The sequence below is a fragment of the Pseudoalteromonas atlantica genome (genome assembly GCF_043641955.1).
GTDB classification, from domain to species: Bacteria; Pseudomonadota; Gammaproteobacteria; order Enterobacterales; family Alteromonadaceae; genus Pseudoalteromonas; species Pseudoalteromonas atlantica_A.
In genome coordinates this window covers 288,358-403,700 of record NZ_JBHZRV010000001.1, presented here as the reverse complement: position 1 = coordinate 403,700, position 115,343 = coordinate 288,358, and the positions used below count along the sequence as shown (strand labels likewise).

Annotated in this window: 85 protein-coding genes (2 of these 85 only partly in view); 43 read left to right on the top strand and 42 right to left on the bottom strand. The window is 39.7% G+C overall.

Going from position 1 to position 115,343, the window contains the following annotated elements; translation table 11 throughout:
- A protein-coding gene (locus tag ACHUE3_RS01670) for a tyrosine-type recombinase/integrase (RefSeq protein ID WP_394189538.1) crosses the window boundary here: on the top strand, nucleotides 1–506 show its 3' end. The gene continues 706 nt to the left of window position 1, outside the view; only the last 506 of its 1,212 coding nucleotides appear in the window; its start codon lies beyond the left edge, outside the window; it ends in the stop codon at nucleotides 504–506.
- Nucleotides 506–1,708 carry a cation:proton antiporter gene (locus ACHUE3_RS01665; RefSeq protein ID WP_394189536.1) on the top strand — a complete coding sequence of 401 codons (1,203 nt, stop codon included), beginning with the start codon at nucleotides 506–508 and terminating at the stop codon, nucleotides 1,706–1,708. Before ACHUE3_RS01670 ends, ACHUE3_RS01665 begins: the two co-directional genes overlap by 1 nt.
- Nucleotides 1,709–1,757: 49 nt before the next feature.
- Here the strand turns inward: ACHUE3_RS01665 and ydiJ are convergent, their stop codons facing one another.
- Nucleotides 1,758–4,802 (bottom strand): D-2-hydroxyglutarate dehydrogenase YdiJ, encoded by a 3,045-nt coding sequence (ydiJ, locus tag ACHUE3_RS01660; RefSeq protein WP_394189534.1) that lies wholly within the window; start codon nucleotides 4,800–4,802, stop codon nucleotides 1,758–1,760.
- 144 nt (nucleotides 4,803–4,946) lie between these two features.
- On the opposite strand from ydiJ, the gene ACHUE3_RS01655 reads away from it, so the two are divergent.
- On the top strand, nucleotides 4,947–5,156 hold the full coding sequence (locus ACHUE3_RS01655) for a PGPGW domain-containing protein (RefSeq protein ID WP_394189532.1): 210 nt from the start codon (nucleotides 4,947–4,949) through the stop codon (nucleotides 5,154–5,156).
- 58 nt (nucleotides 5,157–5,214) lie between these two features.
- Here ACHUE3_RS01655 and ppsA read toward each other — a convergent pair whose 3' ends face one another.
- Nucleotides 5,215–7,593, bottom strand: a complete 2,379-nt coding sequence (gene ppsA, locus ACHUE3_RS01650; protein ID WP_394189530.1) for a phosphoenolpyruvate synthase — start codon at nucleotides 7,591–7,593, stop codon at nucleotides 5,215–5,217.
- A gap of 154 nt (nucleotides 7,594–7,747) precedes the next feature.
- Here ppsA and ppsR point away from each other — a divergent pair, with 154 nt between their 5' ends.
- Complete coding sequence (gene ppsR, locus ACHUE3_RS01645; protein ID WP_394189528.1) at nucleotides 7,748–8,557, top strand: posphoenolpyruvate synthetase regulatory kinase/phosphorylase PpsR; 810 nt, start codon at nucleotides 7,748–7,750, stop codon at nucleotides 8,555–8,557.
- 64 nt (nucleotides 8,558–8,621) lie between these two features.
- Here ppsR and ACHUE3_RS01640 read toward each other — a convergent pair whose 3' ends face one another.
- Nucleotides 8,622–9,971: a class II 3-deoxy-7-phosphoheptulonate synthase gene (locus ACHUE3_RS01640; RefSeq protein WP_394189526.1), complete on the bottom strand. Its 1,350-nt coding sequence runs from the start codon at nucleotides 9,969–9,971 to the stop codon at nucleotides 8,622–8,624.
- A gap of 1,310 nt (nucleotides 9,972–11,281) precedes the next feature.
- Between ACHUE3_RS01640 and ACHUE3_RS01635 the strand changes: the two genes are divergently transcribed.
- Entirely contained in the window at nucleotides 11,282–12,157 is an 876-nt protein-coding gene (locus ACHUE3_RS01635; RefSeq protein WP_394189524.1) for a DNA replication terminus site-binding protein, read from the top strand.
- A gap of 137 nt (nucleotides 12,158–12,294) precedes the next feature.
- Here ACHUE3_RS01635 and ACHUE3_RS01630 read toward each other — a convergent pair whose 3' ends face one another.
- The gene (locus ACHUE3_RS01630; protein ID WP_394189522.1) at nucleotides 12,295–13,512 is read right to left on the bottom strand and encodes a replication protein A; all 1,218 of its coding nucleotides are present in this window, start codon (nucleotides 13,510–13,512) and stop codon (nucleotides 12,295–12,297) included.
- Between the two features lie 772 nt (nucleotides 13,513–14,284).
- Here ACHUE3_RS01630 and ACHUE3_RS01625 point away from each other — a divergent pair.
- The 6 genes from ACHUE3_RS01625 (at nucleotide 14,285) to ACHUE3_RS01600 (ending at nucleotide 26,411) form a co-directional block, all read left to right on the top strand.
- Nucleotides 14,285–15,523 (top strand): AAA family ATPase, encoded by a 1,239-nt coding sequence (locus ACHUE3_RS01625; protein WP_058559432.1) that lies wholly within the window; start codon nucleotides 14,285–14,287, stop codon nucleotides 15,521–15,523.
- A 14-nt stretch (nucleotides 15,524–15,537) separates the two neighbouring features.
- Complete coding sequence (locus ACHUE3_RS01620) at nucleotides 15,538–16,500, top strand: transcriptional regulator (RefSeq protein ID WP_394189520.1); 963 nt, start codon at nucleotides 15,538–15,540, stop codon at nucleotides 16,498–16,500.
- 405 nt (nucleotides 16,501–16,905) lie between these two features.
- Complete coding sequence (locus ACHUE3_RS01615; protein ID WP_394189518.1) at nucleotides 16,906–20,052, top strand: SNF2-related protein; 3,147 nt, start codon at nucleotides 16,906–16,908, stop codon at nucleotides 20,050–20,052.
- 1,104 nt (nucleotides 20,053–21,156) lie between these two features.
- On the top strand, nucleotides 21,157–22,623 hold the full coding sequence (locus ACHUE3_RS01610) for a DNA recombination protein RmuC (RefSeq protein ID WP_394189516.1): 1,467 nt from the start codon (nucleotides 21,157–21,159) through the stop codon (nucleotides 22,621–22,623).
- Between the two features lie 7 nt (nucleotides 22,624–22,630).
- Complete coding sequence (locus ACHUE3_RS01605; RefSeq protein WP_394189514.1) at nucleotides 22,631–23,542, top strand: hypothetical protein; 912 nt, start codon at nucleotides 22,631–22,633, stop codon at nucleotides 23,540–23,542.
- 526 nt (nucleotides 23,543–24,068) lie between these two features.
- A complete protein-coding gene (locus tag ACHUE3_RS01600; RefSeq protein WP_394189512.1) occupies nucleotides 24,069–26,411 on the top strand; it encodes a S9 family peptidase in 2,343 nt (780 codons plus the stop codon).
- A gap of 108 nt (nucleotides 26,412–26,519) precedes the next feature.
- Here ACHUE3_RS01600 and ACHUE3_RS01595 read toward each other — a convergent pair whose 3' ends face one another.
- The 3 genes from ACHUE3_RS01595 to ACHUE3_RS01585 form a co-directional block, all read right to left on the bottom strand.
- On the bottom strand, nucleotides 26,520–29,372 hold the full coding sequence (locus tag ACHUE3_RS01595) for a TonB-dependent receptor (RefSeq protein WP_394189510.1): 2,853 nt from the start codon (nucleotides 29,370–29,372) through the stop codon (nucleotides 26,520–26,522).
- Between the two features lie 100 nt (nucleotides 29,373–29,472).
- Complete coding sequence (locus ACHUE3_RS01590) at nucleotides 29,473–30,348, bottom strand: FecR family protein (RefSeq protein ID WP_394189508.1); 876 nt, start codon at nucleotides 30,346–30,348, stop codon at nucleotides 29,473–29,475.
- A gap of 60 nt (nucleotides 30,349–30,408) precedes the next feature.
- Complete coding sequence (locus ACHUE3_RS01585) at nucleotides 30,409–30,993, bottom strand: RNA polymerase sigma factor (RefSeq protein ID WP_394189506.1); 585 nt, start codon at nucleotides 30,991–30,993, stop codon at nucleotides 30,409–30,411.
- Nucleotides 30,994–31,165: 172 nt separating this feature from the next.
- Between ACHUE3_RS01585 and ACHUE3_RS01580 the strand changes: the two genes are divergently transcribed.
- Both ACHUE3_RS01580 and ACHUE3_RS01575 read left to right on the top strand, forming a co-directional pair.
- The gene (locus ACHUE3_RS01580; protein ID WP_394189504.1) at nucleotides 31,166–33,934 is read left to right on the top strand and encodes a TonB-dependent receptor; all 2,769 of its coding nucleotides are present in this window, start codon (nucleotides 31,166–31,168) and stop codon (nucleotides 33,932–33,934) included.
- A gap of 73 nt (nucleotides 33,935–34,007) precedes the next feature.
- Nucleotides 34,008–35,837 (top strand): metallophosphoesterase, encoded by a 1,830-nt coding sequence (locus ACHUE3_RS01575; RefSeq protein ID WP_394189502.1) that lies wholly within the window; start codon nucleotides 34,008–34,010, stop codon nucleotides 35,835–35,837.
- 121 nt (nucleotides 35,838–35,958) lie between these two features.
- Here the strand turns inward: ACHUE3_RS01575 and katG are convergent, their stop codons facing one another.
- The 10 genes from katG to ACHUE3_RS01525 all read right to left on the bottom strand — a co-directional run bounded on the left by katG (nucleotide 35,959) and on the right by ACHUE3_RS01525 (nucleotide 49,265).
- Entirely contained in the window at nucleotides 35,959–38,136 is a 2,178-nt protein-coding gene (katG, locus tag ACHUE3_RS01570; RefSeq protein ID WP_394189500.1) for a catalase/peroxidase HPI, read from the bottom strand.
- A gap of 509 nt (nucleotides 38,137–38,645) precedes the next feature.
- Entirely contained in the window at nucleotides 38,646–39,341 is a 696-nt protein-coding gene (locus tag ACHUE3_RS01565) for a hypothetical protein (RefSeq protein WP_394189498.1), read from the bottom strand.
- Nucleotides 39,342–39,446: 105 nt separating this feature from the next.
- On the bottom strand, nucleotides 39,447–39,785 hold the full coding sequence (locus tag ACHUE3_RS01560) for a hypothetical protein (RefSeq protein WP_394189496.1): 339 nt from the start codon (nucleotides 39,783–39,785) through the stop codon (nucleotides 39,447–39,449).
- A 470-nt stretch (nucleotides 39,786–40,255) separates the two neighbouring features.
- Complete coding sequence (locus ACHUE3_RS01555; protein ID WP_394189494.1) at nucleotides 40,256–41,461, bottom strand: beta-propeller fold lactonase family protein; 1,206 nt, start codon at nucleotides 41,459–41,461, stop codon at nucleotides 40,256–40,258.
- 280 nt (nucleotides 41,462–41,741) lie between these two features.
- Nucleotides 41,742–42,815 (bottom strand): SEL1-like repeat protein, encoded by a 1,074-nt coding sequence (locus ACHUE3_RS01550; RefSeq protein ID WP_394189492.1) that lies wholly within the window; start codon nucleotides 42,813–42,815, stop codon nucleotides 41,742–41,744.
- A 189-nt stretch (nucleotides 42,816–43,004) separates the two neighbouring features.
- Nucleotides 43,005–43,670, bottom strand: a complete 666-nt coding sequence (locus ACHUE3_RS01545) for a class I SAM-dependent methyltransferase (protein ID WP_394189490.1) — start codon at nucleotides 43,668–43,670, stop codon at nucleotides 43,005–43,007.
- Nucleotides 43,671–43,682: 12 nt separating this feature from the next.
- A complete protein-coding gene (locus tag ACHUE3_RS01540; RefSeq protein WP_394189488.1) occupies nucleotides 43,683–47,333 on the bottom strand; it encodes an AAA family ATPase in 3,651 nt (1,216 codons plus the stop codon).
- Nucleotides 47,330–48,577 carry an exonuclease SbcCD subunit D C-terminal domain-containing protein gene (locus ACHUE3_RS01535; protein WP_394189486.1) on the bottom strand — a complete coding sequence of 416 codons (1,248 nt, stop codon included), beginning with the start codon at nucleotides 48,575–48,577 and terminating at the stop codon, nucleotides 47,330–47,332. The genes ACHUE3_RS01540 and ACHUE3_RS01535 overlap by 4 nt, the downstream gene beginning before the upstream one ends.
- 76 nt (nucleotides 48,578–48,653) lie before the next feature.
- Nucleotides 48,654–48,893: a hypothetical protein gene (locus tag ACHUE3_RS01530; RefSeq protein WP_394189484.1), complete on the bottom strand. Its 240-nt coding sequence runs from the start codon at nucleotides 48,891–48,893 to the stop codon at nucleotides 48,654–48,656.
- 129 nt (nucleotides 48,894–49,022) lie between these two features.
- Nucleotides 49,023–49,265: a hypothetical protein gene (locus tag ACHUE3_RS01525; protein ID WP_394189482.1), complete on the bottom strand. Its 243-nt coding sequence runs from the start codon at nucleotides 49,263–49,265 to the stop codon at nucleotides 49,023–49,025.
- Between the two features lie 238 nt (nucleotides 49,266–49,503).
- Between ACHUE3_RS01525 and ACHUE3_RS01520 the strand changes: the two genes are divergently transcribed.
- From ACHUE3_RS01520 to ACHUE3_RS01505, 4 genes are all read left to right on the top strand, one after another.
- Nucleotides 49,504–51,945 carry a M1 family metallopeptidase gene (locus tag ACHUE3_RS01520; protein ID WP_394189480.1) on the top strand — a complete coding sequence of 814 codons (2,442 nt, stop codon included), beginning with the start codon at nucleotides 49,504–49,506 and terminating at the stop codon, nucleotides 51,943–51,945.
- On the top strand, nucleotides 51,945–52,460 hold the full coding sequence (locus tag ACHUE3_RS01515; RefSeq protein WP_394189478.1) for a DUF6702 family protein: 516 nt from the start codon (nucleotides 51,945–51,947) through the stop codon (nucleotides 52,458–52,460). The genes ACHUE3_RS01520 and ACHUE3_RS01515 overlap by 1 nt, the downstream gene beginning before the upstream one ends.
- Before the next feature lie 171 nt (nucleotides 52,461–52,631).
- Nucleotides 52,632–53,255, top strand: coding sequence for an HAD family hydrolase (locus ACHUE3_RS01510; RefSeq protein ID WP_394189476.1), 624 nt, complete (start codon nucleotides 52,632–52,634; stop codon nucleotides 53,253–53,255).
- Between the two features lie 311 nt (nucleotides 53,256–53,566).
- Nucleotides 53,567–54,298, top strand: coding sequence for a YebC/PmpR family DNA-binding transcriptional regulator (locus tag ACHUE3_RS01505; protein WP_394189474.1), 732 nt, complete (start codon nucleotides 53,567–53,569; stop codon nucleotides 54,296–54,298).
- A 341-nt stretch (nucleotides 54,299–54,639) separates the two neighbouring features.
- Here ACHUE3_RS01505 and ACHUE3_RS01500 read toward each other — a convergent pair whose 3' ends face one another.
- Entirely contained in the window at nucleotides 54,640–56,823 is a 2,184-nt protein-coding gene (locus ACHUE3_RS01500; RefSeq protein WP_394189472.1) for a malate synthase G, read from the bottom strand.
- Between the two features lie 239 nt (nucleotides 56,824–57,062).
- On the opposite strand from ACHUE3_RS01500, the gene ACHUE3_RS01495 reads away from it, so the two are divergent.
- Entirely contained in the window at nucleotides 57,063–58,664 is a 1,602-nt protein-coding gene (locus ACHUE3_RS01495) for an isocitrate lyase (RefSeq protein WP_394189470.1), read from the top strand.
- 616 nt (nucleotides 58,665–59,280) lie between these two features.
- Here ACHUE3_RS01495 and ACHUE3_RS01490 read toward each other — a convergent pair.
- On the bottom strand, nucleotides 59,281–61,305 hold the full coding sequence (locus ACHUE3_RS01490; protein WP_394189468.1) for a S9 family peptidase: 2,025 nt from the start codon (nucleotides 61,303–61,305) through the stop codon (nucleotides 59,281–59,283).
- A 139-nt stretch (nucleotides 61,306–61,444) separates the two neighbouring features.
- Here ACHUE3_RS01490 and ACHUE3_RS01485 point away from each other — a divergent pair, with 139 nt between their 5' ends.
- The 5 genes from ACHUE3_RS01485 to ACHUE3_RS01465 all read left to right on the top strand — a co-directional run bounded on the left by ACHUE3_RS01485 (nucleotide 61,445) and on the right by ACHUE3_RS01465 (nucleotide 64,628).
- Complete coding sequence (locus ACHUE3_RS01485; RefSeq protein ID WP_394189466.1) at nucleotides 61,445–61,825, top strand: VOC family protein; 381 nt, start codon at nucleotides 61,445–61,447, stop codon at nucleotides 61,823–61,825.
- 13 nt (nucleotides 61,826–61,838) lie between these two features.
- Entirely contained in the window at nucleotides 61,839–62,597 is a 759-nt protein-coding gene (locus ACHUE3_RS01480) for a polysaccharide deacetylase family protein (RefSeq protein ID WP_394189464.1), read from the top strand.
- A gap of 2 nt (nucleotides 62,598–62,599) precedes the next feature.
- Complete coding sequence (locus ACHUE3_RS01475) at nucleotides 62,600–62,959, top strand: MerR family transcriptional regulator (RefSeq protein ID WP_394189462.1); 360 nt, start codon at nucleotides 62,600–62,602, stop codon at nucleotides 62,957–62,959.
- A gap of 62 nt (nucleotides 62,960–63,021) precedes the next feature.
- The gene (locus ACHUE3_RS01470) at nucleotides 63,022–63,594 is read left to right on the top strand and encodes an NAD(P)H-dependent oxidoreductase (protein ID WP_394189460.1); all 573 of its coding nucleotides are present in this window, start codon (nucleotides 63,022–63,024) and stop codon (nucleotides 63,592–63,594) included.
- A gap of 47 nt (nucleotides 63,595–63,641) precedes the next feature.
- Nucleotides 63,642–64,628, top strand: a complete 987-nt coding sequence (locus ACHUE3_RS01465; protein WP_394189458.1) for a WD40 repeat domain-containing protein — start codon at nucleotides 63,642–63,644, stop codon at nucleotides 64,626–64,628.
- Nucleotides 64,629–65,029: 401 nt separating this feature from the next.
- On the opposite strand, the gene ACHUE3_RS01460 is transcribed toward ACHUE3_RS01465, so the two are convergent.
- From ACHUE3_RS01460 to ACHUE3_RS01450, 3 genes are all read right to left on the bottom strand, one after another.
- Entirely contained in the window at nucleotides 65,030–65,767 is a 738-nt protein-coding gene (locus ACHUE3_RS01460) for a 5-oxoprolinase subunit PxpA (protein ID WP_394189456.1), read from the bottom strand.
- 79 nt (nucleotides 65,768–65,846) lie between these two features.
- Nucleotides 65,847–66,644 (bottom strand): putative hydro-lyase, encoded by a 798-nt coding sequence (locus ACHUE3_RS01455; RefSeq protein ID WP_394189454.1) that lies wholly within the window; start codon nucleotides 66,642–66,644, stop codon nucleotides 65,847–65,849.
- An 8-nt stretch (nucleotides 66,645–66,652) separates the two neighbouring features.
- Nucleotides 66,653–68,458 carry a glycoside hydrolase family 3 protein gene (locus tag ACHUE3_RS01450; protein WP_394190256.1) on the bottom strand — a complete coding sequence of 602 codons (1,806 nt, stop codon included), beginning with the start codon at nucleotides 68,456–68,458 and terminating at the stop codon, nucleotides 66,653–66,655.
- A 528-nt stretch (nucleotides 68,459–68,986) separates the two neighbouring features.
- On the opposite strand from ACHUE3_RS01450, the gene ACHUE3_RS01445 reads away from it, so the two are divergent.
- Nucleotides 68,987–70,474 (top strand): sensor domain-containing diguanylate cyclase, encoded by a 1,488-nt coding sequence (locus ACHUE3_RS01445; protein ID WP_394189452.1) that lies wholly within the window; start codon nucleotides 68,987–68,989, stop codon nucleotides 70,472–70,474.
- Between the two features lie 51 nt (nucleotides 70,475–70,525).
- Here ACHUE3_RS01445 and ACHUE3_RS01440 read toward each other — a convergent pair whose 3' ends face one another.
- The 3 genes from ACHUE3_RS01440 to ACHUE3_RS01430 are packed head-to-tail and all read right to left on the bottom strand — an operon-like array spanning nucleotide 70,526 to nucleotide 73,303.
- The gene (locus ACHUE3_RS01440; RefSeq protein ID WP_394189450.1) at nucleotides 70,526–71,320 is read right to left on the bottom strand and encodes a heme ABC transporter ATP-binding protein; all 795 of its coding nucleotides are present in this window, start codon (nucleotides 71,318–71,320) and stop codon (nucleotides 70,526–70,528) included.
- Nucleotide 71,321: 1 nt separating this feature from the next.
- Nucleotides 71,322–72,374 (bottom strand): FecCD family ABC transporter permease, encoded by a 1,053-nt coding sequence (locus ACHUE3_RS01435; RefSeq protein ID WP_394189448.1) that lies wholly within the window; start codon nucleotides 72,372–72,374, stop codon nucleotides 71,322–71,324.
- A 2-nt stretch (nucleotides 72,375–72,376) separates the two neighbouring features.
- Complete coding sequence (locus tag ACHUE3_RS01430; RefSeq protein WP_394189446.1) at nucleotides 72,377–73,303, bottom strand: heme/hemin ABC transporter substrate-binding protein; 927 nt, start codon at nucleotides 73,301–73,303, stop codon at nucleotides 72,377–72,379.
- Nucleotides 73,304–73,367: 64 nt separating this feature from the next.
- Between ACHUE3_RS01430 and ACHUE3_RS01425 the strand changes: the two genes are divergently transcribed.
- The 7 genes from ACHUE3_RS01425 (at nucleotide 73,368) to ACHUE3_RS01395 (ending at nucleotide 79,870) form a co-directional block, all read left to right on the top strand.
- Entirely contained in the window at nucleotides 73,368–74,099 is a 732-nt protein-coding gene (locus ACHUE3_RS01425; RefSeq protein ID WP_394189444.1) for an energy transducer TonB, read from the top strand.
- 24 nt (nucleotides 74,100–74,123) lie between these two features.
- Entirely contained in the window at nucleotides 74,124–74,669 is a 546-nt protein-coding gene (locus ACHUE3_RS01420; RefSeq protein WP_394189442.1) for a MotA/TolQ/ExbB proton channel family protein, read from the top strand.
- On the top strand, nucleotides 74,662–75,072 hold the full coding sequence (locus ACHUE3_RS01415; protein WP_394189440.1) for a biopolymer transporter ExbD: 411 nt from the start codon (nucleotides 74,662–74,664) through the stop codon (nucleotides 75,070–75,072). The genes ACHUE3_RS01420 and ACHUE3_RS01415 overlap by 8 nt, the downstream gene beginning before the upstream one ends.
- Nucleotides 75,073–75,196: 124 nt before the next feature.
- Entirely contained in the window at nucleotides 75,197–77,296 is a 2,100-nt protein-coding gene (locus ACHUE3_RS01410; RefSeq protein ID WP_394189438.1) for a TonB-dependent receptor domain-containing protein, read from the top strand.
- A 101-nt stretch (nucleotides 77,297–77,397) separates the two neighbouring features.
- Nucleotides 77,398–78,453, top strand: a complete 1,056-nt coding sequence (locus tag ACHUE3_RS01405) for a hemin-degrading factor (RefSeq protein ID WP_394189436.1) — start codon at nucleotides 77,398–77,400, stop codon at nucleotides 78,451–78,453.
- A 334-nt stretch (nucleotides 78,454–78,787) separates the two neighbouring features.
- Nucleotides 78,788–78,997: a cold-shock protein gene (locus tag ACHUE3_RS01400; protein ID WP_058559473.1), complete on the top strand. Its 210-nt coding sequence runs from the start codon at nucleotides 78,788–78,790 to the stop codon at nucleotides 78,995–78,997.
- A 78-nt stretch (nucleotides 78,998–79,075) separates the two neighbouring features.
- The gene (locus ACHUE3_RS01395; protein ID WP_394189433.1) at nucleotides 79,076–79,870 is read left to right on the top strand and encodes a substrate-binding periplasmic protein; all 795 of its coding nucleotides are present in this window, start codon (nucleotides 79,076–79,078) and stop codon (nucleotides 79,868–79,870) included.
- Nucleotides 79,871–79,876: 6 nt separating this feature from the next.
- Here the strand turns inward: ACHUE3_RS01395 and ACHUE3_RS01390 are convergent, their stop codons facing one another.
- The 3 genes from ACHUE3_RS01390 to udk all read right to left on the bottom strand — a co-directional run bounded on the left by ACHUE3_RS01390 (nucleotide 79,877) and on the right by udk (nucleotide 82,653).
- Nucleotides 79,877–80,596, bottom strand: coding sequence for a substrate-binding periplasmic protein (locus ACHUE3_RS01390; protein ID WP_394189431.1), 720 nt, complete (start codon nucleotides 80,594–80,596; stop codon nucleotides 79,877–79,879).
- Nucleotides 80,597–80,780: 184 nt separating this feature from the next.
- Nucleotides 80,781–82,004: a NupC/NupG family nucleoside CNT transporter gene (locus ACHUE3_RS01385; RefSeq protein WP_058559477.1), complete on the bottom strand. Its 1,224-nt coding sequence runs from the start codon at nucleotides 82,002–82,004 to the stop codon at nucleotides 80,781–80,783.
- 19 nt (nucleotides 82,005–82,023) lie between these two features.
- The gene (udk, locus tag ACHUE3_RS01380; RefSeq protein WP_394189429.1) at nucleotides 82,024–82,653 is read right to left on the bottom strand and encodes a uridine kinase; all 630 of its coding nucleotides are present in this window, start codon (nucleotides 82,651–82,653) and stop codon (nucleotides 82,024–82,026) included.
- Nucleotides 82,654–82,844: 191 nt separating this feature from the next.
- On the opposite strand from udk, the gene ACHUE3_RS01375 reads away from it, so the two are divergent.
- Nucleotides 82,845–84,077, top strand: coding sequence for a phosphopentomutase (locus ACHUE3_RS01375; RefSeq protein WP_394189427.1), 1,233 nt, complete (start codon nucleotides 82,845–82,847; stop codon nucleotides 84,075–84,077).
- Nucleotides 84,077–84,784, top strand: a complete 708-nt coding sequence (deoD, locus tag ACHUE3_RS01370; RefSeq protein ID WP_394189425.1) for a purine-nucleoside phosphorylase — start codon at nucleotides 84,077–84,079, stop codon at nucleotides 84,782–84,784. The genes ACHUE3_RS01375 and deoD overlap by 1 nt, the downstream gene beginning before the upstream one ends.
- Nucleotides 84,785–85,079: 295 nt before the next feature.
- Here the strand turns inward: deoD and ACHUE3_RS01365 are convergent, their stop codons facing one another.
- Both ACHUE3_RS01365 and dgt read right to left on the bottom strand, forming a co-directional pair.
- Nucleotides 85,080–86,651, bottom strand: coding sequence for a hypothetical protein (locus ACHUE3_RS01365; protein WP_394189423.1), 1,572 nt, complete (start codon nucleotides 86,649–86,651; stop codon nucleotides 85,080–85,082).
- Between the two features lie 169 nt (nucleotides 86,652–86,820).
- Nucleotides 86,821–88,287 carry a dGTPase gene (gene dgt, locus ACHUE3_RS01360; RefSeq protein ID WP_394190254.1) on the bottom strand — a complete coding sequence of 489 codons (1,467 nt, stop codon included), beginning with the start codon at nucleotides 88,285–88,287 and terminating at the stop codon, nucleotides 86,821–86,823.
- Nucleotides 88,288–88,406: 119 nt separating this feature from the next.
- Between dgt and ACHUE3_RS01355 the strand changes: the two genes are divergently transcribed.
- Both ACHUE3_RS01355 and ACHUE3_RS01350 read left to right on the top strand, forming a co-directional pair.
- Complete coding sequence (locus ACHUE3_RS01355; RefSeq protein WP_394189421.1) at nucleotides 88,407–89,612, top strand: alkaline phosphatase family protein; 1,206 nt, start codon at nucleotides 88,407–88,409, stop codon at nucleotides 89,610–89,612.
- A gap of 244 nt (nucleotides 89,613–89,856) precedes the next feature.
- Entirely contained in the window at nucleotides 89,857–91,014 is a 1,158-nt protein-coding gene (locus ACHUE3_RS01350) for a benzoate/H(+) symporter BenE family transporter (protein WP_394189419.1), read from the top strand.
- Nucleotides 91,015–91,073: 59 nt separating this feature from the next.
- Here the strand turns inward: ACHUE3_RS01350 and ACHUE3_RS01345 are convergent, their stop codons facing one another.
- From ACHUE3_RS01345 to ACHUE3_RS01310, 8 genes are all read right to left on the bottom strand, one after another.
- Nucleotides 91,074–92,435, bottom strand: a complete 1,362-nt coding sequence (locus ACHUE3_RS01345) for a DUF3526 domain-containing protein (RefSeq protein ID WP_394189417.1) — start codon at nucleotides 92,433–92,435, stop codon at nucleotides 91,074–91,076.
- On the bottom strand, nucleotides 92,428–93,870 hold the full coding sequence (locus tag ACHUE3_RS01340) for an ABC transporter permease (RefSeq protein ID WP_394189415.1): 1,443 nt from the start codon (nucleotides 93,868–93,870) through the stop codon (nucleotides 92,428–92,430). Before ACHUE3_RS01340 ends, ACHUE3_RS01345 begins: the two co-directional genes overlap by 8 nt.
- 12 nt (nucleotides 93,871–93,882) lie before the next feature.
- Entirely contained in the window at nucleotides 93,883–95,883 is a 2,001-nt protein-coding gene (locus ACHUE3_RS01335; RefSeq protein ID WP_394189413.1) for a TonB-dependent receptor, read from the bottom strand.
- Nucleotides 95,884–95,900: 17 nt separating this feature from the next.
- A complete protein-coding gene (locus ACHUE3_RS01330) occupies nucleotides 95,901–96,662 on the bottom strand; it encodes an ABC transporter ATP-binding protein (protein WP_394189411.1) in 762 nt (253 codons plus the stop codon).
- Nucleotides 96,663–96,876: 214 nt separating this feature from the next.
- Entirely contained in the window at nucleotides 96,877–98,397 is a 1,521-nt protein-coding gene (locus ACHUE3_RS01325; protein ID WP_394189409.1) for a hypothetical protein, read from the bottom strand.
- Complete coding sequence (locus ACHUE3_RS01320; RefSeq protein WP_394189407.1) at nucleotides 98,397–99,299, bottom strand: ABC transporter ATP-binding protein; 903 nt, start codon at nucleotides 99,297–99,299, stop codon at nucleotides 98,397–98,399. The genes ACHUE3_RS01325 and ACHUE3_RS01320 overlap by 1 nt, the downstream gene beginning before the upstream one ends.
- Nucleotides 99,300–99,514: 215 nt before the next feature.
- A complete protein-coding gene (locus tag ACHUE3_RS01315; RefSeq protein ID WP_394189405.1) occupies nucleotides 99,515–100,408 on the bottom strand; it encodes a spermidine synthase in 894 nt (297 codons plus the stop codon).
- Nucleotides 100,401–101,021: a fused MFS/spermidine synthase gene (locus ACHUE3_RS01310; RefSeq protein WP_394189403.1), complete on the bottom strand. Its 621-nt coding sequence runs from the start codon at nucleotides 101,019–101,021 to the stop codon at nucleotides 100,401–100,403. The genes ACHUE3_RS01315 and ACHUE3_RS01310 overlap by 8 nt, the downstream gene beginning before the upstream one ends.
- A gap of 232 nt (nucleotides 101,022–101,253) precedes the next feature.
- Here ACHUE3_RS01310 and ACHUE3_RS01305 point away from each other — a divergent pair, with 232 nt between their 5' ends.
- From ACHUE3_RS01305 to ACHUE3_RS01295, 3 genes are all read left to right on the top strand, one after another.
- Nucleotides 101,254–101,616 (top strand): VOC family protein, encoded by a 363-nt coding sequence (locus ACHUE3_RS01305; RefSeq protein WP_394189401.1) that lies wholly within the window; start codon nucleotides 101,254–101,256, stop codon nucleotides 101,614–101,616.
- A gap of 212 nt (nucleotides 101,617–101,828) precedes the next feature.
- Nucleotides 101,829–102,383 (top strand): uracil-DNA glycosylase family protein, encoded by a 555-nt coding sequence (locus ACHUE3_RS01300; RefSeq protein ID WP_394190252.1) that lies wholly within the window; start codon nucleotides 101,829–101,831, stop codon nucleotides 102,381–102,383.
- Nucleotides 102,380–103,132 (top strand): phytanoyl-CoA dioxygenase family protein, encoded by a 753-nt coding sequence (locus ACHUE3_RS01295; RefSeq protein ID WP_394189399.1) that lies wholly within the window; start codon nucleotides 102,380–102,382, stop codon nucleotides 103,130–103,132. Before ACHUE3_RS01300 ends, ACHUE3_RS01295 begins: the two co-directional genes overlap by 4 nt.
- A gap of 3 nt (nucleotides 103,133–103,135) precedes the next feature.
- Here the strand turns inward: ACHUE3_RS01295 and ACHUE3_RS01290 are convergent, their stop codons facing one another.
- Entirely contained in the window at nucleotides 103,136–107,179 is a 4,044-nt protein-coding gene (locus tag ACHUE3_RS01290; protein WP_394189397.1) for a DEAD/DEAH box helicase, read from the bottom strand.
- A gap of 103 nt (nucleotides 107,180–107,282) precedes the next feature.
- Entirely contained in the window at nucleotides 107,283–107,843 is a 561-nt protein-coding gene (locus tag ACHUE3_RS01285) for a short-chain dehydrogenase (protein WP_394189395.1), read from the bottom strand.
- A gap of 119 nt (nucleotides 107,844–107,962) precedes the next feature.
- Between ACHUE3_RS01285 and arfB the strand changes: the two genes are divergently transcribed.
- Nucleotides 107,963–108,376, top strand: coding sequence for an alternative ribosome rescue aminoacyl-tRNA hydrolase ArfB (gene arfB, locus ACHUE3_RS01280; RefSeq protein WP_394189393.1), 414 nt, complete (start codon nucleotides 107,963–107,965; stop codon nucleotides 108,374–108,376).
- Between the two features lie 91 nt (nucleotides 108,377–108,467).
- Here the strand turns inward: arfB and hemH are convergent, their stop codons facing one another.
- The gene (gene hemH / locus ACHUE3_RS01275; protein WP_394189391.1) at nucleotides 108,468–109,487 is read right to left on the bottom strand and encodes a ferrochelatase; all 1,020 of its coding nucleotides are present in this window, start codon (nucleotides 109,485–109,487) and stop codon (nucleotides 108,468–108,470) included.
- 163 nt (nucleotides 109,488–109,650) lie between these two features.
- Entirely contained in the window at nucleotides 109,651–110,928 is a 1,278-nt protein-coding gene (gene nosR, locus ACHUE3_RS01270; RefSeq protein ID WP_394190250.1) for a response regulator c-di-GMP phosphodiesterase, NosR family, read from the bottom strand.
- A 295-nt stretch (nucleotides 110,929–111,223) separates the two neighbouring features.
- On the opposite strand from nosR, the gene ACHUE3_RS01265 reads away from it, so the two are divergent.
- The 4 genes from ACHUE3_RS01265 to ACHUE3_RS01250 form a co-directional block, all read left to right on the top strand.
- A complete protein-coding gene (locus ACHUE3_RS01265) occupies nucleotides 111,224–111,781 on the top strand; it encodes a heme NO-binding domain-containing protein (protein ID WP_394189389.1) in 558 nt (185 codons plus the stop codon).
- Entirely contained in the window at nucleotides 111,771–112,724 is a 954-nt protein-coding gene (locus tag ACHUE3_RS01260) for a sensor histidine kinase (RefSeq protein ID WP_394189387.1), read from the top strand. Before ACHUE3_RS01265 ends, ACHUE3_RS01260 begins: the two co-directional genes overlap by 11 nt.
- Before the next feature lie 427 nt (nucleotides 112,725–113,151).
- The gene (locus ACHUE3_RS01255; RefSeq protein WP_394189385.1) at nucleotides 113,152–113,802 is read left to right on the top strand and encodes a UPF0149 family protein; all 651 of its coding nucleotides are present in this window, start codon (nucleotides 113,152–113,154) and stop codon (nucleotides 113,800–113,802) included.
- 294 nt (nucleotides 113,803–114,096) lie between these two features.
- On the top strand, nucleotides 114,097–115,343 hold the start of the coding sequence (locus ACHUE3_RS01250; RefSeq protein ID WP_394189383.1) for a TonB-dependent receptor plug domain-containing protein. The gene runs 1,291 nt beyond the window's last position; 1,247 of the gene's 2,538 nt are visible here — the first part of the coding sequence; its start codon is at nucleotides 114,097–114,099; its stop codon lies off the right edge, out of view.

Here is a 115,343-nt window from a genome sequence, read left to right as displayed (position 1 = left end):
AATTATCAGAGCGCCCACAGTGGTCACCGGTAATGTCACACTTTTGGCAAGACAACGACGGCTTTTGGTTTTTGCGAATAATGGGCAAAGGTAATAAATTGAGAGACGTTACTTTAAGTGAAGATTTTATAGAATACTTAAAACGATATAGGTTATACAGAGGGTTAACTGCCCTGCCCCGTGTTGATGAATCAGATCCACTTGTTCATAAAATTCGCGGTCAAGGTGGCATGACTGTTCGCCAAATTAGAAGACTCGTTCAACAAAGTTTTGATCTTGCAAAGCAATCGTTATTAGATGATGGTTTTACGGATGATGCAGAACAATTAGAATCGGCAACTGCACATTGGTTACGTCATACTGGCGCTACCCATGATGCACAAACGAGACCGTTAAAACATTTATCTGAAGATTTGGGTCATGCGAAAATAGCGACGACAGATCAAATATATATTCAAACGAATATAAAAGAGCGCGCAAAATCTGGAATTAAAAGGAAAATTTGATGGAATACTTTGTATTAGCAAGTGTTGGCTTAGCTTTTTTGGTCTATTCAATTTCTATCAGACAGCTGGAAGTAGTTGAAGTAACCGGCCCGATGTTTTTTGTTTTAATAGGGATGCTGATTGCTTTTTTTATCCCTGACACTTCTGGAGATGCAAAATACTTTAGTGCTGATCTGAATAAGCTATTACCCTTAATAGAATTAACCTTGAGCATATTTTTATTTACTGACGCTGCAAAAACCAAGCTTTCAGTTTTAAAGCATAGTTTTCAATACCCTAGCCTATTATTATTTTTAGCATTGCCACTCACATTGTTTTCAGGAATTGCGGTTGCGAGCTTTATGTTTACAGAGCTAACATTAGTGCAAGCTGCGTTGATTGCAATTATTTTAACCCCCACAGATGCGGCATTAAGCAAAGGTATTCTAAATAGTAAGCATGTACCAGAAAAAATACGTGAAGGGATAAATACTGAAAGTGGATTAAATGATGGTTTATGTGTTCCAGTTTTTTTACTTTTAATGTTGCTGGCACAAGAGCCTACAACATCGATTTCAATTTCATCGGTAGCGGAAGTTTTTGCGCGTGAACTTGGTTTAGCAATAGTTATTGCTATAACTGCCATGGGCGTTTTTATACCTATGATAAAGTTTGCGATGCAACGTCATTATTTTTCAAATAATACCAGTCCATTTTTAGTTATAGGTATGGTAATAACAATTTTCTCAATTGCGCAAAGTGTTCACAGTAGCGGGTTTATTGCTGTATTTGTGGCGGGTTTAATTTTTGATAGATTTACAGAGCAAGGCTTAAGAGAAAAGCTTGTTGAAGACAGCGAACATATTGCGGACTTCATCGGTTTGTTAATTTGGTGCTTATTTGGTTTTGTGTGTAGTTATATAGTTCTTCCAAATTTAAATTGGCAAGTTGCCCTTTTTGCAATGTTGAGTGTAACCATTTTACGAATTATACCGGTGATGTTAAGTTTACAATTTACCAAGTTAAAAATAAAAGAGCGGTTTACTTTTGCTTGGTTTGGCCCGCGAGGTTTAGCGTCGATCGTTTTTACAATGATGGTGATTGATACACAAATTGAAAATAAGTTTCAGGTTGCTACTATTGCGATGACAACTATTTTATTGAGTGTGTTTATTCATGGTATGAGTACTAAACCAATTGCTGACAGCTATTCTAATAAATGAAATTAAAAGGCGCTAAGTAAACCTTATCGCCTTTTAAAATTAAAAATATTTAAAGTATTTTGGCAAGTAACTCAATGGGGTGCTTGGGTTTAAATTTTTCGTAGCGCTTTACCTGACTACGACATGAAAAACCAGTTGCGAGTAATTGCTCTGGCTTATGTTTACTTACAACACCCTGCCAACTCATATTATATAGAGCACGTGAGTTTTCTTGATTTTGTACTTCGTGACCATACGTGCCGGCCATTCCGCAACAACCCGTTGCCGTTGTATTTAATTGTAAACCTAGATCAGAAAAAATGGTTTGCCATACAGTTGCTGCACTTGGCATTGCCGTTGTTTCAGTACAATGACTTAACAGTGTAAAGTTAGTTTCATTTTTTATTTGATCAGCAAATGGTTTGAATGATTCTTTAGCCAGCCATTCATGAGCAAGTGCTACCTCAAAGTCACCTCTATCATCACCCAAAATAGAGTTATACTCATCTCGGTAACACATTACTAATGATGCATCTAAACCGACAAGAGGCGCATTTATTTCTGAAAGTGAATTTAAAAATTGTGCTGCATTTTTTGCAGTTGTTTTAAACTCATTTAAAAAACCTTTAACGTGTTGTGGTTTTCCATTTGGTTTAAACGGTAATAAAATAGGTTTTTTACCAAGCGCAGTAATCACTTTTATAAAGCTTTCGACTAGCTCAGCTTCGTAAAAACTCGTGAATGGATCTTGTACAATTAATACATACTCATTTTGTTGTTCTGCACTAAGCGTTGATAATTTATCAAAATTAAATCTATGTTCTTTGTTAATGCGTTTGTCTAAACGAGGTGAGCTTAAAGTGGGTGTATCAACATACCCGACAGTTTTTTCAATTAACTTTGATACAATTTTAGTATTCACAATCGGATTTATTACACTTGAAAACTTAGCCATAACAGGTGCGCTATTTTCAATATTTCCAACTAAATAATCTTTTAATGGACGGGCGTAATAACTATGATAATAATTTAAAAAACGCGATCTAAAAGTGGGCACATCTACTTTTATCGGGCAAGCTGTTGTACATGCTTTACAGGCTAGGCATTCATCCATTGACTCTTTTACTTCATGAGAAAAGTCATACACACCTTTGGTTTTATCTCGGCTGTGTTGATAGCGTTCCCACCAAGTAATAACTTCTCCTTGGTTAAGCTGCTTTTCGACTTCAAGTAAATCAATATTTTTAGATTCTTGCAAACGTAACCATTCACGCATTAAACCCGCACGGCCTTTTGGTGAGTAACGGCGATCACCCGTTACTTTATATGAAGGACACATTGGTGAGTTTTGATCATAATTAAAGCAAATACCGTTACCGTTACAGGTCATTGCATTGTTAAAACTGGTTTTAACGTCAATAGATATTTGCTTATCAAACCAAGATCTTTTTTGACCATCAACACTTACAAGTGAGTCTTCACTTTCTATAGGAGTGCATATTTTACCGGGGTTTATTCTGTTTCGTGGGTCAAAAGCAGATTTTATAATACGCAATTGATTAAATAAGTGTTCGCCAAAAAACTCAGGGCCGTATTCACTTCGATAGCCTTTACCATGCTCTCCCCACATTAGGCCACCGTATTTAGCTGTAAGCTTTACAACCTCATCGGAGACCACACGTAAAAGTTTTTCTTGCTGTGGATCACACATATCAAGTGCGGGCCTAACGTGTAGAACCCCCGCATCAACGTGACCAAACATACCATATTGTAAATTATGGCTATCAAGCAAAGCCCTAAACTCAACTATAAAATCAGCTAAGTTCTCTGGTGGTACCGCTGTATCTTCAGCAAAGGCTAATGGTTTTTGCGAACCTTTAACATTACCAAGCAAACCAACTGATTTTTTACGCATGCCGTAAATTTTTAAAATATCGGACTTATCACTGGTAAGTTGATATCCAATAACACCATTTTTTTGATGTAGAACACATTCATCCAGTAAACGACACAAGGTGTCTACTTTATCTTTGATATCTTCAGGTGAGACGGCATTAAACTCAACCATATTGAGCCCTTGCATATCTTTATTTTCAACATCGGTTATTAAGTCCGATACTGAATGCCATACTATATCTTGACGGGCTAAGTTAAGTACTTTGCTATCTACAGTTTCAACTGATGTAGCGCGCGCATCAACTAAAAAAGGTGAATGGCGAAGTGCTGAATCAAAACTATCGTATTTTATATTGATTAGCGTTTTATATTCAGCAATAGGTGTAATGTTTAATTTAGCTTCAGTAACTATGCCAAGAGAGCCTTCTGAACCTGTTATTAAACGGCTCATGTCAAATGTAAGTAAGTCATCACTTAGGACATGTTCTAGGTCATAGCCAGTTAAAAATCGATTAAGGCGAGGAAACTTATCTAATATTGCGTCGCGATTATTTAAAGCTACATCAATTACCGTTGAGTATAAATTACCAATAACAGTGTCTTGCTCAGCAATCAGTTGAGCTTTATCAATATCAATTGGCGTGGTCGACATTTTAGTACCATCAACTAAATACGTTGTTAACCCTAAAACATGATCGCTGGTTTTACCGTATACAAGTGAACCTTGGCCTGAAGCATCTGTATTAACCATGCCGCCAATTGTTGCTCGATTACTTGTTGATAAGTCTGGTGCAAAAAAGAAACCATAAGGCCGTAAAAAATCATTTAATTGATCTTTTATAACACCGGTTTGCACGCGTACCCAACCTTCTTCAGCATTTATTTCTAATATCTCACGCATATAACGTGATAAATCGATAACAATTCCAGGCGTTAATGACTGCCCGTTTGTGCCTGTACCACCACCGCGGGGACCAAAAGTTAACGATAAATAGGGATCATGTGATGCTGTTTGCAGCGCTATTTGAATATCTTTTTCAGTTTTAGGAAAAATAATACCTTGCGGTATTTGTTGGTAGATACTGTTATCTGTAGCAGCAGTTAAACGTGAAGCATAACTGGCATCAGTATCACCAGTAAAACCTTGTTTAGTTATTGTTTTTAGGTAAGTTGCGACTAAATCAGTCGCGGCATCTTGTTGACTTATAGTTGCTATCATGACGGTGATAAATTAAGACATTTGTTTAATTATATCACGCTAACATTCAAAATAAGTTGAAGATTTTACAGTTTGTAACACTCTTTTTATCGTATTTAGACGGTGGTTTATTATACTGGTTATAATGCAAATTTGGAGGTTACGATGAAAAAGTGTTTGTTAATAATTGTTGGTAGTCTCTTTATGATTTTGGGACTAATTTTTGCGGTTGTGCCAGGCCCTTCTTTGATATTTTTTATTGCTGGGTTATTTTGTTTTTCGTTTTACTACCCTAAAGCCCGTCATTACTTGAGCCTATGTCAAAAGGCGTTATCTAAGTCTTGCGCTTTTTTAGACAAAAAATTTGCTAGATAATGTACATACCAAGAATAAAAATGCCAGCGTAAACGCTGGCATTTTCAATAGTAAGTAATTATTTACTTTCTAATTTTTTAGCAAGGTATAACCAAGTTTCAAGTACTGTATCCGGGTTAAGTGAAACAGAGTCTATGCCCTGTTCAACTAACCAAGCTGCAAAGTCTTCATGATCTGAAGGACCTTGACCACAAATACCTACATACTTGCCTTTTGCTTTTGCTGTTTGAATAGCCATTGATAATAGCTTTTTAATAGCTGGGTTGCGTTCATCAAATAAATGAGCAATTAATCCAGAGTCACGGTCAAGACCTAATGTTAGCTGTGTTAAGTCATTCGACCCGATTGAAAAGCCATCAAAGTATTCTAAAAACTCTTCAGCTAATAAAGCATTTGAAGGAAGCTCACACATCATGATTACTTTTAAGCCATTTTCGCCACGTTTAAGGCCATGCTCTTCAAGTAGTTCAATTACACGTTTACCCTCTTCAAGTGTACGTACAAATGGGATCATGATCTCAATGTTGGTCATATCCATCTGATTACGAACACGTTTAATAGCTTCACATTCTAGAGCAAAACAGTCACGGAAATCTTCCGAAATGTAGCGAGCAGCTCCACGGAATCCGATCATCGGGTTTTCTTCTTCCGGTTCGTATTGCTGACCACCTACTAAGTTTGCATATTCGTTTGATTTAAAATCAGACATACGAACGATTACGCGCTCTGGTGCAAATGCACAACCTAGTGTTGAAATACCTTCAACTAACTTCGAAATATAAAACTCTACCGGCGAATCATAGCCAGCAATCATATCAGTGATTTCGTCTTTTAATGCATCAGTTTGAGCATCAAAGTTTAATAGTGCTTTAGGATGAACCCCAATCATGCGATTAATAATAAACTCAACACGGGCCAAACCAACACCTGCGTGTGGTAGACGTGCAAAATCAAATGCACGATCAGGATTACCTACATTCATCATGATTTTCATTGGTAATTCTGGCATTTTATCAACACGAGAGGTGAGGATTTCGAAATCTAAAATACCTTCGTAGATAAAACCAGTATCGCCTTCAGCACAAGAAACAGTGACTTCTTGACCCGCTGTGATTAAGTCGGTTGCATTACCACAACCGACAACAGCTGGAATACCCAGTTCACGCGCAATAATCGCAGCATGGCATGTACGACCACCACGATTAGTAACAATCGCTGCAGCACGTTTCATGATAGGTTCCCAATCAGGGTCTGTCATATCAGTAACTAAGATATCGCCAACCTGTACTTGGTCCATTTCAGCAATTGAATTGAGTACGCGAACAGTACCAGAACCAATTTTGTGACCAATAGCGCGACCTTCAACGACAACGTTGCTCGAGCCGTTTAATTGAAAGCGCTCCATAACGTTTGTATCTTCATTAGAACGAACTGTTTCTGGGCGTGCTTGTACAATATAAAGTTTGCCGTCGTTACCGTCTTTAGCCCACTCGATGTCCATCGCGCGGCCATAGTGTTTTTCAATGATCACTGCTTGCTTAGCAAGTTCTTCTACTTCAGCGTCTGTTATTGAGAATTTGTTTGAAAGCGCGTTATCAACATCTACAATTTCAACTTGTTTGCCATGGGCTTCGTCAGCTGAATAGATCATTTGAATTGCTTTAGAGCCGATATTACGGCGAACAACTGAAGGCTTACCTTTTGCAAGAGTTGGTTTATGTACATAGAATTCGTCTGGATTAACAGCGCCCTGTACAACCATTTCACCTAAGCCGTAGCTTGATGTTACAAATACTACATCTTCAAAACCAGACTCAGTATCAATACTAAACATTACGCCTGACGATGATTTATCAGAACGAACCATACGTTGAATACCAGCAGATAACGCAACGCCTCGGTGATCATAGCCCTGGTGAACTCGGTATGAAATTGCGCGGTCATTAAATAATGAGGCAAAAACATGCTTAATGGCGACCATTACCGAGTCAATACCACGAACATTAAGGAAAGTTTCTTGCTGGCCTGCAAAAGAAGCGTCTGGCATATCTTCGGCAGTTGCAGATGAACGAACTGCAAATGAAACGTCGGCTGCGGCATCACCATGTAATTGGCTGTATGCTTCGCGGATTGCTTGGTCTAAATTAGGCTGGAATGGTGTGTCGATTATCCATTGACGGATATCAGCACCAACTTTGGCGAGTGTATTTACATCATCTACATCGAGTGTGTCTAGGATGTCATGAATTTTTGCATTGAGTCCTGATTGCTCTAAAAACTCATTAAATGCATCAGCTGTTGTTGCGAAGCCACCTGGGACTTGAACACCAGCGTTTGCTAGGTTTGAAATCATTTCACCGAGTGAGGCATTTTTACCACCAACACGTGGAACATCTTGCATACCAAGCTCTTGATACCAGAGAACGTATTCTTGCACGGGATCTTTCTCCAAAAAACAAATTGTAGTATTAACTGTGAGAGTTAAGAAAGAAAACCTTCTAAAAAGGTCACCTTCATTCTACACTGGCAACAGTCCATACGTAAACCGTATGAAGCCCCAATTTACGTGAATAGGTAATAAAAAGGTTAATATGAGAACTGCATTTTATATTTCTGATGGCACAGCCATTACTTCTGAGGTTTTTGGTCATGCAACATTGTCGCTTTTCCCTGTTGAATTTAATCATAAAACAATTCCCTTTGTTGAAACTGAAACTAAGGCACAAGAAGTAAAGGAGCTAATTAATAGAACAGCGCAACGAGATGGTGAGCAGCCCTTTGTATTTTATACATTCGTTAATCATGAGCTAAGTGAAATTATTAATTCATCTTGTGCCGTTAGCTACGATTTTTTATCAACCTATAGTGACAAAATTGAACAAGAGCTTGCAGTAGCGCCTGTTCCTAAAGTACATCGCACTCATTCAATACATGAAAAAAACTATGACTTTAGAATTGACGCTGTTAATTACTCTTTAACAAATGATGATGGCGCGAATATTAAGAATTATGCAGAGGCAGACATCATTTTAGTTGGGGTTAGCCGAAGTGGTAAAACCCCAACTAGTTTATATCTTGCTTTGCAATACGGTATCAAAGCCGCAAATTACCCATTAACTGAAGATGATTTAGAAACGGGTAAACTTCCAGAATGTTTAATGCCTTATAAGCATAAACTTTTTGGCCTAACTATTGATCCTGTCAGGCTTGCTGATATCAGGCAACGAAGAATGGCAAACTCAAAATACGCATCACTTAAACAGTGTCGTATTGAGGTTCGTGAAGTTGAGATGCTCTATAAAAAATACAAGTTACCATACTTAAACTCAACAAATCACTCAGTAGAAGAAATATCTGCAAAAATTATATCTGATACTAACCTTGAGCGACGTAAGTACTAACTTAATTAATTTTAAATATAAAAAAAGCCACTAGATAGTGGCTTTATACTTAAAATTAAATTTCTTATTTTCGTGCGTCTTTTAGTAAGTCAGCAACTAAGAAGCCGAGCTCTAATACTTGGTCAGCATTTAAACGCGGGTCACATTGTGTGCGGTAACGTTGTGCTAAGTCGTCATCAGACAAACCATAAGCACCACCAGTACACTCAGTGACGTGTTGGCCTGTCATTTCAAGATGTACACCGCCGGCATAAGAACCTTCTGATTTATGAACAGCAAAAAACTGGCTGATTTCACGTAAAATATTATCGAAACTTCTAGTCTTATACCCTGAAGTTGCCTTCTCGGTATTACCGTGCATTGGGTCTGAACTCCAAATTACCTTACGGCCTTCTTGTTGAACTCTACGAACAAGTGCAGGCAGTTTTTCTGGTAGTACATCAGCACCCATACGCGTGATTAAGGTTAGACGGCCTGGTATGTTATCTGGGTTAACAGCATCAATTAAACGAATAAGTTCATCTGGCTCCATACCAGGACCCACTTTTACACCTATTGGGTTTTTAATGCCTTTGAAGAATTCAATATGAGCATGATCTAATTGACGTGTGCGCTCACCAATCCAGACAAAGTGAGCAGAGCAGTCATACCAGTCACCAGATAAATGGTCGCGACGTGTTAATGCTTCCTCATATCCAAGCAGTAATGCTTCATGTGAAGTATATAAAGATGTTTCTTTTAAACTAGGTGCTATTGAAGAGTTAATGCCACAGACTTCCATAAACTCAAGAGCATCTTGAATTCTATCTGCTAATTGTTGGTATTTTTCTCTTAGCGGATTGGCAGCGACAAACCCCATGTTCCAGCGGTTGACCTGATGTAAATCTGCTAAACCACCTTGTGCAAATGCTCTTAGTAAATTTAAAGTAGCGGCACTGTGGTGATATGCAGTCATCAAACGTTGCGGATCGGGTATACGTGCTTCTTCGGTAAATTCGAAGTTATTAATTATATCGCCGCGATACGAAGGAAGTGATACGCCGTCAATTGTTTCTAAATCTGCAGAGCGAGGCTTTGCGTATTGGCCAGCCATTCTAGCGATTTTTACAACTGGGCATTTTCCGCCATAAGTAAGTACAACGGCCATTTGAAGAAGTGTTTTAAATGTATCGCGAATATTTGCTGCATTAAAATCACTAAATGATTCTGCACAATCTCCGCCTTGAAGTAAAAAAGCCTTTCCTTCACACACATCTTCAAGTTGTTTAAATAGACTACGTGTTTCTTCAGCAAATACCAGTGGTGGTGCACTGTTTAACTGACTCTCTACGGCTTTAAGCGCATCTTGATCTGGATACTGTGGTTGCTGGACTATTGGGTGTTCCCTCCAGCTATTTGGATTCCACGACTGCATAATATTTCCTCATTCCTACTATTACCTGATACAAAGAAATTAACGTATGCAGCCCCCCTGTTCAAGGACTATATTCGCGTATTATCAATTATTTAGTTATGACATAAATTAAAAGTCTGTTTTGCACATCAATTTAAATGTGTATTGCGATTTTAAAGCAAAAATAAAACTATTAAGTTATTGATATAAATATATTAAGGAATAAATATAGGCCATTTACAACTCTCGTTAGAGAGATAACTGTATAGATTAAAAATAAAGAACACATCATACACCACAATGTAGTAAATGTACTCTCAGCTTTACATCATTAATTAACCAAATTAAGTAAAAAATGGAAAAGTGTTAATTATTGTGCTAGTGGAGCAGGTTTGGGTTATACAATGAAAAAGGTAATTAACTATTGAACCAATAGTGTGATGAGTAAAACATCCTAGGGTTACATCAATTAAAATACTATGCATTCCTGCACTATTTACCATGAATAACTAATGTTCAGTCATTAAACTTATGAATGCACAAAAGCAATGTTTTAAAGTTTCGTTAAGACTCTCTTTTAAACCTGTTTTCAAATTACATCATTAATATTAGTCACCCTCAGATTAAGCATATTATTCTGAGATAGCAGGCGAAGAATCGCCTAAGTGCAATTGGGATTTTTAGATTGTGAATATTCCTATAAAATTGAATATCTCAGAGTTAGCTTGTCGATTATATTTTACACTTAATCATTCACATTTTAATTGTTATTAATGTGCTTCAAGAACGGCTCATCGTAGGTAAAGATTATATTCTTTACCTAAGTACAAACTATATAGCCCTACCGCCTTGGACAATTGTATTACCTCAGCCTTCGGAAGATATTGAAATACAGGCATCAAAAGTACGTTTTTAGAATATATCCTTAGCTGTTGCCACATATATTAACCTTAGCAACAAGATCTACGAAAGTTTTTTGTGCATTCAAGGCTTAGTATATGCATGCACTCCTCCTGGTTAGAAAATGACTTTAATGACTTCTGATGAAGGTTCTACAAGCATACATCATTGCTAAGCTTAGAATGAACTTCTTACTGGAAGTAATAAAATCACCTTTCAAACTTCATATAGTAACTGAGTTTTACAGCTAAAGATTTAATATTAAAAACATCTAGTAAATAATGTTAATGCTATAAAAGAACACATCATACATAAATACCATTTATATAATCTCAGCATCACAGCAGATTAAATAACGGGTTAACAAAAAAGATAGAAAAATTTCTGCAAAGTGATATGCTACAGGTAACGATTTAGTATGATGTGTTCTCATGGCCTCTAAAATACAAATACGCAGTCAATTTGATTTGCTAAATGATCTAACTAATTTATTTATAGAAGATTTGAAAGAATGTGAATATTCAAAAGCTGAATTTTATCAGCTGCCCGAAACGGAAAGTAATGATGAAAAGATAGTTCCACACACTATTGAAGTGACCAAACAAACAGGTGAAATTGCGCACAGGTCAATTTTAAATTCTTTTACTGATATATATAAAAAGTCAGGGTTTAGTTCCCGCGTTCTTAAACGACATCCTGGATTGTTAGTATTAAAGAATACGAATAAAGAAAACCTTATTGCACGTATTCAGCAGCTAAATAAAGCAAAAGCGGCTTTTAAAGAGTGTATATTGTCGATTGATAATAATGATGCTCGTTTTGAAGCAGTTCATAATGCTGTTCCAAACTTAATTACACTTGCGGCATACAGAAAGGTTCATTTTGAACATGAGTCCCCTTTCTCAGTTCGCTTTACTTGGATGCACAAGCATGCAACTAAAACATTAACAAAGAAAATGGCATTAGCAATGCTTGAAAAATCCGCTGGCTATTCTAACCCAAGGATGATCGATCAACATAGTTGGCAAGCGCTTGTTGCCCAAGAGCAAGTTCGCGTTGCAAGTTTGGGGGATAAAGAAAAACTGAGAATTCGCAGGCCAACTAGAGTAAGTCCGCAGGTAAATGTAAGATACACTGCGCAAAATAGATATCATGTTAGTGCAGCGTTGCCTTTTATTCTGATAAACCCAGAACCAGATGTTAAACTCGGCACTTTGCCAAATTATATAAAACCTCAAAGTCACCCAAGAAAAAAAGAGTATGATTTTTTAGTGGATAGGCTGTATTTAGAGCAAGTAACGGATTGATCAATAGCTATTTCACATTTTGCATTATGTTAAATAGCGCTTTATTTTAATTTTATATAACTAGTAGTGTTTACTGAAAAAAATGATTCCCTTTGCTAATACAAAAAAGCCTTTAGTATAACTAAAGGCTTTAATAATTAATTATCTTCGACTATTTCTTCTATTTTATCTTCATCTATCAACACTGCATTTTCAACAATTCGCTTACCGCCTTGTATCTCAATACGTTTATTTTGTTTATTAAGCGTAAGAATTTCATCGCAGAATTGATCAGAAGGATGCATCTCATAGGTGTAATCAATAATATTACCAGTTTTATCATCTTTAACATTAGTAATACTGTATTCTGAAATAGCGCCTTTTTCGATTAAATCTTTCATGGTGGTCGTCATATCACGACGTAATGCTTTGAGTTTATTTTCAGTGATATCATCAGTTGAATAAATCGAACCATATTTTTCCATAATCGATAACAATCTAAAATGGTAGGTTTTTCCTGGAGCAGCATATCGCCAAAGGTGATATAAACGTAACATCATCCAACGCGACAAACCGCGCTTTAATTCTTGGGCACTATTAAAGTAATAACCTTTGTACTCTAAATTATCAATCATGTTATGAACAAATGCGTTAAGACATGCAACACATTTAACATTACCGCCCTGCCCTTTTTTACCACTGAAATGTAATGATGATAAAAAGTTCATATTAGATTCGTAAAATGAATCATCGATATCTGTATTTTTTGTATCCGTCGCAGAATATTTAAATGATAGTTTAGAACCTTGTAATGCTTCTAATGCTTCTTTGATTTGTGGATATGGCATTGACTGGCCAACAGCTTTAAGTTCTTGCGCCAATTCATTCATTGAAAAAACAACAGCGTATTGAATACCGGACTTAAAATTGATTTTTACAATCTTACCTTTAGAGGCTAAACGAATAAGTGCACGTTCAACTTTTTCTTCACGATCAGATGGCCAAACTAAATACTCAACATCTTCACCATCTTTTCGAGAACTTACCACTGCCGGAGTTATTTTAATCTCACCGTCATACAAAATGCCATCTACTTTTTCAGATATCTTACGAGTAATAATGGTTTTTTTCGGTGCTTCTTCTAATGGCAATTTTTTATGGCCAGAACGAACAAATCGTCCCCATAAATCATAATGATTAAAAGTATTAGAATAAGCACGTAATCCGTGGGCCGCATTTTCAATTGAAATACGAACATCTTTATTATCTGTAAATAAAGCTAAACTTTCATTATCGATTGCACTTTCCACCCCGTGGATTTGTCCCCGTAATGTATCGGGTAAGTTATCTACCGAGATGTTGACCTTTCGGCTCATTGTTCTTATTTCCAAATTTTATTGCGACAGCTAATAACAACACATATAAAGCTAAAAGTTAAATGTTTAAGTTAGTATAAACTTGATCTGAGTTTAAAATAAATTTTCAGATCACTATTTTACTAAGCTAGTTTTATTTTACTGGTTTGAGATCATATTTTTACTAAGCGACCACTTATAAACCGAATTTTTACTAACTCCAAGTGTATGTATGTCACTTAAAAACTTTATTTCAGTTAAAATTACACGACAAAATAGAGATAATTTAAATAGCCCTGTGTATAAACATGTTCTGAGTTAGCATAGATCTGATCTGTACTTACTACAGATCAGATCTATACTAATTTACTCACTACATTTACATAGCTATAAGTGTATAACTTTCTATTTTACTTAGTAAAAATCGGATCTTAGGCATTAAAAATGTGCATAATATTGTGTTTAATATGTGCATAACTTCAAAGTTAAAAAGTAGCTTAGTATTATCATGATCTGGCAGTTATAAGAGATCTGATCTTAACGTAGTATAAACATGATCCAATTTTTTACCTTTTATTGATTAATATCATATATTTATACCACCTTTTATAACTCTTAGCCTTTATTACCTTATACTCTAACCATATTTAAACTTCTTTATTTATACTAAGCAACTTTATATCTATAAATTAATTTTTTATGTCTACTTATTAAAAGTGATGTCGTCATAAATAGTTGTTTACAGTCAATTGAATGGACATTATACTTATAGCATAACTTTGAGGAATAAAGCATGTCAATTCATAATAATGCATTAGCCACTTACCGGCTTTTAAAAGCAACCGCAGAAGTTGCTGAAAAATCTTTAGAAGGACGTATCCAGCATTATCGTGCCCACTTGAAATCTGAAGAGAAAGAGTTAAGAACCTACACTCAAAAAGCAGCAGCTGATCTTTTAGGTTGTAATAATCGCACTTTAAAACGCCGTCATGATAACGGTGATTTTGATGAACTTAATATTAAACGGGGTGCGAACGGTCATTATGCTTACACGTTAGTTAATATTTTTGCTATGGCTGATATCATGGATATTAAGCCTGATCATCGCTCTGAGTCAGATAAACTACAAGTTATTGTTATCAACTCTTTAAAAGGTGGCTGTGGTAAAACTACAAGTATGGTTAATATAGCTGCAGCACTAGCTACAACAAATATTAAACGTTATAGAATCGGTATAATCGATCTAGACCCTCAAGGTTCTTCTTCAAGCTTTTTTCCACCCAGCGAGCCAGATCCAATTACTGTGGGTGATTTAATGCGTGATTGCATTGAGCTTGATAAAGGCGAGACATGGGAAGATTTAGTATCAAACTCTTTTTTACCAACTCACATTCCTAATATTAGAATGTTGCCATCAGGTATGGATGATTTTTACTTTGAGCATGAAACGGCAACCTTGCTTAAAGATAGTTCGAGTTATGATAAAACACGCCATTACCATAAGTTATTAGAAAAGGTTATTGACCCAGTAAAAGACCAATTTGATATCATTCTAATTGATACAGCACCATCTCTTAACTTTATGTTTTATAATGCATTAATGTCATCTACAGCCATGTTAATTCCGGTTCACCCAGAAGCCGTTGATTTTGATGCAAATAATAAATACCTCAAACGTTTAGGTGAGATTTATCATACTGTTGCATCCTTAGGCCATGAAGGCTGGGATTTTATGCAGTTCTTAGTGACCAATTATGTAAAAGGTAATCACTCTCAGCGTGATATTGTAAAAGATGTTCGCAGTGCGTTTGGTCGACAAGTCATGAGCTACCCTATTAATCACAGTTCAGCTATAACTGCGAGTTCATCCTCATTTAATACTATTTTCGATCAAAAAACGTCTGATAGTTTAGCAAGTCGAGAATCATTGATTCGCGCACAAGAAAACATTAAAGATGTTGTTGATGAACTTGAGATGTTAATTCGCTCGAATTGGCAGTCTACCCAATCTCAACTTAAAAACCCTAAGTAAGGTAGTTAATAAAAATGGCAAAAAAACGCAAAAACGACACCCGCTTAGACCCATTTGCAACAACAATTGGTAACAGTAATTTGGATGAGCTGTTAGAACAGGCTTCTGCTGGCGATGTAATAAAAATGCCTGCGCCAAGCGATCCTTCTCGTTCAATCACATTAACTTGTAAAGTTATCCCTCACTCGCAGATTGAACCCGATACTAAAGTGTATGGTAAAAACCGTCGAGTGCAGGCGCTACTTAATGAAAAGTCAGTCGCTGACATATTACCTGCAATTGCACATGACGGCCGTAATCAGCATCCTGCACTGTGTTGGGATAAAGGCGATGAAATGCTTGTACTGGCGGGCTCTCGACGTAGAATGGCATGTATTTTAAGTAATGCAGATTATCTTGTCCTTAGCTCTGCTGATTTTACTGATTCAGATGCAAAAATACTGGCTGTTTCGTCTGATCAATATATTGCACCTAGTCTATGGGAGTTAGGCCAAGCCTATCAACAAACCAGAGATGAGTTGATCAGCCAGGGGAAAAAGGGTTCTTACAGGGAAATATCTGCAATCGAAGGGGTTTCACATACTGCAGTTGCTGATGCAATCAAAGCCTATGAGAACCTGCCTGCAGCGGTGTTAGCACTTTATCCTACAGCTAATCATGTAGGTCGTGAAGTTGCTAAAAAGCTTATTGCAGCCAAAGAAAGAGATTCAGAAACGTTTGATGCACTTGTTCAAGAAGTAGCTAACGATCCTCAATTATTACTAATTGAAGGAGACGACAAACGTGCGATGGCTATTACCAAGGCATTAACAGCCCAAGAACAAACTGTTGGTCGTAAAGAAGCTGTTTTAGAAAACGATTTTGTAAGTGTTCAGCGAAATTTTAAAAGCGGCGATTTATCTATAAAAATTGATAATAAAGTGATGACTGACAAACGTTTAGAACAGCTCACCAAACTGCTAAAAGCGTTCAATTAGTTAGTATAATATTGATCTGAGGTCTGTCTTAAGTTAGTAAAAGTATGATCTCAGAGCTTTCAATGTTAGTAAAAATTTGATCTAAAAACCCTCTTTTCCTCCAATTCACCTTGTTTGGATCAGATTTTTACCCACATATACGTGTTTAAATTCGATTTGATCTTAAAACTCTATCCCCTTAGTAAAAAACTGATCTGTAAGCCCCCCTACTTGTTATTAAGTTGTATATATCTTGTGGCTTAGTTGTGTGTGTTTTGTTTTGTCTGCCCAATTTTTGTTGATAAACCGATTTTTTACCAACTAAGCTACTCCAACCAGTGTGTTTTATTCGATTAAGCCTTTAGCTGGAAGACGATAAATCATATACTGGTAAAATTACTTTTTATTCATACTGCTTTGGGCGTTATGTCTGCTAACTTATCAAAGTCTGATCTTCTTGCTATTTTTGAAGAGATAAAACAAGAACAAGAAACCTTATTTCCACTTTCTGAAAGGTTTATTAAACAGCTCTTCAAGCCTCATGTTCTTAATCAAGCTAAGGAGTACTTAGCCAACGGACAGATCAATTTTTTAGAACACAATAAAGATTTTTCAATCATTGATGCGTCTATGTTTGGTAATGAAGGTAGCACTTTCACTCAACATATTGAGATAAAAAAATTAAATGGCGGTTTTTCTGTTGAAAGGCATTGCTCATGCAAAGCCAAAACAAGTTGTCGTCATTTAGCAGCCGTATTACTTAAACTGAAAATTGATCATTCAGGTGAATACGGACAAGACTATATTATTAATGATTGGTTTGATGAACTTAGCACCATTAAGCAAACAGATGACCGAAGTGCTAAAAATGTATTATTGTTTGTGCTTGAGGTTGAAGCGAATAAATTAATAGTAACGCCAAAAATAGCGTCTTTTTCAAATAATGAGCAGTACACTTTAGGGCGAAGTCTTACTGATCAACAACTAAATAGTTTTGTTACTCCAGCTGATTTGCTTGAAACTGATTTTAGGCTGTTCAGCTGGATTCGTTCACAAAATGCATTAGGTAATCTTGAATTAAAAGGGCAATGGGGTTTTGCAGCATTACAACAATTAATTGCTACAGGGCGTTTGTTTTTTGGTCGTTCTCGTAAAGCCATTTGCCCAGACAGCGCTGTTGATCTTAATTTTAGTTGGACCCAATCAAACGATTTAATTCAACTCAACACTACTATTAATGATAAGCCTTCTTGGTTATTAATAAAAACAACGCCGCCAACATATTTAGATACCGATACGCTTAAGGTTGGTCGTATTCGCACACCTTTAAGCGGCGAAGAGGTTGCTCATATTAAAGCGATGCCTGGTGTACATACAGCAAATTTTGAACGTGTGTTTAAACAAATTAGCGCAAACTTTGGCGATGGTGTTATTCCTCATTACCAACAAAAGGAAGGTAAAAAGGTTAAGCGTCATGCTGATACTTTTGCAGAAATAGAAGTTAATAATGATAATAAGGAACTCACTTTAACACTTGGTTTTAATTATCAAGGTGCTACTTTTGCGCCTAATGCCGCTCCCAAAGAGTTACTCAACTTAGCCCTTGAAAATACGGTTTTAACCGAGTTAACCAACCTTGGCTTTAACGTGTGTAAAGGGGCTTTACAGAATAAGTTTATATATAATAAACAAATAGATGCATTTCAACATTGGTTTAAATTTGAAGTGCTACCTAATTTACGTAAACGTGGATGGCAGGTTTGTGACAAAAACTTACGTATAAAAAAATCACTTGTTCCCGTCAATCTAGAGATCACACGTGGCAAAGGACATCAAATTGTTAGTAAAATAATGATCTCAAAATATAAAGCTGCTAGTTTACTAATTAATGATAACCCCGATTACCAATCATTAAATCGTCAAAGTGACTTGTTTTATTATTTTAAACAAGGAAAAGCTTTTGCTGTAATAGAGAAGCAAGTTTTTAAACTTCTTTGTGAGTTTATCAAGCGCTTTGAGTTTATAAAAACGCGAGATGAACTACTTATCCCGCTTTCTTACTTGCCGGAACTCGTCGAGCTAAATTGTATCAATGTGACTATTAATGATAGTAATTTAGACAATTATCTTAACGACTTAAAAGCAGAAGATTCAACTTATATGCTCGTGCAGCCAGACTTAAATGAGGGAGTGAAACTGCGTGAATATCAGCAGCAAGGAGTTAACTGGCTACACTTTTTAAAGCGTCATCAGCTAGGCGGCATATTAGCGGATGACATGGGATTAGGCAAAACTCTTCAAGTCATTGCGTTTTTAGCCAGTACTAAACAAACCCTTCAATCAGGTCCTACTCTAATTGTATGCCCAACCAGTCTTGTTAGTAATTGGCAAAATGAAATGAGCAAATTTGCTAGCAATATAAAAGTAACCACAATCTTTGGTTCAGCGCGTGTTGAACAATTGCAGCACTTGGGTCAGGCTGATTGTATTCTTACAACCTATCCTTTATTAAAAAGGGATATTGCCTATTACACGCCCCTTCACTTTGAAAATATTGTTCTTGATGAAGCCCAATATATCAAAAATGACAGCGCGCAGATATCTCGATTAGTAAAGCGTTTAAACGCCTCATTCAAATTGTGCTTAAGTGGTACACCGATTGAAAATAACTTATTTGAACTTAAATCATTACTTGATTTTGCAATGAGCTCGTTACTTGGTTCGCAAGCACATTTTAAGAGTCATTTTCAGCTTCCCATAGAACGTGATTCAGATACCCAAAGAGCAAATGAGTTAAAAGCATTGATAATGCCATTTATTCTACGTCGTACTAAGGCAGAGGTTGCCCAAGAGCTGCCGCCGAAAACCGAACTCATAAAAGAGTTTGAATTTGAAGAACAGCAAAAAGCACTGTACCAATCAATTACAGATACGCTCGAAGAAAAAATGGTTAACCTATTTGCTGCTCAAGGTGTACAAAAAAGTAAACTCGCATTTCTAGACGCATTATTAAAATTGCGGCAGATATGTTGTCATCCTAAGTTAATTGACAATAATACTTTAGCTAAGAGCGCTAAGCTAAATTGGTTAAGCCAGCATATTCCTACAATGCTAGAACAAGGTAGAAAAATCATTATATTCAGCCAATTCACTTCTGTGCTGGATATTATTGCCGAGCAACTGCAAAGCCAGGCTATTCCTTTTAGCTTGTTAACTGGGCAAACGCGACATCGTGATAAAGTCATAGGGCAGTTTACCGAAGGCGTAACATCGGTTTTTTTAATTAGTTTGAAAGCTGGCGGTACCGGCCTTAACTTAACACAAGCAGATACCGTAATTCACTTTGATCCTTGGTGGAACCCAGCCGTTGAAAAGCAAGCTACTGATCGTGCTTATCGTATTGGTCAAATTAATCCGGTATTTGTTTATAAACTTATTATGGCTAATTCGATAGAACAAAAAGTATATAAAATGCAGCAAGAAAAACAAGCGCTCGTTGATGCTCTTTTTACTGATAAATCAATGAGTTTCACCCTATTTGATGAGCAACAAATGTTGAGTTTAATAAAATAGTGCAATTTTATTGAACTGATCAAAATAACCGCGGTCTATTAATATGTATGTAGTTAAATTGCAGTTTATACATACATCATGTTGATTTCCCATATTTGTTACTTATTTTAGTAATTTCGACCAGCTCAAATTGAGCTGGTTTTTTTATGCCTAAAAAGATCAAATAAATTTGAACTAACTTTCATCGGTAATGTCTATTATTAGGCATGTAGTTAAATTGCAGTTAGTACATGCATCATGTTGATTTCCCTATTTAGTTACTTATTTATAGTAATTTTGACCAGCTCAAATTGAGCTGGTTTTTTTATGTCTAAAAAGATCAAATCAATTTGAACTAACTTTCATCGGTAATGTCTATCATTAGGCGTGTAGTTAAATTGCAGTTTGCACATGCATCATGTTGATTTCCCTATTTAGTTACTTATTTATAGTAATTTCGACCAGCTCAAATTGAGCTGGTTTTTTTATGCCTAAAAAAGATCACATTTATTTGAACTAACTTTTATTGGCAATGTCTATTATTAGGCATGTAGTTAAATTGCAGTTTGCACATGCATCATGTTGATTTCCCTATTTAGTTACTTATTTATAGTAATTTTGACCAGCTCAAATTGAGCTGGTTTTTTTATGCCTAAAAAGATCACATTTATTTGAACTAACTTTCATCGGTAATGTCTATTATTAGGCATGTAGTTAAATTGCAGTTTGCACATGCATCATGTTGATTTCCCTATTTAGTTACTTATTTATAGTAATTTTGACCAGCTCAAATTGAGCTGGTTTTTTTATGCCCAATAAGATCAAATTAGTTAAAAGTTTTTGGAACTAATCTCTTTTGTTAACGTCTATTATTAGGCATGCAGTTGAATTGCAGTTCGTGTATGCATCATGTTGATTTCCCAAATTTGTTACTAAATTTAGTAATAATCAGCCAGCCCATTAATTAGGCTGGCTTTTTTATGCCTCGAAAAAACAATTACGTCAGTTTTACAGGCTTAATAGGTATTTATTTTTTTGTATTGTTATGTCCAAGCTGTTTAACAACTATCTTGCTCGCGGGTAATTCGCTATGATAAATGGTCTTATGGTTAATTAAGTTTATTTATGTATATACAGTTACTTACAAATATTGATTGGTTGAGTGTTGGGGTTGGCTTTGCTGCGAGCGCTGTGCTTTTTGGTGTTATAAGCGCTGTGCGTCGTAAGTCTTATCGACAACAACTAGGCACGCAACAGCAAGAACTGGCGTTATTGCAAACGCAGCTTAATGACAAGCAATCCCATTATACCACTTTACTTGATCAGCATACGTCGCTAGAGCAAGACTACCTAGGTCAGCGCGATGAAGCTCAATACTTTAAAACTCGCCTTACTGAGCAAGAAAAACAGAGTCAACAATATAACCATTATTGGCAAAAAGCAGAGGCTGACTTAACATCATTGCGCTTTGAATATAATGCCCGTGATGTTGAGCTTAATTCACTTCGTACTGAGCTTGAGCAAAAACAAATGCATTTTGAGCAGCAACTGCAACACATTAATGACAGTAAAGAGCAGCTTAAAAAAGAATTCGAAAATCTAGCAAATCAAATTTTAGAAAATAAATCAAAACAGTTTAAGACCCTTAATCAAGAAAGCATTGAGCAATTGCTTAAACCTGTACAAGGTGAGCTTAAAGGCTTTAGGGATAAACTAGAATCTATCCACGTCGAAGACTCAAAACAACGTGAAGCGCTTAAAATTGAGTTACTACACTTACAAGCTAAGAGCCAAGCTATTACTGAGCAAGCAGATAAGCTCAGTAATGCGCTACAAGGACAAAAGAAAACTCAAGGCAATTGGGGTGAACTTATGCTTGAAAACGTGCTAGATAGCGCGGGTTTGCGTGTAGGCACGGATTACGAGCGTGAAGTGTCATTTAATACTGAAGACGGCCGCCTGCGCCCTGATGTTGTAGTTTACTTACCACAAGGTCGTCACTTGGTTATTGATGCCAAAACATCGTTGAATGCCTACACACGCTTTGTAAATGCCGATGACGACCTGCAAGCACAACAAGCTATTAAAGAGCATGTTGAAGCCGTTAAAGCACGAATTAACGAACTTGCCAGTAAGTCATACGACCGCTTACCTGGGCTTAACTCACCTGAAGTGGTGATTATGTTTGTGCCTATTGAATCTGCATTTGTTGAAGCACTCAAATACCAAAGTGATATTTACCAACAAGCGATAGAGCAAAATATACTGGTTGCAACCCCCACTACCCTGCTAACCAGTTTAAATATTGTAAAACAGTTATGGCGTTTTGAAGAGCAAACTAAATACTCAAAAGAGCTGGCAAATCGAGCTGAGCGTTTTTACAACAAGCTCAATGGGTTTTTAACCAGTATGGAAGGCGTAGGTAAACAGTTAGATAAAGCCAAAGAAAGCTACGATAAAGCGTTTTCACAGTTATACCGAGGTAAGGGTAACTTAATTAAAAAAGCGGCAGAATTTAAAGAGCTTGGTGTTTCAGTACAAAAAGAATTACCAAAAGAAAGCCTCGAGCGGGCGCAATTAGAGCTGGATTAACACTCATATGAAAAACCTGATAAACAAAGGAATTGCTGCGTTAAAGTCGACGTCGGGTCAGTTTATGGATGAGCTCAACAAAGGGGTGGTTTTAGTCACTGAAAAGCTCAACGGGCTGCCTATTTTTATGTCTTTGGAGCATTTTGGTAAGCAAACCCCCACTTCATATGATGAGAAACACTACTTTGTTATTCCTTTTGAATTATCTGAGTATAAATTTGCACTGCATACCATGCGATGCTTACCTAAAGGCGTACCTGAAGTAAATAATCTACCAAAACGGCGCGTTTTTCACTTTGCTCATGAGCATGCTGAAGTGGGTCTTCGTGAGTATATGTTGCATAGCACCGATGAAATTATGCGTGAACAAGCTGTTGGACAAACAAATACATTGCAGGAGTTGGCAAATAGTATTGATGAATTAGACCGAAAGCTCACTTATGGCATGCTGTTGGTGGGTGGCCTAGCCGCTATTGCTAACCCATTGTTAGGAGCCGGTATCGCGGCTAAAGCAGTGCTTCCTAGCATAACAGGCCTACTCAATAAGTATGGCTTACGTGCTTCTGCAGATAAGCTGTCTCGGTATCAGCTCGAAAAAGAAATCAACGCAGCGCAAAGCTCGATTATTGATGAATTTGAAGCGGCCAACACGGTGCAGGTCATCAACCCAATTCTACAAGAACTTGACCTTACTCTAAGAACAACAGAGGCTGAACACGATCCGCTCTCCAGTTTTAATTTAGCGGATGGGCACTTACCCGAGTTTCAAGATGAAAACTGGCGTGAGCTAACTGAAGTGGCTATTTGCCACGTTTATAAAGAGGTTTTCAATGATCCCTCACTCCATAAGCAAGCAAATTTAGAAGCAAAAGATTTAAGGTGGCTAAAATTAATGTTTGCTGCAAATAAAGTGAACTAACAACAGAATCACGTAATGATTTTGGTCTTTATGTAGTTGATAAAATTGAAGAGCAAGCGACGCCAATAATTACCCGTGTAAACCCCCATTACAGTTATGTTGATCATCCAGGTACTTATTTATTCGATGGCTTAATAGTGGCTACATGTGGGAGAAACAGCCAGTTTAGCTGAAATGTCTCCCTCATTGTATGTCGCACATATAAGCGCAGAGCACATATTTGACGGTTAAAAAAGTGAAATGTCAATTGCGCAAGTGGCCAGTATTTCTCAACACGCCGACCTTTATAGAGATCATTATTTTACTAACAATGCCTTGTACAGCGTTCTGCCCGTATAAAGGAACCAAGGTAACAGTATGACTAATAAAATGATGCTTTATTGTATATTGCATGCAATACTTGAGGCGGATGGGTAGATCTCTGCGATAAGCTATAAACTATTAACTGAGAAAGTTTGCTAAAGTAAGCTTATCGCAAGACATTATTTAACAATAACAAAAGCATTACCTTACTTTAGGACCTCACATGAAACTATTCAAATCCTCAGTGTTAGTACTCTCAGTACTGGCTGGGCTTTCGTTATCAGGCTGTTCAATGACACAAAATACCACAGGAAACACTGCGGTGAGCCAAGTTAGTAACCCACTCACCCTTGAGCAAATCTATAAAGATAAATACTTTAAAGCACAACGTAGCACTTACTTTAAATGGCTTGATGATGGCACTGGCTATACAGTGCTTGAAGAACGTGAAAGCGAAAAAGATAAAAAAGAAAACACTGAGAATGCCAAAGCTGATGATGAAAAAGAACACGGCGTAAAAGGCAACGATATCGTATTTTACAATGCCGATGGCACGGGCCGTAAGGTATTAGTTGAGTTTGAAAAACTACACCCAGAAGGCGCTGAAGAGCCGTTGGCAATAGAAAGCTACCAGTGGTCAAAAGATGGTAAGTGGCTGATGGTATTTACCAATAGCGAGCAAGTTTGGCGCTCACGCAGCCGCGGGGACTTTTGGTTACTCAACCTAGAGACTAACCAATTACAACAATTAGGTGGCGCAGACGTTGAACCAACTAAGCTCATGTTCGCTAAATTCTCGCCTGATAGCTCAAAAGTGGCGTATGTGCGCGACAACAATATTTATATGCAAGCGGTTGGCAGCAATGACGTAACAGCACTCACAACCGATGGCAGCGCCACAATCGTGAACGGTAATTTTGATTGGGTGTACGAAGAAGAGTTCACTATTGCGGATGGCTTTCGTTGGAGCCCCGATAACAAATCAATCGCATATTGGCAGCTTGATACCAGTGATGTGAAGTTTTTCACTATGATCAACAACACCGATGAGCTCTACCCTACTCTTAAAGAATTCCCTTACCCTAAAGCGGGTGAAACTAACTCTGCTGTTCGTGTTGGCGTGGTAAGCCTTGCCGATAAACAAACCCGTTGGGCAAAACTTGAAGGCGACAACCGCGATCGCTACATTCCGCGCATCAGCTGGGCAGGTACTGGGGATGAGTTAATGATTCAAGACTTAAACCGCCCGCAAAGTCACAACAAGGTATGGTTGTTTGACTGGCAAAAGCAGCAACTGACTAAAATTTTAGAAGACAAAGACGATGCGTTTATCGAATGGTTTTATAAAGCCAATTGGTCAAAAGACGGCAAGTTCTTTATTTGGCATAGCGAGCGTGACGGCTGGCGTCATCTTTACCGTGTATCGCGCGATGGCAAAACCATTATTGACCTAACGCCTGGTGATTACGATATTGTTGATATGCTCACTATCAATGAAGACGAAAATGTTATGTATTTTATTGCCTCACCAAACGATCCTGGTCAGCGTTATTTGTACAGCACGCCACTGGATGGTAGCAGCAAACCTGTGCGTGTAACCCCTGAAGAATTTGAAGGCTCAAACAGCTATTACATGTCAAAAGATGCCTCATGGGCAATGCACAGCTATTCTAAATTTGGTACGCCGCCTACAAAGCAAATCATTAACGTGAACGATCACAGTAATGTTAAAACCTTAGTTGAAAATAATGAACTGAAAGAAAAACTGGCTGAGCTAAGCTTACCAAACCATGAGTTTTTTAAAGTGAATGCGCAGGATGGCACCGAGCTTGACGGTTACATTATGTTCCCAGAGAACATGGATAAAAGTAAAAAATACCCGATTGTTTTTTACGTATACGGCGAACCGTGGGGCTCAACAGTACAAGACCGCTATGAAGGCAATAGCTACTTGTATAAATCATTATTAACGCAAAAAGGGTTTATTGTCGCATCGGTTGATAACCGTGGTACACGCGCACCCAAAGGCCGCGATTGGCGCAAATCGATTTATAAAAAAATTGGCTCTGTCACCGTGCAAGACCAAGTTGATGCGCTAGATGCCATGGCCAAACGTTGGGATGTAATAGACACCGACCGCGTTGGCGTGTGGGGCCACTCTGGGGGCGGTAGCTCAACCCTTAACTTATTGTTCCGCCATGGTGATAAATTTAAAGTGGGTATAGCCTCAGCACCCGTGCCTGATATTCGTTTATACGACACTATTTACCAAGAACGTTATGCGGGTAACCCAAATACAGACCCTGAGAGCTACGATAACACCTCGCCAATTACCTTTGCTAAAAACCTAACCGGTAAGCTACTGCTTATTCACGGCACTGGCGATGACAACGTGCATTACCAAGGCTCAGAGCGTTTAATTGATGAACTTGTTAAGTACAACAAACAGTTTGAGTTTTTCTCATACCCTAACCGCTCACACAGCCTACGTGAAGGCAAAGGCACCACCTTGCATTACCATACTATGATGGCTGAGTTTTTTGAAAAGCACTTATTAAACAAGTAATCGCTTTAAAAAAATAAAATACTAAAGCCGCACACTAATTATTAGTGTGCGGCTTTTTTAATCAAAGTGTAACGGGGGTTTACAAAAGCGAGCTTACTTGTGGCAAATTTATATTTTTAATGACAGGCTTACTACAAAACGGCGGCCAAATTCTTCGATTTTCATTAAGGAGCTGGCGTTGTCCGTTTTGGCGCTGCGAGTAAGCGTTTCATTGGTGGCATTAAATACATCTAAGCGAAGACTTGCACTGGCTGAGTAAAACCAGCTGAAACTTAAGTCGGTGCTGGTGTAATCTTCAACATAGGTATCAGCGTTATTACTGATATCACGCTGCTCTAAAAAGTCACTACGATAGTTTATATTAATTGCTGCTTGCCATTTATCATCACTGACCAAAAAGCGCAGGTTACCAGTCCAATCCGAGATCCCTTCAACATCAAAGTTATTTGCATCTGCAGTTATAACGTCAGCATTTGTTATATGAGTTAGGTTTGCTGATAATTGGCTTTGTAAAAACCATGGGCTGTATAGGGGGAGTTGCCATTGCGAACTAGCCTGTAAACCATTTATAGTCGCTTTGCCGTCGTTAGTTTGTTGTAGCGAAATATAATCTAGCCCTTTATAGTTAATCGTTTTAGTTTGTTCAACAATAAAGTTATCCATATGATGATTAAAGGCTAGTAGTTGTAAGCTTAAATCTTCTTGCAACCGATTAACTGAGAGCGTGCTGGTATTAGCAATAACAGGCTCTAAATTTGGGTTACCCAGCTCGGCATAAGGTAAACCACCTGAGTTCACATGTAGCTTAGGATTAAGATCCGAGTAGTTCGGCCGGTTAATCGAACGACTATAACTCGTTCGCCATTGCCAATTTGCTGATGGTTGCCACTTAATATTAATTGAAGGTAGCCAAAAATTATGATGATGATTGTTATTTAAAAGTGCTAATTCACCATCAGTTGTAAGCTGGGCACCTTGCGTCTCATTTAATGTATCACTGTAACGCAGCCCTACGTTTAAAGTAACGTTTGCTAATTGCCACTTCGAAGATAAATATCCCTCCTTTGATTCAAAACTGACTTGATAGCTATTAAGGTAGTCGTTATCAGTAATATTATTAAACGGTAAATTAATATCATAGAGTTGAAATAAATCGCTTTTTGGGATCAGCCACGACTGTACTTCAGAATTTATAAAACTAGTACTAAAGCTGTGCTGAATTGGTTCAAGCCAGCGGCCATCTAATTTAGGTAGATCGTTTAAAGATTGAGGATCTAAACTAATATCTCTGCGAGTATAACTATACTGTTGTTTTGAACTTAAAAAGCCAAATTGCAAATGCTGAAAACCAAAATCAGTTGAGCTATGCCAGCTGCCATCAACTCCCCATTCATTCACTTCATTTAGTACATTGATAGTACGTTTACTCATTTGATTGATATGCGAATAGCTATTAACAAGGCCTAAATTACGGCTAAAGCGGTAATCATTTAAAGAGTCAGTTTGTAAATCAACATAGGCATCCATAGTGGAAAGTGCTGCATGTACTCTCGTGATAGGCTCTTTCGTATCGCTTTTTGCTTCACTGTGGCTATAAAAAGGAGAGAGTGATAATGGTATATACTCATTTGGTTGCCAGCGTGCGTCAATTTGCACCGTTTGATTAGCATAATATAAGTTGGACTCTTCACGACTAGTTTTAGCATTTACATTATTAAAGAAGAACTTATCTATACTATTTTGTGGTGTTGAAACCTGTGCTATTGCAGTTTGGCTCTGAGGACTGAGCCCAAGTCTATGTTCATCAAACGAAAAGTCAGTATCGGACCTAAACCAAAGTGTATTGAGTGTTAAATGATCTGAAGCTTGCCATGCTAAAGCGCTGTAATAAGTTGCGCGAGTGCGATCTTCGTTTTCGATGGTAATAGCTAAACCATCTGTAGGGACTAAAGTTTTATCGTCTAATCCAGGCCATTGATACTCACTCGGGGCACCACCGTTGTCACCCCAGTGCCAGCTTTCAAATTGATATTGGCGTTGTAAGCGGTTTTCATAGTTCACTTTGAAAATAACACCTATGTTGTCGCTTTTGCCATTTGCGGTTAAGCCGAAGCTCGGTTGAAAATTACGGTCACCTTCTAAAGTTGCTGCAGTTAACATGATTTGTAGGTTATTTTCTTCATATGCCAGCGGATCATCGCTCAATAAGTTTACTGTCGCCCCTATAGCACCACTTGGTAAGCTTGGATCTGTGGTTTTAAATACCGTGATATTTGAGAATAATCCAGCGCTGAAAATATCAAACCTATGTTGCTGTCCATACTGATTTGAGTTGCGCACGTTTTCTGTATTAGCTAGACGGCGACCATTAAAAAGCGTTAATTGGTACTCAGCGCCTAGCCCCATGGCATTGATGTTAAGTGCTTCACCCCGATCACGAGTAATACTTAAGCCCGGTACGGCTTGTAATGCTTCGGCTAGGTTTTCAGCGGGTAATTGTGTCAGCATAGCGCCAATTGCAACTTCACTTTCCCCTGCATAATCACTTTTTACTTGTTGCGCATAACTCACTGCCTGCTGGTAATTAGTATTGTAGGCTTGTGCAGAGGAAGCTTTGGGTAATTGCTCGGTCACTGTAACTTCTTCTAGATACCTAGTTTTTTTTGTTGACGAAGGTGCCTTATTTGCTACTGGTGTTTTGAAAATAACGATACCAGCGGGTGTTTTTTTCCAGCTTAATTGGTGAGGTTTCAGTAGTTGATTTAGTGTACTTTCGAGAGTTGAATTTTGGGCTGGTTCTTGCGTTAACCCTCTGAGTAATTGGGTGTCGTAAATTAATGCCGTATTATATTGCTCAGAAAAATGGGTAAGCTGCTCTATTAAACTTGAGCCCGTTGTTGCCTTCACTGTAAAACTAAGGCCCACAAGTGCTACACATAATAAACAGCTTATACGTAACATCTTTGAACGGCCTTTCAATCTCATTAAACTCTAAGTGTGAAGAACTTAGATGAACAATTTATGACAGCGCCCATAATTTCAAGGTAAATAAACTCGCTCATTACTCTATCGGGCTTAATACAACACTGTCGTCAAAACTATTGATTTCAAGTTGATTTAATTGCGCTATTAGTGTCGCTGCGCCTACAACATCTGTGGTTTTAAAGCGGCCGCTAACACGCAGTTGGGTATCAACGTTATTTAACACTAACGGTTTATCGGTATAACGATTAAGCTGAAAAATTGCATTGTTAATTGTTACATTCTCTAAATCTAGCCAGCCGAGTTGCCAGTCTGGTTGTGTTGCTTTGAATGAAGTAACAACAATATCATTATCAATGACACGTGCACGCTGGCCTTTAACTATTTCTACTTGTTTTGAATTATTTGCAGTATTAACTGCAACTTTGCCGTGAAATACATCAATCGTCGTTTCTCGTAAGGTTTTATCAACATTAAAAGCAGTACCCAGTACACTAATTGTGGCGTTGCCTGTATTAATCGTGAATGGACGCTGCTCATCTCGTTTTACTGAGAAGTATGCTTCACCTTTACTCAAAGTGGCTTGTCTGGTTTTATCGTTCTCATTAAATTGTAAGTTAGTTTGCGTATTTAATGCGACCTCTGTGCCGTCCGATAAAGTAATATCAGATGCTTTTTTTGCAAAAAACTGCTGCGCCGCGACTAGTGTTGATGCTTGAGGTGTAGTTGAATTGCTTAAGTGAGTTAAGCCAATAAATGCCATAATGAAAGATGCTGCGACCGCACTGCCCCACATTAATAAGGGATTCTTTCTGCGAGGCGTTATTGCACTGGGCTCATCCAACTTTTGCTGTGAATCTGCTTTTTGTAATGCTTCAATGAGTGCCGCGTCTTGCCAAATTGCTTTTTCAAGCTGCTTATTACTTTCATCATCAGGTTTGAATGGGGTATGCATTAAATTTCTCTATCTATCTCTATTACTAATATAACGACTTAACGTTCACTAAGGGGACATTTAGTCACTAATAAATTCGCTTATGGCGTCTTTGAGCATATCCATTGCACGGGAGATATGTTTTTTGACCGCTTCTTCAGACAAGCCTAAGTTTTGCGCTATGTGTTGGCGGCTTTCACCATGCAAACGCCGACGAATAAATACATCACGGCGCAGTGCTGACATTTGCGTAAGTACTTGCTGATACAAGCGTAGCCGCTGCTCATGTTCAAGCAAACTATCTAAAGAAAGATCTTCGCTTTGTGGTTCATGCTCTAAGCTCTCTGGCGATTTGTTTTGCTCTCTGTGGTGATCAACCACTAAATGATGTGCCATCCGATAACCATAAGCTAATGGGTTATCTATATGGGCCGTAGATTCAATTTTTAATGCTTTAATTAGCAGCTTTTGGAATAAGTCATCGGCATCGGCTTGCTCGCCAACAGCCCGACGGAAGAAGCTTTTTAATGCATCTTGATTCGCAATAAAGCATTTAACCAATGGTCTATTTGATTGCTTTTGTTTGCTTAAAATTGATTGCGGCGTTTGAGTTTGGGGCATCATTGAATCGTTATTTACAGCATTTGTTATTTTATAGACGCTCATACTAGAGCAAAGGAGACACTCTTTTTATGATGATTTGATGACATTTTTATGAGCGTAGTGTCGCAAAACCGACATAAAAACTTCATCGAATAAATACGTCCCCTATTAATTTTTTGCCGCGTCATTAGAAGCGAAATCAATTTAAAGTCGTAATACATACAACAGGACCAACATGATGACTAAGCGAATCTTTACCCTATCACCGTTAGCATTGGCACTTAGCTCTTTACTTGTCGCACCAAGCTACGCACAAGAAGCTGAGACTGAAGATCACGCGATGGAGCAGATCGTCGTTACAGGCAGCTATATAAAAAGTTTAGAACAAGCGATTGACCTAAAGCGGACAAATATTGGTTTTTCAGATTCAATCGTCGCTTCTGATATTGCTGATTTCCCGGAGCAAAATCTAGCTGAAGCATTACAGCGTATGCCAGGTGTAACCATTGAGCGAAATAAAGGGTTAGGGCAAAAAGTGAACGTACGTAGTTTGCCGAGCGAGTTTACCTTTGTGTCTATTAATAATCTTGCAACGGCATCGGGCAGTGGTGGTCGTGACGTAGAGTTTGATATGTTCGCGTCTGAAATTATTCAAAGTGTTACGGTAAAAAAATCGCCAACGGCTGCTGATGAAGAAGGTGGTATTGCAGGCTCTGTTGCTATTACAACAGCACGTCCATTTGACTACGAAGGGCGTAAACTGGTGGCATCGGTTGAAGGTGCATACAACGAAATCTCTGAACAAACAGACCCTAAGTTTGCTTTTTTAGCTAGCGACACGTTTGGCGACTGGGGCGCACTTGCGTCGGTTGCTTACTCCGAGCGAACTAACCGTACTGATAGTAACTCAGGTATCGATTTTCGCCCGCTTTCACGCTGGCTAGAAAAATCAGGCTCATCACAGTGGCAGTCAGATCAAGCGGCTGATGTGTTAGAGCGTGATACGGGTATTACTATTAACGACCGTTTTGACAGTGACGAAACGAGTCGAGTGGTGTTTTTAAATAAAGTAGGCGATCGTTCATATCTTACAGAGCAAGAAAAATGGGGTGCAACGCTTTCATTACAATATAAACCGAGCAGTGAATTTAGTTTAACTTTTGATGGGCTATTGGGGAATTTTGATGATCATGAAGACGAGTATGATGCTGCTGCCTATGCAGCATCGAGTGTTAGTTCGTTAGAGCGTGTTAATCAATACGACAGTTCAACACTAAATGACTACGGTATTACCGTTTTAACTGATGTTGACTACGCCGCGACCCAGCACGAGTTTTTAAGTAAAGAGCACAGCAGTGAAACTGACTACCAACAATTTAGCCTGGCAATGGATTGGTTAGTGGGTGAGTGGGATATCAATGGTTTAATTGGCTACAGTGGCGCAGATAAATCAATAGAATCTACCAATTTAAAGCACACCGCTTATCGCGCAACGCGGTCACGTTATACCAGCACTGGCGCAGAGACAATACCAAGTGATAATGCCGATACATTCGACATGTATAACTCTCCAGAGTCATACTTGTTTGATTATAATGAAGTTAATCTTGAAGATATCTCTGATGATAAATATGCTGCGCAATTGGATTTTTCGCGTCATTTAAATTTAGAATTCTTCCCTGCATTAACTAAAGTGCAATTTGGCGCGCGTTATACCGATAAATCAAAACAGCGTAACTATGGCTCTAACCGTGTAACGGGTCCATCTGCTGGGGACTCATCGTGGGTTGGCACGCGTACTTTAGCTGACAGTGAGCTGACAAACATTTCTGATTTGGTCAATGGCGGCGAGTATTTATCTGAGGTGCCATCAAAGCAAGGTTGGAGCCAAATCTCAAACAGCTATGCTCGTAATCAACTTAGATACGATGGCTTTGGGGTTGAGTTTGAACCTGACCAATATTACCAGGTAGAAGAAAAAACCACGGCTATTTATGCAATGGCTGATTTTACCTTTGATATCGGTGATATGCCTGCAACGCTTAATACTGGTGTGCGTTATATTGATACTGATGTAAATTCATCAGGTTATCACCAAGTACAAAACGATGATGGTTCAACAAATTATACATCTGCACCGATATCAAAAAGCGGTAATTACACTGACTTACTGCCAAGCGTAAACTTTACCCTTGAACTTAATGATGACTTAGTACTGCGAGCTGCGGCTTCAGAAACACTCATGCGACCTGCACTTACGGATATTGCGTACAAACGAACAGTGAGCTTAAGTGAGTTTAAGTACCGCGACGGCAACCCAGACTTAAAACCAACTTACGCGGACCAATGGGAAGTGGGCCTAGAATGGTATTTAGAGGAAGGTGGCTTATTAGCGGTTTCTTACTTTGAAAAAGAAATTGAAGGCGTAGTACGTGAGTCGCTTACAGGTGTGGTTAATGGCGTTACTAAATATAATGATAACGGCACCGTTGATGGCGTGTATGACTTTGATGTTTATCAAAAAGTGAATGCCGAGGGTTCGTATGATGTGAGCGGTGTTGAATTTATTGCGCAAATTCCGCTGGTTCGTTTTCATAATATGCTAGATGGCTTTGGTATTAATGCTAACTACACGACATTAGACAACTCATTAACGGGCGCTTCTGATTTAGGTATCCCAACACCACCAGAAGGACTGGCAGATGAAACTTATAACCTGACCTTTTACTATGAGAATGAAAGCTTTGATGCGCGAATTTCTTATAACTACAAAGATAAATACGTAGAGTACATTGAGCGCGATATGTATCCCGTTTATCGTGACGCGTATGGTCAAACAGATGTTTCATTAGGTTACAACATTAATGACGCTATGAAAGTAACGCTCGAAGGTATTAATATCACTGACGAAGAAACTACAGGTTACACCCTTGATCCTGCTTTCCCAACGATGTACGAGTTCTCTGGTCGACGTGTTGCACTAGGCTTTAGAGCGATTTTTTAAAGCTGGGTAACAATAACAGCCGGAAGCATTGTGCTTCCGGTTTTTTGCTTTATTCAGCCTCAGGATATTTTATATGAAGTTATTACTGCCACTGCTCATTTTTTTAAGCTGCACATTGTTACATGCTGCACCTGCCACTAATACGCAAATCGCCTTTGTACCCGACATACACTTTCACGATATATATGGAGATTACTCTGCTGATGGGTTTAATGGTATTACCCAAAGTAAAGGCACTGCACCTGTAAGTATTCGTAGCATGCAGGCGCAAATTCACTCGACTCGATTATTTAATGAAAACTACTTTGCCTTAATTGCCACCCTAGATGATATTGCCGCTAGAGGAGTAAAGCTGGTCGCTCTTCCAGGAGATTTTACTGATGATGGACAGCCTGTTCATTTAAATGGTTTAAAAGTTATTTTAGCGGATTATGCTAAGCAACATGATATGCGCTTTTTCGCAATTCCTGGTAATCATGACCCTGTTAAACCATTCAAAAGCGCCGGTGGCAAAGCTGATTTTTTGGGGCCGCTAGGGCAACAAGTGGGTATTTATTCAACCGATCACCCAGGATGTAAAAACGACGCTAAAGATAATAATGCGTTAGTATGCAGCGATAAAATAGCTCATGCAGGTTATCAAGAGATTGTAGATATAATGGCACCATTTGGTTTGCAACCAGATACCCGCGATTTGCTATGGGAAACGCCGTTTGGAAAACAGCCGTCGCTGACTGAGCGCAGTTATACTCAATGCGCGCATAATGATAAAACCAGTTGCAAGCAAGTACCCGATACCAGCTATTTAGTGGAGCCAGTTGCAGGGCTGTGGTTGTTAGCCATTGATGCCAATGTGTATATTCCAGAGCTTAAAAATGGCTCTATGGTTTTTCAAGGTTCAGGTAATGCCGGCTATAACAAAGTACTCACTGAGAAACCCTTTTTATTAGAGTGGATCACCAAAGTGGTCGAGCGTGCTAAAAAGCAAAATAAAACATTGATAGCGTTTAGCCACTTTCCAATGGGAGAGTTTTACGATGGCCAAACGCAGTCGATTAAATCACTGTTTGGTGATTCGGCTTTTCAGTTAGTTCGAGAGCCTACGAGAGATACTCGTAAGCTACTCGCTGAAACCGGTTTGAAGCTGCATATTGGTGGCCATATGCATATGAATGATACTTCTGTCATCGAAACACAGCAGAACACTCTATTTAATATTCAGGCCCCTTCTATCGCGGCTTATAGACCAGCTTATAAACTCGTTACTTTGAATAAGCCGTGGGCCAAAGTAGACACTGTGACTATCGATGATGTGGCTCAGTTTGATTCGTTATTTAGTGCCTACCAAAAAGAGCATGATTATTTACTGAAACATCACCCTGAGCAAGTGTGGGATAAGCGTATTTTAGCGGCGAGTAACTATCAAAGTTATAGTAAAATGCACTTACAAGCTTTAGCACAATGGCGGTTTATTCCTCGTGAGTGGCCACAGGATTTTCGCGAGCAAGTATTGGCTATGTCGTTATTAGAGGTCATGGTTTTGTTTAACGATGAGAGCTTGTTATCTAAAGCACAGCGACAAAGTTTACAGGCTAAAACTGTGCTCGATTTTATCGCTGACTTTTACTTAGTGCGTAACGCTGGAACGCTTGCGTTTGCTGATATTAGCCAAGCAACTCAGCAAACATATCAAAGCATGGCAAACTTATTAAATAACAATACAAGGTGCGCCGTTAGCGCTAATCATAAAGGTGAAAACATTTGTCAGCTAAAATCAGCCCTAACTCAAGCATTTAGTATTTACGATAACCTTAATCATGCGCTACCTGATAAATGCTTGATTATTGATATGTCAGAAAATAAGTCGTTGCAAAACTGTGCCGCGGGTACGGTATCGCCATAACTTAGGCATTAATAATTTGTATTATGTAATGGGGGTTTACAGCTGCTAAACAGCTCTGCAGTTGGATTAGCTAGATAAAAACGCGAGCATAAAACATGCTCGCGTTTTCTAGGGTTTTTATTTAAATATCAAAACGGTCGGCGTTCATTACTTTTACCCATGCTTTAACAAAGTCTTTTACAAAGCGCTCTTTGTTGTCGTCTTGGGCGTAAAACTCCGCAAGCGCTCGTAGAATCGAGTTTGAACCAAACACTAAATCAATGCGCGTTGCTGTCCACTTTATGTTACCAGAGCTGCGATCGACAATGTTAAAAGTTGTTTTGCTTGCAGGCTCCCAGCGGTTACTCATGTCCGTAATATTGACAAAAAAGTCGTTTGTTAATGTGCCCACATTATCAGTAAACACTCCGTGCTGAGTGCCGCTATGGTTAGTACCAAGCATACGCATGCCACCAAATAGTACAGTAACCTCTGGTGCGGTTAAGCCCATTAGTTGGCTGCGCTCTAACAGTAGCTCTTCTGGTGATACAACATAATCTTGTTTTAACCAGTTTCTAAAACCATCATGAATTGGCTCAAGTACATCGAACGACTCAGCATCGGTCATGTCGTCAGTGGCATCACCACGGCCAGGCGTAAATGGCACGGTAATATCAACCCCTGTTGCTTTTGCAGCTTGCTCAACCGCGGCAGTACCAGCAAGAACAATTAAATCCGCTAAACTAACAGGTTTGCTTAAGCCAGCTTGAACTTGTTCAAGCGCAGCTAATACTTTTGCCAAGCGCTCTGGCTCGTTACCTTGCCAATCTTTTTGTGGAGCTAAACGAATACGTGCGCCGTTTGCACCGCCACGGTGATCTGAGCTGCGGTAAGTTCGCGCGCTATCCCATGCTGTACTTATTAAGTCACTGGCACTGACATCACAATTTAATAGCTTAGCTTTTAGCTCACTAATTTCAGCATCCGAAAAGGTGTAATCGACGCTTGGGATCGGATCTTGCCAGATCAGATCTTCACTTGGTACATCTGCACCTAAATAACGTGCTTTAGGGCCTAAGTCACGGTGAGTGAGTTTAAACCAAGCGCGAGCGAATACGTCGCTAAAGTATTCAAAATCATTATAAAAACGCTCAATGATTTTACGGTATTCAGGGTCCATTTTCATTGCCATATCGGCATCGGTCATAATCGGGTTTAAACGAATTGATGGGTCCTCTACATCAACGGGTTTATCTTCTTCTTTAATATTTACAGGCTCCCACTGGTGCGCACCTGCTGGGCTTTTAGTGAGCTGCCATTCGTGGTTTAAAAGTAAATCACAGTAGCCATTATCCCACTTTGTTGGATGTGTGGTCCACGCGCCTTCGATGCCTGATGTCATGGTGTCACGGCCGATACCGCGTGATTTATGGTTGTTCCAGCCAAGGCCTTGCTCAAATACATCAGCGGCTTCAGGCTCTGGGCCTACGTTCTCTTCACTGCCATTACCATGAGTTTTACCCACAGTATGACCGCCTACTGTTAGCGCTGCGGTTTCTTCGTCGTCCATCGCCATACGGGCAAAGGTTTCGCGAACTTGCGCTGCGGTTTTTAATGGATTAGGCTCTCCATTGACCCCTTCCGGGTTAACGTAAATTAAGCCCATTTGTACGGCGGCTAATGGGTTTTCCATGGTGTCAGGTTTTGCGACATTATCGTAACGCTCATCACTTGGCGCTAGCCATTCTTTTTCAGCGCCCCAATACACGTCTTTTTCAGGGTGCCAGATATCTTCGCGGCCGCCGGCAAAACCAAAGGTTTTTAAGCCCATTGACTCATAGGCCATATTACCGGCTAAAATAATTAAGTCTGCCCATGATAATTTATTGCCGTATTTTTTCTTAATAGGCCAAAGTAAACGACGGGCTTTATCAAGATTGGCATTATCGGGCCATGAGTTTAAAGGCGCAAAGCGTTGGTTCGCGGTGCCACCGCCGCCACGTCCATCCGCTAAACGGTAAGACCCTGCTGAGTGCCACGCCATGCGGATCATCAAGCCACCATAATGACCCCAGTCAGCAGGCCACCAATCTTGACTCGACGTCATGAGGTTTTTTAAATCGGTTTTTACCGCTTCAAGGTCTAGTTTTTTAAATTCTTCAGCGTAGTTAAAATCGTCGCCGTACGGGTTAGTTTTTGTATCGTGTTGGTGAAGAATGTCGAAGTTTAATGCGTTTGGCCACCAATCGGTGTTGGATTTAGACGTTTGTGTGTTGCTGCCATGCATTATTGGGCATTTACCTGCATTAGAATTGCTCATTTTGGTCCCTATCTAAGAAAATACAATTTGATTGGAAACTGTAACTGACGGTTACTTAATATATTCAATATAGCTGATTTGCGTTGGAAAACTAGGTTATAAGCAATGCTTTAAAGCGATTGTAGCCATCTATTAATTAGATGTAGAGGTTGAAAAAACACCCTCATATAAATGAAACCACAAACCAATATGCATTTTATACATTATAATTACAGGCTGTTAATTCCTAAATGTTGAGCTTCTTAAAAGAGTTACGTAAAAACTGCTTTCAAGTGTGGTTTTTTAAGCAAGTTATATTGGGGTTACAAAAAGTAAGTCGGGTACAGTGAAACTAAATTAGACAGCAATTAATTAGGCGGTTTAATAGTGTCTATAGGTTAAAATATACCATGTGAAGCGATTCAAAAAGCAGCAGTAAATGCAGGACGCGTCCCACTTTCTCTAATTTCCATAGAAAAACGCAAAAAACAAGACGTGATCTAAGTTTCCTCTGCTTAGCTTTAAATGCCTTATAGCTTTAAGCTTGTATCAAGCTTGATTATCTCACCGGATAAGACATCAAAAGTGTAATAAAACGTTTCACTTTTCGTATTGGTATAAATCAAAAGCATTTCATTTTTGATTACTTGATAGCCTTCAATATTATTCATAACAGACTTTAAGTTTGAGCCATCGTATTCTGAAACCAACAACTCTTTCATATCATTTTGGTTTAAAAAACCATCTTTGTTCGTATCTTTTCGTGCAACAGAATAAATATTCTTACTTAAAATATGACGATAGTCAGTTTCTTTTGATTGAATTGGTGAAAAGTCTACAATTAGCGCATTATTTTCAAATAATAAGTGATTCTTTTCACCAGGTTTAGTAAACATCAAATTGACTGCATTACTACTTAAATTCAGTGAGGATGAAACAATCATCATTTCTGCATTTGAATTATAAGATTGCTCTTCTATTATTTTATCCGAGGTTACTTCTAAGATATGCACATCTTTAATTTGACCAACGTAGTTTTTTTCTAGCTTAGGCTTTTCTTTATGAGCACCTCTATGATCAATGACTTGAACTTTTGGTTCAGAGTAATCTTTTCTAAAAAAGCCACTGATCAAATCTTTACCAATAGCAATAATTACAATTATTGCTGCGATAAATAGCAATATCTTATTAGATTTTTCAATAAAATTCATGATGCGAATACTCAACTATAACTCCTTGAAGCGCTCGTTTAGTCGGCGCTAAATAGCAGGCTAAAATTAGTAACTAAGGAGCGCAAGCTTGTTGTTTTGGTTCCTTTGGTTATGCTGTTGTTATTTAGTTTCACACAACACCTTACCAAAAACACTTGCTTTGGTAAGTTCACATTGTTGAGTGCCATTTTTAATTTTTATTGCATCACTACAACTTGTATCGCGAACAATAGGTTGACCATTATTTGGCTCAATGGTTACTTTTCTAGCACCACATAGCTCGTAAGCTTTTTTTAACCAACTAGCAAGTAACTCATTGCCTATATCGGTCTGACCTGTTGCTGAGACAATAAATGAATTAGCACTATCATTCGCATATATTGTGAATTTAACGTCTTCTTTTGAAAAGCAATCGAAACTAAATAAACACAAGACTAAGAGCATAAAGTTTGATTTCATATTGATACTTACGAGCTTGCAGATTAACTCGTTTTAAATTTATTTACTTATAGGAACAACCTTATCTGAGTTCCTAATTTGGTTCAATTGCTTACTTTAATCTCACATAAAAGAAAATTTGCTAATTTGGATGATTTTTAGAAGGGCTAGCGGGTATTTGAGTGATTTATTTTAGAGGATATCGACGATCTCTTTTTAATATAGCCTGTTTGCAGTTTTTCACTTTATGGAATGTAAGCTCTATAAAACTACGCCGTTTGAAACTGTTTAATAAAAAGCTTGCCGTCGACCTAATGTGCTCGCTATTTTTATTCTTTTGATACAAATGACTCTTTTCGCAATTCATTATTTTAAACTGAATATGTCGCACAGTTTAAATTAGCGGGTTTACTGTTTTCCTTTGCTCATAGAGCACCTTTTATTAGAAGTTAAAATTTAACTTGCTTGGTATCTAGTAATCGATGGCTGGTTTACAATTGCCGCTTAAAAACAATGAGCGAGTTGCCCTTCCCTGTTGCGACTAATAAATGTTGGTTATCAGGAGTGAGTGTCAGTGCTGATATCCCCTTTAACTTTTGCTCACCAATATTATACAGAGACTCTTTCAAAGCTAGCGTTGCGTCTTCTTGTACATTAAACACATGCAAGCCAGTACCTAATTCACCTGCGGCATAAAGTGTGTCACCCTTATTTGATATGGCTAAACTGCTAGCCCCTTTTAAGCTATCAGTTCCAATTTCAGCGTTAGTGATAGCCTTTATAAAACGATATTTTCCATTCGGTGCTTTTTGTAATACACCAATTGAATGACTGCCTGAGCATGCGACATATAAAAATTGCCCATTTGGGGAAGTCACTATTTTTTGCGGGTTGAGGCAATGAGTTACGCCATCCTCACTGTGTTTAATGACTTGTTTAACAGCTAAGGTTCCATCAGTGTGCCTATCAAAAATAGTTAATTGATGGTTTTCATAACCAAGTACGAACAACGCATCATTTGATGGTGATAACGCAAGGCTTACAGGTTTACCCAAACTATCTGCATAGGGTTTTGCGTATGTTATTTTTTGCTTAAATATGACTGTATGATCTGCTTTTACATCAAAAATTGATATGGCATTGCTCATATAGCTTGCAGCTAAAAGCTGCTTTTCATTTGCTGAGTGAATTACATCCCATGCGCCAAGTAAGCCTAGTGTGTCTGGTGATTTTAAAACAGCGTTATCTGCAAATACGTTTTTATAACTTAGGTCATCACTTAAGGTATAACTATAGGTAATGGTTTTATCTGTTTCATTAAATAGCGTTAATGCGCCGTCATAAAACCCTGTCACAGTAACTTGGCGGTGCTTTGGTAAGTAAGTTAATCCTGATGCGCCTTCTAAGCCTTTCAAAGTAGGTGGGGTGTTTTTAAATAGTTGACTAAAAGCAAGGTTAAAATGCTTGTCAGCGTTGAAAACAGCTAGTGCATTATCGTCGCCGCTGGAAATAAAGACCCTGCTGTTATCTGCTTTAATTTTGATATCTCTGGGGTTAGCTAGTCCATCAACCCCGTTTATATTGTCGTTCAGTACTTGAATAAGGGTGAGGTTTTCAGCTGCTTCTAAGGTTGTATTTTCGAACAAGCTGATAATGAGCAACAGGTATAATAAAATGATGCGTTTGCTTTTAAACATTACTTATACATCCTTAAAAATTTACTTTTCTTAGTAGCTGGTGATACATAATACGCTCACTATCATAAGACATTATAAATATTATTCACTTTAATCATTCACCTAGCCACATATCGTTTGTGCCAATTAGGGCATTTTATGCAAATGTAAGATAACTATTTAACTACGTCATTAAAACTGTAATGGGGGTTTACAGTGTGAATAACCGACTAGGTTAGAATGGGCTTATGAATAAATTTATCAGGCTACCTTTGTTTCAGTAGCCTGAATTTATACAATGTCACTGTGAAACTAAATCATGTAAACGGGTAACCGTTGCTTGGTACATGGCACAGTGCTCTGGATCAAGGTTTGAGATATAGCTGTGAATTACATCTAGCTCTGACTTGTTGCCTTTATTTTTAAGAGCAAACTCTTCAATTGCTGAGCAGCGCCGTGCATCGTCGTACATTAAGTCCAAGGTTGGTATGAGTACGTTTAGGCTTTGTGCTTTGGCAAAATCAGCTATCCAGCTAGCCCTGCCACTGCGCGTTATATTGTCTTCATTAATATTTATCGATGCTAGCTTATCAAGCCATTTGTTATCAAAACCATTCATTGTATAGTGTGCAATGTACTCCATATCAGGGTTACATACATCGGCATTGCCTTTTTCCTCTATTCGCTGCTCACGGAGCAAAGTAACCTGCTCTAACCAGTGTTCAGTTGGCTTATGGGTTTCTGCGCCACTGCTACTTAAAATAGCCAGTCGTAGCGATGAGTAAACTCCTGCACAATTCCAACGAGTGCCTGTGCCCACTACGCGTTTATGCCATGTTACTGCTTTGTCTAAATCTTTTTCTACGACAAATTCACCTGATTCATAGCTAGTTGCCAGTATGTTCATGCATCCTGCATGGCCATTTATTCCACATTCAGACCAGTAGCGATGTGCTAACCCTTTGTTTTGCAGTTGGTGAGCAGCGATATGGCCAGCGTTAAATTGAAGGTTATTTAACTTGATGTCTGACAGTTCACTTAGCGTATCTAAATCATCTAAAAAGTCTTGCACTTGCGATACATCAATAGGTTCGTCGTTAAAATGATGCTTTTTATTAATGAGTTCAGCCGCACTCAGTTGGGCATTTAAAATAATAGCGAAATTAGCTGCGTCAAACTCCATTTCACGTGTTGCTGTCTCTAAGGTATTTATGTGTAGTTGTAACTCACTTATGTCTAATTTGTTGAGAGGATCTACACTGTAAAGTTGCGTTTGAATTGCTTTGTGAGCGTGATTTACATCTTCAAGTGTTACTGCAAAGCTAGGTAAGCTAAATGCCAATAAGCTTAAAGCAATACGTTTGAGCTTTCTCATCGTCGATCCCTCTTGTAATTATTTTTATTTCTTCAATAAGCTTTATTTACAATACATTAAAGCGGCGCTATTTACACCTGATATAGGTAACGCAAAACACATGGCAGAGTTAGAATAATAATTGGAGGGGTAGAAAATAAAAAGCATTTACTTAGGCTCAGCAAATGCTTAGGTATATATGCTAGATAGTTAGCGCTTTTGTGTAACGTAACCGCTAAAGCCTAAAGCTTTAAAATACAGTTTACCTATACTAAAGCGAGTTTCGTCGAGCAGATCGGCTAAGCGGATACGATCTAACGGGTAAAACTCATGCTCAAAATTATGTTTCATGCGTTCTACTCCAACATCGGTTAAACCTAACTGTTGGCAAAGCGTAAACTGAGCATCGCGCTCAAAGGTGGTTTCAGGGCGCATTAAATCGGCTATGTATAAATTAGCTTGTGGCTTTAGCTGTTTAGCGATGGCCTTGAACATGTCTTTCTTGTCGCCGTTATCAGCTAAAAAATGCATAACGAGTAAGCAAACGGCAGCATCAGCTGGGTCGTTTAACTCATCTATACTGCCTACATGCACTTTGACTCGCTCGCTAATTCCTAAATCTGAAAAGCGCTGTTGTCCTATATTTAACATATCAACAGACACATCTTGTGCTGTAAAGCGCCATGTTGGGTTTATTGCAGCTAGTTGAGCAATGTCTTTACCGGTACCTGAGCCAACAACTAAAATATGTGCATTATCGCCAAGTGTGGCGCTCAATTGTGCTGCAGTGCAGATATGTAGCAGGTCATAACCTGGTACTAGGCGAGTGATTCGTGAATCATACTCAGTTGCTTCGTCTTGTGTAAATGATGGCACAGTTTCAATCCTTTAAATGATAGAAATGGTAGAAAAACCACCTGGTTTCTTCGCTACGTGAACCACAGTGGAAACGCGTTCGGTTAGCTGTGATACATGAGATATCACCCCTACTTTTCGCCCTTGCGCTTGCAATGAGTCAAGTGCATCCATTGCAATACTGAGGGTTTCGCTGTCTAACGTACCAAACCCTTCGTCAATAAACAAAGAGTTAATACTTACTTTGTTTGATGAAAGTGAGGCAAGCCCTAATGCAAGTGCCAACGACACTAAAAATGATTCACCACCGGAGAGGGTATTAACAGAGCGTTGTTCGTCGGCCATATCACGGTCGATAATAGCAATGTCTAGAGTTTGTGCGATGGCTGTTAGCTCATAGCGTTTGTTGAGTGTTTTTAAGTGGCTATTAGCATAATGCAGGAGAATTTTTAGCGTTTGCGTTTGTGCTAAGTTACGCATGGTTTTACCTGTCGCATCGCCAAGGACTTTATTTAATAAATGCCACTGTTCAACTTGTTGTTGTAAAGTGCACAACTCGCTCTGTTTGGTGTGCAGAGCTTTAGCATTTTGATGGTGTTGCTCAAGCACGGTATTTGTTTCTAACTGCGTTTTATGCAGTGCTGTTTGCGCTTGTGTGAGGTCAGTTAATTGCGTTAATAGTGCCTGCTCTGTTTGTGCTGGTTTATCGCTAGTTTGATGTTGCTTGTCGGCGTTTTGGTACTGTTTAAGCACAGCATTTGCATCCACTAAAGCTTGGGTTAATTGTTCATATTGTTTTAACTGGGCTTTGATTTCATCATTACTAAGAGTTAGTAAAAATGTGATCTTCTCTTCAGTCGCATCACTATATTGGCGCTTAAAATCAGCAAACCAATGGTTATAACGCTCATCTAGACTCGCGTGTTCTTGATCATTCTCAAGTAGGCGTTGCTGGTAGTTTTTAACTATTATTGCTTGCTCATCACGTTGCTTAACAGCGTTATCATAAGCTTGCTGGCCTTGAGTAAGCTGCGCTTGGCATTGTTCGAGTTGCGTGGTCAGGTTTGCTTGGTATTGATCTGCGCTTATTTGTTGATTATTAAATAGCGCAAGGCGCTCTGATTGCACGCTATTGTGTTGTTGTTCTAGCTTAGTTAACTCATCATTCAAGGCAGCTAACGTGGTTTGGGCATGACTAATAAGCGGAGTAAGATGCTGTATTTTTTGTTCTGCACTCTCAAGGTGCTTTTGATTTTGTTCAAGCTGCTGCTGGGTTTGCTGGTAAAGCTCAACCTGTTTGTTTAAATCAGCTAAGTCAAGAGACTGGTTTTGTAGTTGCTGCCAAAACTCAGTGTCAGCAAATTGCGTGTTTAAGCTTGCTGTCAGCATAGCTAATTGCTCACTTAGCTCACTGTGTTTGTGATTAAGTTGCCCATGTTGATATGTTAAATCAGCATGTTTGCTGCGTATTTGTAGTTCGGTTTGTTGCTCTGTTTGAAGCGTATTTTGCAACTGCTTTAGCTTTTCTTGCATATTGCGCTGCTGTTTTTGCAGTTCAAAACTTTGGGTTTTTTGCTCACTTAATTGTTGGTAACGTGCGCCTAATTGCTCACTCGTTAAGTCATTAAGCTCACTACGTGTTCCTTGCATAGTGTGTTTTATTTCTTGCTGTTTAGCTTTGGCACTCTTTATAACTTGCCCCAGCTGAGCATGCTCAGAGACTAAAACGGCATGCTGAGTTTGCTGTTCATGAAGTTGTGTTTGTGCTAATTCATAATGCTTTTTTGCGTTTGTATAATCGCTTTCAAAGTCGGCTATTAAGTTATTAAACTGAGGGTTTTGATCAGCAACATAAGGGTGCTCGGTGGCACCACAAACAAGACAAGGCTCGTTGGGGGCAAGTTGGCTACGTAAGTGCTCTACACTTTCACTTGCGCGAAGTCGTGCTTTATTAAGGGTATCTTCAGTGTGTTTTAATGTTTGCTGTGAATTGAGTAATTGCTGCTTTAGAGCCGCTTCGCTCTGTTCGCTTTCTTTGAGCTTTAAAGCTATGTGAGTTTGTTGCTGAGCACTGTGTTTGATTTCAATGTTAAATTGTTTGTAGTGCTCACGTTGTTCTTTTAAATAATCAATATTTTTAATTTGAGCGTCACAATCTGCCATATTAAATTGGTCTTGCTGTGCATTGAGCTGAGTCAATGCTGTATGCTCATTTTGCAGCAGCTTCTGGCTCTGTGCCACTTTAGCTGTTTGTACTTCGAGTTGCTCAGTATAATTTGCCAGTTCAGCGGCTATTTTTTTCTGTTGCGCTGTGCTTGTATGCATTTGCTGGGTAATGCTTATATACTGCTTAAAATTGTGTTGGTGGTAAGCCCAATCACTGGCTAGAGGCTGTAGCTGGTTGTGCTGTGTTAACCAGCTCTGCAGTTCTTTTTTAAGCTTCTCAGCGTCGTTATAACTGGTTTGACTTTGTTTTAGCTGCTGCTGTGTATCGGTTAATTGACTTTGCTCTTTAGCAATTTGTTGGCTGATACTCGTTTTACTTTGGCTAAACATAGCTAATTGATTATCGAGCTCGCGGGCTTTAGCAATAATCGGTTCAGCTTCTTGCTTGTTTTGCTTAGCGCTTTGTAAAGCATCGCTATGCTTTTGTAGTGCCTGACTTAGGTCAGTTATAATCGCTGTGTGATCTGTATTGTTCAAATCACGGATTTTATTTGCTAAGTCATCATTTTGGCTATTGATGCTTGCAACCCGGTTGCGGTTGTCTTTGATCTCTAACGTGCTTTGCGCTTGTTTTGCTTGTTCGCTCTGCTGAGCAATTGCGTTAACAGCCTCACTGGCCTGCTGTTGCTGTTGCACTCCTTGCTGAACGTTTTGCGCTAAAGTATTAGCCTGTTTAAACCAGTTAACGCCTTGCTCTGTTAAAGTAAGGTCTTTTTTGTTTTGCTTTATTTGCTGATCTAACTCTGCCAATTGCGTAGTTTGTGCCGCTAGTTCTTCGTCACTGAGCAAGGTATAACTAGCAAGACTGGCTTTTAATAACTCAAGCTTATCTTTTTGTTCTTTATGACGCTCAAAAATACGCTTACCAATTAAGCTAAACTTATCGGTGCCTGTTAAGCACTCTAACAATTGGGCTCGCTCATCACCGGTGGCTTTTAAAAAAGCGGCAAACTCATGTTGCGCTAATAGCACGGCACGTGAGAACTGCTCAAAGCTTAGCCCTATTTTGTGTTCTACTTCTTTTATTGTTGTGCTTTTGTCTGCAATCAGTGTTTCGTCAGGTAAGGTGTATAGGGTATGTTCTGCTGTTTTTAGTTTACCGCTTACCTTCTTATGTGTTCTCTGAATTGAATAGCGCGCACGGTAAAGCTGTTTATCTTGGCCAACAAATTCAACCTCAGCATAGCCTTGCCATTTTCCTTTACGTAATAAATTACGTGGATCATTGAGTTTTATACTGTCGCCATTAAAGTCAATAAGGTTGCCTTTATCGCCTTTTAAGCGTGCAGTTTTAGTATACAACGCTAGGCAAATAGCATCTAAAAATGTGCTCTTTCCTGCACCTGTATCTCCGGTTATAGCAAACAGACCTGCTTCTTTTAATGGTGTCTTGGTGAAGTCAATTTCGGCGTCAACAATCGAGGCTAAGTTGTGGATCCGTACAGCGGTTATTTTCATAATTGTTCTTGCTCCGCCAGTTCATTTATTACCGTATTTAATAACGTTTTTATTTCCTCTGGCACATCTTGCCCTGCCATGTCTTTATCGTTAGCAAAAGCTTGCTCAAGTAAATTAATAGGATTAAGCATTTCAACCTGGTTTAAGTCTTCAAATACAGTGTTATCTGATTGAGTTTGATTGTTTTCACGTACACGTTCGATACCACAAAAACGAATGTTCTTACCATCTAACGCTTGCTCAATTTGTTCCCTGAACGTTGTATCTGTATCACTGGATTTTAATTTAACTCTTAAATATGGTGCGACGGCATTTTCATCTGTTTTCAACGCATTAATTTGCTCGCATAATGCGGCTAATGGTACACACTCCCCTTCGGGTAATATCAATACATCAGCAGAGCGAGGAATGTAAAGGGGGTTTACAGTGGTCACTATTTGCTGTTTGTCATCGTTATTAAATTCTACAAGGTTCACTTGATGGGTATAGTTTCGTTCAGAAAATGACATCGGCATAGGTGTGCCGCAATAACGAATGGTGCTTGATTTAGCGACCTTTTGTGCTTTGTGTAAATGACCAAGTGCCACGTAATCAGCCTGCTCGCTAAATACCTTTGCTGTTATCGCTTCTTCACCACCTATCACTAAGTTGCGTTCAGAGTCACTTGAGATATCACCGCCTTTGGCATGCAAGTGGCCCATTACAATAAGAGGTGTGGTATCTGGTTTATCAATCAATGCAAGCTCAGCGCTAAGCTTATAAGCCTGTGCAACGCCTTGAACGTAACTATTACCATCATTTGTGCCACTTAGCGTGCTAACATCACTAGCGCGCAAAAAGGGCATTGCTACAATATGTGCAGCTATAGTGGGTGTGTTTATTTTTATTACAACATCAGCTGGGTTTTGTATATCAAACCGCCCTACTACGTGTGTATCAAATTGGGCGAGCAACGGCTGTGCTGCTAAAATGCGATTTGCAGAATCATGATTTCCTGCAATTAAAACAATGTGTAATGCAGGGCATCGTTGTTTGGCATCTTTTACAAATTGGTAAAGCTGATTTTCAGCGCTCGCAGCAGGGGTTGCTGTGTGATAAATATCACCCGCTACAAGTAGTAAATCAATGTGTTCATTGGCGAGCGTGTCAATTAGCCAAGTAAAAAACTGCTGATGTTCATTGAATCTTGAGTGTTCATAGAATTGTTGGCCAAGGTGCCAATCAGAGGTATGTAAGACTTTCATGTCACGCTCTTAATAGTAGGTTAAGAGCGCCAATATACCCAAGCTAAATGAAGATGCAAGAGGCGAGTTTAAATCTTTAAGTGCTTAAACTGTACCATGCAAAAATAATCATAGGCAGTGCTAATAAAGCCATTGCTAAAGGGATTTTAATCGCTTTAGTTTGCTTTGCTTGGAGTGCCTTAATGGCATTGGTTTCATTACAAGCAGCTACTTTATCAATATAAAAATAACCAGAATCAAGGTATTGCTTACAACTTTGTTCGTCTGCAGGGATTGCAATAAGTTCTTGTTGTTTTTTTAGGATATAAAAATCCATATGGCCACCGTGTTTGCTGCTTTGTTTCTGAATGCATTTGAGTAAACTAAAGCGTTTTATAGTTCACTCAAATCAAAAAAGTGGGCGATTTTAAATACAAAAGAGGGTAAAGATCAACTAAAAATTTAACTATTTACCGATAAAAGTGTAAATACTCAAAATTATCATGAAAAGCAGTGAAACTGTGCATAAAACACGCCACTTTTTATAGTTTTTTGCACTTTTTGGATGACGATTTAATGCGTCATTTTCATCCCTTGCGGCAATAATTTCAACAAATTTGAAACCTTTCTTTTTGTACTCATTTAATAAAGATTCTTGAGCGGGAATGGCAGCAACACATTGTTCTTTTTTAATGATATAAAATTTCATGCTTTACTCCTACCTCATTCACTTAGTTATAGCTTAGAGTAATCATCTGAATTAAAGCTGAACTACACTCAGAATAGAGCCTAGCGTTGACCTGACTATAAATGTAAACCCCCTTTACATTTCATTATTGGCAATAATAAATTGTTTACCCTATTAATGTGGTGTTTGGTCGCGATTAAATTGAATCTTTTTGACTAATTTGACACAGTACGCTTACGAATATTTAACAGGATTAATTATGAAAAAGGCGGTTGTTACTTTAGGTTTACTGCTTGCGCCTCTTGCGTTCTCAAGTACAGTGTCTGCGTCATCTGTAGAGCAAACAAAAGGGTCGTTTGTTGATAAGTTTCGTCAATTAGATGAAGCGTTGCCTACCCCAAATGTATATAGAAGTGCTGCGGGTGAGCCAGGCGAAAAATATTGGCAACAAGAAGTTAACTACGAGATTGACGCTAAGTTAGATGAAAAACAACGCCGTCTTAGTGCGAGTCAAACAATAGAATATAAAAATAACTCGCCGCATACATTAAAATATCTCTGGTTACAGTTAGATCAAAACATATTCAAAAGCGATTCAATTGCAGAACGAACAGCGACATTTAAAGGAGCTGCGTTACAAGGCCGCCCTGATGCGAAACCTGCAAAATTAAGCTTAGGTCAATTACGCCGTCAGCAATTTATGAATGACAATGAACTTGGCTTCACAATTGCTAATGTTAAAGATGATAGCGGTGATGAGCTTAAGGTTACGGTTGTAGATACCTTAATGCGCATTGATTTAAATGAACCATTAAAGCCTGGTAAAGACGTTGAGTTTAGCATGGACTTTGCGTTCAACATTGTCGAAGAAGATGCAGTAGGTGCACGCTCTGGTTATGAGCATTTTGAGGAAGATGGCAATGATATCTTCTTGCTTGCGCAGTGGTTCCCTCGCCTAGCTGCTTATACTGATTACGAAGCGTGGACGAACAAAGCTTTTTTAGGCAGCGGTGAATTTACCCTAGAGTTTGGTGATTATGACGTTGAGTTAACTGTCCCAGCTGACCACATTGTATCAGCTACAGGTAAGCTTGATAACGCAAGCTCAGTACTTACACGTACTCAGCGTAACCGTTTAAAAGACGCTGAAAATGCTAAGCGCCCTGTTTTTATCGTGACAGAAGAAGAAGCCTTAGAAAATGAAAAACAAGGCACCGATAAAACCAAAACATGGCACTTCAAAGCCGAAAAAGTGCGTGATTTTGCATGGGCGTCATCGCGTAAGTTTATGTGGGATGCTAAAGGCTACCAACAAGGTGGTGATGAGCAGCCATTGGTTATGGCTATGTCGTTCTTCCCTAAAGAAGGGGGCGACTTGTGGAAAAAGTACTCTACAGAGTCTGTGGTTCATACCATGGAAGTGTATTCACGCTTTTCATTTGACTACCCTTACCCTGTCGCACAATCAGTAAATGGCCCTGTGGGCGGCATGGAATACCCTATGATTACCTTCAATGGTCCTCGTACGGAATTGCAAGATGACGGTACTCGTACTTACTCACAAGCTGAGAAACGCTTTTTAATCGGCGTTGTAATTCATGAAGTGGGCCACATCTACTTCCCTATGATTGTAAACTCAGACGAGCGCCAATGGACATGGATGGATGAAGGTTTAAATAGCTTCTTAGATGGCGTGGCAGGTCGTGAGTGGGATCACACTATTCCGTGGGGTGTTGAGCCGCGTGATATTGTTGCCTACATGAAATCAGAAAACCAAGTGCCTGTAATGACACAGTCTGACAGCGTATTGCGTTTAGGACCTAATGCTTACACTAAACCGGCAGCTGCACTTAATATTTTACGCGAAGTAGTGCTGGGCCGTGAGTTGTTTGATTTTGCATTTAAAGAGTACGCGCAGCGCTGGAAATACAAGCGCCCTACTCCAGCTGATTTTTTCCGCACTATGGAAGAAGCCTCTGGTGTTGATTTAGATTGGTTCTGGCGTGGTTGGTTTTATACCACTGACCATGTCGATATCTCTTTAGATAAAGTTTATAAACTACAGCTTGATACTAAAAATCCTGATATAGACTTTAGCCGTTTACGTGATATTGAAGCAGACAAGCCTATGCCGCTTTTTGTTGAACGCAATAAAGCCCAAGGTAAAAAGCTATGGGTTGATGAAAATCCAGATGTGACCGATTTCTACGATGCCAATGATCGTTTCACTGTGACCAACAAAGAGCGTAACGCGTATAACAAGTTTTTGAAGGGCCTGAAGCCTTGGGAACGTAAAGTGTTTGATCGCGCCATAGAAGAAGATAAAAACTATTATGTTCTTGAGTTTTCAAATGTAGGTGGTTTAGTTATGCCTATTTTGCTTGAACTAACCTATGAAGATGGCAGCAAAGAGATGCAACATATTCCTGCTGAAATCTGGCGCCGTAACCATAAACATGTGCAAAAGCTAATTATCACCGATAAAGACAAGAACCTTGTCTCTGTGTCGGTTGACCCTCGCTGGGAAACGGCTGATGTTGATGTTGAAAATAATCATTACCCACGTCAAATTATTCCTTCGCGTATCGAAGTGTATAAGCGTAAAAAGAGCACTGCTAAAGTACGTCGCGATATCATGCAAGATATCAAAACAGAGCTTAAAAAAGACGAAGATAACGATGATACCAAGGAGCAAAATTAATGCGCTTTGTGCTCATTTTTTTAGCTTTGCTTGTTGCTGCGCCTACCATGGCGCATCAACTTAAAGCATCAGTGACTACTGTGTTATTTAATAAACGAACTAGCAATATTGAGCTTATGCATCGGTTTTATTTGCATGATACAGAGCATGCTGTGGAGCATTTGTTTCCAGGTGGCGCTGATATCATTAGTAATAAAGCCGATCAACAACGCTTTGTTGACTACATTGAATCGCACGTTGCTCTACAAACCCTCAGTGGTGAGCCTCTAACGTTAAGCGAAGTTGGGGCGCAAGTGGATGGCAAGTTCTTCTGGGTGTATCAAGAGGCGCCAATTCCGAAAGACATTAAAGGAATAAGAATGAGTCATGGAGCACTAAGAGAGCTTTGGCCTGCACAAGTTAATATGGTTAATGTTGAAGGGCGAGGCAAAGTGAAAACATTACACTTTACGCAAAATGATACCTGGCTTGAAGCTCGTTTTGAACCTAAAGAGGGGCTGCCCTTAAAACCATAGCTAAAGAGCTATATATGCTTGAGTGAATCCCAACTTTCGCGCGCAGTAGTTTTGCGCGCGTTTTTAAATCTCTAAAAAAATATGCATGATCGTTTGCATATTTAAGAGCGTAAACTATCTTAAAGTAACGTGAGAGATACCATGAAAAAAAAACCATATACAAGGATTAGTATGGATATTGATAACCACTGTATTGAAGGTGTAATTTTTGATCTCGATGGTACTCTAGTATCTTCCGAGTTGGACTTTACGCTAATTAAGGCACAGCTTAATTGTCCTGCAGATCACGACCTTCTGAGTTTTATTGCGGCACTCCCCTCTCCTTACATGCGTGAAGAAGCGATGAATATTGTGCATCAGCATGAGCTCATTGATGCACAACATGCGACCTTACTGCCTGGTGTAGCTCAAACTGTGGATTACCTGAACAAAATTGGCATTCCAATGGCTATTGTGACACGAAACTATGATCGCGCCGCAGCGCTTAAGCTTAAAAACAATCCATTACCCATCAAAACAGTACTAACACGCAGTGATGCGCCCCCTAAGCCAGATCCAAGTGCATTAAATGCAATTGCTACCCTATGGGAGTTAGAGCAACACAAGTTAATTTACGTTGGGGATTATTTGTATGACATACAAGCTGCTAAAAATGCAAAAATGCGTTCTTGCCTTTATGCACCCGAGGAAATTCCTCACTATGCTCACCAAGCTGACTATATCTTGCATCACTTTAGTGAGCTTGCTGAATTAGTTGATGATTTGTCAACGACATCAGCTTTAAGCCATAATTGAACAGAACTTGAGGTAATAAACTTTTCTCCAGCCGTAATTTATAAAGCTACCTGCGTTGAAGTACTCCCCGATATCGACGCGTAAACACCTCTTTTTATCGCTATAAGTCTCCAGCAGGAGACTTATAAAAACTACTTTATTGTAGGGTTATTTAATATTTACACATTATGTTAAATTGCTTTGTTTTTTTGTTTGGTCAGCCAACACACCTATTTGAGAGGAATTTTGATAATAGTGATTTTAGCTACTAGCTCAACCCTACCTGAGTTGTTAAAATATAACTAATAACGATATAAAATCAGAGGCACAAGATGGGCAGAGCATTTGAAGTCCGCAAAAGTTCAATGGCTAAAACAGCCAATGCAAAGACAAAAGTTAATTCTAAATACGGTAAAGAAATTTACGTTGTCGCTAAAAACGGTGAGCCTGACCCTGAGGTTAATCAAGCGCTAAAACGCATCATTGACCGTGCTAAACGAGATCAAGTTCCAGCCCACGTTATTGACAATGCAATAAAAAAAGCAGCCGGTGGTGCAGGGGAAGACTATTCTACAGCTCGTTATGAGGGATATGGTCCTGGTAACTGCATGGTTATTGTTGACTGTTTGACCGACAACCCAAATCGTACCATCAAAGATGTGCGTTTACCTTTCACAAAAACGGACTCTAAAATTGGTACGCCAGGTTGTGTTGCGCATATGTTTGATCATTTAGCCGTACTAGGGTTTAGTGGGGATGATGATGAAGTCGTACTTGAAGCGCTAATGATGGCTGATGTTGATGTCACTGATGTTGAAGTTGAAAACGGAAAGGTTTCTGTATTTGCTCCTCATACTGAATACTACAAAGCAAAAACAGCATTAGAAGAAGCGTTTGAAGGCATTAATTTTGAAGTAGACGAAATTACCTTTGTGCCGCAAGTGCACGTAGATATCACTGATGAAGATGATATTGCTAACTTTGATAAGTTTATTAACATGCTTGAAGATTGTGACGATGTACAAAACGTTTATCACAATGCAACGGTTGTGAGTGAAGGGTAGCAGCGAGTTTACCTCGAGAAAATGAGGACGTTTGCGCTTGTAAACCACTCGCCTACAAGTAATGCCGTCGCGCAGCTGTAGGTCCTCATTTATCGCAAACGCCTGCCTCACAAAACGTTTATCACAATGCAACGGTTGTGAGTGAAGGGTAGCAGCGAGTTTACCTCGCGAAAATGAGCTGTGCGAACTCTGCATTCTCAGTAGTTAATATCAAGGCGCATTATTTTTAATGCGCTTTTTTGTTGGTTGCTGAATGTTAGCCATTCATTGTAGTTATGGATGAGCAAAAAAAAGCCAACCTAGAGGCTGGCTATATGACACAAATAAACTCGAAGGGGGAGTTATCTCTGCATTTCTTTATATTTAATACGAAAAGAATGCAGTAAAGGTTCAGTATATCCACTAGGCTGTTTAGTACCTTCAATAACAAGGGCTAAAGCAGCTTGATAGGCAATGCTATTGCTTAGGCTTTGAGGTGAATCAGCCATATTATTATATGCCGAGTCATGCGCATTTTGGCCATCAACCACTTTTGCCATTTTTGCCATTGTGCTTTCAACTTGGGCTTGAGTACAAACGCCATGAGCTAACCAGTTAGCCATATGTTGGCTTGAAATTCTCAGTGTAGCGCGGTCTTCCATTAATCCAATATGGTTAATGTCAGGCACTTTTGAACAGCCTATGCCTTGGTCAATCCAGCGCACAACATATCCTAAAATCCCTTGTGCATTGTTATCAAGCTCTGCTTGGATGTCTTCTTTACTTAGTGAACTTGGGTCGTCCATCAAAGGCGGAGTAAGTAAATCACTCAAGCTTGCTTCCTTACGCTGCGCAATGCGCTTCTGACAGGCAAACACATCGATATCATGATAATGCATTGCATGAAGTGTAGCAGCCGTGGGGGAGGGCACCCAGGCGGTATTTGCACCAGATTGTGGGTGGCCCACTTTTTGTTCCATCATTAATGCCATTTTATCAGGCATTGGCCACATCCCTTTACCTATTTGAGCTCGGCCACTTAACCCTGTTTGTAAACCAATATCAACATTTCTATCTTCATACGCACTGATCCAAGGTTGTTGTTTGATGGCCGCTTTTGGTAGGACTACACCCGCTAGCATTGAGGTATGTATTTCATCACCAGTGCGGTCTAAAAATCCGGTATTAATGAAGACAACACGCTTCTTCGCTGCTTCAATACACGCTTTTAAGTTTACTGAGGTACGGCGCTCTTCATCCATAATACCCATTTTAATGGTGTTTTGGGGAAGGTTTAATACTTCTTCAACGCGTGAAAATAAAGTATTAGTAAATGCGACTTCTTCAGGGCCATGCATTTTAGGTTTTACAATATTTATGCTCGCTGCAGATGAGTTTTTAACTGCACTTTTACCATTTAAGTCGTGCAGTGCTGCGGTTACGGTGATCATCGCATCCATGATGCCTTCAAATACATCGTCTCCTTTACCATCTTTGATTGCAGGGTTCGTCATAAGGTGGCCAACATTACGTACAAACATCATACTACGACCTTTTAGCGTCAACTGCTCACCATTAAGCCCGGTGAAGTGTCGATCGCTAGATAATGAACGTTCTACCGTTTGCCCGCCTTTTGTAAACGATTCAACTAAACTGCCATTCATTAAGCCAAGCCAATTCTGGTAAACCTGTACTTTATCTTCTGCATCAACGGCTGCGACAGAGTCTTCACAATCCATGATTGTTGTTAATGCAGCTTCTAAGACAACATCTTTTAAACCCGCTTTATCTGCTTTGCCTATTGGGTGCTGATGGTCAATTTTCAGTTCAATATGGAGTCCGTTATTTTTAAGCAAAATGGCACTCGGATTTTGCGCTTCACCGGTAAAGCCAACTAGCTGTTCTGGCTGCTTTAAACATGTTTGTGAACTGTCACGTAATGTAATGATTAGCTGACCATTGACGATAGAGTAATTGGTGCTTTCAATATGCGAGCCACACTCTAAAGGCAGAGACTTATCTAAAAATTGTCTTGCATAGGCCATGACTTTAAAGCCACGTACAGGGTTATAGGTAGACCCTTTTTCTGCGCCGTCATCCTCTGTAAGTACATCCGTGCCGTAAAGTGCATCGTAAAGAGAACCCCAGCGAGCGTTTGCCGCATTTAGTGCAAAACGTGCATTACTTACAGGCACAACAAGTTGTGGGCCTGCGCATTGTGCTATTTCAGGCTCTACATTTTGGGTTTCGATTTTAAAATCTTCTGGCTGAGGGACTAAATAGCCAATTTCACTCAAAAATGTATGGTATTGCTGTGCGTTCCATTGCGGGTTGCGTTGATGATAATCATCAATTTTTGCTTGTAAAGTATCGCGCTTAGCAAGCAATGCACGGTTAGTTGGGGTTAATTCGTCAATTATATTTGCAAAGCCTTGCCAAAACTGTTGCTCGCTGACGTCAGTACCAGGTAACAGTTGATTATTAATAAAGTCGGCTAATTGAGTATTTACAGTTAAGCCAAATTGACTGTGAGAGTGGGTTGTCATAGTTGCTATCCTTTAAACGGTCGAACTGCATAAATTTCTTATGTGCTAACCATAACGTAAAAATAGCGATATAGGTGCCCTTAAGCCATTCACAAAAAATATACTCAGCATAACAACTATAAATTTACTAAATCATAAAAATCCGCCTAATGTTTAGTTAACCGCTAAGGAGCAAACCACTCCTAGCCACTCTCACAACAAAATAAATATTAGCTTAACCCGTTCAAAGGATTTTTATTATGAGTACATATCAACAGCACACAGACACCCTAGCAACACTTTGCGAAACACAGGGCAAAACATGGCAGGCTATTAACCCTGAGTATGCAAGTCGCATGCGCTTACAAAATCGTTTTCGTACCGGGCTTGATATTGCACAATTCACTGCTGACATCATGCGTGAAGACATGGCTGCTTATGATGCAGACACAAGCCAATACACTCAATCACTTGGTTGTTGGCATGGTTTTACTGCACAACAAATGATGATGGCTATTAAACGTCACCAAAAAACGACTAAGCGTAGCTACGTATACTTAAGTGGTTGGATGGTTGCAGCTCTTCGTTCTGAGTTTGGCCCGTTACCAGACCAAAGTATGCACGAAAAAACGTCAGTTCCTGCGTTGATTGAAGAGATCTATACCTTCTTAAAACAAGCCGATGCCCGTGAACTTGACCATTTATTTAAAGACCTTGATGCTGCAAAAGCAAATGGTGGTGATGTTCAGGCTGTACTTGATAAAATTAATAACTTTGAAAGCCATGTAGTACCAATCATTGCAGACATTGATGCAGGCTTTGGTAATGAAGAAGCAACATATTTACTGGCTAAAAAGATGATTGAGGCGGGTGCATGTGCCATTCAAATCGAAAACCAAGTATCTGATGCAAAGCAATGCGGTCACCAAGCGGGTAAAGTAACAGTGCCACATGAAGACTTTTTAGCAAAAATTAACGCTGTTCGTTATGCCTTTTTAGAATTGGGTATTGATAACGGTGTTATTGTTGCTCGTACCGATTCACTTGGTGCAAGTTTGACTCAAAAAGTGCCAGTATCACAAACACCGGGTGATTTAGCGAGCCAGTACAATGCATTTTTAGAAACTACGCCAATTAACACAGTTGAAGACTTAAATGAAGGCGATACTGCGATGAAGCTAAACGGTCAGCTTTGTAAACCAACACGACTTGAAAATGGATTATACCAATTCCGTGAAGGCACAGAAAAAGACCGCGTAGTATTAGACTGTGTAACAAGCTTACAATCAGGTGCGGACCTATTGTGGATTGAAACTGAAAAACCACATGTTAAACAGATTGCGGAGCTGGTAAATCGAGTTAAAGAGCAAGTGCCTGATGCAAAACTCGTTTATAACAATTCTCCTTCGTTCAACTGGACACTAAAATTCCGTGAGCAAGTGTATCAAGAATGGCAAGAAGCGGGTCGCGACTTATCTGCTTACCCAAGTATTGACGACAATAAAGCGCTTATGGCTCCAGAAATGGATGGCACAGAGCTTGCTCAAGCAGCAGACGAGCTAGTACAAAACTTCCAGCGTGATGGCGCAAGAGAAGCGGGGATTTTCCATCACCTAATTACATTACCTACGTACCATACTGCGGCGCTAAGCACGGATATTCTGTCTGAAGGTTACTTTGGTGACCTAGGTATGTTGGCTTATGTACGTGATGTTCAACGTCAAGAAATTCGTCGTGAGCAAGCGTCTGTTAAGCACCAAGATTTAGCTGGCTCAAATATGGGTGATACGCACAAAGAGTATTTCTCAGGTGACAATGCACTTAAAGCCGGTGGTGAAGCAAACACCATGAACCAGTTCTAAAAGTCTTTATTTCCTAGTCAACAATGTTACAAGGGCCGTAAGGCCCTTTTTTAGTGTATGAAAAAAGTTATATTCAGTCCTGCCGTTGAACAAAACCTCGCTAACTCAGATCACTATTTAACTAGGTGATAATATCCAAATCCCGATTTGGATCAGATTTTAACTAGCTGCTAAATTTTACCTAAAAGTTTGGATCAGTATTTAATTAGCCTAGCTTTTACGCGCTATTATTTAATAAAAAGTACGGTTAAACGTATTTTTTGGCTGTTAGTAAGGGCAATTTAAAGTCAAAATACCTAGAATTAGTCTTTAAACTAAAAATATAAACCGATTTTTTACCAACTCATATCTAGTACAAATCATTTTTTTACTAACTGTAACGCCATAAACAGTGACTCAAACCGATTTTTTACTAACTCCAGAGAGTGAAATTGATATAAACCGAAATTTTACTAACTCGATTTTTTACAAAGTCCGATATTTAGCTTAAGTATGTAAGGAGTTACTCACATTATCGGTGTAAAGGGGGTTTACAAAAAGTAAGCCGCGCCTGTTATTAAAAGGGCAAGCTTCTTTGTTGGAGCTAGGTTTACCTAAAACCTAGCTCCAAGCTTTTTTATTTACTGTGCTTATCAAACCACCATTGAATGTAAGCCACTTTAGTCATTAAATTTGAAGGGCGTTTGGTTATACCATGCGATGCCCCTGGAATACGCACCATCGCCGTGTCCACACCTTGTAGTTTCAAAGCTTGGTAGTATTGCTCAGTTTCAGAAATCGGTGTGCGGTAATCGGCTTCACCTGTTAATAGCATAGTCGGGGTTTTAACATTACCCACATAGCTTATCGGAGAACGTTTCATATAATGCTCAATGTGATCCCATGGTTTGCCAGGGAACCAGTAATCAGCAAAAAATGGGTAGTAATCAGCAGTTAGTACAAAGCTGATCCAATTGATAACCGGTTTTGCCACAACAGCTGCCGCAAAGCGGTCAGTATGACCTACAACCCATGCTGTTAATGTACCACCGCCAGAGCCTCCAGTAACAAATAATTTAGACTCATCAATAAAGCCTTTTGCAATTAATGCATCTACGCCTGTCATTAAGTCATCAAAGTCATTGCTTGGGTAATTGTGATGAATTGTTTGTGCAAACACCTTCCCATATGAGTCACTACCACGAGGGTTCATATAAAGCACCACATTGCCTTTGGCGGCAAACAATTGTACTTCTGGACTAAAGTGAGGGCCGTAATTAGCCACCGGTCCACCATGGATCTCAAGCACTAATGGGTATTTTTTGGATTTATCAAAACCTGGAGGGTATGCAACCCAACCCTGAACAGATAAACCATCATGATTTGATTTAACCCAAATTTCTTCAACCTTGGCTAGGTTTTTGTTCGCTAGCGCATCCTCGTTTAGCTTAGTTAAATGCTGTGTTTTTCCTCGTTTTAATAAGGCAACATCAGCAGGGCGCTGAGTATTTGCAAGCGTAAATGCCACTTCACCACCTTCACTTACGTCAAAATCACCACCGGAGTAGGGACGGCCAAAAGCGACGCTTCCTACATCTTTAGTTAAAACTTTACGTTTACCGCTGCGAGGTTGATAAGCAAGGGTAGTTTGCCCTTCGCTGTCATAAGCAAAATAAACACCTTTTGAATCATCAGCCCATTTTATCTTTTCTACACTGCGGTCTAAATCAGTTGTTAAGTTGCGTGTTTTTCCTGTTTTTAGATCGCGAATATACAAACGCGTATTTTCATAATTGGTCTTTTTATCATCATACCCGGTATACGCTAAATAACGACCGTTGGGTGACACCTTAGGTTGGCCATCTGGGCCTAGTCTATCGGTTATTTGAATGATCTCAGAAGATTGTAAATCCAACTTGTAGATCTCAGAGTTAGTCGGCATAAATAAGTAATCAGTATGGCGATTGGCTGAAAAATATAAGCTGTCACCGTCGTTGCTAAAACTTACAGGGCCGCCATGATCAAAGTTCCCAGTAGTTAACTGATTGGCATTCCCGCCAGTAGCGCTAATTTCAAACAGATGACGAAAGCCTTTTTGAGTGTAACCCCCACCATCAGCTCGGTAATATACGTCATCAATATATTTTGCCGGCTCGGCCCAATTAGCCCCCTTTGGTTTTCCTGGTAAAGACACGGGGCTAGCACTAGCTGCAGGTACAAACTGACTAAACACTAGCTTTTGACCATTCGCAGACCACGTTAGATTACCGGGGCTCTGGGTTAAATTGCTTATTTTTGCAACTGCTCCTGTCTTCAACCATTTTACATAGATTTGGCTACTGCCATCACGTGTTGAAATAAATGCTAAGCGGGTTTCATCGGGTGATAATACCGGTGAATAGTCCATATGCACGCCAGAGGTAAGCGGTTGGAGTTGTTTAGAACTGCTATTAACCGACCAAATGTTACTTACTTTACGGTCACTTTTAATATCCATGCGGTTACGAACAAAATAAACCATATCGCCATCACCAGTCATTTCAATTTGGTTGGCATATTCAAGGTCAAATACGTTTTCTAATTTTAAAGTATTGTCAGCTTGAGCCGCGACACCACAAAAGCTCACCGTAGCCAGCAGCGCAAGAGGGGAGAGTAATTTCATTTTTATTCCTTGTTATTAAACAGTGTTATTGAAGTTATAAAGTAACAATAGTGAAAAATACACCTTAATGCGATAAGAAGTGGACAAAGTCCTGTAGAACGCATAATTTAATGATTCATATTTAAAAAGGAATAATCATATGATTGGCTATACGATGTTAGGAACAAATAATATAGAAAAAGCAGTGGCTTTTTATGATCAGCTTTTAGCTCAGTTAGGTGCGCAACGTTTTTTAGAAAATGACCGCTTTGTGGCATGGAGTACTGGGGCTGATCAGCCAGGTTTTTCAGTAACCTTACCGCATAATGGTGAAGCTGCAACGGTAGGCAATGGCACTATGATTGCGATTGCGGCCCAGACTCCTGCTCAAGTAGATGCCTTTTATACTAAAGCTATAGAGCTTGGCGCTACAGATGAAGGCGCGCCGGGACCACGTGAGATGCCAGGCTTTTATGCGGGCTATTTTCGTGATCTTGATGGCAATAAACTCAATGTTTTTTGTTTCATACAGACAACTTAAAGCATAAAGTCGCATGATAAAAATCAGTGCAATATTAATATTACTCGCCGCAGGTGTTATTGCGCCTGAAAGTAATGCACAGTTTAAATTTCTAGGTGATAAAACAGCAGTCAGCTTGTCCTATGACGATGCATTAATAAGCCAGCTTGAAAATGCTGTCCCGGCATTGAATTCGCACGGATTTAAAGCGTCGTTTTATATTGTTCCTACTTCAGCGTCGATGAAAGCTCAGCTTGATGATTACAAAGCATTGGCTGAGCAAGGACATGAACTGGGGAATCATAGCTTATTTCACCCATGTAGCGCATCTAAAGCAAACCGTGAATGGGTGAACGAAGAGCAAAACCTTGATAATTACACTGCTGCACGCGCGATACGTGAAGTACTCACTGCGAATGTGTTTTTACAAGCAATTGATGGCAAAACGCAGCGTACTTTCACGCCGCCTTGTTTTGATACTCAAGCTGCTGGTAACGAGTTTTTAGAGCCGCTTAGAGATCATTTTGTAGCAATAAAAGGGGTCGGTAATGATAATGGACACTCTGTATTATGGGCCCCTGTAGGAGCGAGTGGACAGCAACTTATTGATTATGTAAAAAGAGTACCGCCAAAGGTTAAGTTAATCAATCTTCTTTTTCACGGCGTAGGTGGTGATCATTTAAGTATTTCAGTCACGGCTCACGCGCAGTTATTAGCTTTCTTAGCTGCAAATAAAGAAAAGTATTATGTTGATTCTTATATCAATATTATGGAAAAAAAGACAAAGGAGTGAACGTGTATATTGGCGAGATTGCAAGGCGTTGTGGTGTATCCGTAAAAACCATTCGCCATTATGAAGAAATTGGTTTGCTAAGTGGCATTAAGCGTCAAGGAAGTTACCGTATTTATGAAAACGCTGATGTAGAATTTGTCACGCTAATAAAACGGGCGCAGTCACTAGGGCTAAGCTTAGCTCAACTTAAGCAGCTTAAAGTTGCTCGCCATGATTTGAATTGGCCTGCGGTTATGGCTTTAGTCGAGGACAAGAAGCGGCAAATATTGATAGATATTACTGCACTTAAACAACAAAAAGAGCTGCTAGATTTTTATCACCGCGATATAAAAGTGTGTTTGGATAACCAAGTATTAAGCTAACGATGCTTGACTCTGCCCTATAGGGTAGGGTGTATGCTACTTCTTTTAAAGGAGTAGTTAGTATGAAGAAACGTATTTTAGTGATTGATGCAAACCCAAAACAAGCCAGCTTTTGCGACGCATTAGCAAAGAGCCATAGTCAAAGCTGCAATAGTGGAAGTGAAGTACACACGCTCTCTCTTAGTGCGATGAGGTTTGACCCCGATTTAACTAATGGCTATGAAATTGAGCAACCGCTAGAAGCTGATTTAATTGACTTTCAAGCGCAGTTGCAATGGGCTGAACATATTGTGTTGTTTATTCCCGTTTGGTGGGGCGGTTTGCCAGCAAAATTCAAAGGCTTGATTGATCGTACGTTTTTACCTGGATTTGCCTTTGAGTATCAACCAAATAAAACTATTCCCGACAAACTACTGAAAGGGCGTACAGCAGAGATCATTTTAACGCTTGATACGCCAGCTTGGTATTATCGCTTTATCCAAGGAAACCCGGTTCAAAAGCAGCTCAAACACACTATTTTAGAATTCTGTGGCATTAAAGTTATCTCAACCACATATCTTGGGCCGATTATAAAGTCATCCCCTGAGCGACGTAAAAAGTGGCTAAAGCAGATAGCAAAAAAGGCAATGAAATGAGAATATTGCTTTAAATAAATGAATAACAATAATAAAAGAGGATCAGCGTGCTGTTACGTATTGCAAAACTAATTTTCGCAGGCAGCTTACTAACACTTACGGCCTGCTCAGGCGAGACTGTTTTTGAATCTCCACCGATATCACATTTTCAATATACAGACAAAATCGTAGAATCCGCAGCAGTATCGAGTGATGGGAAGCTAAGCGTTGTATCAGAACACGGTAAAGTGTGCGTTTGGGACAATACCAACAATACGCTTATATCTGAATGTATTACTGGTGATGACGCTAATTATGTTGAGTTAGTCGGGTTGAGTGAAGACAAAACAACGTTTTATATCTCAAACAGAATGGCAATACATGTCTTTTCAGTGCAAACAGGGCAATTAATTGGCAGTTGGTCTACAGGGCAAAATATAGCGCGCGATATTGCTATATCTGCTGATGGGCATTTATTACTCGTTGGCTATCGCACCGGCGAAGCGGATGTGATCAACACACAAACTAAACACAATACGTTATTTAAAATCCATCGCCTTGATATTAATTCGGTGGCATTATCGGCAGATGGCCGCACAGCGTTAAGTGGTTCAAGTGATAAATATGCTTATGTGTGGTCAACTGCAAGCGGCGAAATTCTACAGAAGTTTAAACTAGCGACACGGGTTAATCATGTAAGTATGAATGAACAAGGCAGCTTAGGCTTTGCAATTGATTCTGTGGATGATCGTATTTTTCTTGATTTGAAGTCAGGTGAAGAACTATCAGAACTAAATATTTTTGCTAACTTCATTGAATTTAATGACTCGCAATTTATTAATAATGACAAATGGTTTTTAACAGGCTCCCCTAAAAGCAAAATTTATTTATGGCAGGTTGCCAGTGGTAATTTACTGGCTGAATACGGTGCGGCAGAGAAAGGCCAGCGTAGCTCCATTTTAGCCGTCGGATTTGATGAAGGCAGTCAGCGCATCATCACACATAACAGCAGTGGTATGCTTGAAACATGGCCTTATCAAAGTAAGAAAAACTAATAACCTATTGTTAAAATAAATATAAGTTGTGGCGCTTATTATCTTTTTAGTGCCATAACTTTGCTTTTAGCTTGTTATTATACCCAAGCCACCTCAAGATGCAGAATTCAGCGTTTCACAGGGGCTTAATATCAAGGCGTTACTTTGCAAGAATGGCCATCCCTTTTAAGAAGTAACAACGCTGAGAGTAAGTTCCTGTGAAACGCCCAACGGGTTGGTTTAAAAGCGATTTATACTGCGTTATTAATTTTAACAATAGAACCACTATTATTTGCAATCAATGCCTTGCCTAAATCGCTTTTAATTCCAACTGAAACTCGCATCTTGAGGTGGTTTGGGTATATAAACTGTAAAGGGGGTTTCCAAAGGCTAAACAGACTGTATCAAAAACCGTTAACTGATTAAGCTTTCGCGTTTATGCAAAGCGTTTTAATTTCATGTATTAAAGCAATGCCGTCAGCATTATCGCCATGAACACATAAACTATCTGCGTTTAAAGCTACTTTATTACCGCTATTTGTTGTAACAGTTCCCTCACTGAGTAACTGGTTTACTTGAGCCAGCATGGCTGCTTTATTATGTACGCTACCCGCTATTTTGCGCGATACTAGGCGGCCTTCATCTGTGTATTGCCTATCTGCAAAGGCTTCTAAAATAACTGTGATGCCATATTGTTTTGCTAGCTGTTTATGATGTTTAGCTTCGTTGGTTGCTAAAATCATTAACTTTAGAGAAGGCGAGTAGCGAGCTATTGCCCCCATAACTGTGTTCAAAATAGCGTCATCAATCATCATATCATTATAAAGTGCGCCATGAGGCTTAACATAATCCAATGTAAGGCCGTGTACTTTTGCCATGCCTTCTAAGGCTGCGATTTGATAGTGAAGGCAGTTGGATAACTCATCTTTTGAAAGTACCATTGAGCGCCTACCAAACCCTTGTTTATCTGGGTAGCTTGGGTGTGCACCAATCTCTACAGCGTTCTGTTTTGCAAGTATTAATGTTTTTGCAATCACGTCACTATCACCTGCATGAAAGCCACAGGCTATATTTGCCATATCAATGTGTGGCATAACTTGATCATCAAGCCCCATTTGCCATGCACCAAAACTTTCACCTAAATCACAATTGAGCTTCATAATTTTCGCTTAACTCTATCAATTTATAAAACATAGCTAATGCTCACATAGAGCAGTGTGGCACTTCATTTGTGTATCACTAAAAGGATGCTATATGTGCATTTTGAATATCGGTAATTAACATGTGTCCTGGGCTATGTGTAATGCAGAAATCGGGTGCTGCCTGTGCAATAGCTACTTGTGCAGTCACACCACATGCCCAAAAAACAGGTACTTCACCCTCTTTAATGCTAACAGACTCACCATAGTTCGGCCGATTTATATTTTTAATACCAATAGCCGCAGGGTCGCCAAAATGAATGGGGGCGCCATGAACATCACTAAACCGGCTGCAAATTTGAATTGCACGAATAGCATCGGCAGGTTTCATTGGTCGCATACTAACCACCATATTACCATGAAAAATACCGGCACTTTCGTTCGGAATATTGGTGATATACATAGGCACGCTTTTATGTTCAGTAACATTACGTATTTCAATGCCAGCATCTTTTAAAGAGTCTTCAAATGAAAATGAGCTGCCTATTAAAAAGCTGACTAAGTCATCTTGCCAGTACTCTTTGATATTTGTCACCTCATCAACAAGCTGACCTTTTTTATAAATTCGGTAGCGAGGAAGATCAGTTCTGATATCTAAATCATGTGCAACATTAGAGATACTAACGGCGCCAGGTTGCTGGCTACTCGCGATGATAGGGCACGACTTTTTATTGGCTTGGCAGAACTGTAGAAAATCAAATGCATAACGCTTAGGTAAAATCACTAAATTTGCTTGCACAAAGCCGGGAACGAAGCCTGATGTGCTGCCTGTATAATCTTCATTACGGATCATGTTGCGGATAGCGTAAGGGGTGGTTAGTGAAGCGTTATGTTGCATAGAGTCCTCTAATTACGATTAAAGCCATTTACCGTGACAGGTAATATACCTGTTGCAATGTGTTTACCAACTAATACTTTAGCAAGAGCCGTAAAAGCAGGGCCTGCTACTTTAACATTATTATCTACATCTATGTTATACGCATAAGTTGCTAGAATTGCATCAGCATATTGGCTGAATTTTGCAATATCGTAAGGCGCTCTTAGACTGACAAACACCGTTTTTTTATTCGCCAGTTGTGATTGGTGTAACAGCTTTTCGAGCACAGCGCTTTGCTCTGACTTAGCAACCATAAACTCAGGGTCGTCAGCTAAGTCATCCATACCGCCAATTTCAACAGCACTTTGCGCAGGCGATGCATTTGCAGCTATGATGACATCTGCTTGATTGATTGCTTTAAGAGTGGATTTAGGATCGAAGCCCTGTAAGCTTGTGCAAGAGAATTGATAACTGTAATCGGCATGCTCTTTTATAGCCTGTTCAAGGGCCATACACTTTCGCGTGTCAGGCATAATAAGGTGTATTTTGAGGTTGTTAGCTAGTTTTAAAGGTAGTGTTTGGTTATCATTTTTAACCTCAGTGATAGCAGCTAAGGCCAGTTGAGCCTCAACATCACGATGCGTTGGTTTACCTAAAGTATGTTGCGCTGCTTTAATGGCGGCGGGCTCATCTAGCACTGTGGTTAGTTTAAATTTTTCTTTTAGACGTAAAATTCTCTGGGCTGATAGCGCGACTTCCTGCGCATTTAAGTTTCCTTGCTCTACCTCTTTAACAAGGCGTTCTATTAGTTCTTTCAGCTCGATTAAGTCATCAGGTTGGCGAATTTCGATTGGCATTAAAGCGATATCAACACCTGCCGAAAATGTATTCACGACGGCTTCAACGGGTTCAAAAAAGTGGCTGATCCCTGCCATATCAAGCGCATCAGTTATAACGACTCCTTGATAGTTTAATTCCCCCCGTAAAAGGTCAGTTATGATTTTACGCGACATTGTGGCCGGCTTTATCATGGTTTTACCGTCTTTACTTACAAAAGTGCTGTCATCAAGCGCAGGATATTGAATATGTGCTGTCATGATCATGCCAGGATTCTGGCTTTTAATAATATCCTTGAACGGTGGCAGATCTTGCTGCCAAATTGTGTTTTTGTCGTGCTCGACTCTAGGCAGACCTGTATGACTGTCTACATTTGTATCACCATGACCTGGGAAATGTTTTAGCGACGTGATCACTGTGTTATCTTCAAAAGCAGCCACTTGTGCGCCGCCAAGTATGCCAACTAAAGTTGGATTTTCGCTGTATGAACGCACATTGATAACAGGGTTATCAGGATTAATATTTACATCGATTGTAGGCGCGTAATTAACGTTGACACCAATTGCCTTTAGCTCATCAGCAATTACATGTGCTGATTGTGTCGCAAACTTTGTACCGTGCGTAGGGTAAGTGGCGCCGATAGACATGTTACCGGTAAATGAAGTGCCTATATGGCGTGGTATCCTTGCAACACGTCCACCTTCTTGATCTATTGATATAAATAATGGGGCACCTAAAGTTGATTTGGCCGCGGCTTGCTGCATTTGATTGTTGAGCTTTACAATCTGCGCAACATTATCAATATTTTCAGCAAAGAGAATAACGCCACCTATATTATGTTGGGCGATCGCTTGCGCTAAATCTTTAGGAAGTTCAGTCATTGGTTTGCGACATTTCTTTTTGCTACTTTTTTCACAGTAATAACGAAAATCAAGCATCAGCTTTTGACCAATTTGTTGTTCAAGCGTTAAGTTTGTTGCTGCGATGGTTGATTTCATTGAAATAATGCACCCTAATCCAAAGGTAATTGATGTAATGGCAAGCTTAGTTAACACTGTTAGCTCCAAAGCTATCTAGTTTAAAGTTGCGTGACTGAAGAACTTTAAAAATTGAATGGTTTACGCTGCTACAACTTTAGCTGCTCTGATAATCAGCTATAAAAAAGTCAGGCAATACCTTATTGATTCTATTCTATACCCTAGCTTACAAACTAACGAATCATAGCGTAGAGTATGCTTAAAGTATCAAAAAAGATATGTTAAACAAAGTGGGAATAATAATTTGAGTTTTTGTTCTAAATCAAGAGTTGGTACGCTTGTAATAGCTTTTATTTATACATTTTGCTAAAGTTTGTTTACTTTATGGCCAAGGAGTTTCAAGGCGAATTACTGTAAAAGTTGAGTATTATTTTGCATCGCTTCAAGAAACATTTAACAGTTAAGTTAGACTTAAAAAAGTTAATCCTTTTTTTAGCTATCTCCGCCACTATTGTTACATTTTTGAATAGCTTTTATTCAAGCTATCAAGTGCAAAAGCAACAGTTGCAGTTACAAACCCTTAAGAGCCAAAGTGCTTATGCCGCAAAATTGGGGTTAGCAACGGATCGATTTTTACAGGCTGCACAACAACAACTTGCCTACTCAGCCAAAGTAATTGCTGAGGACTTCGATAATGTTGCTACCTATCAGCAGGAAGTCGAGCGTTTAAGGTTACAAACTAACAGTTTTAATTCCACGGTGATTGTTGAAGCAAAAGGCAAAGTGCTTGACGTATCGCCTGCGAGTTTACATTTAGAGGGTCTGCAACTGCAAAGCCAAGGAGCTAAAGAAGCGCGGTTAGTCAAAAAGCCAATGATCAGCGAACCTTATATTTCCGCAGCTAATAATTTAATTATCTTCATTTCACATCCTCTTTTTAACAAAGATGATAAATACTTGGGGTATGTTGGTGGCAGTATTTATTTAAAAGAAGCCAGCATTTTACATAGTTTGCTACAAGTTCATTTTCATGAAGATGGTTCATATTTGTATGTGGTTGATAAAAATAGACGATTACTCTACCACCCAGATAAGTCGCGTATTGGCGAGCGTGTGTACAATAACAATGTTATTGAAGCAGTGCTAAAAGGTGAAAAAGGCACGCAAGAGTTAACAAATAGCCAAGGCTTAACTGTGTTGGCCGGTTATGCTCCTTTAGCACAAGCTCCTTGGGGGATTATTACTCAGCGCCCGTTAGCAAAAACACTCGAGCCGCTTGATGGGTTAATGGTTAGTGTACTTTACCGTACTATCCCAATAGGATTAGCCACTTTTGTTTTTATTTTACTGCTTGCCCGTTTTATAGCACACCCTTTGCGTGATTTAGCACACACTGCAAACATGTTAGATGATCCCGCTGCACCTTCAGCGCTTAAAAATGTGAAATCATGGTACTTTGAAAGTGCAGAGTTACGTAAAGCGATGCTCAAAGGTGTTGCTGTGCTACACAGTCGAATTGGTGCGTTACACCAAGAGGCTCGTACCGACCCTCTAACTGGGCTCAATAACCGACGCAGTCTAGACACTATTTTGGCGCACTTAATAGACACAAATACTCCTTTTGCAGTATTGGCACTCGATATTGATTATTTTAAACGAGTTAATGATCAATATGGTCATGACATTGGGGATATTGTTCTCCAATCGTTAGCAGGAATTATTTCTGATGTAACTCGCAGTAGTGATTTTGTTGCGCGCACAGGTGGAGAAGAGTTTATTGTTATTTCACCTAATGCTGATGCAAATACAGCCTATGCGTTAGGTGAGCGCATTCGTTTAAGTGTTGCACAAACTGAGGTATCTCCAGTAGGCTATATCAATATATCAATCGGTATAGCTGGCTGGCCCATTGATGAATTATCAATCGAGTCTATATTGAAATGTGCCGACCAAGCGCTTTATAAAGCTAAAAATACAGGACGTAACCGATGTATTTTAGATCCACAGTTTGGTGATGCCACTGCGACCACCTATTAGTAAAGCTATCGCCTTTATAGTGGTACATCGGCTATGCCACATTTACTTTGTTTAGCACGCCTTTTTGTTGATTAGAATATGCGGGAGTGTGTCGTTTAAGCCTATTTGCAATTTAGCATTAATTTTATAGACCTCATTCAGCCTAGTTTGACTCAAAACCTCTTCAGGAGTGCCGCTGGCAACTACTTCTCCTTCATCCATCATATAAAGACGATCAGCAAAACTCGCCGCGAGTGATAGGTCGTGTACCACAGCGACCACACCCGCACCTTGCTTAGCAATGTCTCGTGCTTGAGTCATAACTTCATATTGATGATAAAGGTCTAAACTTGATGTTGGTTCATCAATCAGCAAATACGCACTTTGCTTATTGATTAAGCTCGGCTGCAATTGGCAGAGCACACGTGCTAGCTGCGTACGTTGCTTTTCTCCCCCTGACAACCGAGTAAAGCATTGCTGTGCTAAATGATAAACACCTAAAGCTTGCATCGCATTGTTTGAAAATCGTTTTAGCGCTGCATTACTGAACTGCTCTTGATGCGCAACATGCGCCATATCAACCACTTCATTAACGGTAAACGGAAAGTCCAGTTCATAGTTTTGCGTGAGTACCGCTCTTAATTGTGCCAACTCTGCAATACTATAATCATCTAAATTTTGCTGATTAATACTGACTGCACCACCCGTTAAAGCAATATCACCACAAAGAGCCTTTAACAAAGACGATTTACCCGCACCATTTGGCCCAATGATCACGACTACTTCATGGGGCTTCACCATAAAATTAACGTTATCTAAGAGAGTTTTACACCCAATCTTAGCGGTTAAATTAGTTCCTAATAGCATTTTACCCTCGTCGTTGATAAGTTTTTAATAACATGATTAAAAAGAATGGGCCGCCAATCGCACTGGTGATAAGTCCAATAGGAAGTTCTGCTGGTAGCATCACTGTGCGGGCGAATAAGTCGGCTAAACTTAACAATAGCGCACCGCCAAGCATACTTGTGGGCATTAAATAACGGTGATCAGGACCCAGTACTAAACGTACGATATGCGGCACGATGAAACCGACAAAACCAATGATTCCTGTGATCGCAACAGCAGCACCGGTACATAAAGCGGTGTATATAAAGACTTGTTTTTTAAGCTTAGTAACATTAATACCCAAGTGTTTTGCTTGTGCTTCACCTAATAAATATAAATTAAGTGGTTTGCCTAAACGAAGTAACGCCACACAGCTAAAAATAATCAGTGCAATTGTTGGTAGCATCATTGCAAAATGATTACCCGCCAGTGAGCCCATACTCCAAAAGGTTAAATCCCGTAGTTGTTGATCGTTACTGATTAAAGTTAATACCCCAATAAGTGAACCAACAATCGCATTGACTGCAATCCCTGCTAGTAGCAAACTAATAATAGTAAATTGCCCACTATGGGCGCTGAGTCGGTAAATAAATACACATACACCAATGCAACCTAAAAATGCGCCAACAGGCACAGCGTAAATACCTAGACTGTCGCTAAAATTAGCAAATAAGCTAGTGCCTAATACGATAGTTGCAACGGCGCCTAATGCAGCACCGCTTGATACACCAATTAAACCAGGGTCGGCTAATGGATTTCTAAATATAGCCTGCATCGCGGCGCCGCATGCTGCCAGCCCCGCACCGACAATCATAGCCAGTATTAAGCGAGGTAAACGTATTTGCCAAATAATGGCATGCTTGAGCTCATCGTCGGCGGTTTGATTTATAATCGAAATTATTTCACTAATACTGATTACCACACCCCCATTGCTAAGGGCGATAAAAAACACAATGACACATGCAATAAATAATGCAGGGATCGCCATTCGACGGTGCTGATTTTGTGAAATTACTGTACTACCCAATGCAAGCATGATCAGTGCTCACTTAGTTGAGCAGTCACATTGCTGGCGCTAGATGCATAGCGATATTTGTAATCTGATGGTAATTGAGTGTCTGGGTGGAAAGTATGCGCAAGCTCAACCAAAGCTTGTGGAGTACGCGGGCCCATACCAAGTAAATAACTGCCGTCGAAGCTGTGGACTTGGCCATTTTTGACAGCATTTGAAAACTTAAAGTGGGCTAGTTTTTCTAACTTAACCAGTGGTTCATCACCATGGCGACCCATTGTAATAATTACATCTGGGTTTATAGCAAGTGCTGCTTCGGTTGATAGTGGTTTCCAATTATTAATGGCACTTGCAGCAACATTAATGCCTCCAGCTGCTGTGATCAGCTCATCAGCTGAGGTCCCCGCACCGGCTACAATAGGCTGACTATTACGAACACTGAGCACAAATAATACCCGAGGTTTAATCATCGTTTGTTGTAAAATATAGCTCAGTGCATCGCGGTCCACTTGTAGAGACTGAGCTAAAACATCACCCTTATGAGCAACATTTAATAAACTAGCAATTTTTTTAATCTTGTTTTCTATCCCGCCTAAATTATCGTTTTCATCAAGGATGACTAAGTTAATACCGGTTTGCTTGAGTTGCTCGACTACTTTTTTGGGCCCTGTATCTGCTTCACCAATAACTAAATCGGGGTTTAGCGATAAAATACCTTCTGCGCTGATCCTTCTAACATAGCCAATTTGTGGTTTTTCTTTTGCCTGTGTAGGGAAAACACTTGTGCTATCGACTCCAATAATTCGCTGTTGCTCATCAAGCGCGTAAATAACTTCTGTAATTGAGCCGCCTGAGACTACAACCCTTTGAGGAGTTGTTGATTGGTTTGCAAAAACAATTTGGCTGGTTACAGCAAGGGTTATAAAAATTAAATACGAGAGTAGGGGTTTCATAACGATTCCATTGTTGATATTATTTAATACAAATAATAACAGTTTGCATTTGTATTTAAAAGTTATGAAATTTATTATTTTTCTAATTGTTTCTGCAGGGTGCCATTTTAGTTGGCTTTACTTTGAGCCAACAAAGCTAAATACGGTGCAATTTAGTGATGCTCAACCAGCGAGTAAAATTGCGATTAAAATCATTGCATCAGAGCCTGTTAAGTTACAAAAAAAACAAGTACAGAAACCAGCGGTTGTTGCTAAACAATCGCCAAGCACGCAATTTTATTCAAAGGTTAAGCGCTTAGCAAAACAAGCAACCGTAAAAGAAAACACCAAAACTGCGCAGCAGAACAAAATAAAGCCAACTATAAAAAAAACCATCATTGAACCTGACACTGCAATTGCCAAAGCGAAACTCGTTAGTGAACCTGCAATAAATGAGTTAAAACCCAGTCAGGCAGCCCCCGCTTCAAGTGCGCCTGTAATAGCAAAGCAGCACTCGTTAAAAAATCAAGTTATCGACTTAAACACATTACCTCTTTTTAAATCACCTAGGCCTACTTTAAATTATCCGCTAAAAGCTAAGCGCCGCGGCTATCAGGGGGTTGCAATTGTGCAAATAGAATTAGCCGAAGATGGCAGTATTGCACAGCTTTCAGTATTAAAAAGCAGTGGCTTTAGTGAGCTTGATAAAGCGGCTTTAAATAACGTATCGCAATGGCAGTTTCACCCGGTGATACGTGAACAACATAAAGTAAAGGCGCGCTTTAGTGTACCTATTAAATTTTCCTTGCGCTCTTAGCGCATTTAATTAAGAGAAGTAATTATGCACGATGTTTTTTATGCTGTTGGTATTATGGCTTGGCCGTTATTTATGGTTTCAATTATTGCGTTAGCAATAGTATTAGAGCGCAGCTTGGCGTTTGCACAAAGTTGGCTGAAAATGCAAAAACTGAAACAGCCAAATGGTGAGTTTAGCCAGCAGCTAAAACAAAAGTCTCAGCCAGAGCAACGCCAGCAATGGTGCCAATTATACTTACAAGACTGTTTAAGCGGTTGGCGCAAACGATTAAACATATTATCCCTGTTAGGCACTTTATCCCCTTTGATGGGGTTATTGGGTACGGTTTGGGGCTTAGTACTGATGTTTAAAAAAATAGCCCAAACACATCAAGCTGCAACGCCGGCATTACTAGCTGATGGCTTATGGGAGGCAATGTATTCAACCATGGCAGGGCTTGTTATTGCCATTCCTTGTTTGTTATTAAGTGGGGTTTTTAACGCGCTTTTAGAGCGCTTTCAAACAGATTTGACTCGCATTATTAACCACTTAAATTATCAACTTTGTTTTGATGAGCTGCCCCATGCTTGAGCTGCCAGATAAATCCAACAATAGTTCTTTAATGCCAGATTTAACCGCATTAATTGACGTGCTGTTTATTTTACTCGTGTTTTTATTACTCACAGCTGCGGTAAAACTAGACATGCTTGATGTCACTTTGCCTGAGGTCGGTAGTGATAATCACGCACCGCTTGAGCAACAAAAAGCGATTGTACTAAGTGTTAACTATACCGACAAACACCTTATTTATGCCTTGGCTAAAACATCTTACGATTCTTTGGATGATGTCATTGCTGCTTTGCGGCATAAAAAGCAATCAGGTGTATACCTTGCAATTGATCAACAGGTACCCAGTGGCGAGTTAGTTAAGCTTTTAGCTGCACTGTCTAAAGAAGATCATAAAATTGCAAATATACTAACCAAAAGCGAATAAAAACGATTATCATTTATAGTTTGTTTTGTTATAGTGATGCCGTTTTACAAAAGGTTCGAATTGGCTAATTAAGGGGCCATGCCAATTCGTAAATTAAAATACATAAACTTTATGGAGCGATAACATGCGCCTTTCAAAACTGGCTCTATGCATTGCCAGTGTTTCACTTCCTGTGATGGCACAAACCCCACCATCAGATCAAACTGAATTAACGACCCACCTTGATGCCGTAACGGTTACTGCAACCCGAACAGAAAAAACGGCATTGAACTCTGCTCAAGCGGTGAATGTTATCAGCGCTGAAGATATTGAAAATGTACTCGCTACAACGGTATTCGATAGTTTAATTTCAGTACCGAATGTAACTGCCACAGGTGGACCAAGAGCAGGGGGGCAAAAGTTTAATGTTCGCGGCTTTAGTGATGCCGAAGATGTACTTGTTAGTGTTGACGGAGCTATACAAACTTTTGAAAAATACCGAATGGGCAGCTTCTTTGGCGACGCTGATTTATACCGTACTGTAAGTATTAAACGTGGTCCAAGTACCGTATTACATGGTGGTGGTGCGCTTGGTGGTGTCGTTGAGATGGAGCTTAAAGATGCCAGTGACTTTTTAGCGGTAGGTCAAACAGCAGGTGCAAAAATTAAGCTTGGCCATCATGGCAATAATAATGAAAATAATGGCAGCGTTTATGCGTATGCCCGCCCGACAGATTCGCTCGATATTTTAGCGGCTTACATTAAACGACAAAGTGATGATTTTGAATTATCGAATGATGAAACACTCGATAACTCTGCAATTGAAGCCGAGTCATTGTTACTTAAAGGCGAGTATTACATAACGGATGACTCATTAGTTGGGCTTTCATATAGCCAAAGTGAAGATGCCCAAAGAACGGAATTTAATTCCACAGATCCGGGTGCTTGGGGCACAGTTTACCGCAGAGTAAAGCAATCTATTACTAACCTTAGTTATGAGCTGAACCCGATTAATAACAAATACCTTGATTTAGCGATACGTTTTGGAAATAGCCAAAGCCATATTACAGAAAGCGATGGCAAAGGTATGTTAGAAGACTATATCGGCGTTGAATCTCATTATGAATATAATATCAATACACTCGATATTATGAATACCAGTTTATTGGGAATGCATGCACTTACTTACGGTTTACAGTACTCAGACAAAGAGCGTGTAGGTGATAAGCAAAGTTATTCATGCTTAGAGTACAACATGCAGACATACGCCTGCATAAAATATGGTTCAGAAATATTGTTTAGTGAAATGGCATCACAACCTGGAGGGGAGCAAAAACGCTTTGGTGTGTATATTCAAGATGAATTTACATGGCAAGCACTAACATTAACCGCAGGTGTAAGATATGAAAAATATAGCAGCACACCAACAACCTTATTTGATAGCAAAAATTCACAACTAGATACAACAGTAAAGCATTCAAAAGTAGTGCCTGCTGTTACTGTGAATTATCAATTTACAGAGCAATTCGCTTTATTTGCCAGCTACCAAGAAGGGTTTAGAGCACCATTAATCGACGAACTATATGACTCATATGCCAATCGTAACCCTAATTTAGAGCTCGAAATCGAAAATAGCCAAAACCAAGAAATAGGCATGAGCTATCAAACAGATAATGTGTTCTCTGATAGAGATTCATTAACTGGGCGTATTATTTATTTTGAAACCCACATTGATGATGAAATACAGTCAAACACCAGCTCTGTGACAAACCCAGTTCCTGCACCGCGTTATAGTAATCGTGGGAAAAATGATCGCGATGGTTTTGAACTTGAAGTGAACTACGCCCACTCAATAGGCTATGCAAACCTTGCTTACAGCGAAATATCAGGAGAAGACCAAGACGGCGAACCTTTATGGTATTTACCGGCAGATAAATTGGCGCTCACGGCTGGTTTATTTTTCTTCGACTCAAGCTTACGCACAGGAATTAACGTTCAGGATATTGCTGCGCGAACGGTTCAAGCGTATGACGTTGCAACCCGATCATATAAAGAGACACAGCAAGACAGTTATACCTTAGTAGGGCTCAATGCCAACTGGGTTATTAGTGATGACTGGAATGTACGTGTTGCGGTGGATAACGTGTTTGATAAAAAATACCAAGTGATGGCCGGTACTGGCGGTGCAATTGGTGATTATGGTGTAGGCCGTAATATTAAAACTCAAGTTAGCTTTAAATTTTAATACTCAACCACCTCAAGGTAGAAGTTGCTTGAGGTGGTTGAGTCTAAAGCTCAGCTTGCGACGTCGGCTCGAGCTATAGATAAACATGAAGGTAAGAAAGAATGACTATTTTACAACGTTATCGCCAGTTATGTGAACAGCAACCAAACATAAGAGCCATAGACGCTGCGCAGCAATTAAATATAAAAGAAGCGCAACTTATTGCCGCTCAGGTAGGTGAAGGTGTAACTAAGCTTGATAACACTAATATAGAAGCTATATTGAAAGCCTTTAAAAAGTTGAATCATGTTATGGCATTAACGCGTAACGAGCATGTGGTGAGTGAAATTTCAGGCTGTTATGAAAAAATTTACTGCTCAGATCGCAATGATACTAAAACGGCTATTGCAATTAACCCTGGAGGTATCGATTTACGCCTATTTATATCAAAATGGCATAGCGTATTTGCGCTACATAACAAAAAAAATCAGGGGAGTATTCAATTTTTTGATAAATACGGAGTTGCTGTACACAAGGTATTTACCACTACCCAAACTGACTTTACTGCATTTGAACAATTAGTTGAAAGATTTAAGGTGCAACAACAAGACGGACCGATCAGTGTAACCGCACCTGCAATTGTTGTTGATGAAAGAAAAGCACTAGCTGAAATCGATATTCAAGGTTTTAGAGAAGGCTGGAAGAGCTTACAAGATGTTCACCATTTTCCTGGATTATTAACTAAGTTTGCAGTTAGCCGTACTCAAGGGCTTGAAATTGCAGGTGAGCAATGGGCACAAGAAGTCTCGCCTGATTGTTTAACCGATGTTTTTGAAGCTGTGCGCGAACAACAAAGCGAATTAATGATTTTTGTGAACAACCACGCAGCCGTGCAAATTTATTCTGGAACATTAACCAATCTTAAACAGGTTGGACCGTGGTACAACGTCCTAGATAACAATTTTAACTTGCATGTAAAAAGTCAGCAGTTCTCTCGCGCATTTGTTGTTAAAAAGCCAACTGACAATGGTGATACGTTCGTTCATTCGGTCGAATTTTTTGATGCTCATGGCAGCACAGTCATGACTTTGTTTGGACGTAGAAGCGAAGGCAAAGTGCAATCAGCAGATTGGATTGAGCTATGTGACAATATACGAGAGCAAGCCGTAACAGCTTAATAGGGTTGGAAAAGCAATAGCGCTGAAAATAAAATCAGCGCTACTTTGAGAATAACTTCATTGCGTAGACGTGTTTAATGACTAAAGCAGGTAAAATAGACAAGGCGCTTGGAGTGTTAAATTAAAAATAAAATCACAAAAGGTTTGACATAAACTGCTAACTCTATATAGTGGGCCGCAGCTAGAAAGAAAGCATGTAATTTATAAATCTCCATTTCGTTGTTGTATAAGTAATACTTGTAGTACCGTCCTGAAGTTTTTTTAAGTACCATCTCATTTTTTGCTACACCCGCCCATATGGGCAATTTTTTATTTTTTATATCAGGATATTACTATGTCTAACATCGTATCAGGTACAGTTAAGTGGTTCAACGAGTCTAAAGGTTTTGGTTTCATCGAGCAAGAAAATGGTCCAGACGTTTTCGCACATTTCTCAGCAATCAAAAGCGAAGGTTTTAAAACTCTTGCTGAAGGCCAACGTGTAGAGTTCACTCTTTCACAAGGTCAAAAAGGTCCTCAAGCAGAAAACATCACTGCTGTATAATTTTACCTTTTAGGTAGAATTCAAAAAGCGCTTATATAGCGCTTTTTTTGTGCTTAAAAATTGACGATATCACGCTGAATGCCTATTATTGGTGATTATCAGTGGTCGTCGGAGAAAATTATCCGTAACATTTTTGTACTTCTTTGTTGCTTAAATTTTTCGGCTATAGGCTATGCCAAGCCTTTAATTACTATATATACAGAGCACTTCCCACCGTACAACTTTTCAAATAAAGGCCAGTTGCAAGGTATTAACCTTGATATCACTCGTGCCTTATGCAAACGAGTTAACGTTGATTGTCAGTTTGAGTTATTACCTTGGACACGGGCGTATCATCTGGCTCAAAAAAATAAAGCTTCAGGATTAGTATCGACAGCACGGTCGTCAGAGCGGGAGTCGTTATTTCAATGGGTCGGCCCTTTAGCTTCTTCACGTACTTTTTTTTACCGACTCGCGAGTAATGACCACATAAACCCTACTGAGCTGAGTCAATTAAGTACCTACACCTTAGGGTTAGCTCGTGGTGATGTGTACGCGCAATTAGTGCATGACATTGGTTTTGTAAAAGATAAAAACCTCTTAAACTTTGCCCATCATTACGAGTACATTAATTTATTTTTTAAAAATAAGATCGATCTTATTCTCGGTTCAGAATCGTTGCTTGATTATCAATTACAACAGTATGGCCACAATAGCGCTGACGTAGTTAAGTTAATTGAATTACCCGTTGGTAAATTAAAAGGAAACTACCTTGCGTTTAATAAATCTGTGCCCAAAGAGATTGTTGATAAATTTAATCACGAGTTAGCTGCATTAAAAGAGACTGATGATCTTGAGCAATTTAGACTGCCTTATTTAAAAAAGCATGATTAAAACAGACTAATTTTTATTAATTAGCTTTTTATATTCAGGTGTTTCTTTCACTTCACTAAACGCTTTTTTTAATGCATCTATAATTTGATGCTCTACATTTATATTTGCTGCTAGATAGCCTTTGACTTGAAGCGCATCTATTGGGTATGTGAAGCTTAATTTATTATGATCAATAGCTAATTGATCTGCCATGTCAGGTATGAAATTTTCGTCATCGATTATTAGGTCTACTTTGTTAGCAAGTAATAAGTTGTAAGACTTCTTGATATCTGAAGTTATCAGTAAATCAAAGCCATTCTTTGATAAAAACTGAAAAGCCAAGTCATGTCGTTGAACTGCAATTTTGTATTTTCTTGCCAGTTCTAGATTCGTTATTTTAATATCCTTTCGCTCTGAGAGCTTCACAAAACCTAGTTTAAACTGCGCTACTGGACCAATCCAATGGAATAGCTTTTCTCTTTCCGGAGTTCTAGCAATGCTGTATATAAGGGTATTATCGAACTTGCTTGCCAGCTTGTATGCACGTGCCCACGGGTAGATAGAGAAAGAAGCGTCTAAAGCGGCAATAGCTAATATCTTTTTCACTACTTCAGTGCTGATACCTGCAACTTCATCATTTATTCGAGTTTGATTAGGCGGTGAAAGTTCAGTCACTACTTGGATTTGGGGCTGGCCTAGGCTTAATACTGGAAACAGCACTAGTAAAAAATATAGAAGAGCTCGCATTTACTTACCTAAATTTAACTCGATTAATTCAGTATAGTAAAAAGACAAGAATATGAAAAAGAAAGGGTCTAAAACGATAAAAGGGCCTTGCGGCCCTTGGTGAAGTATCGTTCAAGTCAGATAGCTCTTTAACCCCTTAAAGGGCTATCCTATTGTTTTGCAACTAAGGCTCATCTCAAAGTTTCTAAGCTAGCGAGAGGAAAAAACCTGCAATTGCGGCGCTCATAAGGTTAGCCATAGATCCTGCTAACACTGCTCTGAGCCCTAAGCGTGCGATATCCTTTCGCCGACTAGGCGCCATACCGCCTAATCCACCTAGTAAAATGGCTATCGATGATAAGTTAGCAAACCCACATAACGCGAATGTGACAATCGCTTGTGTGTGTGCGCTTAACGTATCGCGATAATTAATAAAGTCTAAGTAAGCAACAAATTCATTCACTACTAACTTTTGACCAATAAAACTGCCGGCTATAATTGCTTCACTCCACGGTACGCCAAGTAACCAAGCGACTGGGGCAAATATATAACCTAAAATTTCTTGTAGTGTCAGTGTCGGGTAATCAAACCAACCACCAATACCACCTAATAAACCGTTTAAAAGCGCGATTAAAGCAACAAATGCTAATAACATAGCACCTACATTGAGTGCTAAATGCATACCGTTTGCGGCGCCAGATGCGGCTGCATCTATTACATTTACAGGCTTATCTTCATTGTCATCAAGATCGGCCAATGTGTCTTTTGGGGTTTCGGTCTCTGGCACAATCATCTTGGCCATTAAAAAACCACCCGGTGCGGCCATAAAGCTGGCAGCAATTAAATACTTAAGCTCTACGCCAATAATAACGTAACCGGCCATTACAGAGCCTGCTACAGTGGCTAGGCCACCCACCATAACTGCAAACAACTCCGATTTGGTCATAGTTGCAATAAATGGCTTTACTATTAACGGTGCTTCAGTTTGACCAACAAAAATGTTAGCGGTCGCTGAAAGCGATTCAGTACGCGATGTTTTTAACAGTTTTTGTAAACCACCGCCGAGGATTTTAATAATCCAATCCATAATGCCAATGTGATAAAGCACTGCAACAAGCGCAGAGAAAAACACAATAACGGGCAAAACTTGTACCGCAAAAATAAACCCTAAGGTATCTTGACTTGCAAGAGGACCGAATAAAAATGATATTCCGTCATTGGCAAATCCAATTACCGATGATACGGCTTTTGACATGCTTACTAAGGCGTTTTTACCTGCTTCGAAAAACAGCACAAACCCACCAATAATGAACTGCATGGCAAACGCAATACCTACCGTTCTTAAACTAATTGCTTTGCGGTTGGTTGACGCCGCAAAAGCAATGCCTAGCAGCACACACATGCCGACTAAGCTCATAAATGTTGTCATGTTTAGTTATTTCCCGTTGTTATTTTTGCAGTAAATATTTTATTTTACTTTTAATTATATCAATCGCAACACGATTCATGCCGCCACGTGTGACCACTAAATCAGCCTTGTGCTTTGAGGGCTCAATGAACTGATAAAACATCGGTCTCACCGTCGCTTGATATTGTTCAACAACGGACTGTAATGTTCTGCCTCGTTGCTCCATATCACGTTGCATACGGCGCATTAGGCAAATATCAAGGGGTGTATCGATAAACACTTTGATATCAAATTCTTTATTTAGCGCTTTATCGCTAAGCAATAAAATCCCTTCAACTATAATAATCTCTGCTGGCATCACGGTGCGAGTTTTGTCGCTACGCGTGTGCTGGGCATAATCATAAGTCGGAACTTCTACTGCTTCTCCATTGCGTAATTGAGTCAGGTGTTTACACATTAACTCATGTTCAAACGCATCAGGGTGGTCGTAGTTCGTTTGCGTTCGATGGTCAAACGGTAAATGCGATTGATCGTTGTAATACGCATCTTCTTCGATCACGGCGATAGCGCCTGGTTCAAGCTCATTAACCAACTCATTGTAAATAGTTTGGCTAAAAAGAGATTTGCCCGACGCAGAAGCGCCAGCAATAGCTATTATTGTTCGTGTCACTAAAGTTCTCATCCACACATAAGGATACATTGTTGGTAGATCACAATAGCAAAAAAGACACGATTAATCTCTCTTGCTTCGCTCTAAGATGTGAAATTTATAATGTTTAGGTTTTATGAAACAGGACTTATGTCCTGTACGGTAAAAAGCAACAGCAGATAAAGTAGCCACATTGGATTAACGAGGTGAGTATGGCAAGAGCAATTATATTGATGGCAGATAGCTTAGGCATAGGTGCTGCTCCTGACGCTGATAAATTTGGTGATTTAGGCGCAAACACATTTGCACATCTGTTGAAAGCTTACTCAGAGGAAACGGGCGAACAACTTTCGCTACCGAATTTATCGCTATTAGGGTTGATTGATGCATGTGAAGCGGCAGGCAAAGAGCCTTGCTTAGTTAGCGACCGCCAAACACCAATCGCAGCATGGGGTTATGCTAAAGAACTCTCAAGCGGTAAAGATACACCATCAGGTCACTGGGAAATGGCGGGTGTACCTGTGTTATTCGATTGGGGTTATTTCCCGAATACACAGCCTTGTTTTCCACAAGAATTTATTGACGAGTTAATTACTCGCACCGGTATTCCTGGCATTTTAGGTAACTGCCATGCCTCAGGGACCACTATTTTAGAACAGCTAGGTGAAGAGCATATCAAAACTGGTATGCCGATTTGTTACACCTCAGCTGATAGCGTGTTTCAAATAGCCGCGCATGAACAAACTTTCGGTCTAGAAAAACTTTATCAGGTCTGCGAAATCACACGGGCGCTGCTTGATGAAATGAACATAGGACGAGTGATTGCGCGGCCATTTTTGGGTTCAAATAGTCAAGACTTTGCTAGAACGGGCAATCGTCGTGATTATTCAGTATTACCGCCAGCACCAACATTGCTAGATAAGTTAGCAGAGGACGGCGGCGAAGTAATTAGTATTGGTAAAATTGCAGACATTTATGCACACCAAGGCATTACCCAAAAACACAAAGCCCCAGGCTTACAAAACTTACTCGAAAAAACGACTGAGGTAATGGCAACTGCGCCAGATCATAGTCTGATTTTTACAAACCTCGTTGATTTTGACGAAAAGTTTGGCCATCGCCGCAACCCTGTTGGGTATGCTAAAGCGCTTAAAGAGTTCGATGACTTTTTACCGACTATACTTAAGCAGCTAAATGATGATGATATTTTAATAATTACAGCGGATCACGGTTGTGACCCAACATTCCCGGGCAGTGAGCACACCCGTGAATATGTACCTGTAATTGCGTACCAACCAGGTCTTGAAAATACGGCCCTTGGTGAACGTGCTAGTTTTGCAGACATAGGTCAAACCCTTGCCCAGTGGTTTAACTTACCTGCACTTGACTATGGTGAAGGCTTTATAGACAAGCTAAAAGCGCCAATTGTAAAAGGAAACGAATAATGAGTACTCCGCATATCGAAGCGAACAACGGTGATTTCGCAAAAACGGTTTTAATGCCAGGCGATCCACTACGCGCGCAATATATTGCAGAAAACTTTCTTGATAACGCAGTTAAAGTAACAGGCGTTCGTAATATGTATGGCTTTACCGGTACCTACAAAGGTAAGCCAGTAAGTATTATGGGCTCAGGGATGGGTATTCCATCTATGTCAATTTATGCCCGTGAATTGATAGTTAGTTACGGCGTTGAAAACCTTATTCGTATCGGCACATGCGGCGGTATTGGTAGCGATATTAAAATTCGTGATGTTATCTTTGCACAAGGTGCCAGCACAGATTCAAACGTAAACCGTGCTCGCGTTCGTGGCTATGATTTCTCTGCTATTGCAGATTTTGACTTACTTCTAAACGGTGTTAATGCTGCTAAAGAGTTAGGTATCAAAGCAAAAGTAGGTAACGTTTTTACCACTGACACTTTCTATCAAGCGGACAATACTTTTTATCAAGAGCTTGATAAGTTAGGCATGTTAGCTGTCGATATGGAAACAGCAGGTATGTATGGCGTTGCAGCCGAATACGGTGCAAAAGCCATGGCGTTGTTCACTGTTAGCGACCACGTAATTACCGGTGAAGCTACGCCGAGCGATGAGCGTCAAAGTACATTTAATGAAATGGTTAAAATTGCGCTTGAATCAGTAAAAGCGTAATCAGCAAAGTTCCTTGGTAACGTATTCACTCGTTTGGAGACACGCCCAAACACAGTGAGACTAACCTCCCAAAGCCGCATTTATGCGGCTTTTTTTATACCTGTGTCAGAGCAAAAAAGGCTAACCTCGTTTTATACCAATTCGCTTAATTAAGTGATCTATTTTGAGGGTAGAAAAACGTGTTGATAGCAAGGCAAAAAATTCGCTATTTAGTTGTTCTAAGTAGCGAATTTTTTAACGCAGGTAGCGGCACGTTTAGCCCAGTAAAATGATTAAGTGTTATTGCGGATTGGTATTACTCATCGGTCTTCAACTGCTTAGCGCGCTCTTCTGCTGCAATGAGTTCAGCTGACTTTGGAACTGATTTTTTTGGTTCTATGGTTGGCTTTTCCTTTGTATTTGGATCCCATGTTGGGTCTAACGAAAGATTTGCAAACGGATTGGCTTTAACTTGTTTATCAGATGTTTCATCTGCACTTTCTGAAGAGCTGTCTTGCTCAGCAATCTGTGTATTTAATGTATTGAGTGCTTGTTCAATCTCATGTTCTTCAGTGCTGATGTTTTGTGGTTGTTCACTTTTATCTGCAGGGTTAATTGTTTGCTCAGGCACCTGCTGATCTAAAGCATCTTGATGGCTACTATGCACACTTGAATGTACTGTCGTAGCATCAGCTAAGTCAGCGGGAGAGTCTTCCTTTAGAGTATCAATAGGAGTCTCTTTAACTTGAGCTTGTGGTGGCGATTCTTTTTTCTGCCCAGGCAATGGTGCATCAGGGTCAAATGTACGTACTTCAGGCTCTTTAAAGTCATGTTCGTTATTAATACGTGACGTTGGTGACTCATTGGCAGGTTCATAGTTTGGTTCGTCGTGCGCTACTGGTGCAGTAGGCTCTATCTCGCGCTCGCTATGTTCATTCAGCTCATCATCTGCTGTGTCGGCTTCGAGTTGTTCTGTTGAGTCTAAAGAGGGCGTATTTACAACCTCAGGTTTAACTGTGCGTGCGTTGAGCTCATCTATTTCTTGCTCAATGGGCAGTTCCTTTTCAGATGCTGCTGCATCTGTGTTTAATGTACCCATGTCTGCTTTTGAATCCGATAGTGGCGTTGGCTGCGAGTCTTGCTGGGTCGGCATTGTGGCAGGCGTTACCACTGCATTACTGGTAAGCGTTGTGGATGAATCGGCTGATTGCTTTTTAATGCGAAGTTTATAAATCACTAATCCAGCAATCAGTAACACTAACACGATAATAAGAATCGGCGTGGTCAATGATGTTGACTGTCCACTTGCGGCTATGACAGGTGATGTAATAGCTGGAGCAGCGGCTGTGCTGGTTTGAACTTTAGCTGCATTTATAGCTGGTTTCGGTTGCGACTCAGCGGGAGTATCCTGAGCGTTTGACTCTATTTTTTGCTTGCTCTGGGCCCCAGTAAGTGGGTTTTGATCAACCTCTGTATTTGTTTTTTCTAAATCTGATTCAGATAATTCAACCTCAGATTGTTCTGACGTGTCATTTGCGTCAAGGGGGTTTACACTTTCGTTTATTGGTGATGTATCTTCTACAGTACTTTGTTCGTTAACGTTATTAAGGTCATTGCGCGTATCTTTATCTTGTTCTGCACTTTGACTGTTTATAACTGGCGCTGGCTCTGTAATAGTTTGCTGAGGTTTATTTTCAACAGGAGGTGGATTGCTGCAGTTTTTATTAAAGTCTCTCCTTGCGTTTCGATAACTGCGACTGCTTTTATCATCACTAAATTGTTGCATCTGTTGTTTATACAAAATACACATCGCTTCGTTGTATTTTGCTGTGGTGTTAAAACTACAGGTAAGCAACGTCAAAAAGAAAAGGCGTAAAAATAAAGTCATTGGCGCACATTTAATGATAAATAAACAATAATCTTAGTTTAATATTACTCTGGCAAATTATCTAGCCAGCAATTAGGAACGCATGTGTGCGAATGTTAATCATACAAGCAAAACTTATACAAACGGGTGAAGGTATTGCTTGTCACCTTTTTATTTAACAGATCTATGTTCATTCTATAGCCATTAATGAGCGGTATTCATCATAGGCAAATTGATCCGTCATACCACTTATGTAATCTTGAATAAGGCGACAACGATAGTAAAACTCATAGGCGGCAAAGTGGTCGGGTTCGTGCGTTAAATCATTAATTGCTTTTTGATAGCTATTGAGGTGTTTATTAGAAAGCTTTTTTATTAACCTAGACTCAATTAAAAATGTTGTATCTCCTTTTATTACTCGTTTAAATTCATCGCAGTTAAGTGCTAATAAGGGTTTATAGCAGTCAAGCAACCCGGTAATAATACGATAACCTTGTAACTCTAATTTACCTACTTCTTGGTGGTTAAATACATGTTCAAGTGCCACTTGCTTTAATGTTTTAGTGACTGCATGTAAGTGGCTATTGTCTTCAAGAAGAGCATGGTTAAAATCGCCGTGATAAATAGCCTCAATATGTTCAATAAAACGATTTGCCGCATGGTTTACAAGTGGGTGCAGTAACGACACCCTCAAATAAATAAAAAACTCACTATTAAAGTTATAAGGTTGCGCAGCGGCTTTGTTGAGTGCGTAATCAATTGCTTTCTCAACAAAATTTAAATGTTCAGTATCATCAATCGTTAAATTAATAAGAGTGCGTTTATATTGGTGTTTTAATTTATCGCATAATAGTTCAACACTGATAATGCCTTTTTCTACCGCGTCTTCTATATCTGCTAAGCAATAGGAAATATCATCCGCAGCTTCCATAATATAGCTTGCTGGGTGACGACAGTATTGATTGATTTCAAGCTCATTTTGCAGTGCTTCAATAAATGGCTTCTCGCTGAAGTAGTACCCTACTTTTTTCATCAGGTAGCTTTTATCTTTTGGACTGTCTTGTTTTGCCATACTGGCTGGGCGGGTATATTTTAGAATCCCTGCCGTTTGACTGTAGGTTAAATTTAAGCTGAGTAGTGAATGCACAATGCGAACTCCTTGTGCATTGCCCTCAAAGTTTTGAATGTCTTCAATTAAGTGCTTAAAAATAACATTAATACCGGTATTTGGGGTTTGGCAGCGCTCAGGTGCGACACTGGTTAAATGAGAGCGAAACCACTTATTAATAGCCGCCTCACCAAAATGACCAAACGGTGGGTTGCCAATATCGTGCATTAGGCAGGCCATTTCAACTAAGCTTTCTAATGGTCGCTCTAAATCTTTTAAGCCATAGTTAATAATTTGCTCTTGCGTTAAAAAATGAAAAATACGTTGCACGATGAATCGACCGACTTGCTGAACTTCTAGTGAGTGTGTAAGCCTTGAGCGGACCGCTGCGTTGCGCTCCAATGGGAATACTTGCGTTTTTTGTTGTAAGCGCCTAATGGCCGCACTGTTTATTATTCGACCACGATCGCTTTCCAATGCCATGTTTAGATTAGCTGTGCTGCGCTCGGCTCTGGCGGGTGTTATTTTCTTTTGAAAGTCGATCATAATAAATCCATTCATATGTGGTCTATGCCTTAAATCTAACAGCTTGAAATAATAGGTAAAGCTATTTTATTCCTGCGTAAATTTTTCTATGATGGCAACGCCAAACTTTTAGGAGCACTTTAATGCGCCAGCTACTTTTAAATTTAAATATTATTGTCCTTTTATTACTGAGCCTGCCAACCAAGGGCAGTGAAGAGCAAACCGTCGTACTTATTTCTCTTGATGGTTTTCGTTGGGATTACATCGAAAAGCACGGCGCTAAAAATATAGCTAATATTGCGAAGCAAGGGGTAAGAGGCCACAAAATGCGGCCGGTCTACCCAACAAAAACATTTCCAAACCATATATCGATGGTTACGGGTTTATTACCAATAAATCATGGTGTTGTTGAAAATCGTTTTTGCGATACAAAACGAAGCGACTGTTACAGCATGGGTAAAGGAAAAGATGACAGCACGTGGTTAAGTGGCATTCCACTTTGGAATTTAGCGTCTATGCAAGGGCTTAAATCGGCAACCTATTTTTGGCCTGAATCTGACGCCCGCTTTAACGGCATGCTACCCGATTATTATTACCATTACTCAAAACACAGTGATTATCAAAAAAGAGTTGATCAAATCGTGCAATGGCTAACACTGCCAAAAGAACAACGGCCACGTTTAGTGATCAGTTACTTCTCTTTAGTAGACAGTGCTGGGCACGAGTTTGGCCCTGATGCAATGCAAACCCAAGACGCAGTTCAGCAGCTAGATAATTTAATGGGGCAGTTACATAATCGAATCAATGAATTATCGATTAATGCCAATTTAGTATTGGTATCAGATCATGGTATGAGCCAAGTTGATCCTGAACAAAGTATTGCGTTAGATACCTTACCAAAAGATGATGCGTTTATGGTTAAAAATACCGGCCCTCGGGTACTGATTTATGCCAATCAAGGTACTACACGAGCACAAATATCAGCTTATAAGCAACGGTTAGTCAAAGCTGCAAAAGGGCGCTATATCGTGTTAACCGATACTCAGCGAGAGGCTTATCACTACAAAAATAATGGCCGAACGGGCGATATAATTTTACAAACTGTTGCACCTAAGGCATTCGCAAACAAAGAACATATTAATTATTTAGGCACCCATGGTTATGCTTATAGTGAGGATATGGCGGCAACATTTGTAGCGCAAGGGCCTGCATTTAAGCAAAACCTAGTTCTTAAAGAGGTTAGCAATCTTGATATTTATCCGCTTATTGCAAACGTGCTAGGACTAAAAGTACTCAACGAAATAGACAGTGACGGAAAAACGCTGCTCCCCGCTTTGGTTGAAAAATAAATATTACACGTTTATACCAACTCGCAGGGTGTTTCACCGGCACTTCCTCTCATCGTTGTTACTTTTAAGTGACTGTCATTACTGCAAAGTAACGCCTCAATATTAAGCCCCTGTGAAACGCTGAATTCTGCATCTTGAGGTGGCTTGGGTATAGACCTTAGTCATAGTTTAAACTTTGTTCCTAGCACCTTAGGTTAATCTGTGTATAAATAAGCGTTAAATACTCCTTAACCTAAGGTGCTTTATGGTGCTATCAGATCAATTATTAAACCGAATAACGGCAGGGTTAGTCGCGGTGATAATCGGTTTCACCAGTTCGATAGCATTGATTTATCAAGTCGTCATTGTACTCGGAGGCACGCCTGATCTAGTGGCTAGCTGGGTGCTGATGCTCGGTCTTGCAATGGGCGGCACCTCCATTGCTTTGTCGTATTATTATAAACTGCCCATTCTTATTGCTTGGTCGACAACCGGGGCGGCATTGTTGATAACCAGCGCACAAGGTTACAGCCTAAATCAGGCGGTGGGAGCGTTTATGTTGAGCGCTCTATTGGTTTTTATTTCAGGGGTTACGGGTTGGTTTGAAAAAGTAATGCAACGGATCCCAAGCCAAATAGCCTGTGCCATGTTAGCCGGTGTGTTAGTCACGTTTGGTATTGATGTATTTAATTTTATGGGCGATAAGCCGCTTATAATTGGTGCAATGGTTTTAACGTATTTACTGTGTAAACGACTAATGCCTAGATTTACTATGTTGATGGTGCTTGTTGCAGGCTTTGTTATGGCAGGAGCTACAGGGCAGATTGATACCAGTAGCTGGCAATGGAAAATGAGTGAATTTACTTTTATTGCACCAGAATTCAACTTACAAGCCATGATCAGCGTAGGTATCCCATTGTATATTGTCACTATGACATCGCAAAACCTACCCGGTATTGCAATATTAAAAGCACATAACTACCCCGCGCCGATCTCTGCATCACTTAACGTGACGGGTTTTACGAATATATTGATTGCCCCATTTGGCGGTTATGCAATAAACCTTGCGGCCATTACTGCAGCAATATGCATGAGTGAAGATGCAGATAAAGACCCCAATAAACGCTATTGGGCGAGTATTGCAGGCGGTGGCTTTTATATTTTAATGGCAATAGGTGCAGCTACGTTAGTGGGGTTGGTAGCCAGTTTGCCACAAGCACTTATTCTTGCTTTAGCGGGCATTGCGTTATTTACCACTATAGCATCTAGTTTACAGCAAGCTCTATCCGATAGTTATTACACTGAAGCGGCCATGATCACTTTTTTAGTTACAGCCTCAGATTTAAGTTTGTACTCTATCGGCTCTGCATTTTGGGGGATTTTAGCAGGAGCGTTAACACTGTGGTTAATACCTAGAAAATAAGCTTAGCATGCCAGTGATAACGTGACCCTTAATCACGCTATCACTGCGAGATTGTCAGTTTAAGTGACCGTGAGATGTCTAAAGCGTACGCGTATAATGGCCGTGAACATGCCACACAGAATCACAAATAAACCCATGCCATAATATAACTCATTGCTTTGAACTGGCTGCGCATTTGGTTTAAACATTGGAAATAAATCAAGATCCGCATTCGTCACAGGGATATCATCGAATAAATAAGGGTAAATAAATTCGCTGACTTGTTTATGATATTCGCTTACGTTTAAAAGGTATTGTTGATAAGCGAGCGTATCTGTTCCTGAAAACGTATTAAGGGCTTGTTGATAAACCAAGTTTGGTGATAACCAACTAATGCGTGACAAGCTGTCATCACGCGCTTGTTGCAAAGCAAGATGCGCCTGCCAATGTTCATCAACAGCTAAATCACTAAGTTGATGCATGGCATAATACCATTTCCAATGGAATCGCCCTTCAAAGCTAAGTTTTTCACTAAACTGAGGGTATTGTTTACTAAAGCGCGTCAGCGCAGCTTGCATGTCTTGATCCCAGCCATCATTTAAGATTAAACGTTGTTCAACACTGGCTTGTAAAGCCGGTTGTTGCGTGTATTGCTGGTTTAAAACTAAATGGATGGCTCCGGGGATCAATACTGCAAAAACAAGCCAAACGCTAATAAATGCAAGGCTATTGAATAACCCTGTTAGGTTTAAACTCACAATAACGCCAGCAATTAGAAACCACAGAGCACAATACGCAATGCTCAGTCCAACCACCGATAGAAACATCCCGTTTAGCGGTAAAGAAAGCAACACTGCAGCCACGATAAATAAAATAACAATTAGCCCTGATACCATATAAAAGCGTAACAATAGTGCGCGTATAAGGATTTTTTTTGCTGCATTGCCAGCAAACGCACTCAGCAATCTAAACCGCCCTGATTGACGCTCATCACTAAGCAAGTTAACGCACAACACACCAATTAGAATGGGAAGTATATAAGCAAGTACAAAGCCTAAATCAAACCCTCCAGCACGATGTTTACTGGGGTTGATCACCTCCTTGTTATAAATTTGACCCTGTAAGGCCAGTGCGTTTATTTTCATTGCCGCTAAGTTATTTTGACTCTGCCCAGTAAACAGCGCAGCCCAAGGCGACAATTGCCATTGTGTAGGTGCTTTAGCATAGTAAGCGAGCGATCCCATCTCGGGCAGGTTGCCCCTTTCTTTTAAATGAGCGCGTTCTTTGTCAAACACAATATTCGCAATGACTTGGTCTTTACGTATATTTTTATAGGCGTTGGCCCCTAAAAAAATCGCCAGCAACGCACTAAGTACAAACACCAATAAACTAATTTGGTTGGCGCGCGGCGAAAGTAATCGTTTAAGTTCAAATTTAAGCATGAATAAACGCCTTACGTTGGATGCGTGGTGTGATCAACACAGCCAGCAGTATTAAAGTGATAAGTCCAAATGAGCTAACCGCCACAAAACTGTGCTTTAAAGACCAACTAAGTGAAGCAGGCTGATAATCAAACTTAGGAAAGTTCTGCCACATCGATGACGATACGCGTTGTTCGCGGTCGTTGTGGTGATCAATCTCGTGGGTATGTATCTTATTTAAGCCTTGAGTTCGTTCAAACCGATGCTGTTCGGCTTGTTGCTCAAAATTAAAAAAGTGCCTGCTGTCTACGCCACTAATTGCCATCGATAAGTCTCTAACCGCTAAGTAAGGGTTAAGCCAGTAAAATTTGCTAATAAATGCCTGTTGAGCATTAAACTGATCTAGCTGATGTTGGTAATGGCGTTGATAAATTTCAGCACTAATACGCTCACCTTCTTGCATGATGAGACCCCGATAGTTAACTGGCAAATCTTCTACTGTTTCTACCGCATATTTCTTCAGAATTTGTTGTTTGAATTCATTAAAATGGGGATCGTTCGGGTTGTGGCTATTCCCCACTTTACGAATGTCGCTCTGTACAGCAAGAGACAGCATATTACGGCTTTTATGGGGGTGTAATTGCTGTGCTATATCAGCCAACGTGCGAGGGGTCAGCACGAGCAATACAAACCATAACGTTACTAATGCCGTTAAACTGTGCTTTGGCAATCGAGTGAGGCTTGATACTAAAAGCACAACACTTATCCAAAATACGCAATAGGCCAAGTACAGAACAAATAACAGCCCAATTCTATAAAACACATCACTAGTAAACACAGCATCGCTGGCCAATGACAACACAATAGATACGATAAAAACAGGTAATAAAAATGCACCGCTTAATAGTGTATAAGCTAAGCCTTTTCCGCATAATAAATGCGAAAACTTAACACCCACAGCCAACATTTGTTTAAGCGTACCGCGCTCTTGGTCGCCACTTATTGTAGAAAACCCCAATCCAATTAACACTAAAGGCCAAACAAATAAAAGCAAATTAGCCACGGATAATTCAGAAAACCTAAGTAAGGTTGCAGCTTGATCATCTTTGGCAAAGTTTGCACTGTTTTGTTTGTGGGCCTCTAAAAATACGCTGTTACCTACCCAGTTATTCACACCAATATCAAAATAACTCAACGCACTGGGAGGGCGAAAAGCAAAGTGACCAAAGTGAGCCACCCTGTGTGGGTGTCTGTCGGGCTGTGCTAGCCACTGTTGCTCAACTAACTGTTGTGAACTAATTTGCAACGCGCGGCTTTGTTGGTACTGCTGCCAACTGGTAAATAAAGCAACGGCGAGTAACAGTTGCATCAAGGCAAACAACAACCAAAGCGTGTTATTTTTTGTTTTTTGTTTTAGCTCGTGTTTACACACGTGCCAACTTATTCCATTAGACATGTAGCATTCCTTTTAAAATCGATATGACAGACTTAAATTGACTGAACGACCATCGCTAGGAGAATGGATTGTTTCATCGCCAACCAAGTAAACATAGTCAGAGTAACTGTCAAATAGGTTGTTGACTCTAAAGCCTGCATTACCCCAACCTAAATCATAATTAATGGCTAAATCAACGAGCTTATAATCGCCGTATTGCTTGTTTTGTACGACGTTACTTACGTAATAATCACCTTGAAAATGCCCGTAGACTGCCGTTTTTAGCTTCTCACTTGGGCGATAAATAACACCGGCCGTAGCTGTAAACTCCGGCACGCCTAACAACCAGTTACCTTTTTGCGCTATTTTAGTTTCACCAGGTTCAACCAGTTTGGCTTCCTGACGGGTATATGATGCAAAGCTGGACCATTTTGAGTTTATATCTGCACTAAAGGCGAGGTCCCAACCTCGTCGTTTAGTTTCACCAATATTATCAAAGCCGCCCGAGCCATCTGTTTTTGGCGTTAATTCATCTTTAGCATCTTGCTGCCAGATAGACACTCGCGTATTCAACCACTCAAATAACTGCCACTTTGCGCCGGTTTCATAACCATAGTTTTTAGAAAACTCAAAGCCAGGGTTGTTTTCACTAAGGTAGGCTTTACTGCCTGTGGGTGCTTGAAAACTAACGCCATAGTTCGCAAAAATATTCAGTGAATCGGTGAGTTCATACAAGGCATTTAATTTGGGTTGTAAAATCACCCCATCATCGTTGATTGCTTTGGTTTGTTGGTTGATACCATCAACTAAGTCGCCCGAAAAGCTATCGAGGCGAAGGCCACCGCCTAACAATAGTCGCTCACCTCGGTACTGAAGTTGCGTAAATCCACCGACATTATTGTAATCAAAGTCCCAGTCACGAAATTGCAATTGGCGGGTTTTCTCAATGGTTCTAAAACGCTCATTGGTATTGTCTTGCGCTTGATAATCAAGGCCCATGGTTAATAACCAAGATGAATTCAGCACAGCGCTTAACGTTGCAATAGCACCGTATTGGCGATCCTTCTCTAGTCGTTCTTGTTGAGCAGAAGAGGCGGTGTATTGAATGTAGCGATGGCGATCAAATTGTTGAATATAGGTTTTGACACTTAGATGCCACTGCTTATCCAACGCATGATCAACATGAACACTAAGGTGCTGAGTTTGTTTATCACCACTGTCATGTTTAGCGTAATCAGCTGATTGGGTTGCATCGCGTTTTGCAGCTTCCTCTGTAAGGTACCCAGGTGCATCGGCTTCATAATCAAAATATCGTGCAACTACGCCTACTTCGGTTTGATTGGTTGGTTGATAGAACCATTTGCCAGATAATACATGCTTTTCTAAGTTACTATGGTCACGATACCCTTGGGTTTCACGTACACCGATAAAGTAATGCTGTGAAAAAGTGTCCTTCACATCACCAAAGTAACCTTGTGCCTCATAAGTATCAAAACTACCTACAAGTACTTCTACTTCTTTAGCATCATCACGGCGACTGCGCAGATTGAGATTGCCCGCTAAGTTGTGCAAACCGTAGCGCGCATCATGATTGCCTTTTACAACTTCAATTGATTCTACTTCCATAGGAAATAGCGCATCCATTTCGCCTAAGCCTACGTGTAAGTTACTAGGGATGCCATCAATCAGTAACTTGGTGTGTGGCATTGAGCCTTCAGCATTAAAGCCACGAATAGCCACATCAGTGGAGATGATACCTTGGTTAAAACGTGAAAAATAAACCCCAGGAACCTTTTTTAATAAATCCACAGTGACATTTACATGTTCATTTTGTAATTGGTCGCGGTTAATTATGTCGACTGAGCCGACTAATTGTGCCTCTTTTGCAGCATTATTTTGGTTGATAACTTCAATCACTTCACCAATAAATAAGGTTGAATCTTTGTTTTGCTCATCGTCAGCGTACACGGCTGTTGAAATGCTCAAACTAGTTAATATCGCAAGGCTAATTGGTGAAAGGCGGGTACTACACATGTTCATTTTCCTACTAATTATACTAGTTCAGGGTTGAGAGAGTTTGTATTGTTAAGCGAAGCGGGTTTAGGTAATGGATCACCTGAGATGATGTGATGGTAATGTGCTTCAAGTTCATCAAGAGTCAGGGTGTTATTAACGAGTAAGGTACACAATTTTCCTTGTTTCATAATGCCTATTTGCTTTGCAAGGCTGTGTGCGCAATAAAGATCATGTGTCACCATTAAAATTGCAGCACCACGGTGCGCTAGCAACTCTATAATTTTGATAAATTCACGGGTCGCACTTGGATCAAGCCCTGATGTTGGCTCATCAAGTAACAGCACTTTTGCTTGTCGCAAAATAGCAAAGGCAATGCCTACCTTTTGTCGCATACCTTTTGAGTAGCTGCTCAAAGGCTTTAACCACGCACTTTTTTGCAGACCTGTTTGAATCAGTGCATCTTCAACTTGTTCGTTACTAATAACTTGTTTTGTAAGTGAGGCTAAGTATTGCAGGTTTTCAATCGCGTTGAATTCTTCAAATAAATTTACTTGCTCTGGGAGGTACACAAGTTTTTGTTTACTTTTTTCTGACTCCATTTGCACATCAATATTATCAATGGTTATCCGTCCTGAATCAGGTGTAATAAAGTTTAGTAGCAGATTTAACGTGGTGCTTTTACCCGCGCCATTAGCGCCAAGTAAGCAAGTTACTTGGCCTGCAGGAATAGATAAGCATAAATCGTTTAAGGCATTGTTATCACCAAACGATTTACTCAGGTGACTTATTTCAATCATGAGAATCCTTTATTTTGTTATATCGTAACATTTGTTATGTTATAACAGTTTTTGTTTTGGGACAACAATAAGAATAATTCTCAAGAAAATAAACTTACCTAAGTGTATGATTGGCTAGCGTGTAGTCAGAGCAATGGTTTTTGCATAGTGGTGCAGGCGAGTATGTATCTACCTACACTTATTTAGGAGGAGTATAGGTAGATTAATTTGCTAACTAGCGTGTTTGTTTTACACTCATTGTTAGTGTAACCATGGTGGCCGCACAGGCTAAAAAGTAGTAAGGCATTCCAGCATGCCAACTGGCTTGGCTATTAACACCTATAAAATCAAGGTATAACCCAGTTTGAATTGGGCCCAAGTACCAAATAGCTGGAAACAGCACTTCAAACATGCGTTTTGTTTGGGCAAATGCACCACAAAAATAAGCAAGCGACGTTATAAATATAATGGCAATACACAATTGGATCAGCATTAACCATTCTGTCATTATAATCAGCCGGGTAAAAGCACCAAAGCAAGCTAGTACCAGCACGGCGCATCCTGCGCTTAAGCTGGCTGTATTTTGCAATAAAGGGGCGCGTTTACTGTAGGTCATTATTTCAAGGGTATTGGTTTGCTTTTCCAGTTGTCCCAACGGCGAAATTACGAGCACACACCACAACAATGAAAGTGGTATAAAAGCACTCATTAGTAACTGCTGGCTTACAAATAGCTGACACATATTGAAAACAAGCAAACCAATAAACCAACTATTAGTTTGTCCCTTGAGCATTAGTTTAAGCTCTAGTCTAAAAAAACGCGTGAACGAAAATGACTTTGTTGCGGCTATAAATAAGGTATCAAGCATGGTTGCTACTTTTTCAATGTAGCTTGCAAGGACGGAACTTTCTTTTATTGGTGTTGTTGAAGTATTGCTAAAACGGTCAAAGCACCAAAAAGCCAGTATCAACCCTACCAAACTGATACCCAATAAAGGCAGCATTCCAACAAGGTAATGTGAGCTTGGCGTAAATCCATCCCATAAAAAGGTGTTTACAGAATTGCTGGTTGTGATGCCGATGTTAGACATACCTTGTTGAGCAGGAAAACGGGTTGCTACTTCAGTTTCTAGGTTTTCAAGTATTGCGCCGATCCCCGACATCCCTTCGATATTTTGAGTTATGAAGCCAATCCATAAGAAAAAATAAACAACATTACCTAAACCGCCTCGCAGCCATTTTATTGATTCGAACAAAATAGCGATGGATGAAATAGCTAACAATAAAGGGAGCACAAACACCAGCTGCGGCCATACAAAAGGCCATATATTCAATTGATAGCTCTCACCGTAATACATTTGAATAAATAGACTCGTGAGTAACATAACCAAAACGATAATCAGCAAAATAAATAGATTGACCGTCCACTTAGCAAATACAAATGCGTGTGTGTTGATGGGGGTGGCAGCAATTAACTCACAGGTGTTTGATTGTCGGTCTAATTCAAGCGCATTTTTAACTAAATAAAAACAAATAATAGGTAAAAACATCACATTGAGCATAGCAAGACAAAGCCCAATCCAGGCGCTATTGTAAACACCGCGATAGCCATTAATGACCAGCGTTTGATATTGCGCATCAGGTGGTGGAAAGTACAATAACGTTAATACCGACATTAATAGCAAAGTTACAATAAAGCGCTGTTGCCGTGTCCGCTGCTTAAAGTCAGCGATAATACATTGCCATATTTGTTTCATTAGCTTGCCCTGTGTTTACACGTGGGCGCAACGTGATCGCGGGTAAAATACAAATACGCATCTTCTAACGTGGTTTCTCTGAGTGTTGCTTTTTCACTAGGGCTAGACGGGGAAACAATATTAAGCGCCAGCTTGTTTGCTCTTTTTACGCTATGACTAACAATAAATTCATCCTGAATGCGTTTAAGTTCGTTATGTTCAACATTTAGCGTCCAACATTTGTCGGCTACTTCTTGTTGTAATATCGCTGGGGTGGTTGAGCGGATAAGGCGACTGTTTTGCATAATCGCAACATGATCAGCAATTGATTCAACATCAGACACAATATGCGTTGAGAATATGATACAGCGGTTTGTCGAAAGCTCAGTTAATAATTGCCTGAAATTTGAACGCTCATGCGGATCAAGGCCCACAGTTGGTTCGTCAATTATAAGTACTTGGGGGTCGTTTAATAGTGCCTGAGCAATACCAATTCGCTGTTTCATACCGCCGGAATACCCTTTTAAAGGTTGGTTTGCCGCATGGGTTAAATTTAGCTTATTAAGTAAGTCGTCAATGATATTTTTACTTTGGGCGTTTTTGAGTCCTTTTAATCCTGCCATATATTGCAAAAACTCAATGCCAGACAGCTGATCGTAGACACCAAAATACTGCGGTAAATATCCCAACTCTTTGCGTAACAACTGGGGCGCTTTAACAATATCGTGGCCTTTATATAAAATAGTGCCCTGTGTTGGTTTTGTGATAGTGGCTAAAATTCTCATTAAACTCGATTTACCCGCCCCATTAGGGCCAAGCAACGCTAAAATGCCTGGTTTAACCTGTAACGACAGATCATTTATAGCCCATTGGTTATCTTTAGTTTTTTTATATTGATGACTCAATGATTGAATATCTAACATTTTTGAATGTCTCTTATTATGAAGTTCATTTATTCAGCAATGATTGGGCCGTTTTTAAAACTTATAACTATCAAAGGTTTAATTTTATCTTGATTGTTCAAAGCGTAGATAATCACCACTTTCGCTAAATAATAGTGAAAAGCGTCAATCAAATATCTACTCATTAGTAAGGGGAAGGTGTTGTGCTGTCGCCGACTTTCGCCGGCGATGAGGAGCTAAAAGTTAAGTAGGTTTGCAGGCGAATATTGGTCGGTTAATACCTTGGTATCTGCTGGCCAATCTTGGTTGTCTTTGGTCGAGGCCATTCCTTTACTGATAGTATGCAAGTCGATACCGTAAGGTGACAATAGTGGGCTTAGTTTCGCTATTCGGCTAGCTAGTTGCTGCTCAGTAGGCATATGCTCATAGCCGGCTAGGATGATGCGATTACTATTTTTAGCAGTAGATACATTTATAAAATCACCAAACACTGCGTGGTAAGTCGCCGATTCATGTTGATATAGTTTACTTGATGAAAATGTATTTGCAGCGACAATCCCGTTAGGTGAAAGTACACTTTTAATTTCTTCAAAAAACTCTTTGGTGAGTAGGTGTTCAGGGATGTAATCGCCATTGAAAGCATCCAGAATAACCCAATCATATTGTTGCTTTTTTATCGCAGCACGCTTTATAAAAATACGACCATCTTGTACCTTTGAAGTAACTTTATCATTTTCTACAAACGCAAAGTAATCTCTGGCTACCTTAATAACGGCAGGGTCAATTTCTACGTTTTCTATTATGGCATCAGGGTAGAGTTCGTGTATTACGTTAGACAGTGTACCTCCACCTAAACCAATAATTAGCACATTCTTAGGGTCTTCAATCATTAATAAACTAGCAAAAGTAAGCTTTGTATAGTTAAAAACAAGTTGCTTAGGTTTACTTATATACATACAGCTTTGACTACTCATACGAGTTTTTTCGTCAAACTTTAAACACCGTAAATCGCCGTTTTCTTCTACTAATATATTCCTATATAAAGAGCGCTCACTATGGATGACTTCTGCGTTTACTTGGGTGGTTAATAAGGCTGTTGCAGCTAAATATAATGCAGCGAGCTTACGCATAAACCACCTCCTTTTTTGCCAGAGAGTCAACGGCAATTGCAAGCAGCCCTAAACTCCCTATCAAAGTAGCAAACCCAATGATGATGCTATTAACATCAAATGCGAGCACCATATAAAAAGACGTAATAATTGTGCCTAAAGCGCTGCCTAGGGTGCTAACAAAGTATAAGCCGCCAGCAACTTGGCCGCTTCTTTCACGGTCTGTCACGAGTAATCTAACAGAGTAGGGCGAAATCATGCCTAGGATAATGGTTGGAATGAAAAATAATGCGGTAGAAGCAAGCAAAGAGCCATAACGGCTATCTTCGATATGGCTGAAAATAAATTCCATTATAGGTTGTGCGAAAAGTGCGATGGGCAGCACCATAATACTTGCTAATAAAAAGATCAGCCCATATTTTGTCAAAGAGGGTTGGCGAATCGACATTTTACCGCCAAGTAAATAACCAAATGATAAGCTCAGCATAAATACGGTAATAATGCTGCCCCAAATATGCACGCTGCTACCAAAAAATGGCGCTAATATTCGCCCGCCTAGCAACTCGATTCCCATAATACTAAAGCCACTACTAAAGGCTAAAAAGTAAATTAATGCGTTAGTTTTATTAAACATTTGTTGTTTCTTATTGTTGTTATATTTAACCCATCTTAACGTGATGAGCATAGCTTCGCTATACTATTTTGTTGAATTCTTATACACAGTTATACATGTTTATTTACGCAACTTAAGTTTTTAACCAGAATGATCTTATCGAATAATTCGCTATTTTTTTTAACTGCTTGTATTCTTAAAACAGAAAAAAGCGCAGGTCAATTGGTGCTAACTAGTTATTAAGGATTAGATTTTGGCAAATCATGAACAACTCAATTATGTTGAGTTTGCAGCAAAAGATTTAGAACTAACAAAAGCGTTCTTCAGTGCAGTGTTTAATTGGCAGTTTACAGACTATGGTCCTGAGTATACTGCTTTTAGTAAAGAGCATGCAGGGCTTGATGGCGGTTTTTACCAAGCTCCTTTGTCTGCGAACGCGTTAAATGGTGCGCCACTGTTGGTGTTTTACAGTAATGATATAACGGCAACACAGGCTAAAGTTCAACATCATGGGGGAGAAATAACCAAACCTGTTTTTGACTTTCCTGGTGGCTGCCGATTTCATTTTTCAGACCCGTGTGGCAATGAGTTTGCTGTGTGGTCTGAAAAAGTATAACGATATTCGATAGATCATTTTTTTACTAACTCGAGCAATTTTTATGACAAAAGCACGCAGTAAAGTATTTAACTCAGCCACTATGTATAAAGCCCAGATTGCAGCATCGCTTTGTAATAGGGCTGTTAGTGGAGTTTGCTTATTAACTGTGCATTAGTAAATAGGGTGATCCAGTGAGGCAAGGTAATTTAGTCGAACAAGTTAGTAATTGCATGATCTGTGAGTCTAAATTGCCATTAGGCGTGCGCCCAGTGATTCAATTTAATGCAAAAGCGCGCATTTTAATTGCCGGTCAAGCACCTGGGCTTAAAGTGCATCAAACAGGTAAACCGTTTGATGACGCGAGCGGAGAACGATTACGTCAATGGTTGGGTATAAATAAACAAGCGTTTTATGATGCAAATAAAATAGCGATATTGCCAATGGGCTTTTGTTACCCAGGCAAAGGCAAGTCTGGTGATTTACCTCCACGAAAGGAGTGTGCTCCTGCGTGGCGTGAGGCGTTATTAGATGCATTACCTGATATAAAGTTAACGATTGTTTTGGGTAAGTACGCACAGGCATATCATTTGCCAGAGTATAAAAAAACACCGTTAACTGAGTTAGTAAAATCATGGCGTGAGCATTGGCCTAGTAAAATAGTATTGCCACACCCAAGCCCACGAAATAATAGTTGGTTGAGTAAGAATCGCTGGTTTGAAGCGGATGTATTACCCACTCTTCAAAAGCAAGTTGGCACTATTTTAAAGTCCCAAGGTGATAAATGATCAATACACAATTTAGTAGCACTGGCTTTTTTCATGTGCCCGGTTTCTATACTGAAGCTGAGCTTTGCGAAGTGCGTGATGTTGTAAAGTGTTTTCACCAGCAGTGGATACCTGACAATCACTACTTTTATAAAAGCAAGGCGGTTAATAGTGCCTACTTAACCGCAAACACTTATCTTAATGACGCGCAGCGAATGGTGCTGTTTAAATTCATTGCCAGTTATAAATTGATGGCGCAGGTTGACTCTATTTTAACGCGCGCTGCTTTTATGAATACACAACTGTTTTTTAACCCGGTAAACCCAGAACAGGAAAATTATTGGCACCGAGATATGCAATATCACTTAGATATAAAAGAACAGCAAGCAGCGTTAGCTGGCCCAGAAGTGATTCATTGTCGTGTCGCTTTGGAAGATGAGCCGGGTATTGAGCTTGTTCCTGGCACACATCGACGCTGGGATACACCCCAAGAGTTAGCAACACGTTTAGCCACAGACCATAGCAATACGCACGATGACCTGACCACAGGCCACACAATAGAAATGCAGGCCGGTGATTTACTTATCTTTTCAGCCAACATGATTCACCGTGGCCTTTACGGAAAAGATCGTTTAGCGCTAGATATACTATTTGGTGAACCACAGCCAGATGTACTGCATTTTGTTCAGGATATTTGCCTACCTAGCCCTGAAATGCTTAACGAGTTAGAAGATGCCAGCCCCTTTGCAGTCACACTGGCACATCAATAGCTTTTACTCTGCCTGATGAGCTAAAAGAGCCAATAATTGGTCTTTTGAAAGCTGCCCCACATCTGCGCTTCCAGCCAGCAATTTGTCAGCTAATGCTTGTTTATGCTCATGTAATTGAAGTATTTTTTCTTCAATTGTATTTTTAGCTATCAAGCGATATACAGTAACAGGGCGAGTTTGGCCAAGCCGATGAGCTCTATCTGATGCTTGTTGTTCAACAGCAGGATTCCACCATGGGTCAAGGTGCAATACATAATCTGCGGCGGTTAAATTAAGCCCTGTTCCGCCGGCTTTTAGACTTATCAAAAACAGCGGGGCCTTACCTGCTTGAAACTTTTCAACTTGTTGCTTACGTTTGTTGGTGCTCATACTTCCATCGAGATAGCAGTAATCAATGCCTCGTTTTTGTAATCGTTGCTCTACTAGTTTTAATACATCAACAAATTGACTAAAAATGAGCGCTTGATGGTTATTCTCAAGTAGCTCGGTAATAATAGCTTCGGCGGTATCGAGTTTACTCGAGGGCATCTTAGTGTTTTCAAGCAATAACTGTGGTGCTATACATGCGCGGCGCAGCTTAGTTAATGAGGCTAAAATGGTAATGTACTGACTGTCTTCTTGATTGGCTTGTTCTAGAGCATTTAAACGCGTTGCTTCGTAAAGTGCTTGTTCCTTATCAGATAATGCAAAGGTTAAGTTTATTTCGGTTTTTTCTGGTAGTTCAGTCAGCACTGTTTGTTTAGTACGGCGCAGTATAAACGGAGCGATTAAGGTTTTAAGGGTATCGGCTTGCTGTTGGTTTTTATCGGCATTACCAAAACGCTTTTTAAACATCGGTAATGTGTGTAAAAAACCTGGCATTAAAAAGTTAAATAAGCTCCAAAGCTCTCCTAAGTGGTTTTCTATAGGCGTGCCGGAAAGGGCAACTTTAAAGTGTCCGTTGAGGGCGAATGCGGCTTTTGCACGCAAGCTTAATGGATTTTTGATTGCTTGTGCTTCATCAAACACAATATTAGAAAATTCAAACTCACTAAGTTGTTCCCCAATTAATGGTAATAGCCCATAACTGATAACAACTAAATCATTCGCGCTTGCAGTGCTTAATACTTCCTCACAGATAGTGGCGTTAGCAATGGTTTTTATATTTAATGCAGGGGCAAAGCGTTCGGCTTCTGCTTGCCAGTTATGGCACACCGATTTAGGTGCAACCACTAAGCTTGCTCCAAGATGGCTACGCATTTGTAATACACTGAGTGTTTGTAGTGTTTTACCTAAGCCCATGTCATCGGCTAAACAGGCATTGAGTCCCCAGTTAGCAAGTTGCATTAACCATTTAACGCCTATAATTTGATAATCACGTAACACGTTAACCAAATGAGCAGGTAAAACTGGCTCGACTGTTTGATTAAACTGAGCTAATCGTGTCTTCCAGTTTTCACCAAATGTAACATCCCCTAAATCAGCCAGTGTTTGATGCAATGGCAACGCGCGGGCGTTAGCGATACGCAATTGTTCAATATCTTCGTTATCGTGTTGCATGCCTTCTAGACGATTGAGTAAGTTAGTCAAACGCTGATCTAGGATCAGCGATTGCTCATCATCTAAATTGATAATACTGCCACGGCGCGGCGCTTTGAGTAGTGTTTGTAGTGTGTAAATATCGCCACTAGGTAGTGAAACATCACCACTAACACTTAGCCAATCGCTATCGTCATTGAGGTTTAGCGAAAGGTGTTTACTGCTCGCCAGCTTCATACCTTGGCTGCTTTCGTCCCAACTAAGTACTAGGGCTTTACTTTTGTTGGCCTGTTCGAGGGTTTCAATTGCTTGGCTTATATCTTCTGGGATAAAAAATTGTTGCAGCGATGAGTTGAGCTGATGATTCTTATCTATAAACACACCGTTAAGATTTTTTAGCAATTTTTTGAATGTGCGTTTTTCTGCTTTTAAGTCGCGCTTAACTACAACACTATTGCTATCAGTATCGTCGTTATAAACTATACTGGTTGCTCCTTCACCGGGTTCTAACCACGGCCCATCAACAGTATAAGGCATAACATAAAAGTTGACGTCTATACCCATATGCGTGAGCTTAATGACGGCACTGAACTGGCAATCACCTAGGCGCACATTATTTACCTCGGCAAACTCACTGCGTTGGCTACTAATATGATGATCACTGGCTAAGGCTTTAAGTGCTGCGTTAAGTTGCGGCAGGCGCTCTTCGGTTAGGTTATTGGGTTGTTGCTCAAATAACTGCTGTAATTTTTGTTGTTTTTCACCTACTGCGAATACTTGGTAGCTATTGCCATGGCTGTGGGTGAGTAAAAAATCGCCATCATAGTCATCGATTGTTGGCTGTAATACCAGTTTATAACAGTCGTTTTTATCTTTGGCTATTTCAATAATAAACTCACCTTTTATTAAGGTAAGTGGATCGCCACGATGATCTTCTAAGCTATTAAAGTCAATCAAGGCTTGCAGCACTTTCGCAGTTGCTTGTACTTCTTGATAACCAAAGCCGGCATGATTATAAATAATATGTATTAAATTGATATCGGCTTCAGTTAAGGCTGGCTGATATTGCTCATTTTCAAGATCGTGAATGGCTACTTTTCTGCCTTTAGTCCACTCACTTTTTGCATTAAGTTGCTGTACTCTCGCTTGTACAAGCGGCAAATCAAGATGTGTAAGATCAAGTTGCCAAATTACACGCATAGTGACTTTTTGCTCGTTGATTTGGCTCACTTCATCGAGCCATCGTTGCCATTGTGGTACTCGCGAAAAGTGTTGCAAAATACCTTCGTCAGGCAGTGCTGTATCATTGCTGAGCCACTTGGCTAAGTGTAAACACTGCTCGCCTAACCAATGTGAGTAATTTTCTAGCGTATTTAATAATTGTTTAAGTAGCGCCGATTCACCCCGTAATTCATCTATTTGTTCATCATTAGCATATTTAACCAATGCAATTAAAAAACAAAATAATGCCGCAACTGCGTTAGGGTTAATCATCAAGTTGTTCAATCTGTTGATGAGCCGATAACTAGGAAAGTGTGAAATAGGATCATTATCAAGCAAATAATCAACGGCCATACTGGTGTAAGCGTCTTCACCAAAGTGTTTGTAATACCACTTTTTACACGTGGTTAATTGTTTTATATCAGCAGCACTGCCATTAATAAGCAAGCTGAGCGTGTAAAGCAGCCCTGTAATTTCAGCGGGATAATAGCCTTTGCCAAATATCTTTCTAAAACGGGTGAGTGCACTTTTGTAGTGAGTTATTGCTGTTTCAGGAGCATCACCTTTGATTGCAAGGGTATTTGCTTCTAAAAATAATGCGTGTTGCCAATCTGCTTGGCTATCGAGTAACTCATCGTATTGATTGTCTCGTAATAATACCGCAAGGTTTTCATTAAAATAGTAACGCGTGTACTCACTCATCCCATCACACGAGTTAACTAATTTAGGCCAAGGGTTTGGTGCCATTAAATTAAAAAATTGCGCGTGAGCGAAGTGAATCAGGCATTCTTGCTGCCATTGTTTGGGTAGTATTTCCCAAAGCTGATTAGCAAATTGAGATTGGCCAAGTAAATGTACAAACTGCTCGCCTAGATCAAATTCAGCATTAACAACAAAGTGTTTTTTTGGGTTATCAAAATGCAGTAATAATAAGGTAATAAAGTTTAGTGCTTTGTCTTGCTGATGATACACATGGCTGATTTCAGTCAATAATGGCGCAATTAAGCTTGTTTGGTGTTGCTGTAGATTAATGACTATAAAGGGGACTGCATCTGTGGTTACTTTATAATGCGGGCCAAAAGGAAGCTTCCACAGTAAATTTTGTTCTACCAACTGAGTTGTTAGTGTGTCTAGCTCAGTTTTAGAAAACGAATAGCCGGGTTTTATTTGACGAAATAGCCGCTGAGTGATTTGCTGAACTGAATGTTGAAAACCATACGACGAGGCGCTTAACAGGTGCGCAAGTAAAGCGCAGAGGTGTTTTTGTTGATCTAGAGTTTGTACGCTTGGCAGGGTATTTAATGACATAAAACGGCTAAAGTTAGTACCACAATAGCTTAAGTATAAAGATGCAATTATAACAAGCAATAAAAAAGCGACCCTAGGGTCGCTCGTTTATTTTATATAATGATTATTGCAAAGCAGCATATAATCGTTTTAATTGCGGCATATATTCTTGAACAAGCTCAAGGTTATGAGCACTTACTAAAGGTGCCTCGTTACTCTTTGCACTTGCAGAGTTGCCTACCATACCCATCATTGAACTCGCGCCTTTATCTTTAGTCGCATTCATACTTTGTAGTCCACCCATTAGCTGATTTACTTTTTCTTTATTCTCGGGTGATAAGTCGCTTTTTATAGTCTCAAAATAGGCCATTGATACTTCAGATCCTACGCTAAGCAACTGCTCTGGTGTAAAACCATACTGGTTGGTAAGTGTTGCAAATTCTTTATATAAATCATTATCTTTAATCATACCCAGTGCGCTTAATGCTAACGCATTGTTATTGCTATCTGAACTGCCAAGTAAGCTTTTTAAATTAGCACTTTTAAGTGCATCTTGATCATTTGACCAATCAACAACTGCGGGAAGGGCTTGAATGTAACTTTTTAGCTCGTTTTCAGTTATATCTTTAGCAAAGCTTGAAAAACTCATTGCCATTAAACTCAGCGCCATCACTAGTTTTTTCATGTTAAATTCCTTATAAATAGTCTGCTTGATTAAAGTATATCTGTGAGTAAAGCGCCAATATGTGGGCTCAACTACTAACAAATGTTACAATGCTATTTTGACAAAACTATCTGAACCTAATGTTAATTATCTCAAATACAGTAACAATCGATGAGTGGGAAGTAGAACTCACCGCGATACGGGCGCAAGGAGCTGGTGGGCAAAACGTTAATAAAGTGGCTAGCGCTATTCACCTGCGTTTTGATATTAATCGCTCAAAATTACCTGACTTTTACAAACAGCGCCTACTGCAACTTAATGATAGTCGAATTACAAAAGAAGGCGTTATTGTTTTGAAGGCGCAGAGCCATCGAACACAAGAACTCAATAGGGAAGATGCATTAAAGCGTTTAAAAGACTTGATTGTATCAGCCACGAAGCTACAACGCGCTCGCCGTGCAACAAAACCAAGCAGAAGTTCGCAGCGCAAGCGTATGGATAAAAAAACCAAACATGGACAAACCAAAGCGCTGCGAGGCAATGTAAAGCTTTAGAGCCTATTTATGGGGAGCACCCAGATTCTAGGCTCTGCTTTACTTAAAAATGAAAATAGTGGTGAGACAGCCTCGAAAATAACAGCTTTAGTTAAAGCATGGGTTTTAGTACATTAAATAACGCACTGATATGGTCGTCGCGGTCGTTTAACGCTGCAATATAGCGGTATTTTTCTCCGCCTGCATGCTCAAATATTTCACGGTTTTCGCCTTCTAATTCTTCCAGCGTCTCAAGGCAATCAGCACTAAATGCAGGGCTGATAATAGCAATATCTTTAATACCTTCACCCGGTAACGACTCAAGCGTGGCGTCAGTGTATGGCTTTAACCATTCAGCTTTACCAAATCGACTTTGAAATGTGCTTATTACCATGTCTTTATCTAGGCCTAGTTTTTCCACAACAAGACGCGTGGTTTGCAAACACAAGCAATGATACGGATCGCCATTATCTAAAAACTGCTTCGGCATTCCATGATATGAAAAAACCAGTTTTTGTGGTGTACCGTTAGCTTGTAAGTCTTCACTTACACTATTAGCAAGGGAATCTATGTATAGTTCATTTTTATGATAGCCATTGATAAAATGAAGCTCAGGTACCCAACGCCATTTTTGCAAAACTTTAGCAACTGCATCAAAGGTTGATCCAGTGGTTGGGCTTGAATACTGAGGGTACAAAGGTAATACAACAATTCGTGTTAAGCCTTTGTCTCTAAGTTGCTCAAGGCCTGCTTCAATTGATGGATTACCGTAACGCATTGCCATCACAACTTCTGTATTTGTAAACCCTTGGGCTTTAATGAAAGCATCAAGTTTATCGCGTTGCTGGCGAGTAATGTGCGTTAATGGTGAGCCATTTTCTGTCCAAATACTTTCGTATAGCTTTGCAGAGCGCTTAGGTCTAATACGTAAAATAATACCGTGCAGTATCATCATCCATATCAGCCGAGGTATTTCGACGATACGAGGATCAGACAAAAACTCTCTTAAATAAATACGTAAAGCTTTCGCGGTGGGTGCATCTGGGCTACCTAGATTGGTAAGTAAAATTCCGGTTTTTTGATTAAAACGCTGATCATGAGGGTTATCGGTAACGGCTGAAAATCGCGACACACACTGCTCCTAAAATAGACAGTAATTAGATAAAATTCATATATATACGCCAAGCTACACGAAGATGCTTGTTTCTGTGAAACGCACAATTGCGCACCTTAAGGTAGTCTGGGTATATTATTATGCTATTGTAACGAATGAAAGGCTAATAAAGATCACTTAATCACGATGTCTTGATCATGATCCTAAATGGCGAAGGTTTTTTAGCTTCAAGTTGCTGCAACTTTTCAATTGATTTAGCGCTAAAGGCATGACCTTTTGGTAAAAGCATAATTCCAGCATGGCTATGTAACGTACGGCCTAAAACCATACCTACCTTTAGTTCTTGAGCATTAATTATTAGCATTGAGCCTACTTGAGACTGCTGTTTTATACATGTTAGCTGGCATTGCTCAAGCGCAGATACAATTTTAGGATGATAAAAATTGCCACTGTAACGCGTAATGCTATCTACTGCATTTTGGTGGCGCATTTCGGGTGTTAAATTGCCATTTTCATAGGTATTCCAATAATCTCGTGCGACTGCCAAAATCATTGCACTAAGGGGAATTTCATTTCCTTTTATACCTTTGGGGATGCCATTACCATTGTAGTACTCATATTGATGATAAATAGCTTCTGAAACTTCATGTAAATGAGTTGCAGGCATAAGCATTAATTGGGCTGTACTGGGGTGGGTATAAAAGTTTTTCCGCTGTTGCTCTGTTAATTCATTAACTGGTTTTTTGTAAAGATCAGGGTCCATAGCAAGTAGCCCTATTTGTGCAAGGTAGCCGGCCATTGATGCCATCTCAACTTTTTTTTGTGGCAGTTTTAATTGTTTGGCTATTTGTGTACAAGTATTAGCAATATTTTGTGCTTTAGTGCCATCTATGTATGGGTTGGCGTTAATAAAGTTATACAAAACCTCAACAGTGCTTTGATGCTCGTTTACCTCGTGGGCATTTGCGACTTCTAATTGCTTTAATACCAACTTTATTTGTTTGGTGCGCTTTTCAACTCGCTGCTCTAATGAATTATTGAGCTCTTTGAGTTGTTTGTTTTGCTTTGTTATTTGTTGTTGCAGTCGTTGGTTTTGTTTTTTTAATTTATACTTTTCAATGCTGTCAGTCACTGTGCTCATTAGCAAATTGTTTTGCCAAGGCTTTTGAATATAACCATGTATTTTGCCCTTGTTTACAGCATCTAGGGTGGTATCTATATCGGTAAAGCCCGTGACTAAAATTCTTTGCGAATCCGGCGAAATAGCCTGCGCCTGATTAAACAGTTCAGCGCCATTCATCTGCGGCATACGCATGTCACTAATGATCACTGCAAACTCGTGCTGTTTAATTTGTTCTAATGCTAGTAGTGGGTTTGTGAAAGTTAATACATCATTGTGCTGACTTTTCAGCAGCCTCGATAAAGAACGAAGTACTATTTCATCATCGTCTATACACATAATTTGAATCGCTGACTTTGCCACAAACAACCCCTTTATTTTTATACAGTTTAAACATAGCGCGTGAAACCCGGTTTATAAACGTGTTAAAAAAATAAATTGTGCTAATTTTATTAGAAGTGCTTTAAATCATAAAAATGTATTGTGTCACAAATATAATATCTGAGACCCTATTATACTTAACTGATCGGAGATGATTCACTATCACTGATATTATATTTTTTGCAGTACAGATAAGTCACGCAAGCCCTGAAATATTAATAATAGATGTACAACTTTTTGGAATTACATCACAATGAAGGGAAGTATTTTTCGTGCTTTAGAGACCATGGTGTTGCAACACCGAGATGCTTCATACTGGGATAGCCTACTAAATAAACATACTCCCACAGGCCGTTGTTATGTGGTAGTTAATGACTACCCCGACGCAGAGCTCTATGCCATGGTTACTGACATTTGTGAAGAGCTTCAATTAACGCTTGATGAAGTGTTAGCTTTATTTGGCCGTCATCTATTTGCGCACTTAATGCACCATTATGAAGTTGTGGTTAGCCGCTTTGCTCATTTTGAAGCACTGATTTTGAACATTAATAACGTGATCCACAAAGAAGTAAATAAGCTGGATCATGGTGCTAACTTACCGACAATGCGCTGTATGATGATTAGATCAGGGCATATTGAAATACATTACAACTCACCGCGAAAGTTGTGCATACTAGCTGAAGGCTTGATTTATGGAGCTGGCGAACATTTTGATATGGCAGTTAAAATAACACATCCACAATGCCAACACCGAGGTGCTGAATCATGCATTTTAAATGTTTATTACACACGGTTAGAAGATGACGGCTAAAAGTACCGATTTTGAGCAAGCTTACCACCAAGAGCGCGCAGCTCGACTTAGAGCCGAGCAATTAATTGAAGACAAAAGCCAAGTATTGTATGCGCTTAATCAAGAGTTAGTAAAAAAAGTCGCTGATCTCGAGGTTCAGCAGCAGTTATTTATTCAAGCAGAAAAAATGTCTACGCTTGGCACCTTAGCGGCGGGCATAGCACATGAAATAAATAACCCACTTGCCTATGTAATGAGTAATAATGAGTACCTACTGCAAACACGCTTAACAATAGATAAAATACTTCTATTAAATGAACAGTTCGTATCTGGAAAACTGGAGCAAGAGAAACTCAAAAGCGCATTAAAAAAATTACGAACATCACAGTCGTTTATTGAGATAGGCGCAGAGATCAAAGAACTCATTGAAGACAGTGACGAAGGTCTCAGACGAATCAACACGATTGTCAGCAATTTGCTGGACTTTTCACGGCCATCAAATAATGAAAAAGAACTTTCTGATATGTCTGATGGTGTCAAAAACGCTTTAAAGTTATTAAAAAATCAGCTTAATAATTACAACATCACCACGAGTATTAGTACGTTACCACTGAGCATGTGCAACTTATCAACCATTAACCAAGTTGTGGTTAACTTATTGATTAACGCCAAGCATGCGTGTGATGCAGTGGGCGAACGAGATGGGCATATTCATGTACATACTGGTTTTGAGAATGAAAAAATAGTTATATCAGTGACTGATAATGGCTGTGGAATGAGCGATGATGTAAAGGCGCAAATTTTTAATCCTTTTTTCACCACAAAAGCAGTTGGAACAGGAACTGGAATGGGTATGTCATTAGTGTATACCATGGTGACGGATCACTTAGGAACAATTGACATAGACAGTACAGAGAATCAAGGTACAAAAGTGAGTTGTTTCTTCCCAGTAGTGAACCTCTAGGGTCTGTTGACCTTTGCAGATTAAAATTCGTTCAAATTAGGGGCGGTTTGGTCGCGGCGCGAGGTTTGTAACCTAGTGGGCTAAGTCAAAATCGAGCAAAGCTTGCGCGTCCTGCTCACGCCCCTTACCTACATCCATGTAGGCAACAAAGAGCAAATCGCCCCTAGGTAGAACCCGAAGGGCAGCGCCTGTTTGGCATTGATGCTGCGTTATCGCCTATTTATGGGGAATACCACACCACATAGGCGCTGCCTTGCCTAAATACCAAACAGACTGCTGCAAATTTAACCTTGAAAGGTAAACAGACCCTAGGGCGATTATATAAAATCTAACCTCTGTTAATTTGTTAAAATATTTGAATAAATTAGTTTAACCCTCTACTGTATTTATAAATAGTATTGAGTGCCGTAAAATTTTAGGGAAAATTATGATCAACGAAGACAGCTTGAACCTGCTTGCAAGTTTATTGCAACAACATTCTGAGTCAAATAAATTAAGTACTGATCATGTACTGGGTTTTATCAGTGGATTACTTGCGTGTTCAGAGTTTTATGGTGAATCAGAAATAGCCAGTTACATTGCAGGTGATAATGAAGCTGTGTTCAATACATTGATGAACGATTCAAAAGAGCGCGACGCTATGCATAGTCTGCTAGACGGCTTAACTGAAGCGCAAATTGCTCAAAAACATATTTTAAACACACTCTATGGGCCAGCAGAGAATACACAGGCTCCCAGTGTTGCATTACAAAATTGGTGCACGGGCTATTTAGCTGCTTACATGCTAAACCAAGAAGTATGGCAGCAAGACTTTAATTTTTTACTCAATGTAGATAAACAGCAAGACAAGCCAAAAGAAGATGGCCAGCTGTTTGTTGATAACTTTCAAGCAAGCCTAAATTTACTCGCCACTTTTGCAATGTGGGATAAAGCATTAGCAGAGCACACAGATCCAACAACACTCAGTGCCGGGTTTACGACTCTTTTTACAGGTTTAGATGAAAGCTTAGTCTCAATTGCCTCAATGGCCTTAATGCTAGAAGATGAAAAACTCGCATTGTTAGAGGAAGAAGGTTAAACACATTTCTATAAATCTTCTAAAAGCATGATTTGAATAATCATGCTTTTTTTTGTGTGAAATTCAATCAAATGAGTTTTTAATAATAAAATATAGATAAAAATTGCATATTTCGACCATTGTCTTAGCTAAATGTGTTTCTTTTTAGAGAAAGATATTGCTAGGATGCTTGGCAAGGCATTATTTACTTTTTAAACATCAGATCCGTTAAATAGTGGCCTAAACCAATAATTATAAATTTACTTGAGTGTGCTGCAATCCACAAGCAAGATCAGTAACAGGGTCGAATACACAATGACAACACTTCGTATTAGTACCATCGCAATGGCAGTTGGTTTCGCCATTAGCGCTTCTCCTTTAGTAGCCCAAGAACAGCCAGTTCAGGCTGATAAAAATATAGAACAAATCTCCGTATTAGGATCTCGTGTATCAAACCGTACGGTTACCGAGTCTTCTTCGCCAATTGATTTAATTGATGCGGATACTCTAAATAAAGGAGGATTCACAGAGCTGGGTCAAAGCTTACAAGCAACGGCGCCTTCGTTTAATTTTTCACGTACGCAGGTATCGGATGGCTCGGATCTATTTCGTCCTGCAACACTTCGCGGCTTGCAGCCTGATCAAACCCTTGTTTTAGTTAATGGAAAACGTCGCCATAACCAATCAATATTTGGATTGGTTGGCACCGTGGGAGCAGGTGCAGCCGGAACAGACATGAACGCGATTCCATTATCCGCACTAAAAGGAGTTGAGGTTTTACGTGATGGGGCCGCAGCTCAGTATGGCTCTGACGCCATTGCAGGGGTAATAAACCTATCATTAAATGATTCAACAGGTATTACCAAAGGTTATGTCCAAATGGGCAGCACCAAAGAAGGTGATGGTGATACGTTATCTATTGGTTTGAACCGTGGTTTTGATATTTCAGATGCAGGCGGTTTCATCAACTTCTCTGCAGAGTATCGTGATGCTGACGGTACTAACCGCGCGCAACGTGACATTGGCGGTTCATCAGATGTGCCATACGGAACCTTATCCGATGATGTACGCTGGGGGCAAGGTAATGCTGATAGTGAATTCACATCATTGTTTTACAACATGGCGCTGCCAATGGGCGATGTTGAACTCTATTCATTTGGTGGTTACTCCGAGCGCTCTGCTTTAGGTAATGGTTTTTATCGTAACTTTGATGCTGCTGCTAAAAACGTAACTCAAGTCTACAGCGATGGTTTTCTACCGCGCATTTATAATGAAGCGCAGGATATTTCAGTTGCGTTAGGCCTCAAAGGCGACCTAAACACAGATTGGAGTTACGATGTGTCGGCGGTCTATGGTGAAAACCAATACGATTTTACCTCACGCAATACATTAAATGCTTCGTACGCGGCTGAATACCTATTTAATAATCCTAATGCGAGCGATGCAGATATCGCTGCAAATTCAGGCCCAAATGGGGGTTATTCAGGTGGGTTTAGGTTTGATCAAACCACAGTTAATGCAGACCTTAATGGTATTATTGATATTGGTACAAGCGAGCCGAT

Bases quoted from the DNA above. Each gene is read 5' to 3' on its own strand.
- ACHUE3_RS01425 (WP_394189444.1), top strand. From the start codon at position 73,368: ATGAAATTTATTATTTTTCTAATTGTTTCTGCAGGGTGCCATTTTAGT.
- ACHUE3_RS01355 (WP_394189421.1), top strand. From the start codon at position 88,407: ATGCGCCAGCTACTTTTAAATTTAAATATTATTGTCCTTTTATTACTG.
- ACHUE3_RS01320 (WP_394189407.1), bottom strand. From the start codon at position 99,299: ATGTTAGATATTCAATCATTGAGTCATCAATATAAAAAAACTAAAGAT.
- ACHUE3_RS01600 (WP_394189512.1), top strand. From the start codon at position 24,069: ATGAAACTATTCAAATCCTCAGTGTTAGTACTCTCAGTACTGGCTGGG.
- ACHUE3_RS01560 (WP_394189496.1), bottom strand. From the start codon at position 39,785: ATGAAATCAAACTTTATGCTCTTAGTCTTGTGTTTATTTAGTTTCGAT.
- katG (WP_394189500.1), bottom strand. From the start codon at position 38,136: ATGAGCAATTCTAATGCAGGTAAATGCCCAATAATGCATGGCAGCAAC.
- ACHUE3_RS01635 (WP_394189524.1), top strand. From the start codon at position 11,282: ATGGCCTCTAAAATACAAATACGCAGTCAATTTGATTTGCTAAATGAT.
- ACHUE3_RS01515 (WP_394189478.1), top strand. From the start codon at position 51,945: ATGCGCTTTGTGCTCATTTTTTTAGCTTTGCTTGTTGCTGCGCCTACC.
- ACHUE3_RS01525 (WP_394189482.1), bottom strand. From the start codon at position 49,265: ATGAAATTTTATATCATTAAAAAAGAACAATGTGTTGCTGCCATTCCC.
- ACHUE3_RS01375 (WP_394189427.1), top strand. From the start codon at position 82,845: ATGGCAAGAGCAATTATATTGATGGCAGATAGCTTAGGCATAGGTGCT.
- ACHUE3_RS01480 (WP_394189464.1), top strand. From the start codon at position 61,839: ATGATAAAAATCAGTGCAATATTAATATTACTCGCCGCAGGTGTTATT.
- ACHUE3_RS01290 (WP_394189397.1), bottom strand. From the start codon at position 107,179: ATGTCATTAAATACCCTGCCAAGCGTACAAACTCTAGATCAACAAAAA.
- ACHUE3_RS01420 (WP_394189442.1), top strand. From the start codon at position 74,124: ATGCACGATGTTTTTTATGCTGTTGGTATTATGGCTTGGCCGTTATTT.
- ACHUE3_RS01335 (WP_394189413.1), bottom strand. From the start codon at position 95,883: ATGTGTAGTACCCGCCTTTCACCAATTAGCCTTGCGATATTAACTAGT.
- ACHUE3_RS01255 (WP_394189385.1), top strand. From the start codon at position 113,152: ATGATCAACGAAGACAGCTTGAACCTGCTTGCAAGTTTATTGCAACAA.
- ACHUE3_RS01400 (WP_058559473.1), top strand. From the start codon at position 78,788: ATGTCTAACATCGTATCAGGTACAGTTAAGTGGTTCAACGAGTCTAAA.
- ACHUE3_RS01510 (WP_394189476.1), top strand. From the start codon at position 52,632: ATGGATATTGATAACCACTGTATTGAAGGTGTAATTTTTGATCTCGAT.
- ACHUE3_RS01405 (WP_394189436.1), top strand. From the start codon at position 77,398: ATGACTATTTTACAACGTTATCGCCAGTTATGTGAACAGCAACCAAAC.
- ACHUE3_RS01260 (WP_394189387.1), top strand. From the start codon at position 111,771: ATGACGGCTAAAAGTACCGATTTTGAGCAAGCTTACCACCAAGAGCGC.
- ACHUE3_RS01615 (WP_394189518.1), top strand. From the start codon at position 16,906: ATGTCTGCTAACTTATCAAAGTCTGATCTTCTTGCTATTTTTGAAGAG.
- deoD (WP_394189425.1), top strand. From the start codon at position 84,077: ATGAGTACTCCGCATATCGAAGCGAACAACGGTGATTTCGCAAAAACG.
- ACHUE3_RS01330 (WP_394189411.1), bottom strand. From the start codon at position 96,662: ATGATTGAAATAAGTCACCTGAGTAAATCGTTTGGTGATAACAATGCC.
- ACHUE3_RS01640 (WP_394189526.1), bottom strand. From the start codon at position 9,971: ATGCAGTCGTGGAATCCAAATAGCTGGAGGGAACACCCAATAGTCCAG.
- ACHUE3_RS01325 (WP_394189409.1), bottom strand. From the start codon at position 98,397: ATGAAACAAATATGGCAATGTATTATCGCTGACTTTAAGCAGCGGACA.
- ACHUE3_RS01315 (WP_394189405.1), bottom strand. From the start codon at position 100,408: ATGCGTAAGCTCGCTGCATTATATTTAGCTGCAACAGCCTTATTAACC.
- ACHUE3_RS01540 (WP_394189488.1), bottom strand. From the start codon at position 47,333: ATGAAAATAACCGCTGTACGGATCCACAACTTAGCCTCGATTGTTGAC.
- ACHUE3_RS01595 (WP_394189510.1), bottom strand. From the start codon at position 29,372: ATGTTACGTATAAGCTGTTTATTATGTGTAGCACTTGTGGGCCTTAGT.
- ACHUE3_RS01295 (WP_394189399.1), top strand. From the start codon at position 102,380: ATGATCAATACACAATTTAGTAGCACTGGCTTTTTTCATGTGCCCGGT.
- ACHUE3_RS01460 (WP_394189456.1), bottom strand. From the start codon at position 65,767: ATGAAGCTCAATTGTGATTTAGGTGAAAGTTTTGGTGCATGGCAAATG.
- ACHUE3_RS01455 (WP_394189454.1), bottom strand. From the start codon at position 66,644: ATGCAACATAACGCTTCACTAACCACCCCTTACGCTATCCGCAACATG.
- ACHUE3_RS01575 (WP_394189502.1), top strand. From the start codon at position 34,008: ATGAAGTTATTACTGCCACTGCTCATTTTTTTAAGCTGCACATTGTTA.
- ACHUE3_RS01620 (WP_394189520.1), top strand. From the start codon at position 15,538: ATGGCAAAAAAACGCAAAAACGACACCCGCTTAGACCCATTTGCAACA.
- nosR (WP_394190250.1), bottom strand. From the start codon at position 110,928: ATGTGTATAGACGATGATGAAATAGTACTTCGTTCTTTATCGAGGCTG.
- ACHUE3_RS01310 (WP_394189403.1), bottom strand. From the start codon at position 101,021: ATGTTTAATAAAACTAACGCATTAATTTACTTTTTAGCCTTTAGTAGT.
- ACHUE3_RS01550 (WP_394189492.1), bottom strand. From the start codon at position 42,815: ATGAGAAAGCTCAAACGTATTGCTTTAAGCTTATTGGCATTTAGCTTA.
- ACHUE3_RS01435 (WP_394189448.1), bottom strand. From the start codon at position 72,374: ATGCTTGCATTGGGTAGTACAGTAATTTCACAAAATCAGCACCGTCGA.
- ACHUE3_RS01440 (WP_394189450.1), bottom strand. From the start codon at position 71,320: ATGCTATTAGGAACTAATTTAACCGCTAAGATTGGGTGTAAAACTCTC.
- ACHUE3_RS01470 (WP_394189460.1), top strand. From the start codon at position 63,022: ATGAAGAAACGTATTTTAGTGATTGATGCAAACCCAAAACAAGCCAGC.
- ACHUE3_RS01580 (WP_394189504.1), top strand. From the start codon at position 31,166: ATGATGACTAAGCGAATCTTTACCCTATCACCGTTAGCATTGGCACTT.
- ACHUE3_RS01415 (WP_394189440.1), top strand. From the start codon at position 74,662: ATGCTTGAGCTGCCAGATAAATCCAACAATAGTTCTTTAATGCCAGAT.
- arfB (WP_394189393.1), top strand. From the start codon at position 107,963: ATGTTAATTATCTCAAATACAGTAACAATCGATGAGTGGGAAGTAGAA.
- ACHUE3_RS01450 (WP_394190256.1), bottom strand. From the start codon at position 68,458: ATGAAATCAACCATCGCAGCAACAAACTTAACGCTTGAACAACAAATT.
- ACHUE3_RS01590 (WP_394189508.1), bottom strand. From the start codon at position 30,348: ATGCATACCCCATTCAAACCTGATGATGAAAGTAATAAGCAGCTTGAA.
- ACHUE3_RS01485 (WP_394189466.1), top strand. From the start codon at position 61,445: ATGATTGGCTATACGATGTTAGGAACAAATAATATAGAAAAAGCAGTG.
- ACHUE3_RS01505 (WP_394189474.1), top strand. From the start codon at position 53,567: ATGGGCAGAGCATTTGAAGTCCGCAAAAGTTCAATGGCTAAAACAGCC.
- ppsR (WP_394189528.1), top strand. From the start codon at position 7,748: ATGAGAACTGCATTTTATATTTCTGATGGCACAGCCATTACTTCTGAG.
- ACHUE3_RS01630 (WP_394189522.1), bottom strand. From the start codon at position 13,512: ATGAGCCGAAAGGTCAACATCTCGGTAGATAACTTACCCGATACATTA.
- ACHUE3_RS01490 (WP_394189468.1), bottom strand. From the start codon at position 61,305: ATGAAATTACTCTCCCCTCTTGCGCTGCTGGCTACGGTGAGCTTTTGT.
- ACHUE3_RS01265 (WP_394189389.1), top strand. From the start codon at position 111,224: ATGAAGGGAAGTATTTTTCGTGCTTTAGAGACCATGGTGTTGCAACAC.
- ACHUE3_RS01625 (WP_058559432.1), top strand. From the start codon at position 14,285: ATGTCAATTCATAATAATGCATTAGCCACTTACCGGCTTTTAAAAGCA.
- ACHUE3_RS01285 (WP_394189395.1), bottom strand. From the start codon at position 107,843: ATGAAAAAACTAGTGATGGCGCTGAGTTTAATGGCAATGAGTTTTTCA.
- ACHUE3_RS01340 (WP_394189415.1), bottom strand. From the start codon at position 93,870: ATGTCTAATGGAATAAGTTGGCACGTGTGTAAACACGAGCTAAAACAA.
- ACHUE3_RS01535 (WP_394189486.1), bottom strand. From the start codon at position 48,577: ATGAAAGTCTTACATACCTCTGATTGGCACCTTGGCCAACAATTCTAT.
- ACHUE3_RS01500 (WP_394189472.1), bottom strand. From the start codon at position 56,823: ATGACAACCCACTCTCACAGTCAATTTGGCTTAACTGTAAATACTCAA.
- ACHUE3_RS01430 (WP_394189446.1), bottom strand. From the start codon at position 73,303: ATGAAACCCCTACTCTCGTATTTAATTTTTATAACCCTTGCTGTAACC.
- ACHUE3_RS01365 (WP_394189423.1), bottom strand. From the start codon at position 86,651: ATGACTTTATTTTTACGCCTTTTCTTTTTGACGTTGCTTACCTGTAGT.
- ACHUE3_RS01385 (WP_058559477.1), bottom strand. From the start codon at position 82,004: ATGACAACATTTATGAGCTTAGTCGGCATGTGTGTGCTGCTAGGCATT.
- ACHUE3_RS01390 (WP_394189431.1), bottom strand. From the start codon at position 80,596: ATGCGAGCTCTTCTATATTTTTTACTAGTGCTGTTTCCAGTATTAAGC.
- ACHUE3_RS01665 (WP_394189536.1), top strand. From the start codon at position 506: ATGGAATACTTTGTATTAGCAAGTGTTGGCTTAGCTTTTTTGGTCTAT.
- ACHUE3_RS01345 (WP_394189417.1), bottom strand. From the start codon at position 92,435: ATGCTTAAATTTGAACTTAAACGATTACTTTCGCCGCGCGCCAACCAA.
- ACHUE3_RS01395 (WP_394189433.1), top strand. From the start codon at position 79,076: ATGCCTATTATTGGTGATTATCAGTGGTCGTCGGAGAAAATTATCCGT.
- ACHUE3_RS01300 (WP_394190252.1), top strand. From the start codon at position 101,829: ATGATCTGTGAGTCTAAATTGCCATTAGGCGTGCGCCCAGTGATTCAA.
- ACHUE3_RS01605 (WP_394189514.1), top strand. From the start codon at position 22,631: ATGAAAAACCTGATAAACAAAGGAATTGCTGCGTTAAAGTCGACGTCG.
- ACHUE3_RS01530 (WP_394189484.1), bottom strand. From the start codon at position 48,893: ATGGATTTTTATATCCTAAAAAAACAACAAGAACTTATTGCAATCCCT.
- ACHUE3_RS01585 (WP_394189506.1), bottom strand. From the start codon at position 30,993: ATGAGCGTCTATAAAATAACAAATGCTGTAAATAACGATTCAATGATG.
- ACHUE3_RS01495 (WP_394189470.1), top strand. From the start codon at position 57,063: ATGAGTACATATCAACAGCACACAGACACCCTAGCAACACTTTGCGAA.
- ACHUE3_RS01410 (WP_394189438.1), top strand. From the start codon at position 75,197: ATGCGCCTTTCAAAACTGGCTCTATGCATTGCCAGTGTTTCACTTCCT.
- ACHUE3_RS01655 (WP_394189532.1), top strand. From the start codon at position 4,947: ATGAAAAAGTGTTTGTTAATAATTGTTGGTAGTCTCTTTATGATTTTG.
- ydiJ (WP_394189534.1), bottom strand. From the start codon at position 4,802: ATGATAGCAACTATAAGTCAACAAGATGCCGCGACTGATTTAGTCGCA.
- ACHUE3_RS01350 (WP_394189419.1), top strand. From the start codon at position 89,857: ATGGTGCTATCAGATCAATTATTAAACCGAATAACGGCAGGGTTAGTC.
- ACHUE3_RS01555 (WP_394189494.1), bottom strand. From the start codon at position 41,461: ATGTTTAAAAGCAAACGCATCATTTTATTATACCTGTTGCTCATTATC.
- ACHUE3_RS01610 (WP_394189516.1), top strand. From the start codon at position 21,157: ATGTATATACAGTTACTTACAAATATTGATTGGTTGAGTGTTGGGGTT.
- ACHUE3_RS01520 (WP_394189480.1), top strand. From the start codon at position 49,504: ATGAAAAAGGCGGTTGTTACTTTAGGTTTACTGCTTGCGCCTCTTGCG.